The organism is Arcobacter ellisii, from assembly GCF_003544915.1.
Lineage (GTDB): Bacteria > Campylobacterota > Campylobacteria > Campylobacterales > Arcobacteraceae > Aliarcobacter > Aliarcobacter ellisii.
The window spans coordinates 1557127-1672469 of the sequence record NZ_CP032097.1 but is presented as its reverse complement, the minus strand read 5'-3'; the positions used below and the strand labels follow the sequence as shown (position 1 = coordinate 1672469).

Below are 115343 nucleotides of genomic sequence, written 5' to 3'. Positions count from 1 at the left end.
TATAAATTTATCTGTTTTAAAATCATGGTTTATTAAAGTATAACTGTTTTCATCTATTCCATAATCTTTTAACATAACTCCTAAACTTGTCTGTTCCATCTCTGATTTTAAGGCCATTATCTTTTTATTTTTTAAATCAGCAGGAGTTTTGATTTCTGGTTTTGTAACTAAGGCTAAAGCATTTTGTTTGAAATATGAAGCAACTAAAACAACAGGTTTCCCTTTTAGTCTTTCTAAAATCAAAGCAGAAGAGGAAATACCAAAAGTAGATTTACCATTTATTACATCTTCAGTTATATTTATACCATCTTCAAACTCTTTTATTTCAACTTCCAAACCAACATCATTGTAATAACCTTTTTCGATTGCTGTATAAAAACCTGCAAACTCAAATTGATGTTTCCATTCTAGCTGTAAACTAACTTTTTCTAAATTTGCAAATAGAGTTTGGCTTAGAATAAAACTTAATAAAAAAATTCTTATTATCAATTTATTTTGATTTTTCATATTATCATCTTGTATCCAACATCAGGAATAGTGTGTAAAAAGTTTTTGCCAAATCTTTTTCTTATTCTTAAAACAAAATTATTTAATGCACTATCACTCATCGGTTCATATTCATATACAAATTTTATAAACATATCTTTTGTTATAACTCTTTTTTGATTTTCGCATAACATTTCAAAAAATAGAATCTCTTTTTTATTTAATTCAAAAACTTCATTCTCTTTAATAACTTTTTTTAGTTCTTTATCGTATTTAAAGCCTTCTTTTAAATCAATAATTTTTTGATTATTTAATTTAAGTTTAGCTTCACATTTTTCAAAAGCTTCAATTAAAGCTTTAAAATTTATAGGTTTTATTAAATATCCACTTAAGTTTAAAGTCATAGCTTTAAATAATAAATCTTCATCTTTATAACCTGAAAGGATAAGAATTGGGGTTTGATTGTTAGTTTGTCTAAATTTTTCTATAAAATCTAAACCACATTCATTTTTTAGATGAATATCAGAAATTATCAAATCAATTTTTTCATTTTCTAAAAGCTTAAAAGCCTCTTTTATATCTTTTGCTACAAATGTTTTTTTTACAAACATATTAAATAAAGAGATTGCATTTTCGATAAATTCATCACTATCTTCTAATAGTAAAAGATGTTTATCACTCAAAAATTCCATAAAAAACCTTCTAATTATATTTATAATAGATTTTATTATATCCAAATCTCAAATACATCTCAAAAGTAGATAAATTTATCTTAGATTTGAGATTTATATGAGATTCTTAAATGCTATTATTAATAAAAAATAGAAAATTAAAAAGGTATAAAAATGATAAGAAAAGTTTCTAAAGTAGTGGTTCTATCGGTTGTAACTTCTTTTTTGATAACTGGTTGTGCTATAAAACCAGAACCAATGCTAAAAGAGGAAGTGAAAGAACAGGTTAAAAAAGATTTATCAGTTTTAAGTGAAGTTGTTTTACCTGTAACAAAACCAATTTCTTTAGACGAAGCTATTCAAAGAGGACTTAATCATAATTTACAAAAAAGAGTAAAAGTTCTAGAAACTGCTCTTTCTCAACAACAATTAGATTTAGTATATTATGATATGTTACCTAGTTTAACTGCAAGTGCTGGATATTCTGAAAGAAACAATTATGCAGCAAGTGCAAGTACATCTTTTGTAAATGGTGAACCACAACCATTAGGGGCTAATCCTTCATATTCAATTTCTCAAGATAAAGAAAGAGTAACTTCAGATATTGGATTTAGCTGGAATATTTTAGATTTTGGATTATCTTATGTAAGAGCTCAACAACAAGCTGATAAGTTTTTAATAGCAAAAGAGAAAGAGAAAAAAGTTGAACATAATTTAACTCAAGAGATAAGAAGAGCATATTATCAAGCTGTTTCTGCTCAAGATTTATTAAAAAGAATTCAACCTATGATGGTTGAAGTAAATCAAGCTTTAAGTGATTCTAAAAAAGTTCAAAATCAAAGAGTTGGTAAAACTCCTATGGAATCATTATCTTATCAAAGGGAATTACTTGATATTTTAAGATCTCTTCATACTTTAGAAAGCAGTTTAATCTCTGCAAAAGTTGAATTAGCAGAATTAATGGGATTAAAACCTGGAATTGAGTTTGAACTTGCAGACAAAGTTGAAAAAAATTATCAAATTCCTGAATTTAATATGAACCTTGAACAAATGGAACTTTTAGCTTTAGAAAATAGACCTGAAGTTACAGAAAGTAGATATCAAGAGAGAATTTCTGAAAAAGAAATTACAGCAGCAAAATTGAAAATGCTTCCAGGAATTAATCTAAATACTTCATTATCATATGAAAATAGTGATTATTTATTAAATAATGATTGGTATTCATATGGAGCAAATGTTTCTTGGAATCTTTTAAATGTGTTTAAAGGTAGTGAGATGAATAAATTAGCTAAAACACAAGTTGAAATTGCAAAAGAGCAAAAATTAGCTTTATCAATGGCTGTTTTATCTCAAGTTCATTTATCAATAGTGAAATTTAATCAAGCTAAAAAAGAGTATTTATTAGCAAAAGATTATCTAAATGTTGCAGATGATATTTACACTTTAACACAAGTAGAAAATGACTTAAATATTAATAGTAGACTTATTTTAATTAAAGAAAAACTAAATCATATTTTAGCAACTCTTAGATACTCATCATCATATGCAAATGTTCAAAATAGTTATGGAAGAATTTTCGCTTCTATGGGAATAGATGATAAAAAAGATTCTGAAATTTCAAAACCTAATATTTCAGTAGAAACTAAAAATGAAGAAAACAATCAAGTTATAACTCTATCAACAACAGATAAAATCGATACTGAAACAGAGATAAAAAATAGTAATGAAAATGAAGAAAATAGTCCAAAAAAAGAGTTCAAAGTAGATGATGAATTTTATAATAGAAATTTTTATAATTCAAAAATAACTATTTATGAGGGGGAAATTCTTAGCATAAATGGAAATGAATATGTGGTAAAAAAATCTGATGATGTATCAAAAATCGCAAAAGATAATGGTGTATCTTTAAAATCAATTGTTATTGAAAATTTTTGGTTAGTAGAAAAAAATAGAGTTCAATTTCAATAAAAGGTAATTTAATGAAAAAATTTCTAAGTTTTGTTTTGTTGGCTTCTTCTTTGTATGCAAATAGTGATTTGACTTCAAGAGCAGTTATTGTTTCACTTGATAGAACAGTTCTTTCAAGTGAAATTGCAGGAGAGATAGTTGAACTTTCAAAATTTGAAGGAGACTCTTTTAAAAAGGGAGAATCTTTAATAAAAATAGATTGTTCTGTATATAAAGCTCAAAAAAGAAAAATTGAAGTTGAAAAAGAGATAGCAAGACTTCAACTTGAAAAAAATAAGAAGTTAGATACTTATGGTTCTATTGGTACTTTTGAAATACAAATTTCACAAGAGAATTATAATAAGCAAAAAGCAGAAGGAGATATTGCATCTATAAATGTATCAAGATGTGATATCCAAGCACCTTTTGATGGAAGAATAGCTTCAAAAAAAGTATCAAAACATCAAAGTATAAAACCACAAGATGAACTTTTAGAAATAGTTGGATTAGATAATCTTGAAGCAAGGGTTGTAGTTCCTTCTTCTTGGCTTGTTTGGCTAAAAAAAGGAATTGAATTTGATTTAAGTATTGATGAAACAAAAACTACAGTAAAAGCTCAAGTTGTACAAATTGATTCAGTTGTTGACCCAACAAGTCAATCTATTACTTTAAGAGCAAAATTATTAAAACCATTTGAAAATATAATACCAGGTATGAGTGCAACAGCAAACTTTTACCAACAAAATAATTAGTATCAAGGACATGAACTATGAAAAAAAGAAATTTAAAAAAACCAATAATTAGTGCTTTAGAGCAAAGAGTTCTTTTTGATGGAGCAGCTGTTGCAACAGCTGTTGATGTACTTGATGATAGTAGTTTTGCAACAACTTCAAATGATTCAGTTACAACAAATGATGTAACAAATAATAGTGCTGAAAATTCTGTACATGAGGCACAAGCTGTTCAAGGATTTGAAAAACCTAGAAGAGAAGTTGCCTTTGTAGATATTACAGTTAGTGATTATCAAACATTAGTTGATGGTGTGGGAGAGGGTGTTGAAGTATATCTTGTAAGTTCAATGGATGATATAAATTCTATATTAAAAAATGAAATGAACATAGATGCAATACATATTTTATCTCATGGAAATACTGGTGAAATAAGTGTTGGAAATGATGTATTAAATCAAAATACATTAAGTAATTTTGATGAAGTATTACAAAGTATGAAATCTTCTTTAAATGAAAATGGGGATATTTTACTTTATGGTTGTAATGTTGCAAGTGATGGAACTGGACAAGAGTTTATTGATTTATTATCAAGTGAAACTCAAGCTGATGTTGCTGCTTCAAATGATGTAACTGGAAATTCTAATGTAAATGGTGATTGGGATTTAGAAATCGAAACAGGAAGTATTGAAACTTCTACTATAGTGGTTGAAAATTATTCTTCAAGACTTGCAGATGTAACATATACTGAAAATGATTCTGCTACATTAGTAGCTAACAATGTAACTATTAGTTCTGGAACTAATTTTTCAGGGGGATATGTTGAGTTTAGTTTATCAGGAAGTACAAGTACAGAGACTCTATCTTTAGTAAAAGCTTCAACTGCAAGTATTGTAAATGGACAAATTAGTATAGTTGGAAACGGAGTTTATATAGGAAATGGTTCAGTTGCTGTTTTAGTTGGTTCTATTGATAATACATACAATGGTGAAAATGGACAAAAATTAAGAATTAATTTTAGTAATACTTTTATAAATGGAAACTTTACTGATACTACAGCTACTCAAACAGGTACGGTTGTTGATATTAGTGGATGGACTGTTTATCTTCAACAATTAATGTTAGGACAAAATGGAGTTGCTGGAACTTCTACTATTGATGGATGGGCAACACCTATTGATTCAACACCAACACCATCAAATCCAAATAATCCAAGTCAAGTAAGTAGAGGAGATGATTATACACCTTCAGGTGCTGTATATTCTTATGCTTTTGAAGATGGAGCATTAAGACTTTATTCATCAGGTATGACAACAGCAGCAGGTGGAGATATTGTTCATGGACCTTATGTAGTTTCTGATAGCACAGTTACTTTATCAAGTGGAGATTCTGTATCTTTTGATTGGAAAGCAAAAGGTGGAGATGATGCTTATGATATTTATGCTTATTTATTAAATGTAAATACAGGTGCTACAGTTGAGTTATTGAATCAAACAGGTATTGGAACAAGTGAAACATCTTGGACAACAAAAAATACAAATATAAATACAGCAGGAACTTATAAGTTTGTATTTGTTTCTGGAACATTTGATGAAACTTTTGGAAGAGCAGCAGGTGCAAGTTTATATATAGACAATATAGTTGTAACGCAAGCTGTTATGCCACCAGCGATTAGTGGAAGTGTTTTACAATATATTACTAGAAATTTAACTTATTATAATAGTTCAGAAACTTTAAATACATTAGGAGAAACAAAAAATATAAGTATAAATGGTATTACTTCAGGTGGAGTTACTGATGTTTCATTGAGTAGATCTATTGAAATTATAGGAGTAAATGACTTACCATATATTTCAGGAAAAGAAACAGTAACTGTCAATGAAGATACTTCTATTACAATCTCTGGTTTAACTGTTGGGGATAAAGATATTGGAAGTGGTAATTTAACAGTTACAATAGATGCATCTCATGGAACTTTAAGTTTAGGAAATTCGACTGGAGTAACTACTTCTTGGGATGCTGTAAATAAAACTTTTCAAATAACTGGAACTGTAACAAATCTAAATAATGCACTTGCAACACTTAGATATCAAGGTGATGCAAATTGGTTTGGTGATGATCCTTTGACAATCACTATAAATGATGGTCAAGGAAGTGGTGAACAACCATATAGAATAAATCAAACTGGAAAATTTTTCAACCCTGATAATGGACACTATTATGAGTTTGTAAGTTCTTCTGGAATTACTTGGGATCAAGCTAAAACTGATGCAGAATCTAGAACTCTTTATGGCTTAAATGGTTATCTTGTTACAATTACTTCAGATAGTGAAAATACTCTTATTACTTCTATGGCTGGGGGAAATGGTTGGATTGGTGCAAGTGATGCAGATAGTGAAGGTATTTGGAAATGGGTAACTGGACCTGAATCTGGAACTCAATTTTGGACGGGTGATACAAACGCAGGAACAAATTCTACATCAAATTATGGATCATCATATAATGGGCAGTATTCAAATTGGGCAAGTTCAGAGCCAAATAATGCTGATTCTTCAAGAGGTGGAGAAGATGTTGCACACTTTTATTATAATGGAGTAAATGCTGGAAAATGGAATGATTTTGCAGCAACAAATAATAGTGCAATAGCAGGATACATAGTTGAATATGGTGGATATGGTGGAACTTTAACTGCTGCGAATCTTACAGTTAGAGTGTTAAGTGTAAATGACTTACCAGTTAATAATAACGTTCCTTCTTCAAAAACAACAACAGAAGATACGGCAATTGTTTTTTCAACTGCAAATAATAATGCAATAAGTATTCGTGATAATGATGCTTTAAATGACCCATCAGTTATTTTAACAACAACTTTATCAATTGGAAGTGGAAAAGGAACTTTAACACTAACAGAAGGAAGTGGAGCTACTATTACAAATAATGGTTCAACAACAGTTCAAATAACAGGAACAGTATCTCAAATAAATGCAAGTTTAGAAGGATTGACTTATTCTCCAACTTTAAATGCAAATGGAACAGCTTATACAATATTAACTATTACTACAAATGATGGAGTATCAACAGATACAGATAGTATTACTATAGATATAACTCCAGTTGATGATAAACCTGTTGCAAATGCTATGGCTGCTACAGTTGGTCCAAATTCAAAACAATCTTTTGACCAATTCCAACCTAATTTTACAGATGTTGATAACAATGTAATGACAGAAGCTTATCAATTAGAAATTATCTCTTTACCAACAGTTGGTAAATTTCAAGTATATGATGGAAGTGGTGATAAAGCAGATGATTCTAACTGGATTGATATTTCAGATATTTCAACTTTAACACAAGTTTCAGGATATACATTACAAGATGGCAGATTGGTTATTTCAATGGCTGATTTGAATAATTATCGTTTTGATGCAGGTAATAATTCAGGACAAAGTACAAATGTTAACTGGCGTGTAATGACAACTGGTGATACAAATGATTCAACTGGATGGTCAAATACAGCAACGGGAGTAGTTACTATTTTAGATAGTAGTTCAAATAATGCTCCTGTTGTAAATATTTACAATGGAAATGATTTATTAAATAATGGAAGTATCACAATAACTGAAGATTCAAGTGCAAACTCTATTAAACTTATTTTTAGTGATGATGTTACACCTGAAGAGTATATAGAAGGAATAGTAAGCTCTAGTAATACAAATTTACTTGATATGAGCGGTATTTCTATGATTAGAAGCACTACTAATTCACCAGGAGATACAGTAACTTTTACTTTTACACCTAAAGCTAATATGTATGGTTCTACGGTTATTACACTTGGTGCAAGTGATGGAGATAAAACTACAACACAAAGTTTTACACTAAATGTAACATCTGTAAATGAACAAGCAATTGTAGATAATTTTACAAGAACTATAAATGAAGATACATCTTTTAGTTTTGCAACTATAAATCCAGCTGATATTTATCATGATGCAAATGATGTAAATAATAATGCAAATGTAAGTGCTGTTGATTATAATGCTCAAATGGCAATAATTCAAGATGCTATGATGAATCCATCTGATACAGATAAACAAGCAGCAAAAATAACAGCTATAGAGACTTTAGTTGAGGCAAACTATTTTCCCCAATCATTTATAATTGATACTTTACCGACAAATGGTGATTTATATTTAGATGGAATTAAAATAGAGAGCACAAACTATACTATTGCAATTGCTAATTTAGAAAAATTAGTTTATCAACCAGACTTAAACTATTTTGGAACAGATAGTTTTACTTGGCACGCTTTAGATAAAGAGGGCTTATCAACTACTATTAAAACAGCTACTTTTACAGTAGATGCTGTAAATGATGCACCAGTTATTACATCTCCTTCAACTATACAAATAGTTGATTCTTCTGGTGCTTCAATAAATGGAACTATAAATACTTCATTAGTAGCTAATGATGTTGATAATGTAAATTTAACTTATAAAATAGATTCAGGAACAGGCATTTTAGTTGAAACTATGGTTGGAACTTATGGAACATTAGTTATAAATAGTTTAACTGGAGATTATCAATTTATTCCAAATCAAACAGCAATTACAGCTTTAGATTCAAATACAACAGAGACTTTTACATTAAATGTAAGTGATGGAGAGTTAAGTGATACAACTACTTTAACAATAAATATAACAGCAGGAGCTGAAACAGCTTCTACATATGTAGAACAAGCAGATTCAACACTTATTTTAACTGATACAACTATAAATACTGAACATTTTTATGGTGGAGGATTTATAGAATTTAACCTAAATAGTTCAACTTCAAGTGAAACTTTAGGAATTCAAAAAGTAATGACACCAGATATTACAGCTGATACTGTAAGTATTGTTGGAAATTCTGTTTATTTAGGAAATGGAACAAGTGCAAGTGTTATTGGACAAATAGATGCTGTTTATAATGGTGAAAATGGACAAAAATTAAAAATAAATTTTTCAGTTGATTTTGCCAATGGAAACTTTAATTCAGCAAATAGTTCAGTTGGACTTTTAAGTTCTACAACAAATGCTATAGTAAATATTGATGGTTGGACTATTGTAAATGGTAGGGTAAATTTAGGAGTTGATACAATAGCAGGACTTGCAACACCAGAAGATACAACAAATCCATCAAGAGTAATAGCAGCAACTGATAAAGATGGAGATACTCTAAGAAGAGAAACATATTATACATACATAAATAATGATGGTGGAAATGATAATTCTATAAAAATGAATTCAAGTTTAACATCAACAAGTGGATATGCGATAGTTAGAGGACCATATATTTATTCTGATTCAGCTGTATCTTTAAAAGTTGGAGATACTGTTCAATTTGATTGGAAAGCGCAAGGTGGTGGAGATGCTTATGATGTATTTGGTTATATAGTTGATGTAAACAATCCATCTAATTATCAAATAATATTAAATCGAACAGGTGCAAATGCAAGTGCTATGACAAACTGGGCAACAGAATCTATAACTGTATCAACAGATGGAGATTATAAATTTGTGTTTGTTTCAGGTTCTTGGGATGCAACAGGTGGAAAAGCCTTAGGAGCTCAACTTTACATAGATGATGTAAAAGTTACTCAAGCTAATCCAACTGCTGGATTGACTTCAGATGTTTTAGAAAAAATTGCACAAAAAGTGACTTATCAAAATAGTTCAGATTTAAGTGCTATAAATGGAGTTTTAAATAAAACTGTAACTATTACAACTTCTTCAGGAGATTCTACACCAGTAGTTCATAGTTCAACAAAAGCACTGAATATTCAAGAGGTAAATGATAGTGTAACTTTAGTATCAAGCGTATCAAATATTTATTATACAGATACAGATGGAGTTGATAATTTTTCTAATACAACAGGAAAATTAACGGCAACTGATATTGATAGTGGAACTACATTTACATATGGAATAAATGGAGCTACTTCAAATGGTGATGGAACAGTTTCAAAAGGGGGAACTTATGGAACTTTAATTATTAATAGTTCAACAGGCGAATACACTTTTGTTCCAAATTCAAATGCTATTAATGCTTTATCTTCAAATGTAACAGAAACATTTACTTTTAATGTAAGTGATGGAAGTGGTTCAAGTGATTCAAAAGTTTTAACTATAAATATTGAATCAGTAAATGATGCCCCACTTTTAGGAGGAGTTGTTTCATCTCCTACTTTTACAGAAAATGGAGCTGCTACTTTAATTGATAAAACTATAACAATTACTGATTTAGAAGGTACAAGTTATGATAGTGGATATGTTGCTTTTAAAATTTCACAAAATGCACAAGTAGAAGATAAATTATCAATTTTAAATGTTGGTGGAATTAGTTTAAGTGGAAATAATGTAACTTATGGTGGAGTTATAATAGGAGTTGTTGATTCAACTTATAATGGACAAAATGGAAAAGAGTTAAGGGTTAATCTAAACTCAAATGCCTATTCATCACAAGTTCAAGCTTTAGCAAGAGCGATTGCATTTTCAAATCCAACAGATGATTTAAGCTCTAATGCAAGAACAATTGAGATAAAAGTAAGTGATGGTGGAAATGGTGGTGAAACAACTGCTAGATATAGTACAAAAGAGGCTGTTGTAAATATTCAAACAATAAATGATTTACCACAAATTAGTTTAGGAAATGAGAGTTTAATAGTTGAAAAATCAATAGTTTCAAATCCAAACGGTATGTTGCCTTTAGGTTCAATGATAAATTTTGCTGATTTAGATGGAGATATTTTAACTGTAAGAATTGAAACAACAAATTATGGTTCAATTAATATAAATGATTCAATTTTAAATGGAGTAAATGCCTCTTCAATTAGTGGAAATAACTCAAGAGTTGTTACGTTAACAGGAACGATAGAGCAAATAAATACTACTTTAAATGCTTCAAATGGTATTAGTTACACAGCTGGTTTTGGAAATGACTTTATAACTCCTGGTGCTGATTATTTAAAAGTAACTGCAACTGATGATTTAGGAGGAGTTAGTACTTCTCAAAAATTAGTTATGGTTTTACCTGCAATTCCAAATGCTCAAAGTGACAATATTATTGGAAAAGAAGATAATGATATTTTAATAGATATTGATTCTTTAATTTTAGATGTAAATGATACAAATATAAACTATATATTTGGAACAGGAACACCTGATATTACAGATATAAATGGAACAGTAATAACAGCTGGAACTATAACAGCTTTTGATAGTAGTAAATATATCTATGCAGATTATGATATCAATGGTGATGGAAATATAGATTCAACTGATACTTCAAAAGTTATTGGATTTGAATTAACAAATGGAAAACTTATTTTTAATAATGATAGAAATTTAGTTGATGATAGAGATTTTGCTCAATTTACATTTATTCCAAATGAAAATTGGTCAGGAGTAGAAACTTTCTTATACAAATTCTCTTCGGATCAAAAAACAAGTAATATAGCTCAAATTGCAATATTTGTTACTCCGGTAAATGACGCGCCAGTTATTTCAATAGGAAATAGTTCTATTACAATAAATGAAGATAACTCTTTTGTATTTAATAATACAAATGCAATTAATTTAGCTGATATTGATGCTATTGATTCAACTCAAATTTTAGATTTAACTTTAAGAGTTAATGAAGGAAAATTAGAATTATCACAACTAAGTGGATTAACAGTTTTAGAAGGGGCAAATAATACATCAATTATAAAAGTTCAAGGAACTTTGACAGACCTTCAAACAGCTATCAATAATCTAAAATATACGCCAAATCAAGATTATAATGGAAGTGATAGTTTAACTATTAAGTTAAATGATAAATCAAATGTAGGTGAGGGTAATATTTTAGAAGATGAAAAAACTATAAATATTACAATAAATGCTGTAAATGATGCACCTGTATTTACAAATCAATCTGAAAATACAGTTGAAGGAAATACAGTAAGTGGGGTATTACCTGCAAGTGATGTTGATAGTGCTTCAATCTCTTTTAGTATAAATGGCACAGCACCAACTGGATTTATATTAAATAATGATGGTTCATATAGTTTTGATAGTTCAAGTTATGATTATATTGGTGAAGGTGAAACAGATACTATTATTATCCCTATAAATGTAAGAGATGCTGAAGGTTTAGTTACAACTGCAACTTTTTCTATAACAATCACAGGTACAAATGATGTTCCAACAGTATCTTTTGAGAATATTGATTCTAAAATACCTTTTGGAGAAGTTTATAATAAAGATATTTCATCTTTATTTAGTGACAAAGATTTAACAGATAATTTTAGATTTGAAGCAACAAATTTACCTTTGGGTTTAACTATTAATCCAAATACTGGAATTATTTCAGGAAGAGTTGCACAGTCTGGAAATTTTGTAATTGTAATAAAAGGAATAGATTCTCAAGGAGCAAGTGTAACAAGAACATATAATATGTTAGTTATTGCACCAGCACAAATTGCAGAACCAACAAATCCTACTACTCCTACAGTTCCAACTAATGGTGATACAAATACAAACAATTCAACAGATGGGCTAAATAATTTTACAGATAATAATTCTAGTAATTTAGGTGTTTTAAATTTTAATTCAAATGATGGTTTATCAGTTGATACTGGAATTGGATTCTTAGGTACAGAAGTTCCTCAAAATAATCCAACAGATGGAACAAATGACAATACTCCTACAACAAATACGTCAAATCCAAATGATTCTAAGGGAGTTTTACAAGCAAGTGTAGACTTAAATGTATTAACAAATGGGCAAGTTGTATTTAATGAAGGAAATCAAGATTCTTTCTCTATAGTTGGAATTACGATTGAAGATATTAAAGTTGAAAATAACTTTATTGAAATAAAAGTTGTTGATACAAATCTTTCTCAAAACTTCATTGTTACGCAAACAGATGGAACTCCTTTACCTGCTGGATTATTTTTTGATCCAAAAACAGGTAATATTACAGGAACAATTCCTGAAGATTTAGAAAAAATAGATATCAGTATCAAAGCGATTAATCAAGATGGAACAACAAGAGTGTTAAATCTAAAACTTGATTTAAAAGAACTAAAAAATAAAAATCAAGCAAATCAAGCTGATGCAGATGAAAAATATATGGGATTAAAAGAGCAAATAGCAATGGAAAACCAAAAACTTGATGGTTATGGTTCATATCTTACAAGATTATTTGCTTAAAAAATAAAGGATAAAATAAAGATTGGAATCAAACATCTCAAAACTTCTACAGTTAGAGCATAACTGTAGAAATTGTGAAAGTATAAAAGAGTTATATTTTCAAATAGTAAATGAAACAAGAAATCTTGTGAATTATTCACAAGGTGTTCTTCTAACTACTGATTTAACTGGTAAATATAAAGTTGTTGCTATTTCAGATATTTCTGTGGTTGATTCTACTTCTCCTTATGTTCAATGGATTGAAGAGATAGTTATTGATTTTAACAATAACGAAAAATCAAAAGATATTTTTATTGTTGAAGCTAAAAATGATTTAAAAGAGATAAATTATAAATCTATAAATGAATTTGCACCTTCAAATATTTTATATGTACCATTAAAAAGTGCCAAAGGAAATGCTGAAATAAGTTATATTTTTCTTTTATTTAAAGAAGAAAAATGGCTTGAAAATGATGTTTTGATGTTAAAACATCTCTCTTCTTCTTTGGCTTATTTTTTATTTGCCATGAGAAGTTGTGGTATTTTTCAAACTCTAAAAAAAATATCATTTAGAAACAAATATTTTAAAATAGCAGTTGTTTTTTTGATTTTGTTGATGTTTTTACCAGTTAGACTCTCTGTTTTAGCTCCACTTGAAGTTGATGCAAAAAATCCATATGTGGTAACTTCTCCTTTAAATGCAGTTATAGAAGAGGTTAAAGTTTTCCCAAATGATAAAATCTCAAAAGAACAATTGATTGTAAAATTTGATGATGTAGATTTTAATAATAATTATTTGGTTGCAAAAAGAACATTAGATGTGGCAAATGCAGAGTTATTTTCAGCTTCTCAAAGTAGTTTTTTAGACCCAAAACAAAAAAGCCAAATCTCACAACTTGAAAATCAAGTAAAATTAAAAGAGGCAGAATTAGCTTATGCAAAAGAGCAACTTGATAAAACAAAAATTTATGCAAAAGAAGAAGGAATTGCAATCATTAATAATCCAAATGATTGGAAAGGAAAACCTGTAACTACAGGAGAAAGAATCTTTTTAATTGCCGATTCAAATAAAATAGAATTAAAAATTATGCTTCCTGTTACAGATGCTATTTTTTTAGAAGAGAATAATATTGTAAAAGCTTTTTTTGATAATGACCCAACAAATTCTTGGAAAGCAAAAGTAAAATATATCTCTTATAAACCTGAACTTACAGAACAAAATATTTTATCTTATAGAATTATTGCCGATTTTGATGATATAAAAGAGAATGGTTATATTCCTTCTATTGGACTTAGAGGAACAGCTAAAATTTATTCAAAAAAAGTAACTTTGTTTTTTTATCTATTTAGAAAACCAATCACTTCTGTTCGTCAATGGATAGGTTGGTAATGTTTCAACAACAGCAAGAAGTAATTTTACCAAAAATCAGAAATGATTTAAAACTAATAGAGACTTCAGTTGCTGAAGATGGCTCTAAAAGATGGCTTTTATTTGACCCAATTCAAAATAAATATTTTAATATTGGACTTGATGCCTTTGACTTAATTTCAAATTGGCAAAGTGATATAGAAATTGATGAATTTATAAAAATTCTAGAATCAAAAAATTATCATATTGACAAAGACTCTTTACAGCCTTTTATAGATTTTTTAGTTAATAACAATTTGATTTTATGTGAAGATTCAAAATATACAAATAGAATGATAAATAGTTATAAACAATCAAAACAAAATATCTTTAAATGGTTAATTCATAATTATTTGTTTATAAGAGTTCCTTTGTTAAAACCAGATGTTTGGTTGGAAAAAAACAAAAATAGAGTTGATTTTTTCTATTCTAATCTTTGGCAAAACATTGTCTTATTTTTAGGATTTCTTGGAATTATTTTTGTATTAAGGGATTGGGAAAACTTTATCTCTACTTTTATGTATCTATTTTCAAAAGAGGGATTCTTTTATTACTTTTTATCTTTGGTTTTTGTAAAAAGTTTTCATGAATTAGGTCACGCTTTTACCACAAAAAGATTGGGTTGTAAAGTCTCTACTATGGGAGTTGCTTTTTTAGTTTTATTTCCCGTTTTATATACAGATACAACCGATTCTTGGAGATTAAAATCTAAATATCAAAGATTACAAATAGTTCTTGCTGGAATGAAAGTTGAGTTATATTTAGCATTAATTGCTACTTTTTTATGGTCTTTTGCACCAGATGGGATTTTAAAAAGTATTTTATTTATTATTGCAACTACAAGTTGGATTAGTTCACTTTTAATAAATATTAGTCCATTTTTACGATTTGATGGATATTATGCTTTATCAGATATTACTGATAGTAAAAATCTACAACCACGGTCATTTGCCATGGCAAAGTGGTTTATAAGAAAAAATATTTTGGGTTTAGATGAGATAAAACCTGAAATTCTTTCTAAACAAAAAGAGAATTTTTTTATTACTTATGCAATTTTAACTTGGATATATAGATTCTTTTTATTTTTAGGAATAGCTTTTTTAGTCTATTATTTTGCTTTTAAAGTTCTTGGAATTATTCTATTTTTAGTTGAAATTATTTGGTTTATTTTTTTACCTGTTTACAAAGAGTTGAAAATTTGGTGGAGTAAAAGAGAAAATGTAAAATTAAATAATAGAAATAAAATATCTTTAGCTCTTTTAGTTTTATTTTTTTTATTGATGTTTGTTCCATGGAATAGTAGCATAAAAATGCCAGCAATAATAGAATCAAAGAATTATTTTGAGTTTTACCCAAGTGAAGATGGATATATTGAAAAAATATTTTTTACAAGTGGAGAAAATGTAAAAAAAGACCAAATACTAATGAAAATAAAATCTCCTCAAATAGAGTTTAAAATCTCTCAAATAGAAAAAGAGATAAAACAAATAAATCTTGAAATAAGTAAACAAGCAGGATTTAAAGAGAATCTAAACAAAAGATTTATTTTAGAAGAATCTTTACAAAAAAAACAAAATGAGTTAGAAGGTTTAGAAAAGATAACTAAAAAATTTGAAATAAAAGCAGATTTTGATGGGAAGATTTATTTTTATAATGCTTTTAAAGAGAATCAATGGATAAGTAAAAAAGAGCCTATTTTTGTTTTATATGATAATTTAAACTACAAAATAGTTGGGTTTTGTAATGAAAATGATTTTAAATTATTAAAAGAAAATAGTCAAACAAAATTTATATTTAGTTCAGGAGATATAAAAGATATTTATTCAAACATATCTAATATTTCACAAGTTTCAATTCCATATTTAGAGTTTCCTGAATTATCATCTGATTTTGGTGGTGAAATAGCTACAAGACAAGATGGAAATAAAAGAATTAAAACAGAACAAGCTTATTATAAAGTTTTAGTTGATTTAGAAAAAAGTGAATTGGATTTAAAAAGTAGAAAAACTGGTACTTTAGTTGCAAAAGGAGAAACAGAAAGTTTAATTTCAAAGATTTATAGAAAAACTATTGCTGTTCTAATAAGAGAGAGTGAATTTTAAATTCACTCCACAGTTTTCATCAAAATATCTCTATAATGATTTAACTCTTTCATTTTTTCATCATCGCCATTATTTATATCAGGATGATATTTTTTTGCTAACTCTTTATATCTTTTTTTAATCTCTTCTTTTGTTGGACTTGAAGTAAAACCAAAAAAATCTTTTGCTTTTTGTACTTCATCAAATCTAGGAGCATTTGCAAAACCTTGGAAACCTGAGTTATTGAAGTTTCTAAAATCTTTGAAATCAAAATTTTGTCCATTTTGAAATTGTGAACTATCAAATCTAAATGAAAAGTTATTTGCTCTCATTTTTTTCTTAAAATTATAAACGATAAATCCAATGATTAAGAAGAAAATACCTACAATTATCATAAAAGTACCAAAATTTGTGAAAATCAAATATAGTATAAAAAATAATATTGCAAGTCTTACTAATCTATTAAAAATATAAATAATTGTGTTGTTGTACATTAAAAACCTTTAAAATTGTTGCGTATTATATAATTCTTTATACTATAAATAAATTAATCAGAAAAAATAAAAAATTATTTTATTTATTTATACTTATATTTAATATAATTTATAACAACATTTTGTATAATCAACACTATTTTATGTAAGTTCGTATAAAAATGGAGTCTAAATGTTGTTTTTTAAAAAATTATTTTTTATATTATTTTTATCTTTAAGTCTTTGTGCAAATGAAACTATTTTTGATGAAATAAAAGCAAACAATAAATTAAAAGTTTGTGTTTGGCCTGAATATTATGGAATATCTTTTTTAGACCAAAGAACTCAGCAATTTTCGGGAATTGATAGTGATTTAGCCCAAGAATTAGCTAAAGATTTAAAAGTTGATTTAGAATTTGTTCCAAGTTCATTTGTAACTTTAATAGATGATATAAACAATAATGTTTGCCATATTGCAATGTTTGCAATAGGAAATACAACACAAAGAAGAGAAAAAATTAGATTTACAACAGCACATTTATCAAGTGATGTTTATGCAATTACAACAAAAAATAATAGAAGAATAGATAATTGGGATGATATTGATAAAAAAGGAAATATCATTGCTGTTGCAAAGGGAACTTATCATGAAACAATTATGAAAGAGAAGTTACAAAATGCAGAACTTTTAGTTTTAGACAAAATACATCAAAGAGAACTAGAAGTTCAAGCAGGAAGAGCTGATGCTTTTATGAGTGATTATCCATTTGCTAAAAGAATGTTAGCAAAAACAGATTGGGCAAAATTAATAGAACCAAAAACTACTTATCATAAAACTGATTATGCTTGGGCTATGAAATATGGTGAAGATAAATTTTATAATAGAGTTGAACAATTTATTCAAGATATAAAAAACGATGGAAGGCTTTTAAATCTTGCTAAAAAAAATGGTTTAGAACCAATAGTAAAATTAAAATAAGTAGAAAATAAAGATGAAGTTTACAGTTACAAGGATAATAATTGTTAGTTTATTTATTATTTTTCTAGTAATTTCAGGTGTATTTTTTTCTATCTCGATTTTAAAAGATGAAACAATAAAAACCCATCTTAAATTGATTCAATTATATTCAAGTATTTTTGTTGATAATTTAACAAAAACTGTAAATGGTATGGATTTATTGACAGACAATTTAGTTGTTCTTCTAAAAAATGAACAAAATGAAGAGTTTATAAATAGTAGATTATATGAGTTATTAAAAGATAATTTAGAAATTAGGTCAATAAACATTTTAGATGAAAAAAATAGAGTTATTTATAGTTCTAATGAATTAAATAAAAATCTATTGATAAATTTAGAAACTTTTTATCCACTTCCAATATATGAAAAAAATATTTTAAGAGTAGGGAATACAAAAGAGGGTAGAGATTTTTATAATGGGAAAAATATAACATATTTAAAAAACAGTTTAGATATAAACTTTTTTCCAATTTTAAGAGAAATAGATTTAGGAACTAAAAAAATAAAAGTTCTAATAGCTGTAAATGGAGATTTTTTATTAAATAGATATAACAGTTTTTTAAATATTGAACACTGTTATATAGATATTTTAAAAGTTGATGGAACTTTATTATCTTCAAATGATTTTAGAGAAAATTTCAGTATGAATAAAGAGTTATTATCTTTGATAAAAGAGAAAAACTCATATTCTGGTGTAGTTAATTTTGATAAACAAAAAACTATTTTATCTTTTAATTCAACAATAAATTATCCTTTTGTTGTGATGGTTCGATTAGATTTTAATAAAACTTTACAAACTTGGGAAGAAAAAAGCCAAACTTTTTTAATAACAATTTTTGCTTTATTAATTTTATCAATCGTATTGATTATTTTTTGGTTATATACATATAATAAAAAAATAAATAAAGAAGTTTCTTTGAATAATAAATTCAAAATTTTATTTGAACAAAGTAGTTTTTATGCAATGATTATAAACTTTAATGGAAAAATAGTTGAGATAAATAATAGCTTTTTATCAACATTTTTTAGTGAAAAAGAGCTTGATAAAAATATTTGGGATTATTCTTGTTGGTTGGAAAATGAAAAAATATGGTTAGAAAAGATTATAAAAACTTTTCCTCAAGATGAAAAAATACAAAGAGAATTAAATATCATAGGATTAGATGGAAATCAAAAGGTATTAGAGGTTGTGATTTCATCTTTTGAAATAGATGGACATCTGGAATATGTATTAATTGCTTTAGATATTACCTTAAAAAAACAAAGAGAAAAAGAGCTAAAAAATGCTCATATTGTTTTTGAAAATGCCCATGATGGAATAGTTGTAACTGATGAGAATGTAAATATTGTAAATGTAAATAAAGCATTTGAAACAAATACAGGATATAACTTTGATGAAGTTATTGGAAAAAATCCAAATATTTTAAAATCTGGATTTCAAGAAGAAGATTTTTATAAAAATATGTGGCAACAGTTGATTGAAACAGGTTATTGGGAAGGTGAACTTACAAATAAAAATAAAGAGGGTGAGTTTTATATAGAAAGAATAAAAATAAATGCTGTTTATAATGAAGAGAAAAAACTAACAAATTATATAGCAGTATTTTCAGATATTACTTTACAAAAAGAGCAAGAAAAACTTTTACAAGAGAAAGAAAAACTTCTTTTCCAACAATCAAAACTTTCAGCAATGGGAGAAATGATTGGAAATATTGCCCATCAATGGAGACAACCTTTAAGTGTAATTAGTTCTTCAACAAGTGCAATAAAACTTCACCATGAAGAGGATTTTTATTCAAAAGAGGAGATAAAAGATTTTGTTGAAGTTATTTTAAACTCAACAAAATATTTGTCAAATACAATTGATGATTTTAGAAATTTTTATAAAGAAGATTCTGAAAAAAGTGATTTTGATGTTAAAGCAGCAATTAATAATAGTTTAAATCTAATAAAAACAGAACTTGTAAAACAAAATATAGAGATTGTTTTTATTGATGAAGATTGTAGTTTTGATATAAAAGGGATTAGAAATCAATTTTTACAAGTAATGATGAATATATTAATAAATGCAAAAGATGCATTTTTTGATAAAGAGATTGAAAATAAAACAATATTTATAGACATTTATCAAAAAGATGATAAAAAAGTAATAAAGATTTACGATAATGCTGGTGGAATAAAAGAGGATGTTATAAATCATATTTTTGAGCCATATTTTACAACAAAACATAAATCAGTAGGTACAGGAATTGGTTTATATATGAGTGAAGAGATAATCACAAAACAACTAAATGGACAAATATTTGTTTCAAACAGAATATTTACATATAAAAATAAAGAGTATACAGGAGCAGAATTTAAAATAATTATAAAAAAATGTAACTAATTTGTTACCAAAATTATCATTTTTTTAAATAAATTATTGCTATTTGATTGCTATTGTTTTTTTATCATAAAAATATCATATCTCAAAACTATTCTTAGTCTAATTTTTATTAGGAGGAAAGTTTATGAGTTTAGGTTTTCAAGCATTTTTTGCTGCGTTACCAATCATATTTGCTGGTATCTTACTTGTAGGACTTAGAGTTTCTGCAAAAAAAGCAATGCCTTTAGTTTATGTAGCTACAATCGCAGTAGCTTTTATGATTTGGGAAGTTTCTTTTGAAAGAGTTTTAGCTTCTACAATTGAAGGTATGTTAATTACAGTTTCTGTTTTATGGATTATTTTTGGTGCTATTTTACTTTTGAATACACTAAAACATTCAGGTGCAATTATTGTAATTAGACAAGGATTTAACAATATTAGTCCAGATAGAAGAATTCAAGCAATTATCGTAGCTTGGTTATTTGGTTGTTTTATTGAAGGTGCTTCTGGATTTGGAACACCTGCTGCTATTGCTGCACCATTACTTGTTGCTATTGGATTCCCTGCAATGGCTGCTGTTATGCTTGGAATGATGGTTCAAAGTACACCTGTTTCTTTTGGAGCTGTTGGAACTCCTATTTTAATTGGAGTAAATAAAGGTTTAGATTCAGCTGGAATTGGTGCAACTTTAACAAATCTTGGTTCATCTTGGGATACTTATCTTCAAATCATTACTTCAGAAGTAGCTATTACTCATGCAATTACTGGAACTTTAATTCCTTTATTAATGTGTGTAATGTTAACTAGATTCTTTGGAGAAAAAAAATCTTGGACTGAAGGATTAGCTATTTTACCATTTGCAATTTTTGCAGGTCTAGCGTTTACACTTCCTTATGCTTTAACAGGAGTTTTCTTAGGTGCAGAATTCCCATCATTAATTGGTGCATTAGTTGGTCTTCCAATAGTTGTATTAGCTGCTAAAAAAGGTTTCTTAGTTCCTAAAAAAGCTTGGGATTTTGCTCCAAGAGAAAAATGGCCAGTTTCATGGGTTTCTAAATTTGAGATGAAATTTGATGCTATGACTGCAAAAGCACCAATGTCTTTAACAAAAGCTTGGATTCCTTATGTATTAGTTGCTTTAATTTTAGTATTAACAAGAGTAAGTGCCGATGTAAAAGCTTTTGTTATGTCTTTAGCATTCTCATACAAAAATATTTTAGGAGAAGGTCTAAACTTTACTATGAATCCTTTATATTTACCTGGAGGAATTTTAGTATTTGTAGTAATTATCACTTATTTCTTACATAAAATGGAATTTAAAGAGTTAAAAGCTGCTGTTGGTGAATCTTCAAAAGTAATGATAGGTGCTGGATTTGTTCTTGTGTTTACTATTCCACTTGTAAGAGTTTTAATTAATTCAGGTGTTAATGAATCAGGATTTGATTCTATGCCAATTGCAATGGCAAATTTTGTTGCTCATTCAGTTGGAGATATTTATCCTTTATTTGCACCAGTTGTTGGAGCATTAGGAGCATTTATTGCTGGAAGTAATACAGTTTCAAATATGATGTTAAGTCAATTCCAATTTGGTGTTGCTGATGCTTTAGGAATTTCTACAGCATTTATGGTTGCTCTTCAAGCAGTTGGAGCAGCAGCTGGAAATATGATAGCAATTCATAATGTGGTAGCTGCTAGTGCAACTGTTGGATTACTTGACCAAGAGGGTGAAACTTTAAGAAAAACTGTAATACCTACAATTTATTATTGTTTAGTTGTTGGAATTATTGGTCTTATTGGAATGTATTATTTAGGATTAACAGATCCACTTATGAAATAAAAAAAGAAGAAGTTTTTACTTCTTCTTTTTAAAAATAACTATTTTCTACTAAATCATTTATTTGATTTAACATACTTTCATAATCATTATATTTTATATTTATTGGATAGAGTTCTTTTTTATATTTTAAAATCAATGAAGGAAAAACTTTTACATAAAGTTGTCGTCTAAAGTTTAATTCTTCTTGTAAATCATCTTCTATTTTTTGTGATTTTAAATCCTCTTCAAATTTTTTTTCATCCATTCCTATTTGTTTTGCTAAATTTATAAGAGTTGAAGCATCACTTGGATTTAAAGCTTTTTGATAATATGCTTCTTGAATGGCATTTATCATCTCATCTTCTTTATCTTCATAACGTGCAAGCATAGTTGCTTGACAAGCAAGATAAGTTGAACGTCTTGGAATACAATTTTTCCAAAAATCGTGGTTAAATTTTGTTCCTGTTACTTCTTCTATCTCATACCAAATATTTTCTATTTTTTCTCTCATTTCCATTGGCATTGGTTCATCTGAATGTTTTGCTAAACCTCCAACTACATAAACTATTTTTATATTTGATGATAAATGTTTTTTTAATTCATCTAAAGTTGCTTTAAAAGCATAACACCACGAACACATTGGGTCATGTACATAATAAAGAGTATAAATCATAAAGACCTTTCTAAAAATTAATTAATATTTTTATTTAGATTACCTAAATTGATATTAAAACTTTTTGAGTACAATATGTATGAATTTAAAAGGATTTATATGGATTATAGTGAATTTGAAAAAGCTGTTGATATGTTTGGAATATTAACAAGAGTTTCAAGAAAAGATTTGAAAAAAAAGTATTTAAAGTTGTCAAAAAAATATCATCCTGATATGCCAGAAGGTAGTGATGAAAAGTTTATTGAGTTGAAAAAAAACTATGAGATACTTTGTGCTTATATGGATTCATATTGTTATTCATTTGATAAAGATGAGTTTAGACATCAGTTTCCAGCATTTACAAACTATAAAAATTGGGTTAAATAAAAGGAGAGTATATGAGAAAAACATTAGTAAACTTTTTTTCTGATAAATTATATATTGAGTTATCAATTACAGCTGTGTTATTTGTTATTGCATTAGCTTTAGATAAATTAATGGATTTTATTATTTATATGCTCTATTTTGTGATATTTTTAGAAATAGTAAGAGCTGTTGTAAATTATGTCCGGGAACAAAGAGTTTCTATGACACTTTTAGTTGATGCTTTTATAATTTTGGCTCTAAGAGAGTTTATTGTAAATGTAGTAAAAGTAAATAAAGAAGAGTTATCAACTTTTGAAGCAATTTTTTCAAGTTCAATAAATTTTAATCTTTTAATATTATCAGGTGTGATTTTATTTTTAATGATAATCAGATATTTATCAATTATAACATCACAAAAACATCTTCTAAAAGATAAAATGGAAGATTAATTTTAAGTTAGGTTAGTATATGCAAAAGAGTTTTTTAGTTTTAGTAGTTTTGATTTGTTCAATTTTTAGCAATCTATTTGCAAATGAGAGTTATTCAAAAAAAGATATAGAAAAAATGATTTCAAAAATGGTCATTTTGGGATTTAATGGTGAAAATGTAAGTTCAAAAGATGAAATATATAAAAATATAAAAGCAGGGCTTGGGGGAGTTATTTTATTTGATAAAGACCCAAATGATAAAAATAAAGTTAAAAATGTAAGAAACAAAGAACAACTAAAAACTTTAACATCACAACTTCAAGCTATTTCAAATCAAAAATTACTTATTGGAATTGACCAAGAGGGTGGAATAGTTCAAAGATTAAAAAGTAGTGATGGTTTTGTAAATACTCCAAAAGCGAGTGAAGTTGCTTTAAAAGGTGAAACTTTTGCAAAACAAACCTATAAAAATCTAGCAGTTGATTTAAGTGAATCAGGAATAAATCTTGATTTTGCACCTGTTGTGGATTTAGCAATCAATAAAAACAATAAAGTAATTGTAACAAGAGGTCGTTCTTTTGGTGAAAGTTCATCTGAGGTTATAAAATACTCTTCTATTTTTATTGATGAGTTAAAAAAAGAACAAGTTATTTCTGTTTTAAAACATTTCCCAGGACATGGTTCATCTTTGGCTGATTCTCATTTAGGATTTGTTGATATTACAAAAACTTGGAGTGAAAAAGAGTTAGAGCCATATAAATATTTAATCAATAACAAAAAAGCAAATATGATTATGACAGCTCACGTTTTTAATGAGAAGTTAGATAAAAATTATCCTGCAACATTATCTTATAACATAAATACAAATTTGTTAAGAAATAAATTAGGTTTTGATGGAGTTTTAGTTAGTGATGATTTACAAATGTATGCAATTTCAAAACATTATGATTTAAAACAGACTCTGACTTTAGCTATAAATTCAGGTGTTGATATGCTTTTATTTGCAAATCAATTAGCAAAACCAATAACTTTAAAACAGATTGTTGATGTAGTTTATGCTCAAGTTTTAAGTGAACAAATCTCTCTTGAAACAATTATAAAAGCAAATAAAAGAATTGATAGTTTATTAGCTAAATAAATATCAATTCTTAAAATAGAATTTTTCAAAATCTTTACTAGAGAGTGGTTTTGAAAAATAGTATCCTTGATACTGGTCACAAGAGATAGATTTTAAATAATCTATTTGTTCTTGTGTTTCTACACCTTCAGCAATTACTTTCATTTTAAGCATTTGTCCCATTTTTACAATAGTTTCTAGGAATATTGAGCCATCAACACTATTAAAATCATCTAAAAATGCTTTATCAACTTTTAAATAATCAATAGGAAATTTTTTTAGATAAGATAAAGAAGAGTAACCTGTTCCAAAATCATCTAAAGAGATTGTAACTCCAAAATCGTGTAGTTTGTTTAGATTGTTTTTTGTCTCTTTTGATTCTTCCATAAACATATATTCTGTGATTTCTAAATCAATTTTTGATGGATTGATATTTTTATTTTCTAATGTATTTATAAATTTTGGTACAAAACTTTTATCTAAAAGCTGTTTTGCTGAAATATTTATAGATATATTTATATCAATTCCCATTTCTTTCCATTTTAAGTGTTGATTTAAAGCTTCTTCAACAATCCAATTTCCTAACTCTTTTATAAAACCATTCTCTTCAGCCAAAGGAATAAAAACATTAGGTGCAATAAAACCTTTTGTTGGACTAATCCATCTAATTAACGCTTCAACTCCAACTATTTTTGAAGTAAGCAAATCAACTTTTGGTTGATAAAATAGACAATACTCATTGTCTATTAAAGCTTGTCTCATATCTTTATCTAAATTTATAGTATTTTGAACTATTTGATTTAACTCTTCAGTAAAAAAGTGATATTGATTTCTTCCTAATTTTTTTGCTTGATACATTGCTATATCTGCATTTTTCATAAGTGAAAAGATATCATTTCCATCTTTTGGATAAAATGCAACTCCAATACTACAAGCTATATTTATAGGATGAGTTTGGATAATCCATTGGTGTCCTAATTGTTTTTGTATTCTTTTTATTATTTGTGATAACTCTAAATAAGATTTATAATCTTGAATAATTATTGCAAACTCATCTCCTCCAATTCTTGCAACAAAATCATTTGGTCTTAGAGTTTTTTTGATAATAGAGGCTATATTTTGTAATAACTCATCTCCTATATTATGTCCTAATGAATCATTTACAGTTTTAAAATGGTCAATATCTAAAAATAAAAAAGCAAACTCTTGTCCATTTCTTTTAGCTGTTGGAATCAGTCTTTCTACAAACTCATTTAAAGAGTTTCTATTTGCTAATCCACTTAAAGAATCAGTTCTTGCCATCAAATAAAGTTCTTTTTTTTCATTTTCTAATCTTGAAAATGAGTCAACCATAGAACGACGAATAGCTTCAAGTTCTTTTAGTTTAAAAGCTTTTGGAACTTTAGTATTGTAATAAGCAAATTGTCTTAAAAGTTCAAGAGGTCTTGTCACATAAATTCTTAATAATATAATTAAAAAAGCAAGTGCAACAATAGGTGATAATCCAAAATATAAAATGAAATCTAATTTATTTTTTATAAAATGAGAGTGTATCTCTTCCTCTTCTAAAATGTAAACTAAAAGAAGAGTTTTTTGGTTTTTCCCTTCATAAAATCTGATATTTTCTTCAATATATTTTTGATGAATAAGTTTTTTATATGAACTATCTAAATTGATATTTTCAATATTTTTATCCAAAGTTCTAATACTTGGTTCTGTTGTAAGAAGTAGTTTTTCATTATCATAAACCAATATGGCTTTTATAAAATCTTCATTTGAAGTTATTCTATCAAGTAATGCCCTATATGAAAAAACATCTTCTTTTTTTTCTATATTTTTTGATAGGGTATAACTGGTTTCAGTAATATTATTTTTTAGTGATTTTAATATAACATTTGCAACTTCTTCTTCTTGTTTGAAAAAGTAGTAACTAAAAATGATATAAAATAAAACTAATAAAGAAAAAAGAAAAAATAGAATAAATTTTTGAATATTGTATATCATTTTATGATGTCTCTTGTTGGTAGATTATGATTACTTAATTTTTCAATAGTTTTTTCTGGAATATCTTTATTTAACCATATAATATCATCTAAAGATTTCATAAACTCTTCATAATTTGTATTTGGTAAATAAGAGTTTATCGTTTGGTAAAACTCTTTTGGGTCGTTTTCTAAGTTTGTTATTGATTTATCAATCAATTTTTTTAATTCTATAAAAGTCTCTCTATTTTGAAGAAATTTATCTTTTTGCATAAATAAAGCATCAACAATCAACAAATCAGGATTATTTTTTGTAGAGGCTAACTCTTTAAAACCATGTTTTTCTAAAGATATATTATAAGGTACATAAGTTATTATAATCGTTGGATTTTCAAGATTTGATAATCTTGATATGAAAGCTTGGTCTTTGTTGATGTAATTAAATTGTTTATTTTGAAGATTATATTTTTTTATAAATTCTTCAAATAAAATTGAATTAATAGAGTCCATTTCTAAATATACATCAATAGGAGTATTCTTATTTTGAAACTCTTCTATGTCCAAATTTCCCATAACTACATCTCCACCATTTGACTTATCAAATAATATTACAGGAATTAAAGAGTTCGTTGTATTTGCTAAAAAATTATATTCATATTGAGTTCCAACATATGCATCAGCATTTCCAGCTTTGTATAAATACATATTTTCACTTAAAGATACAACATTTAAAAGTTTTATATTTAAAGGTTCTAGCCAACCTTTTTCTTTAGCATAAAATAGTGGTGTATATCCTATCCAAGTTGTAGCTGAAATTCTAAGTTTTTCTTTATTTTCTAAACTACAAGAAGTAAATAGAAGCACTATAACAAAAGAGAAAAGTAGCTTTTTGAACATTTTTATTCCTTATTCCTAATTTTTTTTCTAGATAAATCAGACATTAAAATACCAAGCCAATGCGTACTTGTATTTGAATCAAAGGCTATTTTTAGAGTCATTGTAATTGGAACGGCTAAAAACATTCCTACAATTCCTAAAATATAACCCCAAAAAATAAGAGAAAAGAAAATAATCAAAGGTGAAAGTCCTAACTCTTTTCCCATAAGTTTTGGTTCAAGAATATTACTTATTGAAATATTTATAATTATATAAAAAATTGAAACCCAAATGGTTGCATTTACATCCAAATTCATTAAGGCTAATAAAATTGCAGGAAAAGATGCAATAATTGAACCAACAACAGGAACAAAATTAAATAACATTGCAATAACACCCCATAAAATAGGGTAATCAACACCAAAAAACGATAACATTATAGTAATTATAAAACCTGTTAAAAAACTTGTAAATGATTTTACAACAAAATATTTTTGAATGTTAAAAGAAAAGAGGTTGAAGTGTTCTAATTTTTTTGCATTGTTTCTAAAAATAACTTTTAATTTTGTTTGAAAAGATTTTGACTCTGCTAATATAAATGCAACACCAATTACAACTAATAAAAATTTAGATAAAAAAGTACTAATACTTCCAATAATATTTGTTGTTACTCCAAAAAATGAACTAAAATTTAGGCTTTCCATAATTTTTGTTTTATCTATTTCTACACCATAACCTTGCACTAAATGAATAGAATTTAAAATTAGATTTTTCAATTTTTCTTCATAAATAGGAAGATTTGTAAGAAAATCTTTTAATGAAATATTTATTACATAAGCCAACATAAAACCTATAAAAATAACTATTACTAAAATAAAAAAATATGATAAAACTTTTGGGATATTTTGTTTTTGAAGAAGTTTAAGAAGTGATGAAAAAATTGATGAGATAAAAATTGCTAAAAATAGTATTACAACTATTTCGCTTGACATTTTTACACCAGCTAGTATTACCACAAAACTTGCAACATAAAAAAAATAGTTCTTCAGATTGATTGCATCCATTTATTACCTTTTAACTTTTTAAGTTATTAATTATAGTCAAATTAACTGTTGTTTTACAAATTCTAAATAATGTCCTTCTTTTTCTTCTAACTCTTTATGATTTCCACTTTGAACTAAAATTCCATCATCAATTACATAAATCATATCAGCATTTTTAACAGTGCTTAATCTATGAGCGATTGTAATTACAGTTTTATCTTTTAAAAACTCTTCAAGTTCGCTAAAAAGTTTTGTTTCTGTATGAACATCAAGAGCAGATGTTGATTCATCAAAGATTACAACAGCAGGATTTGCTATTATCATTCTTGCTATTGATAATCTTTGTCTTTGGCCTCCACTAAGTCTTATTCCATGTTTTCCAACAAGAGTATCAAGTTTGTTTGGCATACTTTCAACATTATCATAAAGTTGTGCAATTTTAAGAGCTTTAAAAATTTCTTCATCACTTATATTTTTGTTACCCATTGTAATGTTAAATCGTAAACTATTATTAAATAAAATAGGCATTTGTAAAACTAAAAAGATGTTTTCTCTTAAACTTTGTCTATCTAAGTCATTTATACTTATATTGTTATATAAAATATCTCCAGAAGTTTTAGAATAAAAGCCAGCAATAATATGAGCAATTGTTGTTTTTCCACTCCCACTTGCTCCAATAATAGCAATTTTTTCTCCTGATTTTATATCAAAAGAGATATCTTTTAAAGTTAATTTATCTTCTTTATATGAAAATGAAAGATTTTTTATAGAAATATCAACTTTTTTATTATTTGCTTCAAGCACTAATGTTCCATTTTTTTCAACTTCTAAATCTAAAATTTTATTAATTCTATTTATGGCAGCTTTTGCACTAGCAAGGGAATATTGAATAGTTAAAATGTCTTGAATAGGAGTCATAATAAACCAGATATATCCAAACATTGCAAACATTAAACCAATACTTAAATCACTATATGCAACTAAAACTAAGCCAGTAGCTCTAAATATTTCAAAAGCAATTAAAAAAATTGTAAATGAAAATCTTTCATAAGCTACACTTTTATAATTAAATTCATTTGAAGCTTTTTGTATATCTTTTGCTTTATTTATTGAATCATCAAAAAAATATTTTTCTTTGTTACTTGCTTTTATTTGTCCAAATAAATCTAAGGTTTCATTTATATTGTTTTGAAAAACTTCAACTGTTTTATTTTCCTCTTTTTTTAATAAACCTGTTTTATCAGCTATTTTTTTTGAAAGTAAAATAATAATAGGTTGAATTAATAAAATCATTAAACCTAAAGTTAAATCTATTTTTAAAATCACAATAGCAACAGCAATTAAAGTAAGGGTTGAAGCTATTAACTTACTTGAAACAGAAACAATAAAATTATCTAAAGTATTTACATCAGTTATTAAATTAGCACTAATACTTCCACTTCCAAGACTTTCATATTCATTCATATTCACAAGTTTTAAATGATTTAGTAGTTTTTCTCTAATCTTAAAAGTTACAAATTTTGAAATTTTAGTAAATATTTTTGTAATAACAACACTAAATATAAAATATATCAATCTTAAAAATAAAACTACAAAAGTTACGATAGCAATATAATAAAATGCACTTCCATTTCCTAAAAATTTATCTATATTATTTACAAAAAAATCAGGTTTATTAAGTAAAATTTCATCAACTAAAAGGGGTAATAATAAAGGAATAGGAACACTTATAATTATTGCAATAATAGTTATTATTTGCCCAATAATAAGAGATTTTTTATTTTTTAGTAAAAGTTTAAATATATATTTTAGTGAGATTTTTTCGTTCATTGATTTACAAATCTATTCTATAACCAATACCTGAAACATTTTTTATAAGTTCTTTGTATGTTTTTTTTCTTATTTCTTTTATAAGTGACCTAAGAGCATCTTGTGTCATAGCACCTTCCCAGATTTTTTCATTTATCTCTTCATAACTTACAGCTTTGTTATTATTTGTAAAAAGATAAGATAAAAAAAGAGTCTCTTTTTTTGTTAATGGAATTAGCATATTTTTTTTAAAAAGAGTTTTGTTATATGAATCATATACAAAATCATTTTTTAAACTATATATATTTGAGTTTTTTGAATCAATATTTTTTATAAATTCTTTTAAAGTATCAATAAATTCATTTATAGAATCTAAGTTTTGAATAAATTTGATTTGAGTTAATTCTAAACTTTCAATCAAATGAGTATCATTTAATTGGTCTAAAATAGCAATAATTTGAATCTCTTTATTTAAAACTCTTATTTGTTTTAATAGTTCAAAATTATATTTAGTAATAACCACATGAATATCTTTTGTATTTATTAAATCGATTAATTCATCATGTTCATTATAATCAAAAGAGTTATTAGAATATGATGAAAGATAATCGCTAAATTTATTATTTACAATATCACCGTGATAACAAACATTAAAATATTTTAACTCTTTCATTTTCTTTTTTTATAAAATCAATTCTCTTTTGAACTTAACATCTGTTCGCAAATTTCTAACTTCATACCTTCATTATAAGTACAGTTAAGCCCACATTTAAAAATAGCAATATTTTCTAAATTTTGATTTTTAATTTCAATTTCTGATACTTTTTTACACTCTTCAAGTGAATTAAAAGTCATTGGACTTTTTATTTTATTTTTTGTATCTTCTTTATTTGGATAGATAAAAGCAGTCCATTTTTCCTCTTTTTTTGCCCCAAAACAACCTGAAAATAAAAATATTACACAACTTGATAACAATAGATTTTTAAACATTAAACTCTCTTTTTAGTTTGATTTTAGTGAAAATTCTTTTATAAACCCCTAAATTTTATTAATTGATAATTATTTTTCTTTTAAAAATGAGATAAATATCTATAAAATGGGATAAACTTCTTCTATTTTCAACAATTATTATACAGTTAATATGTTACAATGAAATAAAAAAGAGTTTTGAAAATGGAAAAAATTGCATTAATAATTTTTTTATTATTCAGTTTTGTTTTTGCAGAAGAAAATTATTCTGAAATGAGTACACAAGAACTAATTGAAATAATCGGTTATGTTAAGGAAGAAAACCAACAATCTTTTCTAAAGGAATTAAATTCTAGAATTCCGAAAATGAGTGAATATGAAAAAGCTCAATATGAAAAAAGATTAAGTGGTGATATAACACAAGAAGAGCAAATAGAAGATGAAAAGTAAAATATTATTATTAGAAGATGATTTGAATCTTAGTGAAACAGTTTCAGATTATTTTGAAGAACAAGGTTTTGATGTAATTTGTGTTTATGATGGTGAAGAGGCAATTTCTTCAATATATGAACACAATTTTGATTTATTGTTACTTGATGTAAATGTTCCAAATAAAAATGGTTTTGAAGTTTTAAAAGAGATTAGAGCTCAAAATAAAAAAGTTCCTGCAATTTTTATAACCTCATTAAACTCTATGGATTCTTTAGAAAAAGGTTTTGAAAGTGGTTGTGATGATTATATTAGAAAACCTTTTGAGTTAAAAGAACTACTTTTAAGAGTTCAAACTATTTTAAAAAGAGAGTTTGCAAATAATAAAAATGAATTGATAAATATTACACCTGAAGTTACTTTTAACTCTATCTCAAATGAGTTAAGAGAAAATGGTGTTGAAGTGAAACTAAATTTAAAAGAGTTAAAACTTTTAAAATTCTTTTTACAACATCCAAATGAACTTTTAGTTCACGATAGAATTTATGATTATGTTTGGGATTATGATGAAGAGTATAGTGATAACTCTTTAAGAACTTATATAAAAAATCTTAGAAAAATTTTAGGAAAAGATAAAATTGTTAGTCTTAAAAAACTCGGGTATAGATTTAACCAAGAGTGAAACTAGAACTCTTCTAGCTTTCTCTTTATTATACTCTTTTCTTGTATTGGTAATTTTAAGTGTTGTTACATTTTTATATTATCAATTCCAAAAAGATTTAATGCTTCAAGAAAAGAGACAAATATTACAAAATTATTCAAATGATTTAATTTTTAGATTAAAAGATTTACATGTCAATTTTGATAAAACAAATATTTATCCAAGAGATGAAAAGTTTCAATCAGCTATTTTTGATAGTGATAAAAAAAAGATTTTTTCAACTTTAAAATCTCAAAATGTAAGTTTAGATGATGTTATATATTTAAGTGGAAATCAAATTCATTTTATAAAAGAACCAGAATCTTATTATCTTGGTTCAAAATATGTGATTATAGAAATTCCTGATGATAATATTTGGTTTGAAAATATAAAATATAAGATGATTTTAGGTTTTTTATTAGCCTTTTTATTTATGATTGTTATTGGATATTTTATTTCAAAACTTTTTTTGAGACCAATGAGAGATGCTTTACATTTACTTGATAGATTTATTAAAGATACAACCCATGAATTAAATACTCCTGTAACTGCGATTATCACAAATATTGAGATGATAGATAAAGATTTATTAGATGAAAAACTTGCGAAAAAAATAAACAGAATTGAAATTGGTGCAAAAACAATTTCAAATATTTATGAAGATTTAACTTTCATAACTTTAAATAATCAAATACTTTCAAATAATGAAGAGATTAATTTATCAAATATTTTAAAACAAAGAGTAGATTTTTTTAACAGTATTGCAACTATGAAAAAAATAGAGTTTGAAACATATATAAAAGATGATATTTTTATTTTTTGTGATACAAAAAAAATCTCTAAATTAATAGATAATTTATTATCAAATGCAATCAAATATAATAAAATTGGTGGAACTATAAAAGTAGTTTTAACAAAAAATAGTTTGAGTATCGAAGATACAGGAAAAGGTATAAGTCAAGAAAACCTTGATAATTTATTTGATAGATATACTAGATTTGATAAAAGTGTTGGTGGTTTTGGAATAGGTTTAAATATTGTTTCTCTAATTGCAAAAGAGTATGATTTTAAAATTGAAGTAAGTTCCCAAATAGATGTTGGAACAAAGGTAAAAATAAGATGGTAAGAATAATTTTTTTTATAAGTTTGATATCTATATCTTTATTTGCAGCCAAAAATGATATTTACGAAACAGATTGTGTAAAGTGTCATAATAGAATACCTGTTACAATTGATAAATATTTTTATCGATATTTACTAAAATATAGTAGTGAAAAAGAGGTAAAAAAAGCAATGTTCAATTTTCTAAAAAATCCTAAAAAAGAAGATTCTTTAATGTCTGAATCATTTATTAATAGATTTGGTGTAAAGAAAAAAACAAAACTCTCTGATAAAAAATTAAAAGAAGCGTTGGATATTTATTGGGAAAAATATAAAGTTTTTGGAAAACTAGAGTAGTTTTTTATTTTCACAATATCTTCACAATAAAGATTTATACTTATAAAAATAAAATGGATTATAAGGATAAAATATGAAAAAGTTTTTATCAATGCTTTTGATTTCAAGTTCTTTAGTTTTTGCTGATAATAATACAATTGGTTTAGATACTGTTGTAGGAGCAACATTAGGAGTTGCTATTGGTAATCAAATTGGAAAAGGAAATGGAAAAGATGTTGCAAGAGTAGCAGGTGGAATTTTAGGAGCTACAATTGCGAATAATACAAGAGATTCTAGAAACTATTCAAATTATGACAATAATTCATATAATAATGGTTACGAGAGAAGTACAACTTATGTGAGAAATGATTACTATTATGATGACTATGATAGAAGACCACCACAAGTAGTTGTTATTTATGATAATGCTCCAAGACCTTATTACCCTGGATTTTATCCTCCAGGACATTATAAACATCATAAACATCACCACCATCATGGTCATAAATATTACAGAAGATAAAAGCTCAAGTTTAAACTTGAGCTTTTTTTTATGAAAGAAGTCTTAAAACAGTTTGTTGATTTATATTATTTGATTGAACTTGTCCAAATGCTCCAATTTGAGCTAAAATATTTTGTTTAGAAAAATTCGATGACTCTTTTGCATAATCTGTATCAAATAGGGCTGCTGCACTTAAAGTGCTTGTTTGTTGAGCAAGAAGATTTCTACTTGAACTCTCTAGTTGATTTTGAACAGAGCCAAATTCACCTCTTACATCATTTAATTTATTTATTGCTTTATCAACTGTTTCTAAAAAATTTTTAGCATCACTTGAACTAAAAGTTGTGGCATCTTGATTTACTAAATCAGTTAAACCTAGACCTTCAGTATTTGATTGAACACTTGAAGTCTCAATTAATTGTTCACCTTTTAATCCAGATTGAAATTGTTGAACATCAGAAGCTGAGTTATCAGTTGAACTTTTTTGAAGTAGAGTTTGTCCATTATAATTTGTACCACTTGCAATTTTATCAAATTGTTCTAGTTGTTTTTGAATATCTTTTAAGATTGCATCTCTACCTTCTTGGCTCGTTGTATCAGTTGAAGCTTGTAGAAGTTTTTCTTTTACATTATTTAAAATATTTGATTGTTCAGTTGTTGCACCACTTGCAATTTGAGTTGCAGCGATTGCAGAATTCGCATTTTCTAATGCTTGTCCATAACCATTTGATTGGGCTAACAAACTATTTGAAATAGATAAACTAGATGCATTATCACTAGATTGATTTAGTTCTATTCCAGTTGCAATTCTATTTAATGATTGATTTGCATTCAAATAAACATTTTGATTTAAGACAGAGTTTGAATTTATTTGCATTTTCAACTCCTTTTAATTTTTTATTTTACATACTTATTCTAGTATTTGTAAGTTTAAATAATTATTAAGTTTTTGATATAATATATATAAATAGGAATTTTATATTAATGAAAAGAGAAAATAATTTTATATGATAATTTTAGACTTTGAAACAAATACTTCAAATATTGGTGATGTAATAGAGATAGCTGCTGTTAAAATAGATAGAGATTTTAAGATTTTGGATAAATTTCATAGATATTATCTTTCAAGATTTCCAGTTAATTTTTACTCTTATGCAGTTCACAGATTAACACCTGAGTTAATACTTGATTATAGAAAAGATAAATCTTATAGTTCATATTTCAGTGAAGATGAAGATTTTGAAAAGTTTTGTTATAAAAGTGAGACTTTGATTGCTCATAATATAAAGTTTGAATTAAGACATATAAATAATAGAGTTAAATTTAAAAATCACATTTGTACAATGAATGAAAATAAAAAGATTGTAAATGTATTTGGAAAAAATGGAAGAGTAAAAAATCCAAAACTTGATGAAACATGTTTATATTATGGTATTGAATTTAATGGTGACAAATATCATAGTGCAACCTATGATGTAACAAAAACCTATGAAATTTTAAAAAGAATGAAGATAAACCTATAAATTTTCCCTACCAAAAAACTCCTTTTTGTTATAAAATAAATTAAATTTAAAAAAAGGATTTTTTATGAAATTAGGAGTTTCAGCTTGTTTGATTGGAACAAAATGTCGTTATGATGGAGTTGGTGCAACTGATAAATTTATAGTTGATATTTTGCAAAAATATTTTCAAACAGTTTCTTATTGTCCTGAAACTATAATTTGGGGAAGCCCTAGAGAAGCCATAAGACAAGTTCATGATGAAAATGGTGAACTAAAAATCCTAACTTCTACAAAAAATCCAAAAGATGTGACAAAAGAGCTAGATGATATTTCAGAAGAGTGTTCAGATGAAATTAAAAATGATGATTTATGTGGTTTTATTTTAAAATCAGCATCTCCAACTTGTGGACTTGAAAGAGTAAAAATTTATAAACCTTTTAATGCTCCAAGTGTAAAACAAGGAGTTGGAGTATTTGCAAGAAAAATAAAAGAAAAATATCCATATTTGCCAGTTGAAGAAGAGGGAAGATTGATTGACCCTTGGCTTAGGGAAAATTTTTTGATGCAAATTTTTGCTTATCAACATCTACATGAGTTTTTAAAATCAAATCCAACTTTTAATGATTTAGTGATTTTTCATACTTCATATAAATATCTTATTTATTCAAAAGCTCAAAAATCATATACAACTTTAGGACGAATTGTCGCAAATAAAGAAAAAAATCAACTAAATGAAGTTTTAGAAGAGTATAAAGAGGAGTTTTTAAAAGCAATTAGTTTAAAAGGAAGTGTAAATAAAACTTATAATGTTTTACTTCATATTTTTGGATATTTTAAAAAACTTATAACAAAAGAGGAAAAAGAGGAGATTTTACAAGCTTTAGCTGAGTATAAAGAAAAAATTATTCCTTTAATTGCTGTTATGAAAATAATAAATTTATATGTAAAAAGATTTGATGTTCAATATTTAAAAGTGCAAAAATTTTTAAATCCATATCCTAGTGAATTAGCTTTAAGAAGCGATATTAAGGCTTATAAATAATGAAACAAATCTTATGGTTTAGAAGAGATTTAAGAATAAACGATAGTGCGATATTAGCAAATGCAAAAGATGAAGTATTGCCTATTTTTATTTTTGATAAAAATATCTTAGATAAATTAAATAAAGATGATAAAAGAGTTACATTTATCTATAAAAGTGTTTTAAAACTAAAAGAAGAATTAAAAAGTATTGGGCTTGATTTGTGCCTGTTTTATGGAACTCCTAAGGAGATTTTTGAAACTCTAAAAAATCAAGGTTTTGATTCTGTTTTATGTTCAGTTGATTTTGATAATTATGCAAAAAAAAGAGATGAAGAGATAGCTAAAATCATTCCTATGGAGACTTTTACCGATTCATTTATTACTCATCCAAATAATTGTCTAAAAAAAGATAATACACCTTATAAAGTTTTTACTCCATACTATAAATCTTTAGAGTTTATTTGGGAAAGTGAGAGTTTAGTTTTATTTGAAAGAAATAAAAATCTAAAAAAAATAGAGTTTGATTATGATTTTGTTCCAACTTTACAAGAGATGGGATTTAAGAAGCAAAAATTACCAGAATTTTTGGAAAAAAGTGCAGATGAACTTATAAATGAGTTTTCTTTAAAAATTTCAGATTATCAAGAAGGTCGAGATTTTTTTTATAAAAATGCAACTTCAAATTTAGCTGTTCATTTAAGATTTGGTCTTATAAGTCCAAGGGAGCTTTTTAATAAAATTAAAAAAATGAGAGCAATACAAAGTTCAAAAGATTTTTATATAAGAGAGCTTTTTTGGAGAGAGTTTTATAACTATATTTTGTTTCATTTTCCAAAAAGTGAGTTTGAAAATCTAAATGAAATAAAAGTAAATTGGAATGAAGATGAAACAGTTTTTCAAAAATGGTGTGAAGGAAATACTGGCGTTCCTTTGATTGATGCGGCTATGAGATATTTTAATTTAACTGGAACTATGCATAATCGTCTAAGAATGATAGTTTCTTCGTATTTAACAAAAAATTTGCTTATAGATTGGAAAAAAGGCGAAAGATATTTTGCTTCAAAACTTCTTGATTATGAAGCAAGTTCAAATATCGGTTCTTGGCAATGGGCAGCTAGTACGGGTGCTGATGCAGTGCCATATTTTAGAGTTTTTAATCCCTATTTACAATCAGCAAAATTTGATAAAGATGCTATTTTTATAAAGTCTGTAATTCCTGAACTAAAAGATGTAAATGCAAAACTCATTCATAGTGAAAATGGTGTTCAATCAAATATGTTTTTAGATTATCCAAAACAATTAGTTTCTATTGAATACTCAAGAAATAGGGCTATTGAAGAGTTCAAAAGAGCAAATAATGAAAAATATTGATATTGCAGTTATTGGAAGTGGAATAGGTGGAAGTCTAATTTCAGCTTTAAATAAGAACAAAGATTTAATCCTTTTTGAAAAGGATAAAAATCTTGGAGGTTGTGCTTCAACTTTTAAAAGATTGGGAACTTATTTTAACGCAGGAGCTACGACTTTTGTTGGATATGAAAATAATCATCCAATCAAAAATATCTTTGATGAAGTAGGAGTTGTTCCAAATATTCTTGAGAGTAAAATTGCAATTAGAACAATACAAAACAGAAAAATAGTTGATAGAGTTGCTAATTTTGAGGAGTTTTTAACAAATCTAAATAGTGTTTATTATCACAAAAATAATAGAGTTTTTTGGAAAACAATCAAAGAAATTGATGAGAGATTTTGGACTTTAAAAAAAGTATATTTTGCAAAATACGGCTTTCAAGCTTATGCTAAAACAGCTCTGTTTGTAGTAGAACTTTTTAAAGAGTTTGGTTTTATGCTTTTTAAAACAGCTGAGGGATATATAAATGAAGTTTTGCCAAATATTTCAAAAGAGTATAAAGCTTTTATAAATTCACAACTTTTAATAACTCTTCAAACAACTTCTAAAGATTTATCACTTTTAGCTATGAGTTTGGGTTTAGCTTATCCATTTCATAAGGTTTTTTATCCAATTGGTGGAATGGGACAAATAATTGAAGATTTATTAAAAGATGTAAATATTCAAAATAAAGAGGAAGTAATTTCTATAAAAAAAGAGCAAAATAGATATAGATTAATCTCCACAAAAGATGAATATTTGGCTTCAAAAGTTATATTGAATTCTGCAATTTTTGAAAGTTCAAAACTATTTTTAGATGAAAATATAAAAAAGTATTATGATAAATTTTCATTTAGTGACCAAAGTGCTTTTGTGGTTTATTTAAAGTTGGATTCAAAAGAGAAACTTTTACATCACTATCAAATAATTTTAAAAGAGGATATTCCAAATTGTATTTCAAACTCATTTTTTGTTTCTGTTTCTGATATAAATGATGAAAAATTATCACGTGATGGTTATAGTATAACAATTTCAACCCACTCAAAAGCGATATTTTGGGAAGGTTTAACAAAAAATGAATATGAGGCCAAAAAAGAGTTCACACAAAATTTTATAATAACAGAGTTTTTAAATAATTTTGATAATATAAAAAAAGAGAATATAAAAACCCTTTTTAGTGCCACATCAAAAACTTTTTACAGATATATAAATAGAAGTAATTGTGGCGGAAAACCAATAACTGCAAAAACAATATTTCAACTTCCAAGTTGTAACACACCTTTTGATGGTTTGTATAATGTTGGAGATACAATTTTTGCAGGTCAAGGTTGGCCAGGAGTTGCTATTGGGGTAAATGTTTTAAATAAGGAATTAAATGCAAAAAGTTGAACTAAAAATAGCACCAAAAGATTGGCTTTATATTATTATCATTGGAGCTTTTTTTGGTTTTTTTATCTCTTTGTGTTTCTATTTTGTAAGTTATGATTTACAAAATATTTCAACAATTGTTTTTAGTACAAGTACAGCTATTTTAATCTCTTTATTTGCATTTTTTTTAATAACAATTTCAAATAAATTTATTCTTCCAAAAGTAAATAAAAAATTTTGGTATTTGATTAGTTTTGTGTTCTCTTTTTTATCAGGATTTTTGGGATTTACTTTTTCATTTTTGCTTTTTTCTTTTGGTGATTTTAAGATTTTACATATTATTTCGCCATTTTGGATTTATATCTCTATTACTATTGGTTTTTTGACTTTTTTGGTTGGACTTATTTTGCATCAATTTATCTCTATGAAATATAAAAATGAAGAGATAAAAACTCAAGTTTTAGAAACAAAACTAAAAGCTTTGGAAAATGAGCTTAATCCTCATTTTTTATTTAATGCTTTAAATTCAGTTTCTGAACTTATTTATCAAGACCAAAAAAAGGCTGAAAATGCAGTTATTGAAATCTCAAAATTTTTACGAAATGCCATAAATAAAGAGAGTTTAATTACTTTAGAAACTGAACTTTCTATGGTAAAAACTTATGTAAATATAGAAAATGTGAGATTTGATGAAAAAATAGTTTTAAATATTCAAAATTTTAGTGAATTTAAAAATGTAAAAATACCAAAATTTTCTATTCAACTATTAGTAGAAAATGCAATAAAACATGGTTTTTTAGGAAAACCTCTAAATATTGATATATCTTTTTCTAAAAATAGAATAATGGTGCAAAACAATGGTAAAATAACTAACATAGTGAAATTTGGAACAGGTTTGTCAAATCTTCAAAAAAGATTGGAACTACAAAAAGTGGGAAATTTGAGTCATCAAATTTTAGATGAAAAGATGGTATTTATAATAGAGTTAAAAGGATAAAAATTGAAAGTAATGATAGTTGATGATGAAAGTCTTGCTTTAAGCAGATTAAAAAGATTATTAAATGAAAATGGAATTGAAGATATAACGGCTTTTGATAATCCAATTGATGCACTAAAAGAGATAACAAAAACAAAATTTGATGCTGTTTTTTTAGATATTTCTATGCCAAATATCACAGGACTTGAACTTGCAGATACTATTATGCAAATTGAGCCTAAAACTTTTATAATCTTTCAAACAGCATATTCTGAGTTTGCTCTTGAAGCTTTTAAAAAGGGTGGAATAGGATATTTAGTAAAACCAATTGAATCAAATGATGTAAAAGAGATTTTAGAAAAAATAAGATTATTTAAAAGCTCAACTTTGGATGAATCAAAAAAGATTTTAGGAAAAAGAGGCGATAAGTTATATTTAATAGACATAAATGATATTTATTACATCAAAGCTGATTTAGATGAAGTTATTATTAAAATAAAAGAAGCTGATGCTTATGTTAGAAGAAAAATTGGGGATTTAGAAACACTTTTAAATGGAAAAAATTTCTTTAGAATTCACAGGTCTTATATCGTAAATGTGGATAAAATAAAATCTATGAGAAGTGTAGAACAATCAAAACTTGAAATCTCTTTTGATGGTATTGCTGAAATTATTACAAGCTCAAAAGAGGGAGCTAAAGATTTTAGAGAGTATATTGAAAGAAGAAGTTTATAACAAATTTATAAACTGACAAAAACAACCTACTAAACAAGCCTTTATTTTTGTAAATTATCCTTGTATAAAATATTTGTACAAGGATACAAAAATGCAAACATTTATTAAAAGTTCATATATAAATTGTGATATTAAATCTTTATTTGATTTTCATTTAGACACAAATAATCTAACATTTATCACTCCCAAAGATACTAAAGTGGAACTCTTAACTAAAGATTTCAAACCACAACTTGGACAAATATTAAAAATCAAAAGTACTAAATATTTTATACCAATGAATTGGGAAGTGAAAATAGAAAAAATTGATGAGCCAAATTTATTGGTTGATTTCGCATTAAAATCCCCGTTTTCTTATTGGGAACATAAACATATTTTTATAAAACATGGAAATATGAGTGAAATGAAAGATGTAATTACTTTTAAAATGCCTTTTGGGATTTTTGGAAAATTGCTAGAGGGGTTTGTGAAAAAAGATTTACAAAAAATGTTTGATTATAGACATAAAGCTACAAAAGAAATTTTAGAGAATAGGAAATAATTTGAAAAGAACAATAGTTTTGATGAATATGGGTGGACCAAATAATTTAGATGAAGTAAAAGTTTTTCTAAAAAATATGTTTAATGATAAGTATATAATAGGTGCACCACAACCAATAAGGGCAATGATAGGTGCAATTATTGTTTCTAAAAGATTAGAGATTGCAAAAGAGAATTATAAAAAATTAGGTGGAATTTCTCCTATTGTTGGGCATACAAAAAGATTAGTTAGAAGATTCTCTAATATGGTTGATGCTGATGTATTTTACGAGATGAGATATACATATCCTTTTGCAAAAGATATTTTAGAAAAAGTTAAAAATTATGATGAAATCTACGCAATTCCCATGTATCCACACTATTCAAGTACAACTACAAAATCATCAATTGAAGATTTAAAGAAAGTTGCCAAAAGTTTTGGAATAGAAAATAAAATAAAAACAATTGATAGTTATTATGATAGTGACCTTTACAATAAAGCAATAGTAGAGCGAATAAAAGAGGCTTTAAAAGGTGAAAATAGTGAAGATTTTGAACTTATTTTTTCAGCCCATGGCCTAACTCAAAGAACTATAAATAAAGGTGATTTATATCAAAAACATATCTTAGCAAACGTTGAGTGTGCCAAAAAAGAGCTTCAAAAACAAAATATAAATTTTAAAAAAATCCATGTTGCTTATCAATCAAGACTAGGACCAATGGAGTGGCTACGACCTTATATGGAAGATAAATTAAAAGAGATTAAATCAAAAGTTATAGTTTATCCAATATCTTTTACGGTTGATAATTCTGAAACTTTAGGAGAGTTAGTTCTTGAGTATGGGGAACTTGCCCATGAACTTGGAATAAAAGATTATAGAGTTGCAAAGGCTCCTAATCATCATCCTTATTTTTTATTAAATTTAAAAGAGATTTATGAAGAGATGAAGAAGTTTTAGTTATTTTCTAAAACTTCTATTATCATCTCTTTTTGTTGTTTTTTTCTTTTTAGCTGGTTTTTTTGCTACATTTGTTTTTGAAAACCCACTTTTTTGAGCTACTTTTTTCGCTTCAGCTTTTTTTACGCTAAGTTGTTTTGGTCTTGCTTTAAATAGTCTTGGTTTTTTTTCAGTTGTTTCAAACCCTTCCATTTCAATTCTTGGAATATTTATAATTAACTCTTTTTCAATTTCAATCATAAATTTATAATCTTTTACACTTAAAAGTGTAATTGCAGTTCCAGCATTTCCAGCTCGTCCAGTTCTTCCGATTCTATGAGTATAATCAGCTATTGTTTCAGGTAACGCAAAATTTACAACAACAGGTAAAAGTTCTATATCAATTCCCCTTGCAGCAATATCAGTTGCAACCAAAACTCTAATATCTCCAGATTTGAATTTTCTTAAAGCCTTAGCCCTTGCAGTTTGTCTTACATCTCCGTGAATACATTCTGCTGGTAATCCATCAAGATTTAGATGAGCTACTAATTCATCAGCCTCTTTTTTCATATTTACAAAAACTAAAACTTGTGAATAGTTTTTTGAACCAATTAAATATGATAATAGTTCAGCTTTTTTTGCTTCATCTACTAAAACTATTTGTTGTTCAATGATTTTCACAGTTGAACGTTGACTTGCTACTTCAATTACAACAGGGTCTGTTAAAAACTCTTTTGCAAGTTTTTTTACATTTTGATTCATAGTTGCTGAAAACATCATAATTTGTCTATGTGGTCCAACATTTGGTAAGATTTTTTCAATATCTTCTAAAAATCCCATATCAAGCATAGTATCAACTTCATCAATTACAACTGTATTAACACTTGATAAATCAACACTTTTGTTTTTTATATGCTCCATCAATCTTCCTGATGTTGCAACTAAAATATCAATACCCTTTGCTATTTTTCTTTCTTGCTCTTTTGAAGAAACTCCACCAAAAACAGCAAGTTTTTCGATACTTAAATATTTTGCAAAATCATCAACAGCCTTTGCTATTTGAGTTGCTAGTTCACGTGTTGGAACTAATATCAAAGCTCTTAAAATTGGTAATTCATTTTTTTGTTTTTGCTCTATCAAATCTTCTAAAATAGGCAATAAAAATGCTGCTGTTTTTCCAGTACCACTTTGAGCAGCTGCTAAAATATCTCTTTTTTTAAGAGCAATTGGAATAGCTTTTTTTTGTATTTCCGTAGCTTCTTTGTACTCTAAATCTTGTAAAGCTTTTATAATTTTTTCATCTAAGTTTAATGATGTAAAAGTTTTAATAAGAAGTCCTTTTATCTTAATTTTATTAGATTATATCTAAAAGTAGATTAGTTTCAAATTTAGGCTTCTTTAACTTCTATTTAGCTAATATAAAATACTTATTAAATAAATAATTTGGATAAAAAAATGACTGTTAATATAACTTTACCCCACGATACTTCATACGATATTTTTATAGAAGAGTTAAAAGAGCTCTATTTTGATAGAAAAGTTGTGATTGTTACAAATCCAACAGTTAGTGGATTTCATTTAGAGTATTTAAAATCAAAATTAAATGCTCGTGAATTAAGTGTTTGTACAATTCCTGATGGTGAAGAGTATAAAACAATGGAAACAATTGAAGCAATTTTGGCTCACTGTTTTACACATAGATTAGATAGAAAATCTTTACTTGTTGCCTTTGGTGGTGGAGTAATTGGAGATATGACTGGATTTGCTTCTTCAATTTATCAAAGAGGAATAGATTTTGTACAAATTCCAACAACTTTACTTTCTCAAGTAGATGCAAGTGTTGGTGGAAAAACTGGAATAAACAACAAATTTGGAAAAAATTTAGTTGGAACTTTTCATCAACCAATTGCTGTTTATATAGACCCAAGTATGCTAAAAACTTTACCAAAAAGAGAGTTTGGAGCCGGAGTTGCAGAAATAGTAAAAATGGCAGTAACTTTCAATAAAGATTTTTTTGAATGGCTTGAAACTAATGATTTAAGAGATGATAAAAATATCCAAATAGCTATAAAAAAATCAGTTGAAACAAAAGCTGATGTTGTTTCAAAAGATGAAAAAGAGTTAGGAATTAGGGCTGCACTTAATTATGGTCACACTTTCGGTCATGTTATTGAAAATGAGACAAATTATAAAACTTATTTACATGGTGAAGCTGTAGGAATTGGAATGTGTATGGCAAATGCTTTAGCTGTAAAATTAGGTTTTATGAGCAAAGATGAAGAGATAAGAGTTAAAAATTTACTTGAAAGATATGATATTCCAACAACTTATAAAATCAAAGATGTAGAAGAATTTTATGAACATTTTTTCTTAGATAAAAAGTCGTTGGACAATAAAATCAAGTTTATTTTACCTGTTGGTATTGGTGGTTGTAAAATCACTAATGAAGTTACGAAAAATGATGTAATTGAAATATTAAAAGGTTTTTAAATTGATTAAAAAATTAGGAATTTTATTATTGTGTTTATGCTTTGTTGCATTTGCTGAAGAAGCAGATAATGTAATAGATAAAAAAGATAAAGCTGAAGTTAAAAAAATTGAACAAAATATTATTAAAGAAAAAGCAATAGAAGCTCAAAAACTTGAAGAAGAAAAAAGAATTCAAGAGATTCAAGAACAAAAACAAAAAGAGCTAAATATGCAAAATATGGCTCAAATAAATATTTTGCTTGATAAAATTGCAAGAATTGAGGCTGAATTAAAAGACAATATTTTATTAAAAAGATATTCTAACTATTTATCATATAGCAAGATTTCTACTGAACTTGAGAGTCTAAAAGATAGTTTAAAAAAGAAATCAAATACTACTGATGAACAAGTTTATCAGTTACACAATAAAATTCGTGTAAAAGAGAATGAATTAGAGTTAATTGCTGAATATAAAGGTTCTCCAATTGGAGCTTTAATAAATCCACCTGAAATTGAAAAATATGAAAATATTACAAATCCATTTGGAATAATTAATGCTTTATCTCAAATCAAAAAACTTGAAAACAATAAAAAACAGTTTAAAAATTTAGATTCTGAAATTGATTTATTAACAACAAAACTTGAAGAAGAGCTTGTAATTTATTTAGAGTTATTTAATCTTGATTCAAAACCTGAATATAAAGATAAAATTACTTTTTTAGATAAGCAGAAAAAAGATTTTTCAATGGTCTTAGATATTGTTTCAACTACTGAAGAGGTTTATACAAGAAAAATTGAACAAGTAATTTTAGAAATAGAAAACCAAGTTTCACAACAAGTTCAAAAATTATTTATTATATTTACTATTATAATTATTTTATCAATTATTGCATTTTTGGTAAAACTTGCCCTTAAAAAATATTTTTCACAAAATGAAAACTATTATATGATAAATAAAATAATCAATTTTACTTTAGTATTTTTGATTGTAATGGTAGTTTTATTTTCTTATATAGATAATGTTTCTTATCTTGTAACAATCCTTGGATTTGCATCTGCTGGTATTGCTATTGCTCTAAAAGATTGGTTTATGTCGATTTTTGGATGGATGGTTATTGTTACATCAGGTTCTATTCAAGTAGGAGATAGAATAAAAGTAACTAAAGGTGGAGTTGAAACGGTTGGAGATGTTTTAGATATCTCATTATTTAAAATAACAATAAGAGAAGATATTACTTTGACTTCTTATATGGTAAATAGAAGAAGTGGAAGAATTTTCTTTATCCCAAATAACTATATTTTTTCAGAGCTTATTTCAAACTATACACACTCAGGTTTAAGAACAGTTTGGGATGGAATTGATATTACAATTACTTTTGATTCAAATCATAAAAAAGCTCAAAAAATTGCAAGGGATATTTTAAAACACTATTCAAAAGGTTATACAGATATCACAAGAAAACAACTCTCTAAAATGCGAAATAAATATCAATTACGTGCAACTGGAGTTGAACCTAGAGTATTTACTTTTGTTGAACCTCAAGGAATTGTTATCTCTTCTTGGTATTTGACAAATTCTTATGCTGCTTTAGTTTTAAGAAGTACGATAAGTCCAGAGATACTTGATGCATTTATGAAAGAAGATGATATTCATATTGCATACCCAACACAACAAATCAATATTAATAGAACTGATAATGCTTATGGTCCAGCAATGAAAAACAAAAAAATTCCAAAAGATTTGGAAGATGAAATAATAAGAAGATAATTAGGAAAAAATATTTATGAATTTTTCACAAAATAAACCAAAAGTATATTTTAAAACTTTTGGTTGTAGAACAAATGTATTTGATACACAAGTTATGATGAGTAACTTAAAAGATTTTGAAGTAACACAAGAAGAAAAAGATGCTGATGTAGTTGTAATAAACTCTTGTACAGTTACAAATAGTGCTGATAGTACAGCACGTGGTTATATAAACTCTTTAAAAAAACTTCCAAAAACTCCAAGAGTTGTTTTTACAGGATGTGGAGTTTGGACAAAGGGTGAAACACTTTTTAAAGAGGATAAAGTTGACTCTTTATTTGGGCATTCTGAAAAAGAAAAAATCAATGAATTATTACTTCAAGAAGAGAGATTTTTTCAAGCAGGTGATTTAACTCATATTGATGAAACAATAGTTGAAGAGTTTGTTGGTAAAAGTAGGGCATTTATCAAAATCCAAGAAGGATGTGATTTTAGATGTTCATATTGTATTATTCCTTATGTAAGGGGAGATGCAAGAAGTTATAGTGAAGATAAAATTTTAGAGCAAGTTACAACTTTAGCAGCAAATGGTTTTGGTGAATTTATTTTAACGGGAACAAATGTTGGAAGTTATGGAAAAAAACAACATACAAGCCTTGCAAAACTTCTTAAAAAAATGGCTTTGATTAAAGGTGTTAGAAGAATTAGAATGGGAAGTATTGAACCTATTCAAATTGATGATGAGTTTAAAGAGTTGATAAATGAGCCATTTATGGCAAAACATCTTCATATTGCACTTCAACACACTTCAAAAGAGATGTTACAAATTATGAATAGAAGAAATAAAGTTTTATCTGATTTAGAACTCTTTGAGTTTTTAAGGGATAATGGTTATGCTTTAGGAACTGACTTTATCGTTGGACATCCAGGTGAAACTGAAAAAATCTGGAAAGAGGCTATGGAAAATTTACATAAATTTCCTTTAACTCATGTTCATGCTTTTACTTATTCAAAAAGAGATGGAACACCAAGTGCAACAATGAAGCCTGAAATAAAAGGTGATATTGCAAAAATCAGATATAATGAACTAACTAGCATAATTGAGCAAAAAAATTATGATTTTAGAAGAGAAAACAATAAAACTTTAGAGGTTTTAGTTGAGTCAGTAAAAAATGGTAAATATATTGGTTTAGACCAATTTTTTAATCAAATTGAAATTGATTCACCAGTTGATTTAGTTGGAGATTGGGTCTTCTTAGATGATTATAAAGTGGAGCTTGAAAAAAATGTTGCAAGATTCAAATGATAAAAATATAGATAAAAATCTAAAATTAATGGCGATATCAGCAGTTGTTTTGCTGATATTATTTGTTTATACTTTATATAAAAGTAGTTCAATAATTCAAGGAAGTTCTTATTATATAGGAATTATTTTTTTATTTGTACTTCTTTTTTTAGCACTATTTTTGAAATTTAAACAAGATAAAATAAAAGCTTTTTTAAATAGAAATAAAAAAGAAAATAGTGTTTTTGAAAATGAACTTTCAAAAAGTAAAGCTAAAATTTCTACGGATGATTTAAACTCAAATATTCAAGCTGTTACTTCAAATGTAACTTTTAAAGATATTGCTGGAATTAAAGAGATAAAAGAAGAACTTGAAGAGATAGTTGATTTTTTAAATGACCCAAAAAAATATCTTAAATATGGTGTTAAATTACCAAAAGGTGTTCTTTTAGTTGGACCTCCAGGAGTTGGAAAAACTTTGATTGCAAGGGCAGTTGCCGGAGAAGCTGATGTCCCATTTTTTTATCAAAGTGGTGCTAGTTTTGTGCATATTTATGTTGGAATGGGTGCAAAAAAAGTTCGTGAACTTTTTGCTAAAGCAAAACAAAGTGCTCCTGCAATCATATTTATAGATGAAATTGATGCTGTTGGAAAGATGAGAAGTGGAAAATCAAATGACGAAAGAGAATCAACATTAAATGAACTTTTAACTCAAATGGATGGATTTGATGGAGATAGTGGTGTTATAGTAATAGCTGCAACAAACAAAATAGAAGTTTTAGATGATGCGCTACTTAGAGCTGGAAGATTTGATAGACGAGTTCATGTTGGTTTACCAAACATTGAAGATAGAAAAAGAATTTTAGAACTATATTTAAGTGGTAAAAATCATGAAATAAATATAGAAAAATTGGTAAATGAAACAGCAGGATTTAGTTCAGCTGCACTAGCAACTCTAATAAATGAAGCGCTTTTAAATATGATTAAGTCAAATAGAAAAATTTTAGATAATGATGATATTGAAGTTGCAAAAAATAAACTTGAATTTGGTAAAAAACAGTTAAAAATACTTGATGATAAACAAAAAGAGATTTTAGCAATTTATCAAGCTAGTAAAGCATTTATTTCAAAAACAAAAGTTGCATTATTTGATGAGAGTGTTCAAAAATTAAATCCAACTTTCCCTTCATATAATGAATTATGTGAAAATATAAGAAGAGATTTATCTGGATTTATAGGTGTTGAAGTTATCAAAAAAGAGAAATTTGCTATTAATTCAGAAGATTTAGAATCTGCTGAAAAAACTGCAAATGAGATAGTAAAAAAATATAAAATGGCAAATTCAGTAGATGAACTTTTAACTAATATCAAAAATGATTTAAGAACAGAACTCTCTTCTAATATCGAAGAGATAAATAGATTAAAAGAGATAATGCTTAAAAATGAGGTAATTAGCCTTGAAAACCTCTAAGAATTATTTTTCTGGTTTTTGTTTTTATGAAGAATCAGAACTTTTTGATGAATATATTATAAGAAATGATTTTACAATTTCTGGTTTTTCTTATGGAGCTATAAAGGCTTTTGAAGAAGCTTTAAACATACAAAATAGAGTTGATAAACTTCAACTCTTTTCTCCTGCATTTTTTCAAAATTTTGATGAAAAATTTAAAAGAACACAACTTATGTATTTTAAAAAAGATGCAAACTCTTATGTTCAAACATTTTTGGATAATGTAATCTATCCATCAAATAAAGATATTTCAAAATATTTTAAACTAGGAACAATTGAAGAACTAGAAGAACTTTTAACTTATGTTTGGGATGAAGAAAAACTTCAAAAATTAGTTGATAGAGGAACTATTGTTGAAGTTTATTTAGGAGCTGATGATAAGATAATTGATTCTTTAAAAGTAAAAGAGTTTTTTCAAAAATTTGCAACAATATATTATATAAAAGAGAAAGGACATTTATTATGAATAAAGAAATAGCAAAAATTGGAATAATAACAGCAAGTGATAGAGCAAGTGCAGGAATATATGAAGATTTATCTGGAAAAGCTATTATTGATACATTAAATAGTTATTTAAAATCTTCTTGGGAACCAGTTTATAGATGTATTGCTGATGATCAAAAAACAATTGAAGATACAATGAAAGATTTAGTAGATAATGAAAAATGTTGTTTAGTAGTAACAACTGGTGGAACAGGACCTGCAGCACGTGATGTAACACCAGAAGCAACTGAAGCTGTATGTGATAGAATGATGCCTGGTTTTGGAGAACTTATGCGTGCAGAGTCTTTAAAATTTGTACCAACAGCAATTTTATCAAGACAAACAGCAGGATTAAGAGGAAGTTCTTTAATAGTAAATCTTCCAGGAAAACCAAAATCTATAAAAGAGTGTTTAGATGCAGTTTTCCCTGCAATTCCTTATTGTATTGATTTAATGGAAGGTCCATATTTAGAAGTGAATGAAGAAGTTATTAAAGCTTTTAGACCCAAAAAATAGAAGGAGAGAGTTTGAAAAATATATTTATTTCTATTTTAGTTTCACTTGGATTCTTTTTTATTGCAAGTTTCTTTTTTGTAACGCAACATGCAATTTTAATAGCATTGATAGCTTTACTTGTAATATTATGGACAAATGAAGCTTTACCTATTGGTGTTGTATCTTTATTACCAATTATTTTATTTCCTGCTTTTGAATTAATTGATGTAAAAACAGCTACAGCCAACTATTCAAATCCAACAATATTTTTATTTATGGGTGGATTTATGATAGCAATTGCTACTCAAAAAATAGATTTACATAAATATATTTCAAATAAACTTTTGACAATTTTCCCTAAAACTCCAAGAGGAATGATATTCTCTTTAGCATTTACTTCTGCACTTTTGAGTTCAGTTTTATCAAACTCAACAACTGCACTTTTACTTATTCCAATTGCAATATTTTTAACAGAAGATTTAAAATTTAAAGCTAGACTTGCTTTATCAATCGCTTATGGATGTAGTATTGGTGGAATTATAACTCCAATTGGAACTCCACCAAATCTTATATTATTAGGGTTTATGCAACAACACTCACTTGAACCAATTGCCTTTATTCAATGGATATTTTTAACAGCTCCGCTAGCTTTAGTTATGCTGATAATTATTCCATTACTTTTATCTGTAGGTTTAAGTGATGTAAAACTTGATAATAGTGTTGAACATAGTGAAGTTTTACAAAAAGACCAAAAAAGATTATTATATATTTTGTTAGGTTTAGTAGTTGTATTATTGGTAAACTCAAAAATAGAACCTTATTATTCAGGTTTAGGATTAAATGAAACGGCAATATTACTAAGTTTTGGTTTATTGATGTTTGTACCAAAAATAGGTTTTATTGAGTGGGAAGATGCTAAAAAAATTCCTTATGAAATCATTTTTTTATTTGGTGCAGGATTTACAATAGCAACAGCATTTTCAAAAACAGGATTAGCTAGTGAAATTGCAAATTATATGTTATCTTTAACAAATCTTCCAGTTATTGTACTTATTTTAATGATTGCAACACTTATTACTTTTACAACAGAAATTACATCTAATACAGCTTTAATTTCAATTGCACTACCAATTATTTACTCTTTAGGACAAGTTGCAAATATAGATATGACTTTGATTTTAATGGTTGCAACAATTTGTGCAAGTTATGCATTTATGCTTCCAATAGCAACTCCTCCAAATGCAATTGCAATGAGTAGTGGTGCTGTTAAAGTAAAAGAAATGGCTAAATTTGGTTTTGTAATAAATATATTAGCAATTTTATCTGTAACAATTATTTCATTAGTTTACTGGCAGTTTTTTATCTAAAGTTTTAAATAATATATCAAATTGGTTGTGACGTTATATGTGACACCAATTTGATAAGATACTTTTAAATATTTTATTTAAAAGAATTAATTATGGGAACGCATTTATTAGTAAATCTTCTTTATGTTTCATTTGCAGTTATTAATTCAAAAATAATTTATTTAATAGTAAAAAGTAGAAAAGTAGAAATATCTGTTTTATTAATAATAGTTTTTTTACCTTTTAGTGATGTTATATTTCAAAAAGCAATAAAAACTTATTATGAACTTTATAAAATGGAAGCAAAAGTTTTTGATTATCCACAAAAAGATATAAATGGTAAGATTGAAAGTTTAGATTTGACTTATAGTTCAGAACTTTGGCTTGTTCCTTATGTAGATAATGGTCATAAATTTAATATGAAGCAATTTTTAGAAAATAGTTCTTTTGATAAAAGAGTTAAAGATTTTTTAGAGATAAAAATTCCTGATTTAGAAACAGGAAATAGATACTTAAGAATTAGTTTTAATGAAAATCCTATAAAAGTAGAATTTATTAAAAATGGAACTGCAAGATATAAAATAAACATACAATCAAAAGAGAAATTTTTTGGTCTTTTTGAAGAGATAAATTATCAATTAATTGATAGAAAAAGAGATAATAAACTTCTTATAGAATTAAGTACTCCAATTTTCCAAAATATAAAAGATAATTTTAGAAATAAATATCTTTTATGGGGAACAAAAAAAGAAGAGATTTTTAGAAGTAATAGTATAAATAATAAAGAGATTGTAGAAAAAATTCTCAAAGCAGGGAATATCTAAGATTTTTTAAAGAAGGAATGATTATTCCTTCTTTTATTTAAAAATTTCCAAAATCATTTTAGTATCTTCTGCAACTCTAAATACTCTATCTTCTACTTGGTAAATTTCACTATTTTTCATATAAGGATAATCTCTTGAATTAAGTAATCTTCCACTTCTTAGAACTCTTTGGTCAACAATTTGACCTTTTGAAAGTTTTTTTTCCCATCCAGGAGGTAAAGTCCCATCTCTTTCAAGTTTTTTTTCTAAACCTTTTGGTAGCTCTTTTTGTTTTTCATATTTTTCTTTATAATTTTTCTCATAATCTTTTTGTTTTTCATACATCTCTTTATGAGTTTTTTCATAATTTTTATGTTTTTGATTTTCCTCTTTTTCATACTCATCTTTTTTTGCATAAGCAGAAGAAGATAACAAACATAAAGTAACTATTGATAAAAGAACTTTTCTTTTTAACATTTTGACTCCTTATTTTAGTTGTTTCATTTTAGCATTTAATTGTGGAATAATATGAAAAAATTTATTCATAAAAATATTATTCCCTTTTAGCTATAATCCCAACATGCAAAATATACTTAAAAAATTAGACTTAATGGACTATATAGAGAGTTTCTCAAAGCTTATGGCAAGGGAAAAATCTATTATTTTAGAAGGTGATATAAACCTTCATTTTAAACTTATAAATGAGTTATCAAAATTTGATTTTAAAGCTCCTTCACAAGTGGAAAATCTTGATTCTGCTTTGATGCATATACAAAAACAAGGGATTTTAAAAATCTATGAAATTTTTGAATTTATAAAAATAATTAACTATTTTAGATATTTAAAAAGATTTAATTTTGATGGGAAAATGCTTGAATGGCTAGATAAAATTGTAATTCCAAATGAAATAATAAAAATTTCTGATTATTTTGATGATAAATCAAATCTAAAAGATGGAGTTGATGAAGATTTTGACAATATCAAATATGCCATTTCAAAAAATAAAGAGATGATAAAACAAAGTCTTTATAAAATCATAAACTCTTCTAAAATTAGAACTTATTTGGTTGATTCTCAAGTTCATTATATAAATGGTGAAGAGGCTTTACTGGTTCGAGGTGGATTTAATCATGTTCTTAGTGGTTCAGTAATTGACCGTTCTAACTCTGGATTTTTTTATGTTGTTCCTCATAGTATTTCAGAATTAAAACAAAAACAGAGTGATTTAAAAAATAAACAAGAAGAGATTTTATATAAAATTTGTAAAGAAATTTCCTCTTTATTTGAAAAAAATCTTCTATTTTTAAAGTTTTTAAACAAAGAGTTTGACAGATTTGACCACTACCAAGCAAGACTGTTTTTTGCAAAAGCAGGGGACAAAAATTTTATTCTTCCTTCAAAAAGTGGAGTAAACAAACTTGTAGATTTTTGCCATCCAGCCTTACATAATCCAAAATCAATAAGCATTGATTTTACAAAATCAGTTGTAATGATAACAGGGGTAAATGCTGGGGGAAAAACGATGATGTTAAAATCTATTTTATCAGCTGTTTTTCTTTCAAAATATCTACTTCCATATAAAGCTCATCACGATACAGTTGTGAGTAATTTTAAATCAATAAATGCAGTTTTAGATGACCCACAAAGTGTAAAAAATGATATTTCTACATTTGCTGGTCGTATGGTAGAGTTTTCAAAACTTTTTGCTTCAAAAAATGCAATTGTTGGAGTTGATGAAATAGAACTTGGAACGGATTCAGATGAAGCAGCGAGTCTGTTTAAAGTAATAATTGAAGATTTAATCCAAAGGGATATAAAAGTAATTATTACAACTCACCACAAAAGACTTGCAGCTCTTATGGCTTCAAATGAGAATGTTGAATTAATTGCTGCACTTTATGATGAAGAGAATCAAAAACCAACTTATGAGTTTTTACAAGGAACAATTGGAAGGTCTTATGCTTTTGAAACAGCTTCAAGATATGGGATTCCATTAAGTGTTGTAAATAGAGCAAAAGAGGTTTATGGAGATGATAAAGATAAATTAAATGAGTTGATTGAAAGAAGTAGTTCTTTAGAGAGAGAATATAAACAAAAAATTGCAAAACTAGATGAAGAAATTGCAAATATGCAAAGAATTACAAATAATCTAAAAGAGCAAAAAGAGAAACTTGATGAGCATATCTACTCTGAAAAATCAAAACTTCACAAAGAGTATAACCAAGCTAGAGATGAAGCAAAAAAAGCTATAAAAGCAAAACTTGTTCAAGAATCACATCAACATCTAAATATCGCCCATAAAATGGCAAAAGAGATAAAAGTGGAAAAGGTTCAAGAAGTCGTAGAACTAGCTGTTGGAGATAGAGTTAAATATAGAAATACAAAAGGAACTATTGTTTCAATCAAAGGTTCAAAAGCATTTATTGAAAATGATATTGGAATGAAAGTTCAAGTAAATTTAAGTGATTTAAGTAGAAGTGGAAATCCTCCTCCAAAAATTCCAACAAAAAAAGCAACTGTAACTATTCAAAAACCAGAAACTGGAAGTATAAAACTTGATTTACATGGTCAGCGAGCTGATGAAGCTATTGAAAATCTTGATAAGTTTTTAAGTGATGCACTACTTGCAGGTTTTGAAGAGGTTTTAGTTTATCATGGAATTGGAACTGGAAAATTAGCATTTGCAGTTAAAGAGTATTTGAAAAAACATCCAAAAGTTAGAGGTTTTGAAGATGCCCATCCAAGTAGTGGTGGATTTGGAGCTAAAGTTATAAAACTTTAGCCTTCAAAATTTAATAAATATAAGTTTTTAGTGATTTAACAAACTCTTCCATTGTTTTATTTGCAGTTTCATTTGGAGCTTCTAAAAAGTTTAATATAAATGAATCGTCTGTTTCACAAACGCCAATACTTCTAGGACGTACTGCTAATACTTCTGGTGTTGGTAACTCTTTTCCAAAACAAAAAACTATATTTTTTGCAGCTTTTATTTTTGGATTTATTTCTCCACCTTCAAGGGAACTTGTATGTTTATATTGGTCAAAAATTGCAATAAATGCAATAACTGGATGGGCATCAATTTTTACTTGTAATGCAGAGATAATTTCATCTACACTTTTATAAGGTAATTCACTTTTTTTATATTCTATTTCAAAAATATGGTATTTCTCTTTAAAAATTTTTTGTTTCATTTTTTTCCTTTATTAAAATTTTAATCAATTGATAAAAATGAATTTATCACACAATCCATTCTATCTTCTAAATCTTTTGCATCTAAATCCATATAATCTATTTGAATTTTATAGACTAACTTTTTGTCATATTTAAAATCAAACATTAAATATCCTGCATATTTTTTTGCTTCACTATTTTTCTTTCCACTATCTTCTTTATCATTTTCATAAACATAATAATTTATAGAAACTTTTTTATCTTGATTTTTTTGTTCCATTGAAATTAAATATTTATTTATGATATTTTTTAGTAGTTCATCACTTTGTTCTTTTGTTAAAATATCTTTTAAATGACTTTTCATATATTTTGAGTATTCAATTGAAGAATTTATTTCATAATTTCCAGTTTTAAAAGCCTTAATAGCTTCTTTTATAGGCTCTTCTACAAATATTTTTTCAAAAGTTGTAGTTTTTGTCTGGCATTCAACTCTTTTAGTTTTTGTACTTTGAGAAGCTTTTGTAAATACAGCATAAAAAATAAAAATCAATAAACATATTAAGATTATTGGTGCTATTTTATTAAACATATTATCCCTTTTTTAAATTTGAGGGATAATAACAAATTAAGAATAATAAGTCAATATTATTCTTAAATTATAAGTAAATTTAATAATTCTTATTTTAGCTGTTCGATTTTCAAATCTATTGAAGAGTTTGAAGTTATTAATTCATCAGATAAAATAATTTGTTTTTTATTGATAGATTTTTCTTTGATTAAATACTCTTTAATATTTAAAATTCTTTCTTTTGCAATTTTTTCAAGTTCAATATCTTTTACTTTTTCTTTTGCAATTAAAGCATCAATTTGTTCTTTTTTTAGATTTCTATCATCATCTTTTCTAGCTAAATATTTTTTCTCTTTTAATGCAATAGTCTCTTTATCTTTATCATACGAAGCTATAAGTTTTATTGCAATATCTTGTTTTGCAGTTAAAATTTGAGCTATTTTATCAAGTGTCTCTTTTTGAATAGGAGTTATTTCACTCTCTAAAGAGTCAAATTTTACACTTTTTATTTCATCTTCACTAAAATTAAATACAGCACCTAAAAGAGAAAAAGGAGCAGTTACTGCTTTTGTGATTAGATTAACAAAAGCTTTCCATATTATTGAACCAATAGAAAATTGTGGGTCGTCTACATTTCCTGAAATAGGAAGATTTATATCAATAACTCCATTTTTATCTTCAAGTAAAGATATTGCAATTCCTAATGGTAAAGAGACAGCATCAGGACTTTGAACTTCATTTCCTAACTCTAATTTTGTAATAACAATATTATTTTTAGCATCAAGATTTGATTGGTCAATATTATATTTTAAGTCTAAATCCAGTTTTCCACTTTTTAGCTCTCGACCTATAAATTTCCCTGTATATGGTGTGAAATTTTCCATAGCAATATTTTGGAATTTCATATTTATATCTGTTAGAAATTTAATATTATTTGGATTTACAATTCCTGTGATTTTTGCAACACCATATTTATCAACAACACCATTTACTTCTAGATTTGTTTTACTAGATTTTGTGTTTCTGATTTCTGAGATTTTTCCATTTAATTTTGTAACTTTTGTTTTAAATGAAATTGGTAAATTTTTATCTTCAAAATCAAATGTTCCATTTTTAATATTTACTGGACCAATATTTAGTTTTGTTTTATTTGAACTTTTATTCTCTTTTGTTGGGGTATTTGTTGTTTTTATTGTTTCTTCATTTTTTTGTGTAGGTGTATTATTTTTAGGTAAAACAACAGAGATAAAAGGATTATTTAAATCAGTTTTTACTATTTTAAATATATTTTTTTTATTTGATAATTGTTGAATTTTTAAATCTAAATTTTTTGCATGAATTTTTGTATTATTTTCTAAATTTATAAAATCAAGATTTGGATTTAGAACTCTTATAGAGTTTATACTTAAATCACTTCCTTTATTTGAGAGAGTATTTAGAGTTATCTCTATATTTTTGCTTTTCACATCTATTTTATTTGCTAAATCTTTGAAATTAACTGTTGGTTTTGAAAGTTTTATTTCATTTACAGTAATTTTGTCATTATCTAACATAAAGTTATTTAGGTTTAAACCGATATTTGTACTATTAATATCTATTTTTGAATTTTTATCTTTAAAATTAAGTTTTGGTGTTTTTAAAGATGAATTTTTAATTGAAATTTTATTGCCATCAATTTTTAGGGCATTTAAAACTAAATTTAGATTTTTTGAATCAATATTTAATTTAGATTTTTTTTCATTAAAAATTAGATTCTCTTTTGATAAATTTATAGTATCAATATCTAAAATAGAGTTATTCAAAGATAAAGTATTTAGATTTATTTTTGTATTTTTTGATTGAATATCTAATTTATTTTTATTATCAATAAAACTTAGATTTGAGTTATTTATATTTAGAGAATTCAAATCAATTTTTGAATCAATTATTTGTAAATTTTTAAGATTTAAGTTTGTAGTTTTTACATTGATTAAACTGTTATTTGTTTTATCATCAAAATTAAAATTTGTTGTTGCTTCAATATTTGATAAATTTACAATCCAAGGTTTAGATTCACTATTTTGTGCAGTTTCAACTTTTTGTTCATTTTTATTTTCTTCTTTTGAAGAATTAGTTTTTATTAGATTTGCAAAGTTGATACCTGATTTATCAGAAATCATATTTGCATTTAAACTATCAATTTTAACTCCATCAAGTTTGATATTTTGACCTATTAAATCAAAATCAAATTTTTTAATATCAAGTTTTTTTAGATTTGCTATTGATTTATTGTTTTGTTTTAATTCAAGATTATTTAACTCTAGTAAATCACTATTTAGTTTTAAATCAAAATCATTTGTTGTATCAATATTATAGTTTAAAATAAGATTTATATTTGCATCATTGTTTATATCAAAGTTGAAAATATCTTTTTTGAAATCTAAAAATTCTTTTATTTTTAGATTTGAAACGTCAATTTTTCCATACATTTTAAATGGTTCAAGTTTAAATGCTCCACCAATTGATACATTTGTATCTTCATTTATTCTAAATTTAAGATTATTTGAAGATAGAGCATTATTATATGTTCCTAAATCATAAATTGTGTAATCAATATCTTTTAAATTAAGAGAAAAAGGTTTTTCCTCTTTTTCACTTGTAAAATTTATATCAGCATTTTTTAAATCAATTTTTGAAATTAGGAATTTAATATCAGTAGAACTTGTTTCTTCTTTTTCTTCTTTTTTTGGAGTATCTTTTACCAATTTTGTAAGATTTAAAGCACCATTTTTATCTTCTGTAATATTTAGATAAAGTTCATCTAAATATATATTTTGGAAACTTATATGTCTTTTTTCAATAGAACGCATAAATGCAAAATCAATAGTTAATTCTTTGAAAGAGATATCAGAATTGTTGTTTTCATCCAAAAGTTTAAAATTTTCAATTTTTATATTAAGAGTAAAAGGATTAAATTCAACTTTTTCAATAGTGGTTTTTAAAGTTAAATTTTCATCTAAATTTTTGATTAATTGGTCTTTTACAATATTTGGAACTAGCTTAAAACCAATTGTTGTATATACTAAAAGTATAAAACAGAACCAATAAAATGTTTTTTCTAATTTTCCCATGATAGAGCCTTTGGTAATTAAATAATAAAAATTAAAATTTTTTATAGTTTTTTATTATAACAAAATAAAGTTAAGTTAGCTAAAATTGCCCGTAATTAAAAGGATATTAAATGACTATTATAGAATTATTTCAAAAATTATTAAGATTCAAATCACTAACTCCAAATGATGATGGAGCATTTGATTTTATAGAAGAGTATTTAGGGACAGAGTGGACTTGTATAAAAGTTGATATGGAGGGTGTAAAAAATAGATTTTATTATAAAAAATTCAACGAAAACCCGCAACACCTTTGTTTTGCAGGTCACATTGATGTAGTTCCAACGGGAGAAGGTTGGGCGGTTGATCCATTTGCAGCTGATGTAGTTGATGGAGTAATAACTGCAAGAGGTGCGCAAGATATGAAAAGTGGAGATGCTGCTTTTTTATATGCTTGTAAAAATGCCAAAAATTTCGATGGAACATTATCAATTCTTCTGACATCAGATGAAGAGGGTGAGGGAACTTACGGAACTATCAAAATGCTTGAACACCTAAAAGAGATTAATATGATTCCAAACTACGCAGTTGTAGCAGAGCCAACTTGTGAAGTTGTGTTTGGTGATGCTATAAAAGTAGGTCGAAGAGGAAGCATAAATGGATATTTAACAATCCAAGGAAAACAAGGACACGCAGCCTATCCAGAAAAAGGAATAAATCCAGTTCATCAAATAGCTCCACTTTTGGAAAAAATTGCAGGATATGATTTGGACAATGGAGATGAATATTTTGCTCCAAGTAAATTGGTAATCACAGATATAAGAGCAGGAATGCAAGTAACAAATGTAACGCCAAATAAACTTGATTTGATGTTTAATGTAAGAAATTCAACAAACACAAAAAAAGAGGATGTAGAAGCCTATATAGAAAAAATCTTTGGGCATTTAAACTACACTTTACGAACAACTCAAGGTTCATATCCATTTGTAACAAACAAAGAATCAAAGGTTGTTAAAGCCATGGAAACTTCAATAAAAGAAGTTTTAGGAATAACAACAAAACACAGCACAGCTGGTGGAACAAGTGATGCCAGATATTTTGGAGCATTTGGAATAGAGGCTATCGAGTTTGGAGTTATAAATGATACTATTCATAGTGTTGGTGAGAGAACAACTGTTAAAGAAGTTGAGGGATTGACTGCTGTATTTGAGGATTTGATTAAAAACTTTTAATTTCTACTAAGTATAAAAAAGCTTTGGAATCTCCCAAAGCTTTCTTTCAAATTGTAATCTTTTTTATTATCACACTTTTTTCTAGATATAATAAATAAAAAAATTATAGGTTAGCTTATGTCAAATGAACATATATCACAATTTTTAGATTATTATATAAAACTTCCAAATCCACAATATGCAGTTTTATTAAAAGGAAAATGGGGAAGTGGAAAAACTCATTTTATAAATAAATATAAAGATAAATTAAAAGAGAATAAACAAAGATATATTTATGTAAGTTTATATGGTGTAAAAAATTATGATGAAATTGAAACAAAATTTTTACAATCATCTAATCCTGAGATATTTAATGAAAAAAGTATTTTTGCTGGAAAATTAGCAAATGCTTTTATAAATGAAAATATCAAAAAATCCTTAGGTCAAATAAAAAAATCTCTTTCATCTTTAAATGCAAAAGGAAATATTCTAATATTTGATGATTTAGAAAGATGTAGTATAAATATTGTTGATTTATTAGGGTATATCAATAATTTTGTAGAACATCAATCTTATAAAGTAATGTTAATTGCAAATGAAGAAGAACTTGAAAAAACAGAAAAATATACACTAATAAAAGAAAAGCTTATTGGAAAAACTTTTGAGTTTATTTCAGATGCACTTTCTGCTTATGACAGTTTTTTAACCGAATTAGAAAATACAAATAATATAAAAGAGAATATTTTAGAAAAAGAAAAATCAAATATATTAGAACTTTTTGAAAAATTAGAATCTAAAAATCTAAGAGCTTTAAGACAAACTTTACTTGATTTTGAAAGATTTTATGATGAAGTATTAGTAAATCATCAATCAAAAGAAGAATTGATAAAAGATATTTTATATTGGTTTTTTCTATTTTCATTTGAAATTAGACAAGGTAATAATCATATTTTAGATTTACCTAAATTGAGTGAAGAATATCATTCATTAACTTATAATAAAAAAGAAGATGAAGCAGAAAAAACAAAATATAAATCCTTTTTAAATAAATATAACCTTAATGATAATTCAAATGTAATTATTTCTTTTGATTTATGGAAAGAGATATTATTAAATTCAAATATTCAAAAAGATGAGATAGATTTATCTTTAAGAAATAGTAAATACTATTTTGATGAAAATACTCCATCATGGCAAAAATTAACAAATTGGTATAATTTAGGAGATGATGAGTTTGAAGAGTTACTAAAAGATGTCTATAAAAGATTTTGTGATAATGAATATAAAGACTATAAACATTTTAAATTAGTTGCTTCAATGTTATTGTTTTTTCAAGAAGAAAAGTTATTTATAATAGACTTTGAAGAACTTTTTACTTTGATTAAAAAGAATTTTAAGTCATTATTTGATGAAGGTAGTTTTGATTTTAAAAATATTTTTCTCATTAGAAAAGAATTTATGGGAAATAATTATGAGAATATACAATATTTTAAAAGTGATTCCTTTAAAGAATTTGAAAAGTATATTGATGAGTTTTTGAAAGTGCAAGAGATTTTAGATTTGAAAAATAATTCAAAGCTAATTGTTGATGCGATAAAAGAAAAAAATTCAAAAAAGTTTTTTGAGTTATTAGAAGGGAAAAATGATATAAGAATATTTGATTATAAAGATAAACCCATATTGAGTCAAATAAATATTGATGATTTATTTAATTCATTTATGAAAACGAATGGTGTAACCATGCATTGTTTTGGCGGTATTATAAAAGATAGATATAATTTTTGGATAAAAGAGTTGTTATGTGAAGAAACTTTTTTAAGAGAATTGTTGGAAAAAATTGATAATCATTTAAAAAGTAATGAAGTTAAAGTGAGTACTTACAATTTAGAAAAAGAAGTTAAATCAAATCTTATAATTGCATTAGAAAGAATTGAAAAAAATAAAGAGATAATTAAATAAACATTAAATGTATAATATATTTGACAAAATATAAATAAAATTATAAAATGTCTAATATATTAGACAAAAGTGATAAAAATGGATTTAAAAGAACTAGGCTTACAAATAAAAAAATATAGAAAAGAAAATTCTATATCTCAATCAAAGATTTGTGATGATTTAAAAATCTCACGAGCTACACTTTCTTCACTAGAAAATGGAAGAGGTGTAGATGTAGGGATAAAAAAAGTCATGCAAATACTCGATTATTTGGGTTATGAATTTTGTATCAAACAAAAAAGTTTATTTCCTACTTTGGAGGATTTGAGAAATGAGTGATTTTTTAACTGTAAAGGTTAATTCTAAAACATCTGGTGTTTTATCATTTGAAGAAAATGAGTATATTTTTTCTTATAAAACAGAAGATAAAAAGGATTTTATATCTCTTACTATGCCAGTTCGAGCTAAATCTTGGAATAGTAAAAATCTTCATCCTTTATTTGAAATGCACTTACCTGAGGGTTATTTATTATCTATCATCAAAAAACACTTTTCAAAGTTCACAAAGACTGATGATTTTGGTTTATTAAAACTTATGTCACCAAGTATAAAAGGAAGAGTCTCTTATGAACAAGATTTAAAAGTAGAGTTGAAACCTCTTGTTTTAGATGATTTACTTCATTCGTCAAATGAAAAATTATTTGATGAACTGGTATCTAGGTTTGCTTTAAATTCACCAATTTCAGGAGTTCAACCAAAGGTTTTAGCTCAAATAGAAAACAAAGCTACTTTAAAACTTGAAGATTATATTGTAAAATCTTGGGGAGAAGATTACCCAGAACTTGCACTTAATGAATACTTGTGTATGAGAGTAGTTCAAAAGGCAAATATTTGTGTTCCTGAGTTTTATTTATCACAAGATAGAAAACTTTTTATTATGAAAAGATTTGATATAAAAGAAGACAATACTTATTTAGGTTTTGAAGATATGTGCGTACTTTTTGGAAAAAATCGTAATGATAAATACGAAGGAACTTATGAGCAAATAGCCAAAACAATAAAAACTTTTGTATCGCCAAAATATAAAAAAGAGTCTTTAGAAAACTTTTTTAAAATGATAGTTATAAATTTTTTATTAAAAAATGGAGATGCCCATCTTAAAAACTTTGGATTGATTTATGATGATATTTTAAATATCAAATTAGCTCCTGCTTATGATGTGGTAACCACAACGGTGTATATTAAAAATGATATTCCAGCACTTCATCTTTTAGGAAGTAAAAAATGGTGGAAAGAAAAACAGCTTTTAAGATTTGGTATAGAATTTTGTGATTTAACAGCAAAAGAGGTTAAAGAGCTTTATACAATATGTATAAATGCAAAAGATGAGATTATTGAAGAAGCAAAAACATATAAAAAAGATGAATATTTATCAGAATTTATTGATAATTTGATTGAAAAATGGTCATAAGAGTATTAATTTTTTTAAATGATAAGTAGATTTATCATTAAAAATAAAAGAAGAGATTATAAAATCTCTTCCACAAAATATCTTCCATTTTTTTCACCAATAGATAACTTTGTATCAAAAATTTCTGATAGATTTTCATTTGTTAAAATCTCTTCTTTTTTTCCACTTTTATAGATTGTATTATTATGTATTAAAGCTATATTTTTTATCTCTTCAAAAATCTCTTCAAGATGATGAGTTACTAAAATAATCGATGAAGTAAGTGAAAGTTTTTTCAGCATTTTTATAAAATTTATTTGTGCTTTTATATCAAGTCCAACTGTTGGTTCATCTAAAATAAAAGCTTTTGGGTTGTGTATCAAAGCTCTTCCAACTATACATTTTCTTAATTGTCCTGTACTCATTTCAGCAACTTTTTTATCTTTTAAATCAACTATCTCTAAAAACTCTAAAACCTCTTTTGCTTTTATGATTTGTTCTTTTGTAAAATCTTGATGAGTAAATATCCCAACAGAGCTGTAATGTCCACTTAAAACAACTTCAAAACCATTTAGATAACCAGCTTCTCTTGCAAAATAGTTGTGTAAATCATTTGTTATAATTCCTAACTCTTTTCTTAGTTCAAAAATAGAGTAGGTTGCTTTTCCTAAAATCTCTTTTTTATATTCATTTGTTTTTCTTGGATGAATTTCTGATTGAATTAGTTTCATCAAAGTTGATTTTCCACTTCCATTTGCTCCAAGAATTGCCCAATGCTCTTTTTCTTTTATTTTTAAATTTACATCTTTTAAAATAATTTTTTCATCATATCCTACATTTATATTTTCAAAATCAATAATATTCATAATATTTCCTAAAATAGTTCTTTTTAAGATACTACTAGCAAATCTTTAATATAATCCTTAAATAATAAAAAAAGAAAGAGTAAAAATGAGAGTTACAAGAATCAAAAAATTAATGATTTCAGGAATAAGTACGATTACAAATAATGAATTAGAAATGAGTGAAAATGGCAAAATTGCTGGACTTTGGGAAGAGTATTTTCAAAAAGATATTTATAAAAAAACATTTGATAAAGCAAAAAGTGATTTTATGTATGGAGTTTATAGTAATTATGAGTTTAATGAAACTGGAAATTATAAAGTTACAGTTGGAGTTGAAGTTACAAAACCTAAAAATGCCATAATAATTGAAGATAAAAAATATTTAGTTTTTTCAAAACAAGGAGAACTTCCTATGATTGTAACTGATTTATGGGAAGAGATTTGGGAATATTTTGAAAAAAACAGCGATTATGAAAGAGCTTTTGAAATTGATTTTGAAAAGTTCACAGATGAAGATGAAATAGAGATTTATGTTTCTATAAAATAAGAAAAAGATGAATTTATAATAGGCTAAAAGAAAATTATAATACAAATTTTATTTTGGAGTATTTTAAGATATTTTTAAAAATATTGAAATAAAGCTTAAAATACCCCTAAATTATAAGAAAGTATTATTATTGTATAATGAGGCATTTAATGTTTAAAGGAAAATAATGAGTCAATTACCAAACTGCCCAAAATGTGGAAGTGAATATACTTACGAAGATGGGAATTTATATATCTGTCCTGAGTGTGCTAACGAGTGGTCTCAAGATTCATCTTTAGAAAGTAGCAATAGTGATACGTTAGTTGTAAAAGATGCAAATGGTACTATTTTACAAGATGGAGACGATGTTACTGTTATAAAAGATTTAAAAGTTAAGGGAAGTTCTTCTGGTATAAAAGTTGGTACTAAAATCAAAGGTATTAGACTTGTTGATGGAAATGATGGTCACAATATCGACTGTAAAGTTCCAGGTGTTGGAGCTATAAAATTAAAACAAGAGTTTGTTAAAAAATCTTAAAACGCTTTTTTATAAGAAGTTTTAAAATTAAAACTTCTTATAAATCTCAAGCTTCATAATCTTCAATTTTAAATGCGTTAAATAAAATATCAGTTGCTAACATTCTTGCTCCATGATTTAAAGCATCAAGAATATCTTTATCTTCCCAGTTTAGTTTTTTTAGTGCATCTATATCATTTTTATCTACTTTATGGGGATTTTTCATAGAGTTAATTACAAATTTTAAAAGGGCATTTTCTTTTTGAGTTAGTTTTTTACTCTCTAAATTTTTTTTCATAAATTCTACTTCTTCTAAATTCCATTTTGAATAATTAACCAATAAAGCAGTATTGAAATCTATACAAAAATTACATTCTTCTTTACTTGAAACACATATTCTAATACTTGCAAGTAGTGGCATAGATAAAGTAGGGTGAGTTGAGTAATATTTTATAAAATCTAATTGTTGTTTTAAAAGTTCTGGGCTTGAGCTAAAAAGTTTTGCATTGTTTCCAACACTTCCTCTTACTTTTATAATTTCATTATAAATTTCAAGTAATTCACCTGTTGCTTCTTCTGTTTCATAAGTTTTAATTAATGGCATTTTAAATCCTTTTTATAATTGACTATTTGGTCAAGTGTCATTTTAATAAAACTTGACCAATTTGTCAAGTCAAAAATGATATAATTCAAAATGGAAAAAAATACAAGAAAAAATTTAATAGATTCAACCTTTGATGAGATTTATCAAAAGGGTTATCAAGGTGCATCACTTACAACGATTTTAAAAAATGCAAAAGTGCATAAAGGTTCAATGTATCATTTTTTTGAAAATAAAAAAGAGATGGCATTAGTCTCTATAAAAGAGAAAATTTATGAACAATTTGTACAAAGATACTCTTCAATAATAGCTTTAGAAAGTGGTTATTTAGAAGCTTTTATAAAAAGTATAAAAGATACAACAAATAGGGATTTTAACAAAGGTTGTCCAATAGCAAATATTGTTCAAGAGATGTCAAATATTGATGAAGATTTTAAAGTTTTGATGGAAGAGATTTATCAAACATTTAGAAAAAATATAAAAGATATTTTAGATTTAGCAATAAAAAAAGATGAGATGAAAGAGTGTGATACGACAAAACTTGCATTGTATATTGCTTCTACAATTGAAGGTGCAATTTTATCTGCAAAAGCAAGTGGAAACATCCAAGATTACCTTGATGTTATAGATATTTTATCTTCTTATATAATCTCTTTTAAAAAGGTTTAAAATGAATATGAAAAAACTAAAGGATATGGAAGAGGAGTTTTTGACTTTTTATCCAACAGGTTTTTAAGATGCAAAATTTTTCCCAACTATGAAAAAGTTTAATCCTTCAAAACTTGAAGAGTTTACAAAAGAAAATCTAAAAAAAGAGAACTTTTCAAACCCAAATTTGATTGTAGAATCTTTTTTTCAAATTATTCAAAAATCTGTTTTAGTTTCACTGTTTGATAAACTAAAATTTCGTGATATGTTAGCAAATTTAACTTCTTATGAAAAAGATATGTTAAGTATAGAGCTTTTTGAACTAATACACGGAAATCAGAAAAATGGATTTGAGGGAATTGTAGAGTTTTTATCTCAATATAATCTTGCAAAATGGACGATAATCTCTGTTGTTTTATATTATAACGATAGACAAAAAGAGTATTTTATAAAACCTACAACCACAAAAAATGTACTTAAATATTTTGAGATAAAAGAGTTGGTTTATAAACCAACTCCTAGTTTTGAGTTTTATGATTCATATAAAAAAATCTTAAACGAAATGAAAAAAAATGTTCATAAATCTCTTCATCCTGATAATGCGGCATTTACTGGATTTTTAAGAATAGGTATGGAGTGATTAAATAATAGTTTTTACAAACTGCATCCAATAATATTGTAATGGAAATAGAAAAACTATAGTAATAACTGCAAGTATCAATAAAAACTTAATAGCTTGTGTTTGTTTGATATTTGCCAAAGCTAAACCAATTATTATTGGTGGAGATTGATATGGTAAAAATAGAGTAGAAAAAGCTGATACTTCCATCATAATCACTTCATTTAAACTAAAATTACTTATTGAACTTATATGTTCAGCCATTGGAGTAAATATTGCAGGAATTGATGGCTGAGTTATAAAAATACCTGTAAATGACATAAATGAACTAATAATTATTTGATTTAAAACTTCATAATTTGTAGGTTTATAAAGATTAATAGTTGATGTTAAAATCTCTTTTATATAATCATTTGTAGCAACAATATTTCCTAAACTAATAATAGAAGCAACCAAAAGTAAAGAAGCAAAATTTATGCTATTTACATCTTTTGTTTTTATGATATTTATTGTTGGATTTGCTAAAAATAAAACACCTACTATTGCTATCACACTTGCAGAAATTCCATGTATAAAATCCGTTGCCCAAAAGAATATCATAGCTATAATAGTAAAAATCACGATTTTTTCATCTTTTGATAAGAGAGTTTTTTCACTTTTATAAAAAGTGTATTTAGGAGTATCATTGTACATAAGATATAACAAAACTAGAAGAATTAAGTTTTTTATAAAACCTAAAACAAAAAAATTAGCAACTAAATAGTGTGAATATAAAAGCTCAAAACCATAAATTTCATATGTTAAACCACTTAATATCATATTTGGAACGTTTGCTGGTAAGATTGTAAAAGCTGGTATTACAGTTGAAAAAATGAAAGCTAACATTATTCCTGTGTAACCTTTGTCATTTTCTTTGAAACCAAAGTTTTTAGCGACAATTATTGCAACTGGAATTAAAAGAATAACTCTTCCTAAACTTGAGGGCATAACAAAACTAAATAATAAAGAAAAAATATTAATAAAAATCAAAATATTTAGATAAGTGGGATTTTTTATAAAAGAAAAGAGTGTAGAAAATCTTTCACTCAAATTTACATTTTTGATAGCACTTGCTATTAGCATACCTGCAAATACAAGCCAAAAAGCAGAAGATGAAAATCCTGAAAAGATGATATCTTTGCTGCTTAAAGAAAATATCAAACTTGTAAATAAAAATATAAGAGAAGTTTGATAATTTGGTATTATTGAAGTTGCCCAAAAAACAATTGTTGTTATAAGTAATGTTATTAAAATCAGATTTTTAGTATCAATTATAAAATTTGATGCAATAAAATAAATTATGATTGGAAAGAGAAAAAATAGAATATTTTTAATCAAAATTAACCTTTTATGAAGTTGTGATTTTTAATCCAATAATACCAAGAATTATAAAAATTATACTTACGATTCTTAATAGATTTAATGAATCATTAAAAAGAATTACTCCAGCTATTACAGTTCCAATTGTTCCTATTCCTACCCAAACAGCATAAGCAGTTCCAAGTGGAAGAGTTTTTAGTGAAATACTTAATAACCAAAAACTAATTAACATAGCAAATATTGTAAGTAAACTAGGGATTAATTTTGTAAAACCATCTGTGTATTTAAGACCAATTGCCCAGAATATTTCAAAAATTCCAGCAATAATAAGAGTGACCCAACTCATAAAATTTCCTTTAAAAAAAATTGAGGTCGTCCTCTAAAATAAGTGTAGAGGTAAGGTCGTCCTTACTTACTTGGTAAAATTTTATACAATTTTTAATAATAAGACAATAAATATACAAAATTTTTAAAAAACTAACACCATATAAATAACTTCAAAAACTTATTCCACTATGATTAGGTTTATTTTTTATATTAAAAGGATTTTTTTGACACAAACTTTAAAAGCTCATTTTATGGTATTTATAGCTACTTTTTTAGTTGCTGGTTCATTTATAGCAAGTGCAAAACTTTCAGGAGTAATTGATTCTATCTCCTTAACTTTATATAGATTTGTTTTAGCAGCTATTATTTTAGCTCCAATCATTTTAATAAAAAAAGAGTTTAGAGCAAAAATTATTTCAACATTTCCAAGAGCTATGATTATAGGATTGTTTTATTCTTTATATTTTATTGGAATGTTCAAAGCTTTAGAAACAACAACAGCCCTAAACACAGGAACTTTATATACTTTAGTTCCTTTGATGACAGGAATTTTATGTATATTCTTTTTTAAAGAAAAAATGAGTTTAAAACAACTTTTTATATATTTTATAGGAATTATTGGAACTTGTATTGTTATTTTTAAAGCAGATTTTGAACTGTTTTTAGGCTTTTCTTTAAGTGAAGGAGATATTATTTTTTTACTTGCTTCAACTTCAATGGCTTTATATTCAATATTTTTAAAACTTTTACATAGAAAAGGAGATATTCTTTTAGTTTTAGTTTTTACAACACTAATTGGTGGATGTTTTTGGATGTTTATAACAATGCAAGTTTTAAATATACCTTTTGGATGGGAAAAAATCAAAGGGGATTTATTTTATTGGATGAGTTATTTAGTGATTGGAACGACAGTTGTAACTCTATATTTATATCAAAAAAGTTCTATTATTTTAGGTCCTAAAAAATTGATGGCTTATGTCTATTTAAGTCCAGCGATGGTTGCAATTTTATCTTTTATAATAGAAAAACAGACTATTAGTTTTAATGTTTTTATAGGAATTATAATCTCAACATTTGCTACAATAGTTTTATTAAAACAAAAATAAGAGAAGATTATGAAAATACCAAATATGATTTATGGAACAGCTTGGAAAAAAGAAAATACAACTACTTTAGTTTTTGAGGCGTTAAAACAAGGATTTAAAGGTATTGATACAGCGTGTCAACCAAAACATTATAGAGAGGATTTAGTTGGTTTAGGTTTACAAAAGGCTTTTGAAAGTGGTATAAAAAGAGAAGATTTATTTATTCAAACAAAATTTACTCCAATTGATGGGCAAGACCAAAACAATATGCCATATTTAGAAAGTGATGATATAGAAATTCAAGTAGAGAAATCTTTTGAAACTTCTAAAAAAAATCTAAAAACCTCATTTATAGATGCTTATATTTTACACTCTCCTGTATATCCTGGAAGTAAACTTCAAAAAGTTTGGCAAAAAATGGAAGAGTTTTATGACAAAAAAGAAGTAGGAGCTTTAGGAATTAGTAATTGTTATGAGCTGGATGTTTTAAAATATTTATACAACAATGCAAGAATAAAACCAACTATTATTCAAAATAGATTTTATGCCCAAAGTGGTTATGATAAAGAAATAAGAGTTTTTTGTAAAGAAAATGGTATAACTTATGAGAGTTTTTGGTCACTAACAGCAAATCCTCATATTTTAAATAGTGATATATTAAAAAATTTATCAGTAAAATATGAAAAAGGTGTAGCAGAGATTTTTTATAGATTTTTAAATCATATAAATATAGTTCCACTAAATGGTACAACTTCAACAAAACATATGATAGAAGATTTAAAAATTAGTGAGTTTGAGCTTACAAATGAAGAGATTAGTTCAATTTTAAATTTATTATAAGGAGAAAAAATGAAAAAAATATTTTTAAGTTTAGGTTTATGTGCTACTTTTTTATTAGCAGATAATTTTACTTTAAGTAGTTCAGATTTAGAAGGTCAATTAACATCAAAACAAGTGTTTAATGGTTTTGGATGTACGGGAGAAAATATCTCTCCTGAACTTTCATGGAAAGATGCTCCAAAAGGTACAAAATCATTTGCAGTAACTGTTTATGACCCAGATGCACCAACAGGTTCTGGATGGTGGCATTGGTTAGTTTTTGATATTCCAAAAGATAAATTTACTCTTCCAAGAGGTTTTGGAAATAGTGAATCAAAAGATGTTATTCAAAGTATAACTGATTATGGTAAAAGTGGTTTTGGTGGAGCTTGTCCTCCTATTGGAGATAAAGCTCATAGATATGAATTTACAGTTTATGCTCTTGATATTGAAACTTTAGGTTTAGATAAAAATGCAAATCCAGCACTTGTAGGATTTTATTTAAACTCTCATTCTTTAGCAAAAGCTTCACTAATTTCATATTACGGAAGATAAAACTCTTTAAATCTATTTTTTAGAAATTCAATCAGGGTTTCAAAAAGTAGATTTTTCGTTTTTTCTTTATGATAAACCAAATAAAATTCTCTTTTTAGTTCTAAATTTTTTAGTTTTATTTGAAAGAGTTTTTTCTCTTTTAGTTCTTCTTCTACAATTATTTTTGAGATAGCTGTTACAGTATCTGGATTATTTAAAACAATTTTTTTAATCTCTTCAAAATCTTGTAATTGCATAAAAATATCTAACTCTTTAGATATTTCTCCAATACAATTTATAAAAATTTCCCTTGTTCCTGAGCCAGTTTCTCTTAAAATCCATCTTTTTTTGATAGCATCAATAAAGGCAATTTTTGGGTGGTTCTCATCACTTGTAACAACTATTAATTCATCATCACATAGTTTTTCTTTTATTAAACTTGAATTTTGTGTATCAACTTCAATTAAACCTATATCAAGTTGAGATTTTAAGATTTTATCAATAATTTTACTTGAATTTATAGTTGAAATATCAAGTTTTACATCTTTGTATTTTGTCAAAAAATCATAATAAATATTTGGCATTATATAGTTAGAAATAGTTCTACTTGAAGCTATTTTTATGTTTCCTGCTAGTTTATTTTCTTGGAAAATTGTTTGTGCATCCATAAGTGCTAAATAGTGAGGAAGAGTTTTTTCTTTGAAATATTTTCCCTTTTCATTTAGAATTAATTTTTTTCCAATTCTATCAAATAGTTGTTCATTTAAAGAGTTTTCTAGCGATTTAATTGCTAATGAAATTGCTGATTGACTAATATTTAATTCATTTGCTACTTGCGTAACTTGAGGATTTTCACTTAATTTATAAAAAAAATGTAGCTCTTTTAGTGTCATATTTTTCCTTATTAAAAATATTAATCATTATATTAAAATTAATATATTTTACAAATTAAAAAAATGGAGTTATACTTACAAAATTAAAGGAGTTATTATGAAAAATACTTTTTATGGAATTTTATTTGTTGGAATATTTTCTTTATTTGCAACACTTTTAGCAGAATTAGATTTTTTTAGAAATTTAGGAATTAGTTCACTTATTATTGGAATAGTTCTTGGAATTTTTTATGCAAATACAATAAAACACAAATTTTTAGATTTTGGAAAAAGTGGAATAATCTTCTCAACAAAATATATTTTACGATTTGGAATTATTTTATATGGATTTAGATTGACTTTACAAAATCTACAAGAAGTTGGATTTGGTGGAATTTTTATTGCTTTTTGTATAGTTCTTTTTACTTTTATTTTTGGATATTTTATTGGAGTAAAAGTTTTAAAACTTGACCGAGAAATTGCGATTTTATGTAGTGCAGGAAGTTCTATTTGTGGAGCTGCTGCTGTAATGGCAACTTCAAGTGTATTAAAAAATGAAGCTTATAAAAGTGCAATAGCTGTTTCTTTTGTGGTGATTTTTGGAACTATTGCTATGTTTTTATATCCATTTTTATATAAACTAGGAATATTTGATTTTAATCCTTCTCAAATGGGAGTTTATATAGGAGCAACTTTACATGAAGTGGCACACGTTGTAGGTTCTTCAAATAGTTTAGGAGAAATGGTAGCTAAAGATGCAATTATTGTAAAAATGATAAGAGTGATATTTTTAGTTCCTTTTTTAATTTTATTATCATTTTGGCTTATAAAAACTACATTTCATAATAAAAAAGAGAAAACAAAAATTATGGTTCCTTGGTTTGCAATTATATTTATAGTTGTTGTAGGATTTAACTCTTTTGGGTTTTTAAGTATTAAAACAATTGAAACTATAAATTTTGTAGATAATTTTGCTCTAACGATGGCAATGACAGCTTTAGGAATGGAAACAAGTTTTAATAAATTTAAAAATATTGGTATGAAACCATTTTATTTATCTTTGATTTTATTTGTTTGGCTAACTATTGTGGGATATTATTTAGTAAAATTCTTTTTTTAAATAAGTATCTTTTTAAAAGATACTTATTTTTTTACCAATTATTTTTCATTAAATCTTGTTCAAACATAGCTTGTGTTAAAACATCATAACCTTTTAATTCTTCAGTAGTTGTAACAACCCATTTATTTAAACCTTCCATTTGCATCATTTTTTTGATGATTGGTTCATTTGGGTCTTGTGAAAGCATCATATCAACAAATGTTTTTTTCACTTTTTCATCTAAACTATTCAGAGCTGTAAAGTTACAATGACAATATCCCTCACTTACATAAAAAGATTCGATTTCACCTGCAGGAAATAATCCCTCTTCAATAATTCTAATCCAAGTGCTAATACCAATTGCTCCTGCATCAATTTCATCTTCTTTTATTGCTTCGATGATATCAAATTCACTTCTTCCTGTATCTCCATGTTTTCCTAAATCTGAATTAAATTTAATGATTTCAACTTCATTGATTTTTTCTTTTAGTTCATTTTGTAGATATTTTAAAGGTAAAATTGCTGCTTGAGCTGAATCTGCACTTCCAAGACCAAACTTTTTACCTTTTAAATCTTGAATTGATTTAATACCATTTTTTGCTTTTGTGATAAACACAGATTTAAAATCAATATCTGTATCTCTCATAAGTAAAGCTTGTGCTTTTTGATTACTTAATTCATAAGTTCGCACCCAAGCAACATTTGTATTCCATGCAATATCTATTTTTCCAGATAATAAATATTCAATTTGTGCTTCATAGTTTGAAAATAGAATATAATCAAGCCTTATTCCATTATCATTAAAATAATCTCTAATAATATCCCAAATTGGTACAACTTTTGGGTCATAAGCAACTGAACCCACAACTATTGGTTTTTGCATTTTTTATCCTTATAAAATTGATTGATTTGTTAAAGCTTTTCCAAGCCAAGTCGTAAGAACATCAGTACTTGGAGCCATAACTTGTGCTGCTAAAGAATCTCTTAACAATCTTTCAATATTTATTCTTTTAGCATATGCTGTACCTCCACCAATCTTCATAGCTAGTGTACAAACTTTTACAGCCATTTCAGATGCATGAATTCTTGCAGCTAATACATTTGCTTGTGCCATTGGGTCAGCTTCAATTACACTTTTCGCAGCACTTAATGTAAAATATTTCGCACTTGCTGCATTTGTATAGATTTCAGAGATATGATTTTGAACAGTTGGAATATTACATAAAGCTGTTTCATCACTATATTTTCTATTCATTGAATACTCATTGATTGAATTACAAGCATTTAAAGCAACTCCACTATAAACTGCTGCTAATCCCATGATAAAAAATGGTCCAACACAATTAAATATTTGATCAAGTCCACTTCCACTTGCACCAATCCTTGATTTTTCATCAATTCTTACATCTTTTAAAATCATTGGACAAGAAGCATTTCCTCTCATACCAAGACCATTCCAAGCACTCTCTTCAAAAGTAATTCCAGCTAAATCTTTTGAAATAATCCAGTTATCTAAACCTTCACTTTCAACAGAGTTTGCATCAATTAAATAATAATCAGCATAAGTAGCAGATGTAACAAAACTTTTTCTACCATTCATAAATAAAGTTTCATTCTCTTTTGTAACTTTAATTTCTGGATTATAAAAGTGTGTTCCTGTTCCACTTTCACTATATGCAAGTGCTAACATAATTTCACCATTTGCAATTCTTGGTAAAAACTCTTTTTTTAGTTCATTACTTCCATAAGTTGCAATACAATTTGTTGCAACATTGTGCATCATATAACATAAAGCTGTTGTTGCACAATAATTTGCAAAAGCTAAAATAGTTTGTGTATGGTCTTGAAAATTTAGTCCCATTCCTCCAAACTCTTTTGGAACTAAAAGACCTGTTAATTTTTTTCCCTTGATAGCTTTGAAACTTTCAACTGGAAATTTTCCCTCAATATCCACATTGTTAGTATATGGTGCAATATTCTCTTTTGCAAACTCTAACATTTCATTATATAAATTTGACATTTTTCCCCTACTACATAAAATTTGGTGTATGAACTTTAGAAATATCATTTGCTAAATCTTCATCCATACCTATATCTATTAATCTTTTTATTCTGTTTGTATTCATTTTTTGTTTTAATTCTTCAACTAAATCAAATCCTCTTTTATAATCCTTTGGCTCATTACTTCCACCTGCTAGAATTGCAAGTGATTCAAGTAAAATAGAAGATTCACTACTTACTTCATCCATAAACTCTTTTCTTTTATAAGCAGTATTTTTTAAAGCATTTATTCTATTTGGATTTTGTTCAATGGCTGATTTTACATGTTCAACACCATACGCAACATGACGCATTTCATCTCTTTTTGCTAAACGAATGATTTTTTTTGTTGCATCATCAGGCATATGTTTTTCCAAAAATGAGAGTAAATCTACAAAAGTACCTTCACCCATAACATGAAGTAAAAATGAACTTTTTATATAGTCATTTTCTTTAAAAAGTGAGAAAAGTGAACGTTGAGTTACTTCACTTGAATATTGAAATCCTCCACCATTTGCATTTGCACGTTTTGTAAAAACTTCAATATGTCTTGCTTCATCATTCATAAGTGATGATAAAAAAAGAGGAACTTCCATATAGTATGGATTTATTTTACTTATAAATTTTCCAGGAATATATAAAGCTGAAAATTCATTTTCAACTAAATAAGTCATGATTTGGCATACAGCTTTTTCTAAAACTGGATTTAGATTTGGTATTTCACTCCAAGGAATATCCGTTGTTGCATTCCATTGAAGATTTTTTCCTTCTTCATACAAAACTGAAATAGGATTTGACCAAACTTGTTCTTTAAAAGATAACTCAAAATCATAAATTGGACTATTTTCTTGAGTTATAATTCCCCTTGTTAAAAGCCCATTATCAATTGGAGCTTTTGCTAAAATTTTCTCACTTAACTCTAAGTCTTTTAGTTTTGGATTTGAAGTATCAATACCTTTCATTTTTTTGCCCCAAAAAGCTTTTGAAGTAAAAGAATTTTTACTTATCTTTTGGATTTTATAAGAGTATTGATTTTTTAATGTAGTTCTACCTAAAAAAAGATGACCTTTAAGTTTTGCCCATCCTTGAAGTTCAATTTCAATATTTGCTTTTAGTGAAATAATTTCAATTATTTCATAAATATTTGCTAATAAAAAAGCATTTTCTAGTTTCAAAAATAGTGCTTTTGAAGGAGGTAAATCACCAGTAAATATAGATATACAATGATTTTGATTATTCAAAATGAATCTCCAAAATTAAAATTTAATTTTGGCCATGCAGTAAATTTGTTTAAATTAACGATGGAATCTCTACCTGAGATCTCGAGTCGTTATTTTAACAAAAAGATTTAAAAAGTAAATAAAATTTTACCAAAATAGTAAAATCAAAAATGATTTTACTATTTAACTTCTATTCCAAATTTTTCAAGTAAGTTAACCCAAATAATATTATTTCCATTTTTGTCAAATATTGTTGGTGTTCCTTGAACATTTAAAGAAATTCCTAATTGAATTTGTTCTTCTAATTGTTTTTCAAGTTTTGCAAGTTGGGCTTGTGTATATTTTGCATTTTTTACTTTATCTAAATTTTCACTTGCATCAAACATTGCATCAATTTTTGCATTTAATGTTTTTTGACTCATAATGTATAATGATAAATCTTTTGCATTTTCATGTGATTCTAAAGGAAAATAAAATACTCTTATTTTTACTTTATCTTTTATTTGTGGAAGGTATGATTCTAATTTTTTACAATATGGACACTCTGGGTCTGTAAATAAATAATACTCTTCTTTTCCATTTCCATAAACAAATGCCTCTTTTCCTTTTGCTTTTGTTAAATCAACAGGAGCTGAAATTTTCATTCCATTATTTACATCAATTACATCACCTGAAAGAATAAGTTTTTTATCTTTTGTTAAATAAATCTCATCATTATTTCCTTGTACATTAATACTTAGAATATATAAACTTCCAATATCAAAAGCTTTTACGATTTTTATTTGTGCTCTTTTAAATAACTCTAATTGTTCCATTTGAGTTATTTCATTTTTTGATACTTCTTTTATTGCAGCATTTAAACTACAAGTTGTGATAAGAAAAATAAATAACATTTTTTTAACTAAATCAAACATAAGGTTTCCTATACAAAATTTTTGCGTATTGTATCTAGTTTATGTTGATTATGAGACTAAAATTGTATCTTTTCTTTATATGAAAAAATAATAATTTTATAAAATGCTATTTTAATGCTACTATAATCAAAAAATAACGAAATTTTTTAAGCTTTTCTTTTAACTTTTTTGATGTAGAATAGTGACAAATTTTAATATAAGGCAAAATTATGGAAAATGCAAAAAAATATCTAGTTGCAGGATATATTACAACAATATTTTCAGTAGGATTTTTGTCTTATTTATCCCATATAAATAGTGAATATTTTCTTATTTCCAGTTTGATTTTTATTTGTATTATCTCATTTTTCTTTTTTTATGGAATGAATTTGTTAAAAGAGAAAAAAGAGTTAATAATTTTAGATGAAAAAAAAGATGATTTAGAAGAGGATTTTATAGAAGAATTAGTTACTCAAAGTTCTTTGATGTCGAAAAATATTTTTAAGAATAAAATAAATATAAAAACAAAAAATCAAAATTTCCAAACTATTGCAGATAATATAAATCAAACAGCAAATAATTTATCAAGTAGTTTTGATGAGATGTTACAATTTTTTGAAAAATATCAAAAAAATGATTTTACAGTTGAAATAAAAAACAATAAATCAGAAGAGTTACAAACTCTAATTGAAGCTATAAATAAACTAAATGTAAAAATTTCAAGAATGTTATTAAGTAGTTTAAAAAGTGGAAATATGTTCAAAAAAAATGCAGATTCACTAAAAAATAATATGGAATTATTAAGTGCAAATATTGTTACTCAAGCAACAATTCTTGAAGAGACATCAGCTTCAATGGAAGAGATTACAAGTAGTGTTAGAAATAATAGTTTGGATGTTGATAAAATGTTAACTTACTCAAATGAACTTTTAATCTCAGTAAAAAGTGGTTATAAAAGTGCAAAAAATAGTGCTGAATTGATGGATAGAATTAATGATAAAACAAAATCTATCGAAGAAGCAATAACTGTAATTGACCAAATTGCATTTCAAACAAATATTTTATCTTTAAATGCAGCTGTTGAGGCTGCAACTGCTGGAGAAGCTGGACGTGGATTTGCAGTTGTTGCAGCGGAAGTACGAAATTTAGCAAGTAGAAGTGCAGATGCAGCCAAAGAGATAAAATCTTTAGTTGAAAGTGCAACAAAAGAGGCAAACAATGGTAAAAATGCTTCAACTGATATGATAAAAGAGTATGATGTTTTAAATGAAAATATTCAAAAAACAAAAGAAATTATAGAAAATATCTCTTCTTCTTTAAAAGAGCAAGAAAAAGGAATAGAGCAAGTAAATGTTGCAGTTGCAGATTTGGATAGAGCAACTCAACAAAATGCCTTAAGAGCCCAAGAAACAAGAGAAATTGCAAATCAAAATGACCAAATGGCTACAACAATGGTTGTAGAAACAAATAAAACAAATTTCTTTGGAAGAGATGAGTTTAATAGAAAAAATTAGAGATTTAAAGATTTTCTTTAAATCTCTTTTTTTAAAGAAGATTAAATAAAATTCCAGTTGTTAAAAAAGAGATAATTATTCCATATCCCACAATTGCAGAACTTAGTCTTGGTGCAAGTCCTGCCATTGAAGCTATTGCACCTGCTGTTATCATAGGAGCCATTCCTGCTTCCATGATTGATACGATTGAAGCTTGATTATCCCAAGCAAAAATTTTACAAATAACAAAGGCAATTAGTGGTGCAATAATCAATTTTACTATTAAAGCTACACTAAAAGGTTTTATTTCTTCACGTGGAAGTTTTAATTGAAGTTGAAGACCAACTGCAACTAAAGCTATTGGTACAATTGTACTTGCAAATGAGCTTAAAACTTTTGAAATTATTGGATTAAATTCAACTCCAATTAAAAATAAAGCTACAACTAAAGATAAAAATGGTGGAAAAGTTAAAACTTTTAGAGTAATTATTTTAAAAGTAATTTTTGAATTATTTGAATAATAAGAAGCTATAAAAGTTCCATAAGTTGCAAGGGCAATAAAAGTTCCTAATTGGTCATAAACTAAAACATAAGGCATTGCACTTTCGCCCATATAAGCATTTATTATTGGAATTCCTAAAAAAGAACTATTTGTTAAAATTGAAACAAGCATTAAAGAACCTGTAATCTCTTTTGAAAAAGAGAAAACTTTTGATAAAAAAAGAATTAATAAAGCACTAATTCCCATTACAAGCCAAGCTACAATTATGGGAATAATCATATCAATTGAAAAACTAAGTTTTGGAATTTGAAGTAAAATCATAGCAGGAAGTGAGATATAAATAGCAAATTGATTTAAAATAGTTGGTGCATCTTTTGAATGTATATTCCAATTAATTTGATCTCTATTACAAAAACTTTTGATCAATTACAAAAAATTATAGAATTAGTTTTATATTTGATTAAATTAAATCCAAATAATATTTTTATTTAATAAATAAAAATTCTATGTTAGTGAGTATAAAAATTGAAACTGTATTTTTAAAAGAAAATAAAAAGAGTTGTTTCGTTAGAGACCGTTTAGTAAACATATAAAATATATTAAATTATAAGCTTTAAACAAAAAAGTGACTTTGTCCAGAGTTTTGTATCAGCAGCTAATAGTCATAAAAATCTAATTCATATAATTCGACAATTTAGTTTAAAACTTAAAGAAAGTTCAAAAAACTACAGGTTGTGGAACTCGTTTTTAAAACTCATCTATGTAACAAATTTTTATCCACATAGCACTTGAAAGTTTAACAGCATAGATTTTAAGAGTAGATGATTAATTTCATTTACTCTTGACTTTCTCAAATAGACACCCAATATTAGGTTTAATAAAATAGTTTATATATTTGTTCTTGTTCTGGAGATAATTCTAATAATGAAATTTCATTATCATGAACTATTCCGTACATAGATTTTATAAATCCTATTGCATTTTTTCTTTTAATTGAAATATTATTTATTTTTAATTTTCTATCAAACTCTTTATATACTGTATATGCAACGAATGAAATTAAAATATGTGAATATATTCTATGTTCTAATCTATGATATATTGGTCTAATTTTTAAATCTGTTTTAGAAATTCTGAAAGCTCTTTCTATATGCCAAAGATTTGTGTAATGTTCAATTATTTGTGTTGGATTTAATGAAAAATCATTTGTAACAAACCCTTTTAATCCGTCAAAGCTTGAATCATAATTATATTTATCTTCATCTATTGATATTGTTGTTTGAGAATCTGAAAGTACTAAATATTTATTATAACCCTTATTATTTAAATGTGCTTTTGTAAGATTACCTGATTTTATTTTTATTTTTAATTTCTCATAATTTTTTGTTCTTGTATATCTATCTTTTTTTGCTCTTTGTTGTGAATATGAAACTATCATCTTTTGATTTTTTGAAAAATATATTGTCTCATTATTTTTCTCATCATTTAAATTTAGTGATACGATTTTATTTTTTATTTCACTTGAGCTTGATTTTATTCTAGCACCTAAAATATATCTATAATTCAATTTTTCTAGTTCTAATATATTTGCTTCACTTAGTAATCCACTATCAGCTACAACTATTGGTTTTTCTATATTAAATTTCTTTTGAAACTTTTCAAGCATTGGAATAAAAGTTTTACCTTCATAGCAATTACCCTCATGTATTTCAAATCCTAAAGGATAACCTTCTAATGAAGTTAAGAGTCCTAAAATTATTTGTGGTTTTGTGAATTTTCCATCTTTACTAAATCCTACTTTTCTTAAATCATCTTCACTTGATGCTTCAAAGTACAATGTTGTTACATCATAAAAACTTACTCTAATTCCACCAGTTACCATTGATGTATATTCAAATATACATTGTTCTATTTTATCTTTTAAATTTAAACTTAATGTATCTAAAAATCTATATATCTCATTTTTATCAAGATTTTGATGTTTATAAATATACAAATAATCTATAAGATTTAATTTACTACCTGGATCAATTATTCTTGATAAAACTAGCTGTTTAAACAACTCTTTTTCTTTTAATTTTTTAAGTATTTTATCACAGCCTATATATTCCATTATATATCCAAATATAATATCTGGTCCTACAACTGAAATCTCTTTATTTTTTATACCAATAAATCTATGTTTTTTCTCATTAAATTCAACTGCATCAAATAAATTTGGATTAAGTTGTTTTAATCTTGATTCTGCTTTTGCAATATAAAACTCTAACTCTTTTTTATCTTTTACACATGCTATTGTTTCAACAACTTTATATTTACCATTACTCTTATCAATAATTTGAATACTAATACTGCCACTTGGATTTTTTCTTTTACGAATAAACATATAAAATTGTAGCTAATAAGAGATAATCAATAGGCTAGACACCCAAATTTAAAATTAAAATCCCTTAATAAAGGGGTTTGTTGAGTGTAAAATTTGATTTTTACTCTTTTTTGAGAAAGTCAAGAAGAGTTAAAAAGACAAATACAAGAAGGTAAAGAAATTTCATTAGATGGAATTTTAGAAGAATTTAAAAACCTTCTTAGAGAATCTATTCAAACAGCTAGTGAAGTTGAAATGACTTCACATCTTGGTTATGATAAACATCAAGAATCTGATAATTCAAACTATCGTAATGGAACAAATAAAAAGACTTTAAAATCTAAATATGGTGAAGTTGATGTTTCAATACCAAGAGATAGAGATGGAACATTTTAGCTGCACTTCGTTTGCTACAGCAAGCTAAGGAACCACAATTAGTTAAAAAAAGAGAAAGACTTTTAAAAGGTAGTGAAGATTTAATTCTTTCACTTTACACTAAAGGAATGAGTGTTAGAGATATACAAAATCATTTAGATGATTTGTATGGCTATCAGCTTTCAGAACAAACCATTTCAAATATTACTGAAGCAATTATGGATAAAGCCAAAGAGTGGCAAAGTCGTCCACTAGAAGCAATATATCCAATAATCTTTATGGATGCAACTGTTTTAAAAATAAGAGTTGATAGAGTAGTTAAAAATATAGCTGCATATATAATGCTAGGAATTACGATTGATGGTAAAAAAGAGATATTGGGAATTTGGATAGGAGAAAATGAGACTTCAAAATATTGGTTAACACTCTTAAATGAATTGAAGAATCGTGGAGTAGAAGATGTTCTAATATTTGCAATAGATGGTTTAAATGGATTTAATCAAGCTATTGAAGCAGTTTATCCTAAAGCTGAAATACAAAGGTGTATAGTTCATCAAATTCGTTCTTCACTTCGTTATGTATCGTGGAAAGATAGATGAAATCCTGTGTATACAGGCAAAAGCTGTTGCAAATGATTTAAAAACTGTTTATTGTGCATCAACAGAAGAAGATGCCCAAACTGCACTTTTAGAGTTTGATGAAAGTTGGGGCAAAAAATATCCTCACATCACTCAATCTTGGACAAATAACTGGAATCAATTAGCTACTTTTTTTAAATATCCAAAATCAGTACAAACATTAATTTATACAACAAATCCAATTGAATCTTTGAATTCAAGTATAAAAAGACGAACAAATTCTAAAGGTTCATTTCCAACAATAGATTCTGCATTTAAGATGCTTTACTTAGCAACACAGGAGGCTCAAGAGAAATGGAATCGTAATGGGGTTAGAAATTGGAGTGAAATTTATCCTCAACTTTGTATATTTTTCAGTGAAATTATGGAAAAATATACAAAGTGATTATATGCTAACTGGTGAACTTACACAGTTTATTTTACAGGCTCACCTTCTCTAAAAATCTATTTTTTCATATACAAATTTCATTTTTTATCGCATTGTTCTTTAGATATTATTTTATATTATTTTCAATATGTTCTATTAATTTTTTCTCATTAACTATACCAACATATTTTTCTATGAAAAATCCTTCTTTACTATATAAAAATGACTCGGGAATTTTTTTAACATCACCAAGCTCTTTTGCCATTCTAAAGTTTTCATCTTCACTAATTGTAATAGGAAATTTTATGTTATTTTCTTTTATAAAGTTTGTTATGGTATTAGCATCAATATTTTTTTCATACAGAACACCAATAATGATAAAATTATCTTTATATTTTTCATATAGTTCATTAAATACAGGTATCTCTTTTATACAAGGTGGGCACCAAGTTGCCCAAAAATTTATAAGAACCATTTTATTTTCTATTTTATCAGCTATTAATATATTATTATTTAGTGTTAATTTTATATTTTCTCCATATATAGTTTTCAAATTATAAGTTTTATTCTCTTCTTTTTTTAATTCCGTTGAGTTTTTTTCATCATTTTGTTTGATTAATTTAGCTTTATCTCCTTCACAACCAGCAAATAACAATAAAAGTAAAAGTAACAAGTATCTATTTTTCATATATTTTCCTATAAATTTATTTTTGTTTTTTTAATAATTTCTTTTTGCCAATACAAAGTAAAATCAAAATTAAACTATATGCAATAAGCGATAAAAAAGGAATAGAAATAAATCCAAACCAGTCTATATATCTTGTACTACAAGGTACACCATTAGTACAAGGTACTATGTTTTCTGGAATAATTCCCCACATTAAGAGATTATGATAAATAGAAAATCCCCATCCTATTAGCACTAAACCTATTGAGTATTTAAACACATTATCATCAGGATATAATAGTGCTATTAAAAATATGATTACTAATGGATACATAAATATTCTTTGGTACCAACACATAACACATGGAATAAAATTCATTATTTCACTAAAAAATAGACTACCTAATGTAGCTATTGAAGCTACAATAAAACTTAAAAAAATTGTTAAATCAAATTTTCCTACCAAAATACATCCTAAATTTTCTTATATGATAACTAGTTTTTTGTGTATTTTGTGTGTATACCTTAAATTTAAAATCAACAAACACTACACACAAAGTATGTTAGAATAATTAAAATCTAAATTGGAGTTTAATATTTTATGCAGAATAAAAAACTTGTATTAATGTCATTAGTATCATTATTTTTAATATTTTTAGGTTCAGCCTACATTTATAAAAATAATCAGTCTGAAAAATTTGAAAATATGTTAAAAACTCAATCTTCTATTTTTCAAAGAGAACACTCTTTTGTAATAGGAAATTCAAATGCAAAAGTGCAATTAGTAGAATTTTTTGATCCAGCTTGCGAAACTTGCGCACAATTTCATCCTTATGTTAAAGAAATAATGAAACAAAATGAAGGAAAAATTAAATTAGTTCTTCGATATGCACCATTTCATAAAAACTCAAATTATGCAGTTATGATGTTAGAAGCAGCAAGGGAACAGGGTCTATTTATGGAAGCGTTAGAACTTATGTTTGAAACTCAAGAATATTGGGTTGTACATCATGAAGTTAATCTAAAAGTGTTAAGGGAAATTTTAAAAACTATTAAAAATATTGATATGGGAAAAATAGAGCAATATATGAATAGTGAAAAAGTAAATCAGATAATTAAGCAAGATTTAGAAGATGCTAAAAAACTAGAAGCTAATAAAACACCTTCTTATTTTGTAAATGGTAAGCCACTACAAGAATTTGGCTTAGAAAATTTGAAAAGGTTAATTAACTCAGAATTATAATAAATATTTTTTAATTAAAAAATCATATTTCAAGTTTATTGATACCAAGAGACCGTTAAATATTCCGTGTCAAAGTAATTCTGATAGGAGAAATCCTATCACACCTATTTAGCTATTGCAACAGCTACAGCATTCTTCTTTAGTATCTTTACCAGAGTATAACTTGATTAAATTTTTAATATCTTTTGAGCAACACTCACCAGATGGATTTAGTTCTTTACAACTGCTTCCAGTACAAGCTTTTGTAGATTCTTTAATTTTAGAAAGAGTGTCATTTCCATTTTTTATAGCATCTACTATAGTTTTTTTATCAACTTCTATACAATAACACACTAACTCTGAATCGTTTGCTTCTGACCAATTTATCATTTAAAAATTCCTTTGCATATTTTTATCATACTATCACTTAAATTTTAAGCTCACTATCTAATCTACCCTCAAAAAATATTGCCAATTGTGAAAGTGTTAAGTTCCAGTTCCACATTGGCATATTCCATTTCTTTGTAGCATTTTGAATACCCATATAAAGTTGATCTGGCTACACTAAATAGGACATAGAAAAATACTATGTTAAAATTAGTGAAAGTGGAGAATAGAATGAGAAAAAATAATTACACCCAAGAGTTTAAAGATTCAACAATAAAATTTTGTATTGATAATAATGATAAATCTATTTCATCAATAGCAAAAGATTTAGGATTAAATAAAGGAACATTAGCATTATGGGTAAATGAATATAAAATTAAAAATAATCTTAAACCTTCTAGTGAAGTAAAAAATGAAACTTTAGAAGAAGAGAATAAACGACTTAGAAAAGAACTTGCAATTTTAAAACAAGAAAAAGAGATTTTAAAAAAGGCAGCAGCATACTTCGCGAAAGAAACTCTATAAAGTATGCTTGGATAAAAAATCATTCAAAGAGTTTTAATATACAACTGATGTGTAAACTTTTTAAAGTTAGTAGAAGTTGTTACTACAACTGGATTGAAAAAGGTTGTGTAGTAAATAGAGTTGATGTAGAGTTTAATAATCTTATCAAAAATATTTTGAGCAATCAAGAGCTACTTATGGAACAAGAAGATTAAAAGAGATTTTAAAACAAAGATATGGACTTATTGTTTCAAGAAGAAAAATCCAAAAATCTCTAAAACAATTGAATCTAAAAGTAAAAATGAAACAAAGATTTAAAGTTATAACAACAACTTCAAATCATACTCTACCAATAGCACCAAATTATGTAAATAGAGATTTTTATAGTTCTTCAACAGATAAAGTTTATGTTGGAGATATTACATATGTTCCAACCAAAGAAGGATGGTTATATCTTGCAGTTGTAATAGATATTTATTCAAGAAAAGTTGTTGGTTGGTCAATGAGATATTCTCTTCATACTTCTTTGGTAAATGATGCACTTTTAATGGCGATAAAAAGAAGAAACCCAAATAAAGGATTAATCTATCATACAGATAGAGGAAGTCAATATGCCTCTTATGAACATAAAAATTTATTAGAAAAATATGGAATTATTCAAAGTATGAGCAAAAAAGGAGATTGTTGGGATAATGCAGTTGCAGAGAGTTTTTTTCACTCTTTAAAAACTGAATTAATTCACCATGAGAATTTTTTAACAAGAAAACAAGCTAATGAAAAAATATTTGAATATATAGAAATTTTTTATAATAGACAAAGATTACATTCATCAAATGGATATATGTCACCAAGTGAGTTTGAAGAGAAAATGTTACGGTTAGAAATGGTTAGTTAAATTATAATTTTTATGTCCTATAAAGTGTTGACAGATCACTCTTTTGCTTTGCTATTAATTAAAAGTTGTAGTATTTCTCTCATTGAGTCAGGAATGAAATAAAATATTGCCAATTTTTCACGTTTATTCTCTAAAATACCTGCATCTTTTAATTTTCTTAAGTGTTGAGAGATAGGAGATTGATTCATTTCTAGAATATCACAAAAATCACATACACATAGTTCTTTATTATTTAAAAGTAAATAAACAATTCTAAATCTAACTCCACTACCTAAAAGAGCAAAAACTTTTGATTGATAATCAATATTTTTTTTATTTTTACTAATGTCTTTTTTTGCTTTTTTAACCAAAACATCATTATTTTTATCTCGGACACAGTTTATTGTATTTGTCATACTTTTCCTTTTTTATCTTACTAAAAACCTATATAGCTATCTTTTACGATTGATTATTAGTTTCTCGTAAGCCTTAATATTCTAATTGCACCATAAATTACTAGAATAAATACTATCGCTCCAACGATTAAGTCTGGTTTATTTGAATTTAACACTGACACAAGTACAGCAGAAACAATTACTCCAAAATTAATTATTATATCATTTGAAGTGAATATCATACTAGCTTGCATATGCGATTCTTCACTTTTAGATTTCATAAACAGATATAAACAAATTCCATTTGCTATAAGTGCAAAAGTTGATACAATAATCATTGTCCAAAAGTCAGGCATTTTATCATCACCAAGAAACCTTCTAACAATTTCAATAAATCCTATAATTGCAAGTAGAATTTGGAAATATCCAGCAAGTTTCGAAACATTATTTTTCCTTGCAATTGTTCCTCCTACTGCTAATAGACTAATACCATATACAAATGAATCGGCAAGCATATCTAAGCTATCTGCAACAAGTCCCATTGATTTTGAAATAATACCAGTTGACATTTCTATCAAAAAAAATGCAAAATTAATAGCTAGTACTGTCCAAAGTAACTTACGTTGTCCACTTTCTTCTTTAAACTCAACTTCTTCTGTAGTTTCACTACTTAAAAGGGTATCCCCTAGTTTTAAATCATTTATTGAACTTTCAATTTCAGAAATATTACCAATATGATAAACAGTTAATTTTCTATTTGGAATATCAAACTCAAGGTTTTTAACCTCTTCAATAACATCAAGTTTCATTCTGAGTAAGTTTTCTTCACATGGACAATCCATTTTTTTGATTTCAAATGTTGTCTTTTCCATATTTCTTCCTTTTTTTATATATTCTAAAAACAATAATCTATATTAGTATATTCTAATTTAATTGTCAATATTTTAATGTTTATTTAAATTAGAATATACTAATATACTTATCAAGAGTGTTAATATCACTCAAAATTAAAACAAGGTGTAATTACGAAAAAACTACTCGTACTTTTAAGTATTGTAATCTATAGCTTTGGAGCAAAAGATTTTGTATCGCCGGATGTTGCTATTAAACCAAGTGTAGAAATAAAACAAAATAGCATAGATATTAAACTTTCATTATATAAGGATATATATGTATATGATAAAAAATTGAAAGTATTAATCACAAAGCCTAAAAAGATTGATTTAACAAATTACATTGCTAAACCTGCAACTGAAAACTTTAAGGGTGACCAAGTAATAGTTAAAGATTTTTCATTAAATGTTCCATCTACTTTAATCAAAGAAAAAATAGGCAATGTACCATTTAATTTAGAAGTTCAATATCAAGGTTGTTCTAAGTTAGGGCTTTGTTATGCACCTACAAGTAAAACTTTTAAATTTCCTAAAATTGATAATATTAAGTAAGATAAAACTATAAACAGTTTTTTGAAAGTTCATATTAAATGTTACATAACCTCTAGGTTATGGAACATGTAGGATATTAATGTATTTTCCATGTTCCAAAAAGTGTTCAAAAAATAAAAAATGCAAAGTTCCACAAATCTTTAGAGATTATGGAATAGAAAAGTAAGCTTATAAATCTAATTAAAATATAAAGTTTGTTTTTTATCTAATTAAACACTTTTTCAAATCTTTATCTGTTGGTCTAATATATCTCATAGTGGTTTTTATATCACTATGACCAATAAACTCTTTAATGAATTTTGGATTAATTGATTTTGACATATCAGTTATTATTCCTGCTCTAAAAGAATGAGAAGAATATCTATGTCCTAGAACTTCTTGAATAAAGCAATTTACTTTTGCAATGAATGTTGAACTACTTGGAGTTTTTAAAGGATTACCTTTTGTTGTTATAATAAAATCTTCATCTTTTGAATTATCATTAAATAAAAAATGTTTTTTAATTTGTTTTATAGCTTCTTTTGAAAAAAATAGTTTTCTTTCTTTTCTAGTTTTATGAGTAACTATAATTAACTCCTCTTTTTCAAAGATTGTATTTATATCTTTTACTTTTAATTGTTTAACTTCATTAATTCTCATACCTGTAAAATACAATAGTATAAATGTTCTTCTTAGATTGTTTTTAGTGTTAGTAGTTAAATCTTCTTTTCCATTTAGGTAGGTTAATAGTTTTTGGTACTCAATTTCAGTTATATTTTCTCTAATTTTAGTGAATTTTTTCTTTTTCATAATGTTACCTCATAATTTGTCTTTTATAAGGTTATTTTAGGTGCTTTAAAATCACAAATGACTGACATAAGGACTTTAAAGCTGATGAACTACCCCAAATTATGTGCTTTAAAAATTGATTCAGCGATTGTACTACCCTAAATTATGTCTTTTATGTATCTATAAACCTTTAGGATAGATACACTTATATTTAATCATTTAGAGACTGTTCAGAGTTTTGTGCCAATAGCTGATAGTTTAATTTACATATTTTATATGTCTGAAAAGTAAAATTTTCAAATCAAGATTAATATATTATACTTGTAAATTTTAAGAATAGTACATTATTGCAAGAATTATTTACTCAAAGCAACTTTAATACCCATAGATATTAAAATCATTCCTACGGTTTTATCAAACCATTTTCCAAATTTATTGAAAAATACTCTTATATTATCTTGACTCAATACAAATGCTAAAAATATGTACCAAGATGAAACAACTAAAATACATGATAATCCATAAATACTTTGAACTATAAATGGTGTTTCAGCACTAATTGTAACTGTAAATATAGATATAATAAAAAATGCAGCTTTTGGATTTAAAACATTACATAAAAATCCAAGAAGAAATGCTTGTTTATTTCCTATTGTAATTATTTCACTACTTTTCTCTTTATCTATTTTAAATCCAGAAGATTTAAAGCTTTTATATCCCAGATAGATTAAATAGCCTGCGCCTAAAAATTTTACAATAGTAAATAATATAAGCGATTTTGAGATAATAAGTCCAATTCCTATAATCGTATAAAAAATATGAATTGAAACTGCCGAACCAATACCAAGTGCTGTATAAATAGATGTTTTTTTTCCGTAAGTTACAGCTTGTTTTAAAATAAACGCAAAATCAGGTCCTGGGCTAACTGTTGCAAAAAACATTGTGATTACGACTAATAAGAATTCATTTATATATAATGAAAAATCTAACATAATTAATTCCTAAATACTTCTTAATTCTTTAATACCAATGTAAGAGCCTAAAGCAAATAAAATTGAAGCAGAAACTCTTTCTTGTACTTGTTGTGCTTTTTTACTCTCTTTTATAAGTGAAGAAATTTTACTAGAAAATATTGCAACTAACATATCACAAGGTATTGCTGTAACTACTACAATTATCCCAAAAATTAATAATTGGAATGAAACAGAACCAATTTCAGGATTTACAAATTGAGGTAAAAATGCAATAAAAAATAATGCTATTTTTGGATTAGTTATCTCTATTAAAATACTTTCAAAAAATATTCTATGTAAAGGTTTATAACTAGTTTTCTTTACTTCTGCAACTTCATCATTTTTAAAACTTGATTTAAAATACTTAATTCCCAAATATATTAAATATGCTGCACCTAAAAGCTTCACTACAATATATAAAGTAGGAGAATGTTTAAATATAGCAGCTAATCCTATATAGAGGGCATGAAAAATCCTTTTTTTAATTTTATGTTTTAATGTTTAGATATAAACTATGAAATGTTTGTCAAAATTTATTATCTTTTTTCAAACAGCAATTTTAATCCAAGTAATACCATAATTGCACCAGAAAATAGCTCTAATTTTTCTCTTACATTTGGTCTCATAATAAATCCATTTGCAGAAACTATTGTATAAGCAAGAATTGATAACCATATAAATGAAATACAAAAATGAAAAAATGCTAAATATAAAGATTGAAATAAAACAGAACCACTATTATCGATAAACTGTGGTAAAAATGCCATATAAAAAATTACAATCTTTGGATTTAATGCATTAGATAAAAAACCTTCTTTTATAGAACGTGTAAATAAAAAATCTGAAGATTTAACATTTAATTTTTGTTCTTTTCCTTTTGATTGAAAATATGTTCTAATATTAGAAAATCCCAACCATAATAAATATATAGCACCTATTGTTTTAAGTAGCATAAATGCTGTTGAAGAATATAAAAGAATAGCAGATATTCCAATAGCAGAAAGTGTTGCATGAAACATTAATCCCATACTAATCCCAAGATTAGATACAAGACCATCTTTAATGCCACCTCTTAGAGTATTTCTAAACATAATCATTGTATCAGCACCTGGAACCATAGTTAAAATAGTTATTGTTATAAGAAATGTTGTTAATGTTGTATCCAATTGTATTACCTCAATTTTAAATTAAGAAATTTTAGCTAAAAATTTATCAATAATTATTAATAAATTAATATATAATTTTTTTGTCATTTTTCTGAGTATATTCTTTAGTATAATCCATCTTATTTTTATTAGGAAAATATATTTATAGAAAGTAAAATGTAGTATTTAATTAGCGAAATTCTCAAACCAACATTAATATAAAAAACTAAAATTTTATAAATAATCCTCTCTAATTGGAGTAAATACGTCAACTACTTCTCCAGCTTCTAATATTTCAATACTATGCTCTACATTTTTTGGAATTGAATATGAATCCCCTGATTCTAAGATTTCATCAAAGTTTCCAAATTTTAATCTATATTTTCCAGAAACTACATATCCATTTTGTTCATTTTGGTGTGAATGAGTTGGTACATTATCAGTTGTTTTATAAAGCATTTTTGTAACCATTGATTTCTCACCAATTGCTAAAACTACAAAATCTACTCCTAAAAATTGTTTGTTAGTTGCATTCTCTTTTTTTACTATCATTTATTCATACCTTATATAAGATTTTTAAAATAATACAGTTTTATAATTTTTAAGGATAGTACAAAATTGCAGTAATTACTTTGAAATATATTCAAATGCAGTAACACCATAAACTCTTTTAAAATGTCTATTTAAGTGGGATAAATCAGTAAATCCAAACTCAACTACGCAACCATATAAATCTTTTGTTATATCAAGATATTTTTTTGCATGAATAAGTTTTGTATTTAAAAAATATTGATAAGGACTAAGACCTGTATTTGATTTAAACATTCGTATAAACTGGAATTTTGAGATATTAAACTCTTTTGACATCATTTCAATATCTAAAACATCATCAAGTTCATAATAAATGATTTCTTTTGCTTTCTTTATAAACTCAGATTCATTTCTATATTCGTTTAAAAAATCTTTTGAGCTAAAATTATCAATCATGTTCAAATATAATTCACTACAAATTGCTTCATCTTTTTGGTTTAAAATTGCACTTCCTAGATTTAAAATATCATATTTAATTTTTTCATCATAAATTACTGGATTTGAAAATTTTACAATATCTTTTTTTTCTAAACCTTCTAAAAAAAGTTCAGGTTTAATATAAAGCATAACATAATCTAACCCCTCTTTATAATGACCTGCATTACCATCATGTATTTGCTCAGGATTAAATAACATTACACCATTTTTATATGAAGTTTGTAAAACACCATCTAAATTATACTCTTGGATACCTCTTAATGTTACTCCAACTGCATACTCTTCATGTGCGTGTTTTTTATATGAAAACTTACTCATACTAGCTTTTAAAGCTGTTATTCCTAAAGCATTTTTATATTCAAACTTTTCCATTTAAAAACCTAAATATATTTCACCTTTTGAAAATAAAACAGCTTTCCCACTTATTTCCAATCGTTTTTCATTTAATTTTGTATATAAATATCCACCTCTAAAAGAGTCTTGATAAGCAACTATTTCATCTTTTTTTAAAACTCTTGCCCAATAAGGAACTATATGACAATGTCCTGAACCACAAACAGGGTCTTCTAAAACATTACATTTAGGAGCAAATGACCTTGATATACAATCTACCTTATCATCTTTTGCACTAACATGAACTAATAATCCATCAAGTTGTTTAACCTTTTCAAAATTTGGTTCTATATTATGAACTTCTTCTTTTGAATCTAAAATACAAAGTAAATCTCTTCCCATATAGGCTTCAATAATATCAACTCCTAATGCATCTTTCATTTGGTTTGTTACATCAACTTTTTTTAATTCATATACTGGAAAATCCATTGTAAATAAATCATCTTTTAAAGTAATAGTTAATACTCCACTTAATGTATCAAATGCAATACTTTTTTTATCTGGAATAATATAATTTAAATATACAAATGCTGTTGCTAAAGTTGCATGACCACATAAATCTATTTCCCCATTTGGAGTAAACCATCTTAAATGATATTTATCATTTGTTTTAACTACAAATGCAGTTTCTGATAAATTATTCTCTTGTGTAATTTTTAATAAGATTTCATCACTCAACCAAGAATCTAATATACAAACAGCAGCAGGGTTTCCTTTAAATACTAAATCTGTAAAAGCATTTACAATATATTGATTTAATTTTATAATATTCATTTAAAAAACCTTTAATTATTCAAATTTTAAAATTATACTTCTTTATAAGCTTATCTCATAGTACATTATTGCATTAAATTATTTCAATTGCTTTTGTAATAATTTAATAAATAAACTCATTGCTTTTGTAATATATTTATTTTTATGATATACATATATTGCATTAATGCTTGTATCTTCGATTTCATGTTCTAATTCAATTAAATCACCATTTTTAATCTCATTTTCAACAGTAAATTCAGGAACATAAGCAATTCCTAAATTTGATAAGATACTTTGTTTAGTTGCTTCAATACTTCCTACTTCTAGGGTATTTTGTAAAATTATCTGTTTTGAATTTAAATATTTCAGAAAATATTCTTTATAAAGAGCACGTGGATGATTACTTACAATAGATAATGGTTTTACTTGATTATTCATTACAAAATTAAAATATTTTTTTGATAAATTTGGTGAGGCAACAAGTGTTAATTTAAAATTATTTAGTCTATTTGATATAAAAGTATCTATATACTTTCCTACATCATAATGAATACCCAAATCAATATTTCCTTTTAATAATTGTTGTCTAACTTCATAACAATTCATACCTTGTATTGAAAGTTCTACATTTGGTGCTTTTAATTTGAATTCTTTTAAAACTTTTTGCATTTTATAAATTAAAAGTGTTTCTGGCATTGCAATTCTTAATTTTCCAGTAATTTCATTCGAATCTTTTTTATAGTTTTTGATTTGTTCTAATGATAATAATATATCATCTATTAATGGCATAATATCTTTTGCATCTTGTGTTAAAACCATTTTACGTCCAATTTTTTCAAATAATTTCATACCTAATTCTTGTTCTAATTGTTGTATATGAAATGTTACTGTTGATTGTGTGCATCCTAATTTATAAGAAGCATTAACAAAGCCATTTTCATTGATAATAGTTTTAAAAGTTTTAATAGTTTTTAAATCCATAAAAATCCTTATATCGAAAAAATCGAATTATAAATTTTAAAATATTTATTTTACAAATGTTTTAGTTTTTGTTATTATAACCAAAAAATTAGTTTTAATAAGGAAAAGACTTGGATGTAAAACAAAAAAGAAATTTATTAATTGTATTTGGTATTCTAATTCTAATTATATCGATGGGAATAAGACAAAGTTTTGGTATGTTTGCTCCATCATTCATACAAATATATGATATTACTAGAGCAAATTTTGGATTAGCTTTAGCAATACAACATTTACTTTTTGGACTAGCTCAACCTTTTATAGGTTATTTAAGTGATAAATATGGTTATGATAAAGTTTTATTAGTTGGAAGTTTTTTATATACTCTAGGATTATTTTTAGTAACTGTTTTTTCAAATGTATTTGGATTATATATAAGTGTAGGTCTCCTAGTAGGATTAGCTCTAAGTGCCACAACATATGTAGTTGTTCTTGGAGCAATAGCAAAAATAGTAAATCCAAATAAAAGAGGAATGGTATTTGGAATTGCAACAGCTGCTGCTTCATTTGGTATGTTTATATTTATTCCTATTACAAAAAATTTACTTAATCATTTTGAGTTAAATATTGTCTTTTATATCTTTTGTTTATTTGCTTTAATTATTGGATTTTTAGGTTTTTTTATGAAAACTTCACAATTTGATAATAATTCAAATAATATAGATAATGAAGAATCTATTTCAAAAGCCTTATATTGTTCAAAAACACATAGTGGATATTGGAGATTAAATATTGGATTCTTTGTTTGTGGATTTCATGTGGCATTTATAATGACACATTTTCCAACTTATTTAAAAGATGGAAAAATTGATAGTGAAATAGCTACTTACGCCTTTGCATTAATTGGATTATTAAATATTTTTGGTTCATTTTTGTTTGGAACTTTAGCAGATAAATTTTCTAAAAGAAAACTTTTAACGGGACTTTATTTTTCAAGAGCATTTATTTTTGCGTTGTTGATTATATTTCCTCTTACAAATACAACAGCTCTTTTATTTGGTATTTTAATTGGATTTGTTTGGTTAGCAACAGTTCCTTTAACAAGTGGACTTGTAGCACAAATTTTTGGAGTAAAAGCACTTGCAACACTATATGGAATTGTTTTTTTATTTCATCAATTAGGAAGCTTTTTAGGAGCTTGGGTAGGAGGAATTGTTTATGAAAAGACAGGTTCTTATGATACTATTTGGATTGCTTGTGTATTTTTATCTATATTAGCTGCTATTATTCACATAAATATGGATGATAAAAAAATAAACTATAAAAGTTTATAAAAGGAGAAATTATGACTGTAATAGAAAGTTTAAAAAAAAGAAAATCTGTAAGAGCATTTACAAATAAAGAAGTTGAAGTAGAAAAAATTGAAACAATATTTGAAGCAGCTATTTTATGTCCTACAGGTGTTAATATGCAACCTTTTGAAGTTTGTGTAGTAAGTGGAGATAAAAAACTTGAAATTGAAAATAAGATGATTAAAGCATTTGATAATAATCAAAAAGAAAAGATGGATTATCAGTATTATCCTTCAGAGTGGGTTGAGCCTTTTAAAAGTAGAAGAAAAGAAATGGGTTTACTTTTATACAGTACTTTGGACATAAAAAAAGAGGATAAACAAAGACAAATAGAACAATGGAAAGCTAATTATAAAGCTTTTGGAGCACCTACTGTTATCTATTTCTTTATGGATTCTTCTTTAGAAAAAGGTTCTTATATTGATTATGGAATATTTTTACAATCAATTATGTTAGTAGCGACAGAACTTGGACTTGCAACTTGTCCTATGGCTTCACTTGCAGAATTCCCAACTATTGTAAAAAATGAATTAAATATTTCAAAAGATAAGATTTTAGTTTGTGGAATGGCAATTGGTTATGAAGATGAAACTGAAAAAATAAATAGTTTTAAAACACAAAGAATTAAATTAGAAGAATTCATAAAGTTTTATGAATAAAAGTATGTAGTAAGAATTTTACTACATATTTATTTTAATATAAAAACTTTTCAATTCCTGAAATCATGTAAGCACAATAAACTAAGAATAGAGATAAAACGATATTAGTGGATTTTTTATATCTTTGTAAAAAACTTTTTAATAATTTCCCAAATATAATCCAAGAAAAGAATGCAATTGCTCCAATTATAGTAATAACAAATGCAAATACTAATAATTCATAAATAGAACTATAATATGGCATTATAAAACTTGGAAAAATAGTTAAACAAAAAATCACTACTTTAGGATTAATAAATTGCATTAAAAATCCAGTTTTAAAAGAACCGACTTCTTTTTTATTTGTATTTGCTAAATCCATATTAAAAATTAAATATGCTAAATAAAGTATATAAATTGTTCCAATAATTTGCATAAAAATAAGTATATTTGGTATGTATTTAGTAAGAATTGAGTTTGAAATAACAGATAAAACTAAAATAATCCCAAAAGCTAAAGTAGCACCATAACAAAATTCAATTGCTTTTTTTACACTATCATTTTGAACAGTTGATAAAATTACAATATTTGCTGGACCAGGTGCTATTGTTATTAGCATACAATATGACAAGAAGAATAAAATATCCATATAAATTCCTAAAAAAATTTTAAGAAGTATATATTTTAAATGTTTTTTTCGATAGTACGTTATTGCATGAAAAAATTAATTAATATTTTAAACAAATTTATTAATCAGAATTTCAATTCTTTTTTCAAGTTTGACAACAATGATATAAAATTAATTACTGATGTTACAAAACTTATAATAGTTAATTATTGAAGTTTTTGTTATAATTATAAATATTAGGAGTTTAGTTATGAGTAAAACACCATTTTCTAAAGAAAAAGCATTAAAATCAGCAATTGTTTCAAATCAAATCGAGGGTTATGCTCCAGTTAAAGATAAAGTAGTATTAAAAAAAGTTAAAGAGTATTTGTCTTTAATTAAATAATGAAATATTATCCACCTTCAAATCACATTTACTATGAAAATAGTGATGTTCCTATAAATAAACTAGAAATCAAAGAACTTGAAATACTAACTGAAATTGAAAAAGAGTTATTAGTTAGAGCTTATGAAAAACTTCACAATGAATTGAATGAAAACATTAACTTCGATGAAAAATATTTATGTAAAGTTCATGAAACAATTTTTGCACCTTTATATACTTGGGCAGGAAAATATAGAACTGTAAATATTTCAAAAGAGATATTTACAAAATTAAAAAATGACAATTTTCTAAAGAACTATGAAGATACTTCAAAAAAATCTGAATTTATAGATAAACTATCTTTTTATATTTGTGAACTAAATGTTCTACATCCTTTCAATGAAGGAAATGGAAGAACTTTGAGATTATTCTTTGATATGATAGTTACATATAATGGTTATGAATATATTAATTATGAAGAAGCACTAGAAAATAATGAATACATAAATGCATCAATTGATTGTATGATTGCAGATTGTGAAAAAATTAAAAATATAATAACAAAAGGTTTACAAAAATCTACTCTCTAAAATTATAACTCTAACCGTTCATTTAAACAACTAATTCTTAATTGCCTAGATGCTCAATCTGGAATGACCCCGAAGTAGTAGACACTTTTTTAATCAGTTAACACCTCAGGTTGAGTAACATTTTCATTGTACCTTTTCTCAAATTCATTTGGACTTATAAAACCTAAATAACTATGTCTTCTTTTTGAATTATAAAACATCTCAATATATTCAAATATTTTATCTCTTGCTTCTTCTCTTGTTCTAAAAATGGTTTTTCTTACTAACTCTTTTTTTAATGTTTTAAAAAAACTTTCTGCAACTGCATTATCATAACAATTTCCTCTTCTACTCATACTTGGTGTGATGTTATGATGTTTTAAAAAAGTTTTATATTCATATGAGCTATATTGACTCCCTTGATCTGAATGTAAAATTACTCCATCTTTTGGAATTCTATATTTAGTATTTTTTAATGCTTGAATTATTAAATCTGTTGTAATTCTATGACTTGTTGCCCATCCTATAATTTTCCTTGAAAATAAATCTAAGATAATTGCAAGATATATCCATCCTTCATGAGTTCTTATATAAGTTATATCACTTACCCATGATTCATTTGGAGTTTGTGATATAAAACATTGTTTTAAATGATTTGGATGAGCTTTATGAATTGAACCTGCTTTATACTTAGGTCTTCTTTTATAATTTCCTATTCCACAAAGTTTTGCTTCTTTCATTAATCTTGCAACTCTTTTTTTATTTACATGAATATTTGAAGCTTTCAAATCCTTATGAATATTTCTATAACCATAAATTCCATTTGATTCTTTATATGCTTTTTTTATTTCAATAAGAAGTTCTTGATTCTCTTTTTCAAGATTTGAAATAGGTTGTTTTAACCATTTATAATACCCACTTGGATGAACTTTTAACACAGTACACATTCTTCTTATTGTGTACTGTATTTCATGCACTTTAATAAATGCGTACTTTAATTTGGGTTGCTTGCAAAGTACGCTGCGGCCTTTTTTAATATATCTCGTTCTTCTGTAACTCTTTTTAGCTCTTTTTGTAATCTTTTTATTTCAGCTTGTGTATCTTGAAACTTTTTTGTTTCTACTTCTGCTTCAGGTGATTGGTACTTTCTTATCCAATTTCTCAAAGAATCATGATGTACACCTAATCTCTCAGCTGTTTCAACAATCCCATATCCATTCTCAACAACTTGTTTTACAGCATCCCTTCTAAACTCTTCACTATATTCTCTTCTTCCCATTTTTAATTCCTTCAATTATTTACAATTTTCTCTAAATTGTTATATTAATTAACTGAATTATTTTATGTCTATATTTTTGGGGTCATTCCATCTTATAGAACTAGAACTTCACTTATAGTAAGGGATTCATACATACAATTAGAGAATAAATTTTACTCTGTACCATATCAATACAATCAATTAAAAGTTGAAGTTTGGCATTCAAAAGATAGTATATGGATATATCATAATGGCGAACAAATAGGTTTTTGGATTAAATCAGAAAACAAAAAGATTTTTACTAATAAGGAGCATCTACCAAAAGAGAAGCAACAATGGTTAGAAGATTTGGATATTAATAATTTAAAAGCAAGAGCGAAGATTATAGGAAACAAAACGTACCAATTTGTGGAAGAATTTTTAAAAACAAATGGAATTACACCTAAAAGCCAAATTCGGTTAAATAGTATTATTTATAAAATTGAATCTGGACAATATGAAAACTTTAATGAAAATGCAGACTACCTTATTACTCGTAAAATATTTGATAAAGCTAAGATTGAACAAATTTGTAGAAGAAATAAAAATATGGATATTAATGATGAAATGGAAACTTTTGGTGAACATAAAAATTTGAGATATTTTAATAATTTAAAGGAATAAAATGAATATGATTAAAAACTTACTTCTAACATTAAATATGAAAGGTGCTATACAAGAATATCATAGTCAAAATGAAAATCCAGAATCTTATAATTTAACTTTCGATGAACGTTTATGTTTAATGCTAGAATCAGAAATATTATATAAAGATAATAGAAGAATCCATAATGCAATGAAAAAAGCTAAATTCAAAAAGCCAATAGCTACCTTATCATCTGTAGATTTACATACAAAAAGAGGATTAGAACCAATAAGATTTAAAGAATTATCAAAATGTGAGTTTATAAAACAAAAACAAAATATTGTTATAACTGGACCAACAGGAATGGGTAAAAGTTTTTTATCTGAAGCATTAGGAAAAGAAGCAATTTATAGAGGTTATACGGTAAGATATTTTTGGATAAGTGAATTAATTGAAGAAGTTCATATTCAAAGAGATTTAGATAAATATTCTAAATATTTAGATAATTTAAAAAAAATAGATTTATTAATAATAGATGATTTTGGAGCTAGACCATTAAGCATTGATGATGAAAGTATATTATTTGAAGTAATTGGGGTTAGAGAAGATATTGCTTCAATAATTTTTGCATCACAAGTTCCAGTTGAAAATTGGGTGTCTTGTATGAAAAATAAAACGTTAGCTGATGCAATTGTTGATAGATTAACACATGGTTCAATTAAAATTGAATTATATGGTGATAGTATGAGAAAAAATAAATTAAAAAAATGATAATAAATTTTTTTTAATTTATTTTGGAATTGATCAGGCTATTTTTGGATAGAGATCAAAAAAGCTTGGAATTTACATTTGAAAAAATATTTAATCTATTTATTACATAACCAACCACTATGGCTAATAAAATTAATACAAAATTTTCCATATTTTAGTCACAAAAAGTATTTGGGCAAGGGTTATCAGATGTTATTTTCCCAAACTCTTTTACATAATCAATTCCCCATTTATGCATCTCTTCAAGAACAGGTCTTAAATTTTCTCCTGCTTTTGTTAAACTATAAACAACTTTTGGTGGAACTTCAGCATAAACTTCTCTGTGAATAATATTTTTTTCTTCTAACTCTTTTAATTTCACGGTTAAAGTTTTTTGAGTTATTTCACTAATTGTTTCATGTAACTCTTTAAATCTTTTTTCTCCATCAAGTAAGTGCCAAATAATTCCTAATTTCCATCTATCATTAAAAATATCTAGTGTTACAGCAACAGTACATCTATATTCTTTATCATTTATATAATACATATTAAATTCCTTAAATTTTCAGTTTTGATTATAACATATTATAAATTAATTTCTATTACTTACCTAAAGTAAAGTAAGAGTAAATTAAGTTTATTATATATATAATTTTCAAATCATAAAAGGAGATAATATGAAAAAAGTTCTAATTTTAAATGGTCATCAATATTATGATGTAGTAGCAAAGGGTGAATTAACTCAACACTATATAGATACTGCAAATGATTTTTTTCTTAAAAATGGTTTTGAAGTAAAACATACACATATTGAAAAAGGTTATGATGTAGAAGAAGAGTGCCAAAAATTTGAATGGGCTGATTATGTTTTATTTCAATATCCAGTTTATTGGATGGGTGTTCCTTGGATAACAAAAAAATATTTTGATGAAACATTTACTCAAGGAAGACATTACACAAGTGATGGAAGAAGTAGAAGTGATGAGAGTAAAACTTATGGAACAGGAGGATTATTAAAAGGTAAAAAATATATGTTAAGTGTAACTTATAATTGTCCAACAAGTGAATTTGATAATCCAAAAGGTTTTTTTGATGGTTTATCTTTAGACCAAGCACATATTGCAACTCACAAAACTTTCCAATTTTGTGGACTAGAGCCACTTAAAACTTATTCAGTTCATGATATTTTTAAAGGTGATTTAGATTTAAAAAAAGAGTTAGAGAAATTTGAAGCAGTTTTAACTGAAAACTTTTTATAGGAATAAATATGAAAAATATAGTAATAGTTGCAACAATAAAAGTAAAAGAAGCTTTTAAAGAGGAAGTTTATAATGAACTTTTAAAACTTCATAAAGCAACTCATGAATTTGATGAAGGTTGTATTCAGTATGATTTACATAAAGATTTAAGTGATGATTTTAGTTTTACTTTTGTAGAGACTTGGGAAAGTCAAGACTTTTTGTCTTTACATGAAGAAAAAGAGCATTTTAAAACTTTTGTATCAAAAATTGAAAACAAAATAGAGGGATTAACAATCAACAAATTAGAAAAATTAGAAATCTAAAAGGATTTTTTATGAGCCTATTATTAAAAAGTGCAAATATTGGAGTATTAGAGTTAAAAAATAGAGTTGTAATGCCACCTATGTGTATGTATAAAAGTGATGAGAGTGGAGAAATAAAAGATTTTCATAAATATCACTATGTATCAAGAGCTTTAGGTGGAGTTGGATTTATTATAGTTGAAGCAACTGCAATTGAGCCAAAAGGAAGAATTTCATCAAATGATTTAGGTCTTTGGGATGATTCTTTAATAGAAAAACATAAACAATTAAACAAAGATATACACTCTTTTGGTGCAAAAACAGCAATTCAAATTGCCCACGCAGGAAGAAAATCAATTGTAACTGATTCAACTCCAATAGCTCCAAGTTCAATTGCATTTTCAAAAGAGGCTCCATATAAACTTCCAAAAGAAGTTTCAATAGAAGAGATAAAAGATATTAAAGAACTATTTATAAAAGCAGCTTTTAGAGCAAAAGAGGCAGATTATGACGCTATTGAACTTCATGCAGCTCATGGCTATTTATTATGTGAGTTTTTATCACCAATTTCAAATAATAGAACAGATATTTATGGTGGAACTTTAGAGAATAGATGTAGATTAGTTTTAGAAATAGCCACTGAGATTAAACAAAAATTAGATTTGCCTTTGATTGTTAGAATTAGTGCAGATGAGTGGATGAGTGGAGGTTGGAATATTGAAGATTCTATTTATTTATCAAAAGAGTTAGAAAAAATTGGTGTTGATGCAATTCATGTATCAAGTGGTGGAAATTTAGAAAAACCAGATAACGCTCCAACAATTCAACCTTTATATCAATCTTCTTGGGCAAAAAAAATAAAAGAAAATGTAAACATTCCTGTTATTGCAGTTGGATTAATTACAACAGCAATTGAAGGAGAATATTTACTTGAAAATAGTACTTGTGATTTTGTTGCATACGGTAGAGAGTTACTTAGAAATCCAAATTTTGTATTTTATGCAGCAAATGAGTTTAAAGAAAAAGAGAAAATAAATAGTTCTTATCAAAGAGCTTTTGTATAATAAAAAAAGAAAAAAAATTTAATTTAAAAAGGAAAAACTTATGGAAAAAACATTTATGGAAGCTATGGATTTTAGACATGCTTGTAAGATTTTTGATGAAACAAAAAAAATCAGAGATGAAGATATGAAATTTATTTTAGAAGTAGCAAGAAAAAGTCCTAGTTCTTTTGGTCAAGAAGGTTGGAAGTTTTTAGTTATTACAAATGAAGAGTTAAAAGCAAAATTAAGACCATTTTGTTGGGATCAACCACAAGTTACAACTTGTTCTCATTTAGTTGTTATACTTGCTGCAATTGATGCTGTTAAACCAGAATCAGGAATTCCAGCAACTAGATTTGCAAGACGAGAAATGCCTCAAGAGAAAAAAGATTTTTATAATAAATTATATAAAGACCACTTAACAGTTACAAAAGTTTTAGATAGTGATGAAAATGTTTATTCTTGGACTGCAAGACAAACTTATATAGCTGCAGGAAATATGATGACAGCTGCTGCTATTAAAGGAATTGATTCTTGTCCAATCGAAGGATTTGATAAAGCAAAAGTTGAAGAAGTTTTAGGACTTGATACTAAAAAATTCCAATTAGCAATGGTTTTACCTTTTGGTTATAGAATAAATCCTCAATCAACTCAAATTAGATTACCTTTTGAAGAAGTAGTAGAATTTATAAAATAATTTATTAATAGCCTTTAAAAGGCTATTAATTGAAATAAATAAAAAAATATCAAAAAAATAACAAAATGATACTTTTGTAATACTTTTGTTTATTAAAATTCCTCTATACAAATAATTAAAAGGAATTTTTTTAATGGATACTATTTTTATAGATACACAAGATAAAAAAAACAAGTCTATATTAGTTATAAGTGATGATTTAATTTATATGGATAAATTAAAGAAAGAAGTTAGTTTAACTTTCGATTTTACTTTTTTTGAAAACAACAAATTCTATTTATTAAATAGTGTGATTAACAATTTTGATGTAATCATCTTTGATAATAGTAATAATGACTTGAAAAAATTTTTAGATGTGTTTAAACTTACAAAATCTTATAATTTTAATATACCTATAATTTTATTGGAGAAAGATGTAAAACAAGATTTATCTTTATATAAAATTATTAATGTTTATTCAATTTTACAAAAACCTGTTAGTGTAGAATTTTTATTAAATACTATTGAATTGTGCATAAACTTTTTAAATACAAATAAAAAGGTGCAGTTTGAAAATGGTTACTATTTTGATATTACAAGAGAAGAGCTATTTCATGGTAAAAAGATAATAAAACTAACAAGAACAGAAAAAAAATTGATTAACTTATTAGCTAAAAATCCAAACTCTTTAGTAACTTATGAAGATATTGCAAATGTAGTTTGGAAAGGAAAAGTTTTTTCAAAATACTCTTTACGAAACGTTATTAATCATATTAGAGAAAAAACAGATGATACATTTATTAGAAATTATTCAAATAGAGGGTATATATTAAATAGCATCTAGTTTTTTACTTTTTTCTAAAATTACAATATAATAATTTTATGATAAAAAAATTAATTTTAATACTTTTTATATTGTTTTTTTTTAATTCATGTGAGGATACTTCAATAAAGTATTCTCCCACATACCAAAAAGATAAAGTAATTATTGATAAAAAAGTATATATTTTTGGTGTTCATCCTTTATATAATCCAAAACATCTTTTTGAAATTTATCAACCTTTGGTTGACTATCTAAATAAAAATTTAAAAGATGTTAGAATTGAGTTAGAAGCTTCTAGAAATTACGACTCTTTTAATGAAAAATTATCTTTAAAACATTTTGATTTTGCTCTACCAAATCCTTATCAAACTTTAGAGTCTTTAAAATATGGATATAAAGTTTTCGCAAAAATGGCAGGAGATGAGAATTTTCGAGGAATAATTTTAGCAAGAAAAGATAGTGATATAAAAAGCTTTGAAGATGTAAAAGGAAAAAAAATAAGTTATCCTGCTTCAACTGCACTTGCAGCGACACTTTTACCTCAATATTTTTTATATGAAAATGGAATAGATGTAAATAAAGATATTGAAAATATTTATGTTGGTTCACAAGAATCAGCTTTGATGAATATCTATTTAAAAACAACCGATTTGTGTGCAACTTGGACTCAACCTTGGGAAAAATTTAAAAAGGAAAGACCTGAAATCGCAAATGAAATGAAAGTATTATGGGAGACAAAAAGTTTACCAAATAATGCTTTAGTTGCAAAAGAGGATATGCCAAAAGAGTTAGTAGAAAAGATTAGTAAATTAATTCTTGAATTAAATACAAATCCTGAAGGAGAATTGATTCTTTATAGAATAAATTTGACACATTTTGAAAAAGCAGATGAAAATACTTATAATATTGTTAAAGATTTTATAACTGATTTTGAACAAAATATTAGGGAAATAAAATGATAGAAAAAATCAAAACATTTTATTTAAAATCTATAAAAAGAAGATTGATTATTACCATTACTTTAACTCATATTATTTTAATGAGTGTTTTTGTTTATGATTTATTAAGTGAACAAAAAAATTTTTTATATACCCAAAATATAAAACAAGTTAAAAGTTTGACAAAAAGTGTTGCTCAAAATTCTGTTTTATGGATATTATCAAATGATTATATAGGTTTAGAAGAGTTGATTTCTTCAATCTCAAAATATCCAAATTTGGAATATGCAATGATTTTAAATAAAGAAGGAAAAATTATCGCTCACAATGATAAAGAGTATATAAATTTATATTTATCAGATGATTTAAGTTTAGCCTTTTTATTATCAAAAAAAATAGAACCATATATGCTTGTTCAAAATGATGAAATAATAGATTATATAATGCCTATTTTTAGGGAAAATCAACATATCGCTTGGGTAAGAATTGCTTTAAATCAAAATGAAATTTCTCAAAATTTAGAACAAATTTTTTATGAAGCGATTTTATTTATATTAATTGCAATAATTATTGGATATCTTTTTTCTTATTTTTTAGCAACAAATATTACAAAAGATTTATATACTTTAATAAAAGTTGCAACTCAAACAGCAACAGGAAATAGAAATCAAAGGGCTGATATTAAAAGAGAAGATGAGTTGGGTATTTTATCAAATGAGATAAATAAAATGCTTGATAAGATTGAAGAAAATGAAAAACAACTTGAAATTTCAAATAAAGAGTTGGAAAAAGATATTGTAAAACTTGAGTTGATGGATAGCAAATTAACCCAATTAAACAGAGATTTAGAAAAAAAAGTTGAAGAAAAAACTTATGAATTAAAAAAATTAAATGAAAATCTTAAAAAAGAGATAAAAGAGGAAGTTGAACAAAATAGACAAAAAGATAATATGCTTTTCCAACAATCAAAAATGGCTTCAATGGGAGAAATGATTGAAAATATAGCACATCAATGGAGACAGCCATTAAGTTTTATTTCAACAAGTGCTAGTGGAATAAAATTAAATAAAGAGTATGACACTTTAACTGATGAACTTTTAAATGAAGCTGTTGATAATATTATGAATAGTACAAAATTTTTATCAAATACAATTGATGATTTTAGAGATTTTTATAGAGTTGATAAAATCAAAGAAAAATTTAATATAAAAGATGTTTTAAATAAAACATTAAAATTAACAAGTTCTAGATTTACAAATAGGGCGATAAAAGTTATTGAAGATTGTGAAGATGTGACAATTCTTGGTTTTGAAAATGAATTAGTACAAGTTTTTATAAATATTTTAAATAATGCAAGAGATGTTTTAGAAGAGTTACCATATGAAGAGAGATTTATTTTTGTAACTATTAAAAAAATAGAAAATGAGGCTTATATTTCGTTAAAAGATAATGCAAATGGAATTGAACCAACTATTTTAGAAAAAATATTTGACCCATATTTTACAACTAAAGGTTCAGATAAAGGTACAGGAATTGGATTATTTATGTCAAGAGAGATAATTGAAAAACATTTTCATGGAAAAATAATAGCTCAAAATGAAACATATATTTATAATAAAAAAGAGTACAAAGGAGCTAACTTTATAATTACAATTCCTTTTTAAAAATTAGTTTTTATTGATTGTAATAATAAAAATAGTTCCATTTTCTATATTTGAAACCTCTATATCTCCAAGGTTATCTTTTTCTAAAATATTTTTACAAATATATAATCCTAAGCCTGAACCATTTTTTTTAGTTTTTGTAGAAAAATATGGATTAAATATTTTTGAAATTATATTTTCACTAATTCCACCTGCATTATCTTCTATAAAAATTTTTTGTTGATTTCTTTCCTCTTCAAAAGAGATTTTTATAATTGAGTTTGAAATGTTTTTTTCTAAAAAAGCATCTTTTGCATTGTTTAAAATATTTAAAACCACTTGGATTAATTCATTTTTTGGAAGATTGATTTTTGTTAACTCTTTATTTGTAATTTCAATTTTTATCTTTTGTGATAAAAAAGTTTTTTCCAACATTTTTGAAGCACTTAAAACAATTTCATTTAAACAAAGCAACTCTTTTTTTGAATCAATTGTAAAAAAATTCCTAAAATCATCTATTGTTGTTGACATATATTGGATATATTTATTCATATCACTTAACATATTATCTAAGAAAATTTTATCAAGTTTATTCATATCATTTTTCAGTTTTATTCTAGTTAACATACTAGAAATAGTAGATAAAGGTTGTCTCCATTGATGTGCAATCATAGAAATCATCTCTCCCATTGCAGAGAGTTTTGATTGATGAATTACCATTTTTTCTTTTTCTTTTAATTCACTCAAATCCAAAATAAAAACCATTTTATAATCTTTATTTTGATAGTTTAGATTTTTGATTTTTATGATTACGGGGATTATATTTCCATCTTTTGTGATTAAAGATATCTCTTGAAATAGTTTTTCATTATATTTGATAAATTTTTCTTTTGAAGTTGGAATTAAAATTCCAGTTGCTAATTTGTCAATCAATTCATCTTTTTTTTCATAACCTAAAATTTCCAATAAAGAGTGATTTATATTTTTTATAAAACCCTCTTCAATTATTAAAATTCCTTCGATTGTGTTGTTTATCACTTCATTTAAGTTTATAAAAATATTGTTTTTATCTTCCATGTTTACCTATGATTTTATCTTCTATTTGATTTTATCAAAATAATAAAATTTTTAAGCTTTTAAGATTGCTATTTTAAAAAATTTATGTAAAAATAGAAACAGATAAATTCTTTTTGTTTATTTTCTCATTAAAATATTATTTTTTATACAAAATTAGTAGTATAATAGTAAATAAGTCAAAAGGAAACGTTATGAGAAACTTATTTATTGTTATTATTATAAATGTTCTATTTTTAGGATGTATGAATAATCAAGAAGTAACCCAAGAAGATTGCAAAAAGCAAGGGAAAATTTTCAAAGTAGAAAAAGTGTTAAATTTTAGAACAGGAACATATGAAGATAGGGCTTCTTGTATTTAACAAATTTATAATAAAGAGAAATTAATGACAAATACAAATGTAAGTGTAGAATTAGAAAAATTGGAAAAACTTTTAAATAAAGTAGGTGATTTAGTAATCACAAATTCTATGATGGCTCAAACAATTGATAATTTACCTTCAGGAGAAGCTAAAAAAAGCCTACTTGAAAAAATCAATCTTTTACAAAGACATATAGTTGAACTTCAAGATTATGCAACAGATATAAGAATGGTTAAATTTGAAAGTATGTATGAAACATACAATAATTTTTTGAAAGAGATAATTCCCCAAAATAAAAAAATAAAGTTTATCTTAGTTGGTGGAGAGACCAAAGTTGATAAATCACTTATTGAATTATTAGATACTTTAATTAAAAAAATCATCTCAAATGCTGTTAGTTATGGAATTGAAACTGTAGAAGAGAGAGTTTTAAAAGATAAAAATGAAGAAGCAACTTTAAAATTAATTGTAAATCAATTAAATGGACAAATTAGTTTTTGTATAGAAGATGATGGTGTAGGACTTAACAAAGAAGATATTGAAGAGATGACTGGAATAAATGAGTACACAAATAAATTTAATGCAGATTTAGAAGTGGAAAGTGAAACAGATAAAGGAACAAAAGTTTCAATAATAGTACCTTTAACTCACTCTATTTTAGATGGATTAAATATAAAAATTGGAAATAATATATTTATTCTTCCTACTTCTTCTATTGTTGAATCAATTCAACCAACAACTGATATGATAAAGTTTGTAGGTGATGGAAGTAGTCAATTATTGATGTTAAGAAATGAATTTATTCCAATAATAAGATTATATGAGTATTTTAATATTGTTCCCAAATCAAAAAAATTAGAAGATGGAATTTTAATTATTGTAAAATCCCAAGAACAAAAAGCTGCTTTTTTAATAGACGAATTCTTACAACAACAGCAAGTAGTTCTAAAAGCAATAGAGACAAATTTCAGAAAAGTTGAAAGTGTTGCTGGTGCAACTGTAAGAGGTGATGGAAGTATTGGTATAATAATTGATGTAAAAACTATTTTAGAAGCTAATTAAAGGAATTAACATTGATAGATTATATCTCTTTAGAAAAATATGGTAAAAAAATCTCAGTTTTATTTGTAGAAGATGATGAAAATATAGTAAAAGAGATGGGTTTTTTACTTGGAGATATTTTTGATAAAGTTGATATTGCTATTGATGGAAAAGATGGATTAAGTAAATATAATGAATATTATAAATCAAATGAAGAGTTTTATGATTTAATAATAACTGATATTCAAATGCCAAATATGAATGGTATTGATTTGATTAAAAATATTTATAAAATAAATCCTTTACAAAAAGTTATTGTTTTATCCGCATACAACGAAAAAGATTATTTGATGGAACTTATAAATGTAGGTATTTCTCAATTTATTTTAAAACCAATTGACTATAACACTTTTTTAGATGTGATTTTTAAAATTTCAAAAGAAATTTATGAAACAAAATATAAAAAAGATTCAAAAGTTTCTTTATTTATAAAAATTGATGATGAACTAATTTGGAATAAAGAGTTAAAACAACTGACATACAAAGAAGAAATTTTAAAACTAACAAAAAAAGAGCTTTATTTAGTTGAACTTCTTTTAAAATATCCAGAAAAAACTTACTCAAATGAAGAGATAATCTCTTATTTATGGAGAGATGATTTTGAAAGTCAAGGGGATATTTCAAATCTAAAAAATATAATTTCAAGACTTAGAAAAAAAATCCCTCTTTTAAATGTTGAAAATATTTATAGTTTTGGTTATAGATTAACTATAAAAAACTAAAAACTATTTATAAGTTTAGATTTCCTAAAAATTCTGAACTTAAAAGAGATGCTTCTAAATTATTATGACTAAAATAGTCACCACAAACACCTAATTTTAACTCTTTATCAAAAAAATATGGCATATCTAAAGAGTTTTTTGCAAAGGCATATTTCCAAAGATGAGGAATTTGTGTAAATTTTTTTAACTCATTTACAACTTCTTTTTCAAAACTATTTAAAAAAATTTCATAGATTTCCTCTTTTGTTTTTTCATTTATTTCATTTGCAAACTCTTTTGATGAGTGAATTACATAAGAACTAAAATCTTTGTAAGCATATTTTTTTGAATTATTTATAATATTTTTTACATTTTGGTTTTCATATATTTTGTTTTCATCTAATTTTATATTTTCATTTGAGTATAAAATCAAAGAAAAAGTTGAGTCATATTTGATAGTTTGTAGTTTCTCTTTTAAATCATTTGGAAGTTCCATATCCAATTGTAAAATTTGTGTAGTTGGAATTGTAAGAAAAAGTAAATCAAAATCATCATAAATTTTCTGATTTGAGTCTTCTAAAACCCATTTTTTATCTTTTTTAATAATTTTTTCAATTTTTGTATTTTTTACTAAATCATTTTCATTGATTAGAAATTTACAAATATTATTTATTCCATTTTTAGGAATGAATTCATCATATTTACTTTTTAATACATCATTTTTTACTAAATCAAGACAAAAGAGTTTTAAATCATCAGTTATTGGTATTATTGAAGAAGTTCCGTGGTCAATAAATTTATCATTTATATATTTTGTACTTATTCTTCCTCCAACACCTCTTGATTTTTCAAAAATAGTTATATCTTGATATTTTTCTTTTAAATTATTATATAAATTACAGCCAGAAAAACCAGCACCAATGATTGCTATTTTCATCAAAAATCCTTTAAATATTTTTATGGGCAATGATAAAATAATTAGTTTTATAAAATACTTTAATTTTGAGATATAAATAATTAATACATAAGAGGATATAATGATAAATATTATTGAATAATAAAAGGTATATTTTGAGATTAAAAACTCTTTTTTTTCTTTTTTTAATTTTTATTTTTACATTAAATTCTTATGCAAAAAATCAAGAGAAAAAAATTAAACTTCAACTTCAATGGAAACATCAATTTGAATTTGCTGGATTTTATATGGCAAAGGAAAAAGGATTTTATAAAGATTTGGGTGTTGATGTTGAATTTATTGAATTTGATGGAAAATCAAATATCATGGATGAAGTTTTAAATGAAAATGTACAAATAGGAGTTTGGGGTTCTGGCCTTATAAATGAGTGGTTAAATGGAAAAGATATAGTTTTTTTAGCCAACTATTTTAAACGTTCGCCATTAGCACTAATTACAAGACCAGAGATTAGAACACCTGAAGATTTGATTGGAAAAAGAGTAATGATTCCTTTATTTGATGCTTCAAGTGCAAGTTTTCAACAAATGTTTAAGGTCTTTAATATTTCAAAAGATGATTTAATATTAGTTGAACCAAATTTTGATATTCCAAATTTTGAAAAAGATAAAATTGATGCAACTTCAACTTTTTTACCAAATGAGCCTTATCATTTTATAAAAAATGGTTTACCTTATAATATTTTAGACCCAAATAATTATGGTGTTGAATTTTACGAAGTAAATCTTTTTACTTCTAAAAAATTTGCAACACAAAATCCTCTTTTAGTTAAAGAATTTGTTGAGGCAACAAATAAAGGTTGGGATTATGCTTTAAATAATATAAATGAAAGTGTTAATCTAATTTTAGAAAAATATAATACACAACATAAAACAAAAGATGCATTGTTATTTGAAGCAAATGAGAGTAAAAAATTTATTTTACAAAAAAATTACTCTTTAGGAAGTATTGATATTGAAAAGGTAAGAAAAATTGCTGAATTATATATCGAATTGGGTTTTGCACCAAAAAAAGATAATCTTGAAGATATTTTATTTATAAAAAATCCTACAACTATCTCTTTAACAAAAGAGGAAGAAAATTTTTTAAAAGAACATCCAACAATCAAAATTGCAAGTGATAAGTTTTATCCACCTTTGGATTATATAAAAAATAATAAACCAACAGGTTATAGTATAGAGTTAATTGAGATATTATTAAAATCTTTGGGATTTAATGTTGAGTTTAAAATAGATGGTAATTGGGATAATCAAATTGAAAGTTTTAAAAAAGGAGAACTTGATATTTTAACATCTATTTTTGAATCAAATTTTTATAAAGAAAATTCAATACTAACAAACTCATATTTAAAAGCTCAAGATGTAATTATTGTTAGAAATGGTGAAGATTCTATTCAAAATGCTTATGATTTAAAAGGCAAAATAATCGCTTTTCCAAAAGGTTATACATATTTAGAGTTACTAAAAAATAAAGGTATAAATTTTACTCATTTGGAAGTTGAAAATATGCAAGAAGCTTTAGAAGCTGTTTCTGATTGTAAAGCAGATGCAACAATAGAATCAGATGCTGTTATGGAATATCTTATGGATAAAGATTCTTATGTGAATTTAAAAAAGGTTTATAAAATATTTGATAACAGAGTAGGGGTTTATCATGATTTTCATTTTGCAGTTAATAAAGAGTATCCAATTTTAGCTCAAATGATTAATAAAGCTTTGGAAAATCTTTCTATTACGCAAAAAAGAGATTTAAAAGGAAAATGGTTTGATAAAAAAGAGTCACAAAATATAAAAACTATTTTATTAAGTGATGAAGAGAAAAAATTTATAAAAGAAAATCCAATAATAAAAGTTAGTAATGAAACAAACTTTCCTCCTTTTGATTTTACAATTGGGAATCAACCTTATGGATTTAGTATTGATATTTTAAATCTTTTATCAAAAAAAATTGGTGTTAAATTTGAATATGAAACAAGTGATAGTTGGTCACAACTTTATAATGATTTTAAAGATAAAAAAATAGATTTATTACATACTCTAACAAAAACACCTCAAAGAGAAAATGATGGAATTTTTTCAGACCCATATATTTGGTATGAAACACATTTTGTAACAAGAAAAGAGAATCCTGAAATTAAAAATATTGAAGAGTTAAATGGGAAAATATTAGTTGTTGGGAAATCTTGGTCAAGTGAAGAGTTTATTTCAAAAAACTATCCAAAAATAAAACTTTTAGTTGTAGATAATTTTGAAGAGATGTTAGAAGCAGTTTCAAAAGGTGAAGCCTATGCAATGATTGGCGAGAATCTAATGACTAGATATTTTATAAAGAAAAAAGGTTTTACAAATATAAAGATTTCTTCGGTTTTTGCAGATTTTAATTCTACTGAAAGAACTTCATATAGATTTTTAACTTCAAAAGATAAACCTATTTTAAATCAGCTTTTAAATAA

General features: G+C 25.7%; 116 protein-coding genes and 2 pseudogenes (2 of these 118 only partly in view). 72 read left to right on the top strand and 46 right to left on the bottom strand.

The window, feature by feature from the left end; all coding sequences use genetic code 11:
• Positions 1 to 507: the start of an ABC transporter substrate-binding protein gene (locus tag AELL_RS08550; protein WP_118917544.1), read on the bottom strand. It extends 2712 nt beyond the left edge of the window; the window shows 507 of its 3219 coding nt (coding positions 1–507); the start codon lies at positions 505 to 507; the stop codon falls past the left edge of the window.
• Complete coding sequence (locus AELL_RS08545; RefSeq protein WP_118917543.1) at positions 504 to 1178, bottom strand: response regulator transcription factor; 675 nt, start codon at positions 1176 to 1178, stop codon at positions 504 to 506. The genes AELL_RS08550 and AELL_RS08545 overlap by 4 nt, the downstream gene beginning before the upstream one ends.
• Before the next feature lie 153 nt (positions 1179 to 1331).
• Here AELL_RS08545 and AELL_RS08540 point away from each other — a divergent pair, with 153 nt between their 5' ends.
• The 5 genes from AELL_RS08540 to AELL_RS08520 are packed head-to-tail and all read left to right on the top strand — an operon-like array spanning position 1332 to position 16551.
• Entirely contained in the window at positions 1332 to 3125 is a 1794-nt protein-coding gene (locus AELL_RS08540; protein WP_118917542.1) for a TolC family protein, read from the top strand.
• 11 nt (positions 3126 to 3136) lie between these two features.
• On the top strand, positions 3137 to 3856 hold the full coding sequence (locus AELL_RS08535) for an efflux RND transporter periplasmic adaptor subunit (protein WP_118917541.1): 720 nt from the start codon (positions 3137 to 3139) through the stop codon (positions 3854 to 3856).
• 17 nt (positions 3857 to 3873) lie between these two features.
• Positions 3874 to 13062: a DUF4347 domain-containing protein gene (locus AELL_RS08530; protein ID WP_118917540.1), complete on the top strand. Its 9189-nt coding sequence runs from the start codon at positions 3874 to 3876 to the stop codon at positions 13060 to 13062.
• 22 nt (positions 13063 to 13084) lie between these two features.
• A complete protein-coding gene (locus AELL_RS08525; RefSeq protein ID WP_118917539.1) occupies positions 13085 to 14431 on the top strand; it encodes an HlyD family secretion protein in 1347 nt (448 codons plus the stop codon).
• Positions 14431 to 16551 (top strand): site-2 protease family protein, encoded by a 2121-nt coding sequence (locus AELL_RS08520; RefSeq protein WP_118917538.1) that lies wholly within the window; start codon positions 14431 to 14433, stop codon positions 16549 to 16551. Before AELL_RS08525 ends, AELL_RS08520 begins: the two co-directional genes overlap by 1 nt.
• A gap of 2 nt (positions 16552 to 16553) precedes the next feature.
• Here the strand turns inward: AELL_RS08520 and AELL_RS08515 are convergent, their stop codons facing one another.
• On the bottom strand, positions 16554 to 17024 hold the full coding sequence (locus AELL_RS08515) for a J domain-containing protein (protein WP_118917537.1): 471 nt from the start codon (positions 17022 to 17024) through the stop codon (positions 16554 to 16556).
• Between the two features lie 172 nt (positions 17025 to 17196).
• Between AELL_RS08515 and AELL_RS08510 the strand changes: the two genes are divergently transcribed.
• The 3 genes from AELL_RS08510 to AELL_RS08500 all read left to right on the top strand — a co-directional run bounded on the left by AELL_RS08510 (position 17197) and on the right by AELL_RS08500 (position 22223).
• On the top strand, positions 17197 to 17982 hold the full coding sequence (locus AELL_RS08510) for a substrate-binding periplasmic protein (RefSeq protein WP_118917536.1): 786 nt from the start codon (positions 17197 to 17199) through the stop codon (positions 17980 to 17982).
• 13 nt (positions 17983 to 17995) lie between these two features.
• Positions 17996 to 20407, top strand: a complete 2412-nt coding sequence (locus AELL_RS08505; protein ID WP_118917535.1) for a PAS domain S-box protein — start codon at positions 17996 to 17998, stop codon at positions 20405 to 20407.
• A 124-nt stretch (positions 20408 to 20531) separates the two neighbouring features.
• A complete protein-coding gene (locus AELL_RS08500; protein ID WP_118917534.1) occupies positions 20532 to 22223 on the top strand; it encodes an L-lactate permease in 1692 nt (563 codons plus the stop codon).
• A gap of 28 nt (positions 22224 to 22251) precedes the next feature.
• Here the strand turns inward: AELL_RS08500 and AELL_RS08495 are convergent, their stop codons facing one another.
• The gene (locus tag AELL_RS08495) at positions 22252 to 22875 is read right to left on the bottom strand and encodes a DsbA family protein (RefSeq protein WP_118917533.1); all 624 of its coding nucleotides are present in this window, start codon (positions 22873 to 22875) and stop codon (positions 22252 to 22254) included.
• 99 nt (positions 22876 to 22974) lie between these two features.
• On the opposite strand from AELL_RS08495, the gene AELL_RS08490 reads away from it, so the two are divergent.
• From AELL_RS08490 to AELL_RS08480, 3 genes are read left to right on the top strand one after another with little or no spacing between them, the layout of a single operon-like run.
• Positions 22975 to 23241, top strand: a complete 267-nt coding sequence (locus AELL_RS08490) for a DnaJ domain-containing protein (protein WP_014474461.1) — start codon at positions 22975 to 22977, stop codon at positions 23239 to 23241.
• Between the two features lie 11 nt (positions 23242 to 23252).
• Positions 23253 to 23669: a phosphate-starvation-inducible PsiE family protein gene (locus AELL_RS08485; protein ID WP_118917532.1), complete on the top strand. Its 417-nt coding sequence runs from the start codon at positions 23253 to 23255 to the stop codon at positions 23667 to 23669.
• A gap of 19 nt (positions 23670 to 23688) precedes the next feature.
• Positions 23689 to 24786 carry a glycoside hydrolase family 3 N-terminal domain-containing protein gene (locus AELL_RS08480; RefSeq protein ID WP_118917531.1) on the top strand — a complete coding sequence of 366 codons (1098 nt, stop codon included), beginning with the start codon at positions 23689 to 23691 and terminating at the stop codon, positions 24784 to 24786.
• A gap of 3 nt (positions 24787 to 24789) precedes the next feature.
• On the opposite strand, the gene AELL_RS08475 is transcribed toward AELL_RS08480, so the two are convergent.
• From AELL_RS08475 to AELL_RS08450, 6 genes are read right to left on the bottom strand one after another with little or no spacing between them, the layout of a single operon-like run.
• Positions 24790 to 26769, bottom strand: a complete 1980-nt coding sequence (locus AELL_RS08475) for a putative bifunctional diguanylate cyclase/phosphodiesterase (RefSeq protein ID WP_118917530.1) — start codon at positions 26767 to 26769, stop codon at positions 24790 to 24792.
• Positions 26766 to 27644, bottom strand: a complete 879-nt coding sequence (locus tag AELL_RS08470) for a type 2 periplasmic-binding domain-containing protein (protein ID WP_118917529.1) — start codon at positions 27642 to 27644, stop codon at positions 26766 to 26768. The genes AELL_RS08475 and AELL_RS08470 overlap by 4 nt, the downstream gene beginning before the upstream one ends.
• 2 nt (positions 27645 to 27646) lie before the next feature.
• The gene (locus AELL_RS08465; protein WP_118917528.1) at positions 27647 to 28687 is read right to left on the bottom strand and encodes an AI-2E family transporter; all 1041 of its coding nucleotides are present in this window, start codon (positions 28685 to 28687) and stop codon (positions 27647 to 27649) included.
• 36 nt (positions 28688 to 28723) lie between these two features.
• Positions 28724 to 30496, bottom strand: a complete 1773-nt coding sequence (locus AELL_RS08460) for an ABC transporter ATP-binding protein (RefSeq protein WP_118917527.1) — start codon at positions 30494 to 30496, stop codon at positions 28724 to 28726.
• 4 nt (positions 30497 to 30500) lie between these two features.
• Positions 30501 to 31148: a winged helix-turn-helix domain-containing protein gene (locus tag AELL_RS08455; RefSeq protein ID WP_118917526.1), complete on the bottom strand. Its 648-nt coding sequence runs from the start codon at positions 31146 to 31148 to the stop codon at positions 30501 to 30503.
• Between the two features lie 17 nt (positions 31149 to 31165).
• Complete coding sequence (locus tag AELL_RS08450) at positions 31166 to 31465, bottom strand: hypothetical protein (protein WP_118917525.1); 300 nt, start codon at positions 31463 to 31465, stop codon at positions 31166 to 31168.
• Positions 31466 to 31648: 183 nt separating this feature from the next.
• On the opposite strand from AELL_RS08450, the gene AELL_RS08445 reads away from it, so the two are divergent.
• From AELL_RS08445 to AELL_RS08425, 5 genes are all read left to right on the top strand, one after another.
• Positions 31649 to 31894: a DUF1104 domain-containing protein gene (locus AELL_RS08445; RefSeq protein ID WP_118917524.1), complete on the top strand. Its 246-nt coding sequence runs from the start codon at positions 31649 to 31651 to the stop codon at positions 31892 to 31894.
• Positions 31884 to 32555 (top strand): response regulator transcription factor, encoded by a 672-nt coding sequence (locus tag AELL_RS08440; protein WP_118917523.1) that lies wholly within the window; start codon positions 31884 to 31886, stop codon positions 32553 to 32555. Before AELL_RS08445 ends, AELL_RS08440 begins: the two co-directional genes overlap by 11 nt.
• On the top strand, positions 32512 to 33699 hold the full coding sequence (locus AELL_RS08435; RefSeq protein ID WP_118917522.1) for a sensor histidine kinase: 1188 nt from the start codon (positions 32512 to 32514) through the stop codon (positions 33697 to 33699). Before AELL_RS08440 ends, AELL_RS08435 begins: the two co-directional genes overlap by 44 nt.
• The gene (locus AELL_RS08430) at positions 33693 to 34031 is read left to right on the top strand and encodes a hypothetical protein (protein ID WP_118917521.1); all 339 of its coding nucleotides are present in this window, start codon (positions 33693 to 33695) and stop codon (positions 34029 to 34031) included. The genes AELL_RS08435 and AELL_RS08430 overlap by 7 nt, the downstream gene beginning before the upstream one ends.
• A gap of 73 nt (positions 34032 to 34104) precedes the next feature.
• Complete coding sequence (locus AELL_RS08425; RefSeq protein ID WP_118917520.1) at positions 34105 to 34533, top strand: glycine zipper 2TM domain-containing protein; 429 nt, start codon at positions 34105 to 34107, stop codon at positions 34531 to 34533.
• A 28-nt stretch (positions 34534 to 34561) separates the two neighbouring features.
• On the opposite strand, the gene AELL_RS08420 is transcribed toward AELL_RS08425, so the two are convergent.
• Positions 34562 to 35389 (bottom strand): flagellin N-terminal helical domain-containing protein, encoded by an 828-nt coding sequence (locus AELL_RS08420; RefSeq protein WP_118917519.1) that lies wholly within the window; start codon positions 35387 to 35389, stop codon positions 34562 to 34564.
• Positions 35390 to 35519: 130 nt separating this feature from the next.
• Here AELL_RS08420 and AELL_RS08415 point away from each other — a divergent pair, with 130 nt between their 5' ends.
• From AELL_RS08415 to hemH, 8 genes are all read left to right on the top strand, one after another.
• Entirely contained in the window at positions 35520 to 36035 is a 516-nt protein-coding gene (locus AELL_RS08415) for a 3'-5' exonuclease (protein WP_118917518.1), read from the top strand.
• 64 nt (positions 36036 to 36099) lie between these two features.
• Positions 36100 to 37056: a YbgA family protein gene (locus tag AELL_RS08410; RefSeq protein WP_118917517.1), complete on the top strand. Its 957-nt coding sequence runs from the start codon at positions 36100 to 36102 to the stop codon at positions 37054 to 37056.
• Positions 37056 to 38408 carry a cryptochrome/photolyase family protein gene (locus AELL_RS08405; protein WP_118917516.1) on the top strand — a complete coding sequence of 451 codons (1353 nt, stop codon included), beginning with the start codon at positions 37056 to 37058 and terminating at the stop codon, positions 38406 to 38408. Before AELL_RS08410 ends, AELL_RS08405 begins: the two co-directional genes overlap by 1 nt.
• The gene (locus AELL_RS08400; protein ID WP_118917515.1) at positions 38395 to 39816 is read left to right on the top strand and encodes a phytoene desaturase family protein; all 1422 of its coding nucleotides are present in this window, start codon (positions 38395 to 38397) and stop codon (positions 39814 to 39816) included. The genes AELL_RS08405 and AELL_RS08400 overlap by 14 nt, the downstream gene beginning before the upstream one ends.
• A complete protein-coding gene (locus tag AELL_RS08395; RefSeq protein ID WP_118917514.1) occupies positions 39803 to 40792 on the top strand; it encodes a sensor histidine kinase in 990 nt (329 codons plus the stop codon). The genes AELL_RS08400 and AELL_RS08395 overlap by 14 nt, the downstream gene beginning before the upstream one ends.
• A 12-nt stretch (positions 40793 to 40804) precedes the next feature.
• Complete coding sequence (locus AELL_RS08390) at positions 40805 to 41506, top strand: LytR/AlgR family response regulator transcription factor (protein ID WP_226806034.1); 702 nt, start codon at positions 40805 to 40807, stop codon at positions 41504 to 41506.
• 91 nt (positions 41507 to 41597) lie between these two features.
• A complete protein-coding gene (locus AELL_RS08385; RefSeq protein WP_118917512.1) occupies positions 41598 to 42047 on the top strand; it encodes an SRPBCC family protein in 450 nt (149 codons plus the stop codon).
• Between the two features lies 1 nt (position 42048).
• Positions 42049 to 42984, top strand: coding sequence for a ferrochelatase (gene hemH, locus AELL_RS08380; RefSeq protein WP_118917511.1), 936 nt, complete (start codon positions 42049 to 42051; stop codon positions 42982 to 42984).
• Here hemH and AELL_RS08375 read toward each other — a convergent pair whose 3' ends face one another.
• Positions 42985 to 44211 carry a DEAD/DEAH box helicase gene (locus AELL_RS08375; RefSeq protein ID WP_118917510.1) on the bottom strand — a complete coding sequence of 409 codons (1227 nt, stop codon included), beginning with the start codon at positions 44209 to 44211 and terminating at the stop codon, positions 42985 to 42987. It abuts the gene before it with no gap.
• 207 nt (positions 44212 to 44418) lie between these two features.
• Here AELL_RS08375 and aroB point away from each other — a divergent pair, with 207 nt between their 5' ends.
• From aroB to AELL_RS08335, 8 genes are all read left to right on the top strand, one after another.
• Positions 44419 to 45453 carry a 3-dehydroquinate synthase gene (aroB, locus tag AELL_RS08370; RefSeq protein WP_118917509.1) on the top strand — a complete coding sequence of 345 codons (1035 nt, stop codon included), beginning with the start codon at positions 44419 to 44421 and terminating at the stop codon, positions 45451 to 45453.
• Between the two features lies 1 nt (position 45454).
• Positions 45455 to 47200: a mechanosensitive ion channel domain-containing protein gene (locus AELL_RS08365; protein ID WP_118917508.1), complete on the top strand. Its 1746-nt coding sequence runs from the start codon at positions 45455 to 45457 to the stop codon at positions 47198 to 47200.
• A 16-nt stretch (positions 47201 to 47216) separates the two neighbouring features.
• Positions 47217 to 48485, top strand: coding sequence for a tRNA (N(6)-L-threonylcarbamoyladenosine(37)-C(2))-methylthiotransferase MtaB (mtaB, locus tag AELL_RS08360; RefSeq protein WP_118917507.1), 1269 nt, complete (start codon positions 47217 to 47219; stop codon positions 48483 to 48485).
• On the top strand, positions 48466 to 49935 hold the full coding sequence (locus AELL_RS08355) for an AAA family ATPase (RefSeq protein WP_118918636.1): 1470 nt from the start codon (positions 48466 to 48468) through the stop codon (positions 49933 to 49935). The genes mtaB and AELL_RS08355 overlap by 20 nt, the downstream gene beginning before the upstream one ends.
• Positions 49922 to 50440, top strand: coding sequence for a pimelyl-ACP methyl ester esterase BioV (bioV, locus tag AELL_RS08350; RefSeq protein ID WP_118917506.1), 519 nt, complete (start codon positions 49922 to 49924; stop codon positions 50438 to 50440). The genes AELL_RS08355 and bioV overlap by 14 nt, the downstream gene beginning before the upstream one ends.
• Positions 50437 to 50973: a molybdopterin adenylyltransferase gene (mog, locus tag AELL_RS08345; protein WP_118917505.1), complete on the top strand. Its 537-nt coding sequence runs from the start codon at positions 50437 to 50439 to the stop codon at positions 50971 to 50973. Before bioV ends, mog begins: the two co-directional genes overlap by 4 nt.
• 11 nt (positions 50974 to 50984) lie before the next feature.
• The gene (locus AELL_RS08340) at positions 50985 to 52319 is read left to right on the top strand and encodes an SLC13 family permease (protein ID WP_118917504.1); all 1335 of its coding nucleotides are present in this window, start codon (positions 50985 to 50987) and stop codon (positions 52317 to 52319) included.
• Between the two features lie 92 nt (positions 52320 to 52411).
• Positions 52412 to 53122, top strand: a complete 711-nt coding sequence (locus AELL_RS08335; RefSeq protein WP_118917503.1) for a hypothetical protein — start codon at positions 52412 to 52414, stop codon at positions 53120 to 53122.
• 33 nt (positions 53123 to 53155) lie between these two features.
• Here AELL_RS08335 and AELL_RS08330 read toward each other — a convergent pair whose 3' ends face one another.
• Positions 53156 to 53578 (bottom strand): hypothetical protein, encoded by a 423-nt coding sequence (locus AELL_RS08330; RefSeq protein ID WP_118917502.1) that lies wholly within the window; start codon positions 53576 to 53578, stop codon positions 53156 to 53158.
• A gap of 103 nt (positions 53579 to 53681) precedes the next feature.
• Between AELL_RS08330 and AELL_RS08325 the strand changes: the two genes are divergently transcribed.
• The gene (locus tag AELL_RS08325) at positions 53682 to 55883 is read left to right on the top strand and encodes an endonuclease MutS2 (RefSeq protein ID WP_118917501.1); all 2202 of its coding nucleotides are present in this window, start codon (positions 53682 to 53684) and stop codon (positions 55881 to 55883) included.
• 10 nt (positions 55884 to 55893) lie between these two features.
• On the opposite strand, the gene AELL_RS08320 is transcribed toward AELL_RS08325, so the two are convergent.
• From AELL_RS08320 to AELL_RS08310, 3 genes are all read right to left on the bottom strand, one after another.
• The gene (locus AELL_RS08320; protein ID WP_118917500.1) at positions 55894 to 56292 is read right to left on the bottom strand and encodes a DUF6858 family protein; all 399 of its coding nucleotides are present in this window, start codon (positions 56290 to 56292) and stop codon (positions 55894 to 55896) included.
• Between the two features lie 20 nt (positions 56293 to 56312).
• The gene (locus AELL_RS08315) at positions 56313 to 56861 is read right to left on the bottom strand and encodes a hypothetical protein (RefSeq protein WP_118917499.1); all 549 of its coding nucleotides are present in this window, start codon (positions 56859 to 56861) and stop codon (positions 56313 to 56315) included.
• Positions 56862 to 56950: 89 nt separating this feature from the next.
• Complete coding sequence (locus AELL_RS08310) at positions 56951 to 59950, bottom strand: DUF748 domain-containing protein (protein ID WP_118917498.1); 3000 nt, start codon at positions 59948 to 59950, stop codon at positions 56951 to 56953.
• Positions 59951 to 60060: 110 nt separating this feature from the next.
• Between AELL_RS08310 and dapE the strand changes: the two genes are divergently transcribed.
• The 4 genes from dapE to AELL_RS08290 all read left to right on the top strand — a co-directional run bounded on the left by dapE (position 60061) and on the right by AELL_RS08290 (position 64549).
• On the top strand, positions 60061 to 61161 hold the full coding sequence (gene dapE, locus AELL_RS08305; protein WP_118917497.1) for a succinyl-diaminopimelate desuccinylase: 1101 nt from the start codon (positions 60061 to 60063) through the stop codon (positions 61159 to 61161).
• A 117-nt stretch (positions 61162 to 61278) separates the two neighbouring features.
• Positions 61279 to 63099 (top strand): P-loop NTPase fold protein, encoded by a 1821-nt coding sequence (locus AELL_RS08300; protein WP_118917496.1) that lies wholly within the window; start codon positions 61279 to 61281, stop codon positions 63097 to 63099.
• 78 nt (positions 63100 to 63177) lie between these two features.
• Positions 63178 to 63417: a helix-turn-helix domain-containing protein gene (locus tag AELL_RS08295; RefSeq protein WP_118917495.1), complete on the top strand. Its 240-nt coding sequence runs from the start codon at positions 63178 to 63180 to the stop codon at positions 63415 to 63417.
• Entirely contained in the window at positions 63410 to 64549 is a 1140-nt protein-coding gene (locus tag AELL_RS08290; RefSeq protein WP_118917494.1) for a type II toxin-antitoxin system HipA family toxin, read from the top strand. The genes AELL_RS08295 and AELL_RS08290 overlap by 8 nt, the downstream gene beginning before the upstream one ends.
• A gap of 56 nt (positions 64550 to 64605) precedes the next feature.
• On the opposite strand, the gene AELL_RS08285 is transcribed toward AELL_RS08290, so the two are convergent.
• Positions 64606 to 65394 (bottom strand): ABC transporter ATP-binding protein, encoded by a 789-nt coding sequence (locus AELL_RS08285; protein WP_118917493.1) that lies wholly within the window; start codon positions 65392 to 65394, stop codon positions 64606 to 64608.
• An 85-nt stretch (positions 65395 to 65479) separates the two neighbouring features.
• Here AELL_RS08285 and AELL_RS08280 point away from each other — a divergent pair, with 85 nt between their 5' ends.
• Together AELL_RS08280 and AELL_RS08275 are read left to right on the top strand one after the other, a co-directional pair.
• A complete protein-coding gene (locus tag AELL_RS08280) occupies positions 65480 to 65920 on the top strand; it encodes a GyrI-like domain-containing protein (protein ID WP_118917492.1) in 441 nt (146 codons plus the stop codon).
• A gap of 166 nt (positions 65921 to 66086) precedes the next feature.
• Entirely contained in the window at positions 66087 to 66437 is a 351-nt protein-coding gene (locus AELL_RS08275) for a zinc ribbon domain-containing protein YjdM (protein WP_118917491.1), read from the top strand.
• A gap of 46 nt (positions 66438 to 66483) precedes the next feature.
• On the opposite strand, the gene AELL_RS08270 is transcribed toward AELL_RS08275, so the two are convergent.
• Complete coding sequence (locus AELL_RS08270) at positions 66484 to 67020, bottom strand: carboxymuconolactone decarboxylase family protein (RefSeq protein WP_118917490.1); 537 nt, start codon at positions 67018 to 67020, stop codon at positions 66484 to 66486.
• 90 nt (positions 67021 to 67110) lie between these two features.
• On the opposite strand from AELL_RS08270, the gene AELL_RS08265 reads away from it, so the two are divergent.
• Together AELL_RS08265 and AELL_RS08260 are read left to right on the top strand one after the other, a co-directional pair.
• On the top strand, positions 67111 to 67686 hold the full coding sequence (locus tag AELL_RS08265) for a TetR/AcrR family transcriptional regulator (protein ID WP_118917489.1): 576 nt from the start codon (positions 67111 to 67113) through the stop codon (positions 67684 to 67686).
• A gap of 88 nt (positions 67687 to 67774) precedes the next feature.
• On the top strand, positions 67775 to 68305 hold the full coding sequence (locus tag AELL_RS08260; protein ID WP_226805969.1) for a hypothetical protein: 531 nt from the start codon (positions 67775 to 67777) through the stop codon (positions 68303 to 68305).
• Here AELL_RS08260 and AELL_RS08255 read toward each other — a convergent pair whose 3' ends face one another.
• Together AELL_RS08255 and sugE are read right to left on the bottom strand one after the other, a co-directional pair.
• Positions 68306 to 69661, bottom strand: coding sequence for an SLC13 family permease (locus AELL_RS08255; RefSeq protein ID WP_118917488.1), 1356 nt, complete (start codon positions 69659 to 69661; stop codon positions 68306 to 68308). It lies immediately after the preceding gene.
• A gap of 10 nt (positions 69662 to 69671) precedes the next feature.
• Positions 69672 to 69989: a quaternary ammonium compound efflux SMR transporter SugE gene (gene sugE, locus AELL_RS08250; protein ID WP_118917487.1), complete on the bottom strand. Its 318-nt coding sequence runs from the start codon at positions 69987 to 69989 to the stop codon at positions 69672 to 69674.
• 205 nt (positions 69990 to 70194) lie between these two features.
• Between sugE and AELL_RS08245 the strand changes: the two genes are divergently transcribed.
• The 3 genes from AELL_RS08245 to AELL_RS08235 are packed head-to-tail and all read left to right on the top strand — an operon-like array spanning position 70195 to position 72429.
• Positions 70195 to 71076 carry a DMT family transporter gene (locus AELL_RS08245; RefSeq protein ID WP_226805968.1) on the top strand — a complete coding sequence of 294 codons (882 nt, stop codon included), beginning with the start codon at positions 70195 to 70197 and terminating at the stop codon, positions 71074 to 71076.
• Positions 71077 to 71085: 9 nt separating this feature from the next.
• Complete coding sequence (locus AELL_RS08240; protein ID WP_118917486.1) at positions 71086 to 71895, top strand: aldo/keto reductase family protein; 810 nt, start codon at positions 71086 to 71088, stop codon at positions 71893 to 71895.
• 9 nt (positions 71896 to 71904) lie between these two features.
• The gene (locus AELL_RS08235; protein WP_118917485.1) at positions 71905 to 72429 is read left to right on the top strand and encodes a YbhB/YbcL family Raf kinase inhibitor-like protein; all 525 of its coding nucleotides are present in this window, start codon (positions 71905 to 71907) and stop codon (positions 72427 to 72429) included.
• Here AELL_RS08235 and AELL_RS08230 read toward each other — a convergent pair.
• Positions 72417 to 73301, bottom strand: coding sequence for a LysR substrate-binding domain-containing protein (locus tag AELL_RS08230; protein WP_118917484.1), 885 nt, complete (start codon positions 73299 to 73301; stop codon positions 72417 to 72419). The genes AELL_RS08235 and AELL_RS08230 overlap by 13 nt on opposite strands.
• 97 nt (positions 73302 to 73398) lie before the next feature.
• On the opposite strand from AELL_RS08230, the gene AELL_RS08225 reads away from it, so the two are divergent.
• Positions 73399 to 74400, top strand: coding sequence for a YeiH family protein (locus AELL_RS08225; RefSeq protein WP_118917483.1), 1002 nt, complete (start codon positions 73399 to 73401; stop codon positions 74398 to 74400).
• Positions 74401 to 74431: 31 nt separating this feature from the next.
• Here AELL_RS08225 and AELL_RS08220 read toward each other — a convergent pair whose 3' ends face one another.
• The 4 genes from AELL_RS08220 to AELL_RS08205 all read right to left on the bottom strand — a co-directional run bounded on the left by AELL_RS08220 (position 74432) and on the right by AELL_RS08205 (position 78553).
• Positions 74432 to 75262 (bottom strand): phosphate/phosphite/phosphonate ABC transporter substrate-binding protein, encoded by an 831-nt coding sequence (locus AELL_RS08220; protein WP_118917482.1) that lies wholly within the window; start codon positions 75260 to 75262, stop codon positions 74432 to 74434.
• A gap of 9 nt (positions 75263 to 75271) precedes the next feature.
• Positions 75272 to 76399 carry an acyl-CoA dehydrogenase family protein gene (locus tag AELL_RS08215; protein WP_118917481.1) on the bottom strand — a complete coding sequence of 376 codons (1128 nt, stop codon included), beginning with the start codon at positions 76397 to 76399 and terminating at the stop codon, positions 75272 to 75274.
• A gap of 10 nt (positions 76400 to 76409) precedes the next feature.
• Complete coding sequence (locus AELL_RS08210; protein ID WP_118917480.1) at positions 76410 to 77660, bottom strand: ferritin-like domain-containing protein; 1251 nt, start codon at positions 77658 to 77660, stop codon at positions 76410 to 76412.
• 158 nt (positions 77661 to 77818) lie between these two features.
• Entirely contained in the window at positions 77819 to 78553 is a 735-nt protein-coding gene (locus AELL_RS08205; RefSeq protein WP_118917479.1) for a DsbC family protein, read from the bottom strand.
• Positions 78554 to 78762: 209 nt separating this feature from the next.
• Between AELL_RS08205 and AELL_RS08200 the strand changes: the two genes are divergently transcribed.
• Positions 78763 to 80046, top strand: coding sequence for a methyl-accepting chemotaxis protein (locus AELL_RS08200; protein WP_118917478.1), 1284 nt, complete (start codon positions 78763 to 78765; stop codon positions 80044 to 80046).
• Between the two features lie 31 nt (positions 80047 to 80077).
• Here the strand turns inward: AELL_RS08200 and AELL_RS08195 are convergent, their stop codons facing one another.
• Positions 80078 to 80953, bottom strand: coding sequence for an AEC family transporter (locus AELL_RS08195; protein WP_226805967.1), 876 nt, complete (start codon positions 80951 to 80953; stop codon positions 80078 to 80080).
• Positions 80954 to 81401: 448 nt separating this feature from the next.
• On the bottom strand, positions 81402 to 82913 hold the full coding sequence (locus AELL_RS08190; protein ID WP_118917477.1) for an IS1634 family transposase: 1512 nt from the start codon (positions 82911 to 82913) through the stop codon (positions 81402 to 81404).
• A gap of 141 nt (positions 82914 to 83054) precedes the next feature.
• Here AELL_RS08190 and AELL_RS14425 point away from each other — a divergent pair, with 141 nt between their 5' ends.
• The 3 genes from AELL_RS14425 to AELL_RS14385 are packed head-to-tail and all read left to right on the top strand — an operon-like array spanning position 83055 to position 84290.
• Positions 83055 to 83288, top strand: coding sequence for a transposase (locus AELL_RS14425; protein WP_206732007.1), 234 nt, complete (start codon positions 83055 to 83057; stop codon positions 83286 to 83288).
• An 11-nt stretch (positions 83289 to 83299) separates the two neighbouring features.
• On the top strand, positions 83300 to 83866 hold the full coding sequence (locus AELL_RS14390; RefSeq protein WP_206732003.1) for an IS256 family transposase: 567 nt from the start codon (positions 83300 to 83302) through the stop codon (positions 83864 to 83866).
• The gene (locus tag AELL_RS14385) at positions 83844 to 84290 is read left to right on the top strand and encodes a transposase (protein WP_206732004.1); all 447 of its coding nucleotides are present in this window, start codon (positions 83844 to 83846) and stop codon (positions 84288 to 84290) included. The genes AELL_RS14390 and AELL_RS14385 overlap by 23 nt, the downstream gene beginning before the upstream one ends.
• Before the next feature lie 109 nt (positions 84291 to 84399).
• Here AELL_RS14385 and AELL_RS08180 read toward each other — a convergent pair whose 3' ends face one another.
• Positions 84400 to 84960, bottom strand: a complete 561-nt coding sequence (locus AELL_RS08180) for a TlpA family protein disulfide reductase (protein WP_118917476.1) — start codon at positions 84958 to 84960, stop codon at positions 84400 to 84402.
• A 16-nt stretch (positions 84961 to 84976) separates the two neighbouring features.
• A complete protein-coding gene (locus AELL_RS08175) occupies positions 84977 to 85405 on the bottom strand; it encodes a disulfide oxidoreductase (RefSeq protein ID WP_206732005.1) in 429 nt (142 codons plus the stop codon).
• A 135-nt stretch (positions 85406 to 85540) separates the two neighbouring features.
• On the opposite strand from AELL_RS08175, the gene AELL_RS08170 reads away from it, so the two are divergent.
• The gene (locus tag AELL_RS08170; RefSeq protein ID WP_118917475.1) at positions 85541 to 86182 is read left to right on the top strand and encodes a DsbA family protein; all 642 of its coding nucleotides are present in this window, start codon (positions 85541 to 85543) and stop codon (positions 86180 to 86182) included.
• Between the two features lie 108 nt (positions 86183 to 86290).
• On the opposite strand, the gene AELL_RS08165 is transcribed toward AELL_RS08170, so the two are convergent.
• Complete coding sequence (locus AELL_RS08165) at positions 86291 to 86551, bottom strand: (2Fe-2S)-binding protein (protein WP_118917474.1); 261 nt, start codon at positions 86549 to 86551, stop codon at positions 86291 to 86293.
• 37 nt (positions 86552 to 86588) lie between these two features.
• Positions 86589 to 86711 (bottom strand): annotated as a pseudogene (locus tag AELL_RS08160) (IS256 family transposase); the annotation flags it as partial.
• A gap of 68 nt (positions 86712 to 86779) precedes the next feature.
• Here AELL_RS08160 and AELL_RS14460 point away from each other — a divergent pair.
• Genes AELL_RS14460 through AELL_RS14450 form a run of 3 tightly spaced genes read left to right on the top strand, consistent with a single transcriptional unit; the run spans position 86780 to position 87947 of the window.
• Entirely contained in the window at positions 86780 to 87073 is a 294-nt protein-coding gene (locus AELL_RS14460) for a transposase (RefSeq protein ID WP_429697574.1), read from the top strand.
• A 47-nt stretch (positions 87074 to 87120) separates the two neighbouring features.
• Positions 87121 to 87267: a hypothetical protein gene (locus AELL_RS14455; protein WP_429697573.1), complete on the top strand. Its 147-nt coding sequence runs from the start codon at positions 87121 to 87123 to the stop codon at positions 87265 to 87267.
• Between the two features lie 5 nt (positions 87268 to 87272).
• Positions 87273 to 87947 (top strand): IS3 family transposase, encoded by a 675-nt coding sequence (locus AELL_RS14450; protein WP_429698175.1) that lies wholly within the window; start codon positions 87273 to 87275, stop codon positions 87945 to 87947.
• A 35-nt stretch (positions 87948 to 87982) separates the two neighbouring features.
• Here AELL_RS14450 and AELL_RS08150 read toward each other — a convergent pair whose 3' ends face one another.
• Both AELL_RS08150 and AELL_RS08145 read right to left on the bottom strand, forming a co-directional pair.
• A complete protein-coding gene (locus tag AELL_RS08150) occupies positions 87983 to 88342 on the bottom strand; it encodes an ArsR/SmtB family transcription factor (RefSeq protein WP_118917473.1) in 360 nt (119 codons plus the stop codon).
• A 56-nt stretch (positions 88343 to 88398) separates the two neighbouring features.
• Positions 88399 to 89193 (bottom strand): cation efflux transmembrane domain-containing protein, encoded by a 795-nt coding sequence (locus AELL_RS08145; RefSeq protein WP_118917472.1) that lies wholly within the window; start codon positions 89191 to 89193, stop codon positions 88399 to 88401.
• A 150-nt stretch (positions 89194 to 89343) separates the two neighbouring features.
• Here AELL_RS08145 and AELL_RS08140 point away from each other — a divergent pair, with 150 nt between their 5' ends.
• Positions 89344 to 89766: a protein-disulfide reductase DsbD N-terminal domain-containing protein gene (locus AELL_RS08140; RefSeq protein WP_118917471.1), complete on the top strand. Its 423-nt coding sequence runs from the start codon at positions 89344 to 89346 to the stop codon at positions 89764 to 89766.
• A 201-nt stretch (positions 89767 to 89967) separates the two neighbouring features.
• Here AELL_RS08140 and AELL_RS08135 read toward each other — a convergent pair whose 3' ends face one another.
• From AELL_RS08135 to AELL_RS08100, 8 genes are all read right to left on the bottom strand, one after another.
• Positions 89968 to 90555 carry a tyrosine-type recombinase/integrase gene (locus AELL_RS08135; protein ID WP_118917470.1) on the bottom strand — a complete coding sequence of 196 codons (588 nt, stop codon included), beginning with the start codon at positions 90553 to 90555 and terminating at the stop codon, positions 89968 to 89970.
• A gap of 335 nt (positions 90556 to 90890) precedes the next feature.
• On the bottom strand, positions 90891 to 91526 hold the full coding sequence (locus tag AELL_RS08130; protein WP_118917469.1) for a LysE family translocator: 636 nt from the start codon (positions 91524 to 91526) through the stop codon (positions 90891 to 90893).
• 9 nt (positions 91527 to 91535) lie between these two features.
• Positions 91536 to 92003, bottom strand: a complete 468-nt coding sequence (locus AELL_RS08125) for a LysE family translocator (protein WP_226806032.1) — start codon at positions 92001 to 92003, stop codon at positions 91536 to 91538.
• An 80-nt stretch (positions 92004 to 92083) separates the two neighbouring features.
• Entirely contained in the window at positions 92084 to 92713 is a 630-nt protein-coding gene (locus AELL_RS08120) for a LysE family translocator (protein ID WP_118917467.1), read from the bottom strand.
• A 213-nt stretch (positions 92714 to 92926) separates the two neighbouring features.
• Complete coding sequence (locus AELL_RS08115; RefSeq protein WP_118917466.1) at positions 92927 to 93244, bottom strand: cupin domain-containing protein; 318 nt, start codon at positions 93242 to 93244, stop codon at positions 92927 to 92929.
• Positions 93245 to 93319: 75 nt separating this feature from the next.
• Entirely contained in the window at positions 93320 to 94093 is a 774-nt protein-coding gene (locus tag AELL_RS08110; protein WP_118917465.1) for an AraC family transcriptional regulator, read from the bottom strand.
• A complete protein-coding gene (locus tag AELL_RS08105; RefSeq protein WP_118917464.1) occupies positions 94094 to 94888 on the bottom strand; it encodes a PhzF family phenazine biosynthesis protein in 795 nt (264 codons plus the stop codon).
• A 78-nt stretch (positions 94889 to 94966) separates the two neighbouring features.
• Positions 94967 to 95851 carry a LysR family transcriptional regulator gene (locus tag AELL_RS08100; protein ID WP_118917463.1) on the bottom strand — a complete coding sequence of 295 codons (885 nt, stop codon included), beginning with the start codon at positions 95849 to 95851 and terminating at the stop codon, positions 94967 to 94969.
• A 110-nt stretch (positions 95852 to 95961) separates the two neighbouring features.
• Here AELL_RS08100 and AELL_RS08095 point away from each other — a divergent pair, with 110 nt between their 5' ends.
• Together AELL_RS08095 and AELL_RS08090 are read left to right on the top strand one after the other, a co-directional pair.
• Positions 95962 to 97164 carry an MFS transporter gene (locus AELL_RS08095; protein WP_206732006.1) on the top strand — a complete coding sequence of 401 codons (1203 nt, stop codon included), beginning with the start codon at positions 95962 to 95964 and terminating at the stop codon, positions 97162 to 97164.
• A gap of 11 nt (positions 97165 to 97175) precedes the next feature.
• Positions 97176 to 97841, top strand: a complete 666-nt coding sequence (locus AELL_RS08090; protein ID WP_118917462.1) for a nitroreductase — start codon at positions 97176 to 97178, stop codon at positions 97839 to 97841.
• Positions 97842 to 97875: 34 nt separating this feature from the next.
• On the opposite strand, the gene AELL_RS08085 is transcribed toward AELL_RS08090, so the two are convergent.
• Complete coding sequence (locus AELL_RS08085) at positions 97876 to 98469, bottom strand: LysE family translocator (RefSeq protein ID WP_118917461.1); 594 nt, start codon at positions 98467 to 98469, stop codon at positions 97876 to 97878.
• A gap of 229 nt (positions 98470 to 98698) precedes the next feature.
• Here AELL_RS08085 and AELL_RS14420 point away from each other — a divergent pair, with 229 nt between their 5' ends.
• Together AELL_RS14420 and AELL_RS08080 are read left to right on the top strand one after the other, a co-directional pair.
• Positions 98699 to 98833, top strand: a complete 135-nt coding sequence (locus AELL_RS14420) for a hypothetical protein (protein ID WP_260902426.1) — start codon at positions 98699 to 98701, stop codon at positions 98831 to 98833.
• On the top strand, positions 98833 to 99402 hold the full coding sequence (locus AELL_RS08080; RefSeq protein WP_118917460.1) for a Fic/DOC family protein: 570 nt from the start codon (positions 98833 to 98835) through the stop codon (positions 99400 to 99402). Before AELL_RS14420 ends, AELL_RS08080 begins: the two co-directional genes overlap by 1 nt.
• Before the next feature lie 89 nt (positions 99403 to 99491).
• Here the strand turns inward: AELL_RS08080 and AELL_RS08075 are convergent.
• Positions 99492 to 100660 (bottom strand): IS3 family transposase gene (locus tag AELL_RS08075; RefSeq protein WP_429697570.1). Its coding sequence is split into 2 segments (ribosomal slippage): positions 99492 to 100408 and positions 100408 to 100660, totalling 1170 coding nucleotides; the frame shifts between segments, so codons are not numbered across the junction.
• A gap of 72 nt (positions 100661 to 100732) precedes the next feature.
• On the opposite strand from AELL_RS08075, the pseudogene AELL_RS14445 reads away from it, so the two are divergent.
• The 3 genes and pseudogenes from AELL_RS14445 to istB all read left to right on the top strand — a co-directional run.
• Positions 100733 to 100891: pseudogene (locus AELL_RS14445) on the top strand (Mu transposase domain-containing protein); the annotation flags it as partial.
• 96 nt (positions 100892 to 100987) lie between these two features.
• Positions 100988 to 101302 (top strand): hypothetical protein, encoded by a 315-nt coding sequence (locus tag AELL_RS08070; protein ID WP_118917459.1) that lies wholly within the window; start codon positions 100988 to 100990, stop codon positions 101300 to 101302.
• Position 101303: 1 nt separating this feature from the next.
• On the top strand, positions 101304 to 102035 hold the full coding sequence (gene istB / locus AELL_RS08065) for an IS21-like element helper ATPase IstB (protein WP_118917458.1): 732 nt from the start codon (positions 101304 to 101306) through the stop codon (positions 102033 to 102035).
• 154 nt (positions 102036 to 102189) lie between these two features.
• Here istB and AELL_RS08060 read toward each other — a convergent pair whose 3' ends face one another.
• On the bottom strand, positions 102190 to 102561 hold the full coding sequence (locus tag AELL_RS08060) for a winged helix-turn-helix transcriptional regulator (protein ID WP_118917457.1): 372 nt from the start codon (positions 102559 to 102561) through the stop codon (positions 102190 to 102192).
• A 130-nt stretch (positions 102562 to 102691) separates the two neighbouring features.
• On the opposite strand from AELL_RS08060, the gene AELL_RS08055 reads away from it, so the two are divergent.
• From AELL_RS08055 to AELL_RS08025, 7 genes are all read left to right on the top strand, one after another.
• Entirely contained in the window at positions 102692 to 103273 is a 582-nt protein-coding gene (locus AELL_RS08055; protein WP_118917456.1) for an NAD(P)H-dependent oxidoreductase, read from the top strand.
• An 8-nt stretch (positions 103274 to 103281) separates the two neighbouring features.
• Entirely contained in the window at positions 103282 to 103578 is a 297-nt protein-coding gene (locus AELL_RS08050; protein ID WP_118917455.1) for a putative quinol monooxygenase, read from the top strand.
• Positions 103579 to 103589: 11 nt separating this feature from the next.
• Positions 103590 to 104621 carry an NADH:flavin oxidoreductase/NADH oxidase gene (locus AELL_RS08045; RefSeq protein ID WP_118917454.1) on the top strand — a complete coding sequence of 344 codons (1032 nt, stop codon included), beginning with the start codon at positions 103590 to 103592 and terminating at the stop codon, positions 104619 to 104621.
• Between the two features lie 40 nt (positions 104622 to 104661).
• Complete coding sequence (locus AELL_RS08040; protein WP_118917453.1) at positions 104662 to 105297, top strand: NAD(P)H-dependent oxidoreductase; 636 nt, start codon at positions 104662 to 104664, stop codon at positions 105295 to 105297.
• Between the two features lie 133 nt (positions 105298 to 105430).
• A complete protein-coding gene (locus AELL_RS08035; protein WP_118917452.1) occupies positions 105431 to 106120 on the top strand; it encodes a winged helix-turn-helix domain-containing protein in 690 nt (229 codons plus the stop codon).
• A 38-nt stretch (positions 106121 to 106158) separates the two neighbouring features.
• Complete coding sequence (locus AELL_RS08030; protein WP_226805966.1) at positions 106159 to 107058, top strand: phosphate/phosphite/phosphonate ABC transporter substrate-binding protein; 900 nt, start codon at positions 106159 to 106161, stop codon at positions 107056 to 107058.
• Positions 107055 to 108701, top strand: a complete 1647-nt coding sequence (locus AELL_RS08025; RefSeq protein WP_118917451.1) for an ATP-binding protein — start codon at positions 107055 to 107057, stop codon at positions 108699 to 108701. The genes AELL_RS08030 and AELL_RS08025 overlap by 4 nt, the downstream gene beginning before the upstream one ends.
• A gap of 3 nt (positions 108702 to 108704) precedes the next feature.
• Here the strand turns inward: AELL_RS08025 and AELL_RS08020 are convergent, their stop codons facing one another.
• Entirely contained in the window at positions 108705 to 109757 is a 1053-nt protein-coding gene (locus AELL_RS08020) for a PAS domain-containing sensor histidine kinase (protein WP_118917450.1), read from the bottom strand.
• A 191-nt stretch (positions 109758 to 109948) separates the two neighbouring features.
• Between AELL_RS08020 and AELL_RS14290 the strand changes: the two genes are divergently transcribed.
• The 3 genes from AELL_RS14290 to AELL_RS08010 are packed head-to-tail and all read left to right on the top strand — an operon-like array spanning position 109949 to position 111939.
• Positions 109949 to 110116, top strand: a complete 168-nt coding sequence (locus tag AELL_RS14290) for a hypothetical protein (protein ID WP_164967240.1) — start codon at positions 109949 to 109951, stop codon at positions 110114 to 110116.
• Between the two features lie 24 nt (positions 110117 to 110140).
• A complete protein-coding gene (locus AELL_RS08015; protein WP_118917449.1) occupies positions 110141 to 111178 on the top strand; it encodes a chemotaxis protein CheW in 1038 nt (345 codons plus the stop codon).
• A gap of 11 nt (positions 111179 to 111189) precedes the next feature.
• The gene (locus AELL_RS08010; protein WP_118917448.1) at positions 111190 to 111939 is read left to right on the top strand and encodes a response regulator transcription factor; all 750 of its coding nucleotides are present in this window, start codon (positions 111190 to 111192) and stop codon (positions 111937 to 111939) included.
• Between the two features lie 7 nt (positions 111940 to 111946).
• Here AELL_RS08010 and AELL_RS08005 read toward each other — a convergent pair whose 3' ends face one another.
• Positions 111947 to 112855 (bottom strand): NAD(P)-binding protein, encoded by a 909-nt coding sequence (locus tag AELL_RS08005; RefSeq protein WP_118917447.1) that lies wholly within the window; start codon positions 112853 to 112855, stop codon positions 111947 to 111949.
• A gap of 134 nt (positions 112856 to 112989) precedes the next feature.
• Between AELL_RS08005 and AELL_RS08000 the strand changes: the two genes are divergently transcribed.
• On the top strand, positions 112990 to 115343 hold the 5' portion of the coding sequence (locus tag AELL_RS08000) for a transporter substrate-binding domain-containing protein (RefSeq protein WP_118917446.1). The gene runs 1465 nt beyond the window's last position; 2354 of the gene's 3819 nt are visible here — the first part of the coding sequence; the start codon lies at positions 112990 to 112992; the stop codon falls past the right edge of the window.

What these genes read in the sequence shown, in the direction of transcription:
- AELL_RS08545 (WP_118917543.1), bottom strand. Translation starts at nt 1,178, where the DNA reads ATGGAATTTTTGAGTGATAAACATCTTTTACTATTAGAAGATAGTGAT.
- AELL_RS08540 (WP_118917542.1), top strand. Translation starts at nt 1,332, where the DNA reads ATGATAAGAAAAGTTTCTAAAGTAGTGGTTCTATCGGTTGTAACTTCT.
- AELL_RS08535 (WP_118917541.1), top strand. Translation starts at nt 3,137, where the DNA reads ATGAAAAAATTTCTAAGTTTTGTTTTGTTGGCTTCTTCTTTGTATGCA.
- AELL_RS08530 (WP_118917540.1), top strand. Translation starts at nt 3,874, where the DNA reads ATGAAAAAAAGAAATTTAAAAAAACCAATAATTAGTGCTTTAGAGCAA.
- AELL_RS08520 (WP_118917538.1), top strand. Translation starts at nt 14,431, where the DNA reads ATGTTTCAACAACAGCAAGAAGTAATTTTACCAAAAATCAGAAATGAT.
- AELL_RS08515 (WP_118917537.1), bottom strand. Translation starts at nt 17,024, where the DNA reads ATGTACAACAACACAATTATTTATATTTTTAATAGATTAGTAAGACTT.
- AELL_RS08510 (WP_118917536.1), top strand. Translation starts at nt 17,197, where the DNA reads ATGTTGTTTTTTAAAAAATTATTTTTTATATTATTTTTATCTTTAAGT.
- AELL_RS08505 (WP_118917535.1), top strand. Translation starts at nt 17,996, where the DNA reads ATGAAGTTTACAGTTACAAGGATAATAATTGTTAGTTTATTTATTATT.
- AELL_RS08500 (WP_118917534.1), top strand. Translation starts at nt 20,532, where the DNA reads ATGAGTTTAGGTTTTCAAGCATTTTTTGCTGCGTTACCAATCATATTT.
- AELL_RS08495 (WP_118917533.1), bottom strand. Translation starts at nt 22,875, where the DNA reads ATGATTTATACTCTTTATTATGTACATGACCCAATGTGTTCGTGGTGT.
- AELL_RS08490 (WP_014474461.1), top strand. Translation starts at nt 22,975, where the DNA reads ATGGATTATAGTGAATTTGAAAAAGCTGTTGATATGTTTGGAATATTA.
- AELL_RS08485 (WP_118917532.1), top strand. Translation starts at nt 23,253, where the DNA reads ATGAGAAAAACATTAGTAAACTTTTTTTCTGATAAATTATATATTGAG.
- AELL_RS08480 (WP_118917531.1), top strand. Translation starts at nt 23,689, where the DNA reads ATGCAAAAGAGTTTTTTAGTTTTAGTAGTTTTGATTTGTTCAATTTTT.
- AELL_RS08475 (WP_118917530.1), bottom strand. Translation starts at nt 26,769, where the DNA reads ATGATATACAATATTCAAAAATTTATTCTATTTTTTCTTTTTTCTTTA.
- AELL_RS08470 (WP_118917529.1), bottom strand. Translation starts at nt 27,644, where the DNA reads ATGTTCAAAAAGCTACTTTTCTCTTTTGTTATAGTGCTTCTATTTACT.
- AELL_RS08465 (WP_118917528.1), bottom strand. Translation starts at nt 28,687, where the DNA reads ATGGATGCAATCAATCTGAAGAACTATTTTTTTTATGTTGCAAGTTTT.
- AELL_RS08460 (WP_118917527.1), bottom strand. Translation starts at nt 30,496, where the DNA reads ATGAACGAAAAAATCTCACTAAAATATATATTTAAACTTTTACTAAAA.
- AELL_RS08455 (WP_118917526.1), bottom strand. Translation starts at nt 31,148, where the DNA reads ATGAAAGAGTTAAAATATTTTAATGTTTGTTATCACGGTGATATTGTA.
- AELL_RS08450 (WP_118917525.1), bottom strand. Translation starts at nt 31,465, where the DNA reads ATGTTTAAAAATCTATTGTTATCAAGTTGTGTAATATTTTTATTTTCA.
- AELL_RS08445 (WP_118917524.1), top strand. Translation starts at nt 31,649, where the DNA reads ATGGAAAAAATTGCATTAATAATTTTTTTATTATTCAGTTTTGTTTTT.
- AELL_RS08440 (WP_118917523.1), top strand. Translation starts at nt 31,884, where the DNA reads ATGAAAAGTAAAATATTATTATTAGAAGATGATTTGAATCTTAGTGAA.
- AELL_RS08430 (WP_118917521.1), top strand. Translation starts at nt 33,693, where the DNA reads ATGGTAAGAATAATTTTTTTTATAAGTTTGATATCTATATCTTTATTT.
- AELL_RS08425 (WP_118917520.1), top strand. Translation starts at nt 34,105, where the DNA reads ATGAAAAAGTTTTTATCAATGCTTTTGATTTCAAGTTCTTTAGTTTTT.
- AELL_RS08420 (WP_118917519.1), bottom strand. Translation starts at nt 35,389, where the DNA reads ATGCAAATAAATTCAAACTCTGTCTTAAATCAAAATGTTTATTTGAAT.
- AELL_RS08415 (WP_118917518.1), top strand. Translation starts at nt 35,520, where the DNA reads ATGATAATTTTAGACTTTGAAACAAATACTTCAAATATTGGTGATGTA.
- AELL_RS08410 (WP_118917517.1), top strand. Translation starts at nt 36,100, where the DNA reads ATGAAATTAGGAGTTTCAGCTTGTTTGATTGGAACAAAATGTCGTTAT.
- AELL_RS08405 (WP_118917516.1), top strand. Translation starts at nt 37,056, where the DNA reads ATGAAACAAATCTTATGGTTTAGAAGAGATTTAAGAATAAACGATAGT.
- AELL_RS08400 (WP_118917515.1), top strand. Translation starts at nt 38,395, where the DNA reads ATGAAAAATATTGATATTGCAGTTATTGGAAGTGGAATAGGTGGAAGT.
- AELL_RS08395 (WP_118917514.1), top strand. Translation starts at nt 39,803, where the DNA reads ATGCAAAAAGTTGAACTAAAAATAGCACCAAAAGATTGGCTTTATATT.
- AELL_RS08390 (WP_226806034.1), top strand. Translation starts at nt 40,805, where the DNA reads ATGATAGTTGATGATGAAAGTCTTGCTTTAAGCAGATTAAAAAGATTA.
- AELL_RS08385 (WP_118917512.1), top strand. Translation starts at nt 41,598, where the DNA reads ATGCAAACATTTATTAAAAGTTCATATATAAATTGTGATATTAAATCT.
- aroB (WP_118917509.1), top strand. Translation starts at nt 44,419, where the DNA reads ATGACTGTTAATATAACTTTACCCCACGATACTTCATACGATATTTTT.
- mtaB (WP_118917507.1), top strand. Translation starts at nt 47,217, where the DNA reads ATGAATTTTTCACAAAATAAACCAAAAGTATATTTTAAAACTTTTGGT.
- AELL_RS08355 (WP_118918636.1), top strand. Translation starts at nt 48,466, where the DNA reads ATGTTGCAAGATTCAAATGATAAAAATATAGATAAAAATCTAAAATTA.
- mog (WP_118917505.1), top strand. Translation starts at nt 50,437, where the DNA reads ATGAATAAAGAAATAGCAAAAATTGGAATAATAACAGCAAGTGATAGA.
- AELL_RS08335 (WP_118917503.1), top strand. Translation starts at nt 52,412, where the DNA reads ATGGGAACGCATTTATTAGTAAATCTTCTTTATGTTTCATTTGCAGTT.
- AELL_RS08330 (WP_118917502.1), bottom strand. Translation starts at nt 53,578, where the DNA reads ATGTTAAAAAGAAAAGTTCTTTTATCAATAGTTACTTTATGTTTGTTA.
- AELL_RS08325 (WP_118917501.1), top strand. Translation starts at nt 53,682, where the DNA reads ATGCAAAATATACTTAAAAAATTAGACTTAATGGACTATATAGAGAGT.
- AELL_RS08320 (WP_118917500.1), bottom strand. Translation starts at nt 56,292, where the DNA reads ATGAAACAAAAAATTTTTAAAGAGAAATACCATATTTTTGAAATAGAA.
- AELL_RS08315 (WP_118917499.1), bottom strand. Translation starts at nt 56,861, where the DNA reads ATGTTTAATAAAATAGCACCAATAATCTTAATATGTTTATTGATTTTT.
- AELL_RS08310 (WP_118917498.1), bottom strand. Translation starts at nt 59,950, where the DNA reads ATGGGAAAATTAGAAAAAACATTTTATTGGTTCTGTTTTATACTTTTA.
- dapE (WP_118917497.1), top strand. Translation starts at nt 60,061, where the DNA reads ATGACTATTATAGAATTATTTCAAAAATTATTAAGATTCAAATCACTA.
- AELL_RS08300 (WP_118917496.1), top strand. Translation starts at nt 61,279, where the DNA reads ATGTCAAATGAACATATATCACAATTTTTAGATTATTATATAAAACTT.
- AELL_RS08295 (WP_118917495.1), top strand. Translation starts at nt 63,178, where the DNA reads ATGGATTTAAAAGAACTAGGCTTACAAATAAAAAAATATAGAAAAGAA.
- AELL_RS08290 (WP_118917494.1), top strand. Translation starts at nt 63,410, where the DNA reads ATGAGTGATTTTTTAACTGTAAAGGTTAATTCTAAAACATCTGGTGTT.
- AELL_RS08285 (WP_118917493.1), bottom strand. Translation starts at nt 65,394, where the DNA reads ATGAATATTATTGATTTTGAAAATATAAATGTAGGATATGATGAAAAA.
- AELL_RS08280 (WP_118917492.1), top strand. Translation starts at nt 65,480, where the DNA reads ATGAGAGTTACAAGAATCAAAAAATTAATGATTTCAGGAATAAGTACG.
- AELL_RS08275 (WP_118917491.1), top strand. Translation starts at nt 66,087, where the DNA reads ATGAGTCAATTACCAAACTGCCCAAAATGTGGAAGTGAATATACTTAC.
- AELL_RS08270 (WP_118917490.1), bottom strand. Translation starts at nt 67,020, where the DNA reads ATGCCATTAATTAAAACTTATGAAACAGAAGAAGCAACAGGTGAATTA.
- AELL_RS08265 (WP_118917489.1), top strand. Translation starts at nt 67,111, where the DNA reads ATGGAAAAAAATACAAGAAAAAATTTAATAGATTCAACCTTTGATGAG.
- AELL_RS08260 (WP_226805969.1), top strand. Translation starts at nt 67,775, where the DNA reads ATGAAAAAGTTTAATCCTTCAAAACTTGAAGAGTTTACAAAAGAAAAT.
- sugE (WP_118917487.1), bottom strand. Translation starts at nt 69,989, where the DNA reads ATGAGTTGGGTCACTCTTATTATTGCTGGAATTTTTGAAATATTCTGG.
- AELL_RS08240 (WP_118917486.1), top strand. Translation starts at nt 71,086, where the DNA reads ATGAAAATACCAAATATGATTTATGGAACAGCTTGGAAAAAAGAAAAT.
- AELL_RS08235 (WP_118917485.1), top strand. Translation starts at nt 71,905, where the DNA reads ATGAAAAAAATATTTTTAAGTTTAGGTTTATGTGCTACTTTTTTATTA.
- AELL_RS08230 (WP_118917484.1), bottom strand. Translation starts at nt 73,301, where the DNA reads ATGACACTAAAAGAGCTACATTTTTTTTATAAATTAAGTGAAAATCCT.
- AELL_RS08225 (WP_118917483.1), top strand. Translation starts at nt 73,399, where the DNA reads ATGAAAAATACTTTTTATGGAATTTTATTTGTTGGAATATTTTCTTTA.
- AELL_RS08220 (WP_118917482.1), bottom strand. Translation starts at nt 75,262, where the DNA reads ATGCAAAAACCAATAGTTGTGGGTTCAGTTGCTTATGACCCAAAAGTT.
- AELL_RS08215 (WP_118917481.1), bottom strand. Translation starts at nt 76,399, where the DNA reads ATGTCAAATTTATATAATGAAATGTTAGAGTTTGCAAAAGAGAATATT.
- AELL_RS08205 (WP_118917479.1), bottom strand. Translation starts at nt 78,553, where the DNA reads ATGTTTGATTTAGTTAAAAAAATGTTATTTATTTTTCTTATCACAACT.
- AELL_RS08200 (WP_118917478.1), top strand. Translation starts at nt 78,763, where the DNA reads ATGGAAAATGCAAAAAAATATCTAGTTGCAGGATATATTACAACAATA.
- AELL_RS08190 (WP_118917477.1), bottom strand. Translation starts at nt 82,913, where the DNA reads ATGTTTATTCGTAAAAGAAAAAATCCAAGTGGCAGTATTAGTATTCAA.
- AELL_RS14385 (WP_206732004.1), top strand. Translation starts at nt 83,844, where the DNA reads ATGTATCGTGGAAAGATAGATGAAATCCTGTGTATACAGGCAAAAGCT.
- AELL_RS08180 (WP_118917476.1), bottom strand. Translation starts at nt 84,960, where the DNA reads ATGAAAAATAGATACTTGTTACTTTTACTTTTATTGTTATTTGCTGGT.
- AELL_RS08170 (WP_118917475.1), top strand. Translation starts at nt 85,541, where the DNA reads ATGCAGAATAAAAAACTTGTATTAATGTCATTAGTATCATTATTTTTA.
- AELL_RS08165 (WP_118917474.1), bottom strand. Translation starts at nt 86,551, where the DNA reads ATGATAAATTGGTCAGAAGCAAACGATTCAGAGTTAGTGTGTTATTGT.
- AELL_RS14460 (WP_429697574.1), top strand. Translation starts at nt 86,780, where the DNA reads ATGAGAAAAAATAATTACACCCAAGAGTTTAAAGATTCAACAATAAAA.
- AELL_RS14455 (WP_429697573.1), top strand. Translation starts at nt 87,121, where the DNA reads ATGTGTAAACTTTTTAAAGTTAGTAGAAGTTGTTACTACAACTGGATT.
- AELL_RS08150 (WP_118917473.1), bottom strand. Translation starts at nt 88,342, where the DNA reads ATGACAAATACAATAAACTGTGTCCGAGATAAAAATAATGATGTTTTG.
- AELL_RS08145 (WP_118917472.1), bottom strand. Translation starts at nt 89,193, where the DNA reads ATGGAAAAGACAACATTTGAAATCAAAAAAATGGATTGTCCATGTGAA.
- AELL_RS08135 (WP_118917470.1), bottom strand. Translation starts at nt 90,555, where the DNA reads ATGAAAAAGAAAAAATTCACTAAAATTAGAGAAAATATAACTGAAATT.
- AELL_RS08130 (WP_118917469.1), bottom strand. Translation starts at nt 91,526, where the DNA reads ATGTTAGATTTTTCATTATATATAAATGAATTCTTATTAGTCGTAATC.
- AELL_RS08115 (WP_118917466.1), bottom strand. Translation starts at nt 93,244, where the DNA reads ATGATAGTAAAAAAAGAGAATGCAACTAACAAACAATTTTTAGGAGTA.
- AELL_RS08110 (WP_118917465.1), bottom strand. Translation starts at nt 94,093, where the DNA reads ATGGAAAAGTTTGAATATAAAAATGCTTTAGGAATAACAGCTTTAAAA.
- AELL_RS08105 (WP_118917464.1), bottom strand. Translation starts at nt 94,888, where the DNA reads ATGAATATTATAAAATTAAATCAATATATTGTAAATGCTTTTACAGAT.
- AELL_RS08100 (WP_118917463.1), bottom strand. Translation starts at nt 95,851, where the DNA reads ATGGATTTAAAAACTATTAAAACTTTTAAAACTATTATCAATGAAAAT.
- AELL_RS08090 (WP_118917462.1), top strand. Translation starts at nt 97,176, where the DNA reads ATGACTGTAATAGAAAGTTTAAAAAAAAGAAAATCTGTAAGAGCATTT.
- AELL_RS08085 (WP_118917461.1), bottom strand. Translation starts at nt 98,469, where the DNA reads ATGGATATTTTATTCTTCTTGTCATATTGTATGCTAATAACAATAGCA.
- AELL_RS14420 (WP_260902426.1), top strand. Translation starts at nt 98,699, where the DNA reads ATGAGTAAAACACCATTTTCTAAAGAAAAAGCATTAAAATCAGCAATT.
- AELL_RS08080 (WP_118917460.1), top strand. Translation starts at nt 98,833, where the DNA reads ATGAAATATTATCCACCTTCAAATCACATTTACTATGAAAATAGTGAT.
- istB (WP_118917458.1), top strand. Translation starts at nt 101,304, where the DNA reads ATGAATATGATTAAAAACTTACTTCTAACATTAAATATGAAAGGTGCT.
- AELL_RS08060 (WP_118917457.1), bottom strand. Translation starts at nt 102,561, where the DNA reads ATGTATTATATAAATGATAAAGAATATAGATGTACTGTTGCTGTAACA.
- AELL_RS08055 (WP_118917456.1), top strand. Translation starts at nt 102,692, where the DNA reads ATGAAAAAAGTTCTAATTTTAAATGGTCATCAATATTATGATGTAGTA.
- AELL_RS08050 (WP_118917455.1), top strand. Translation starts at nt 103,282, where the DNA reads ATGAAAAATATAGTAATAGTTGCAACAATAAAAGTAAAAGAAGCTTTT.
- AELL_RS08045 (WP_118917454.1), top strand. Translation starts at nt 103,590, where the DNA reads ATGAGCCTATTATTAAAAAGTGCAAATATTGGAGTATTAGAGTTAAAA.
- AELL_RS08040 (WP_118917453.1), top strand. Translation starts at nt 104,662, where the DNA reads ATGGAAAAAACATTTATGGAAGCTATGGATTTTAGACATGCTTGTAAG.
- AELL_RS08035 (WP_118917452.1), top strand. Translation starts at nt 105,431, where the DNA reads ATGGATACTATTTTTATAGATACACAAGATAAAAAAAACAAGTCTATA.
- AELL_RS08030 (WP_226805966.1), top strand. Translation starts at nt 106,159, where the DNA reads ATGATAAAAAAATTAATTTTAATACTTTTTATATTGTTTTTTTTTAAT.
- AELL_RS08025 (WP_118917451.1), top strand. Translation starts at nt 107,055, where the DNA reads ATGATAGAAAAAATCAAAACATTTTATTTAAAATCTATAAAAAGAAGA.
- AELL_RS08020 (WP_118917450.1), bottom strand. Translation starts at nt 109,757, where the DNA reads ATGGAAGATAAAAACAATATTTTTATAAACTTAAATGAAGTGATAAAC.
- AELL_RS14290 (WP_164967240.1), top strand. Translation starts at nt 109,949, where the DNA reads ATGAGAAACTTATTTATTGTTATTATTATAAATGTTCTATTTTTAGGA.
- AELL_RS08015 (WP_118917449.1), top strand. Translation starts at nt 110,141, where the DNA reads ATGACAAATACAAATGTAAGTGTAGAATTAGAAAAATTGGAAAAACTT.
- AELL_RS08005 (WP_118917447.1), bottom strand. Translation starts at nt 112,855, where the DNA reads ATGAAAATAGCAATCATTGGTGCTGGTTTTTCTGGCTGTAATTTATAT.